Source organism: Maribacter sedimenticola (genome assembly GCF_900188415.1).
Classification (GTDB): domain Bacteria; phylum Bacteroidota; class Bacteroidia; order Flavobacteriales; family Flavobacteriaceae; genus Maribacter; species Maribacter sedimenticola.
This window is the reverse complement of the sequence record NZ_FZNV01000002.1, coordinates 735,398-850,740: the sequence shown is the minus strand read 5'-3', so window position 1 is coordinate 850,740 and position 115,343 is coordinate 735,398. Positions and strand designations below refer to the sequence as shown.

The 115,343-nt window shown below is 36.7% G+C and carries 111 protein-coding genes (1 of these 111 cut by a window edge); 70 read left to right on the top strand and 41 right to left on the bottom strand.

Annotated elements, in window-relative coordinates; translation table 11 throughout:
* The 18 genes from CHB68_RS08850 to hisIE form a co-directional block, all read left to right on the top strand.
* A protein-coding gene (locus tag CHB68_RS08850; RefSeq protein ID WP_089260469.1) for a UDP-3-O-(3-hydroxymyristoyl)glucosamine N-acyltransferase crosses the window boundary here: on the top strand, positions 1–713 show its 3' portion. Its footprint begins 223 nt before the window's first position; the window shows 713 of its 936 coding nt (coding positions 224–936); its start codon lies beyond the left edge, outside the window; the stop codon is at positions 711–713.
* A gap of 71 nt (positions 714–784) precedes the next feature.
* Positions 785–1,657, top strand: coding sequence for a succinate--CoA ligase subunit alpha (gene sucD, locus CHB68_RS08845; RefSeq protein ID WP_089260468.1), 873 nt, complete (start codon positions 785–787; stop codon positions 1,655–1,657).
* A gap of 106 nt (positions 1,658–1,763) precedes the next feature.
* Positions 1,764–2,513, top strand: a complete 750-nt coding sequence (gene fabG, locus CHB68_RS08840) for a 3-oxoacyl-[acyl-carrier-protein] reductase (RefSeq protein WP_089260467.1) — start codon at positions 1,764–1,766, stop codon at positions 2,511–2,513.
* 67 nt (positions 2,514–2,580) lie between these two features.
* Positions 2,581–4,608 (top strand): hypothetical protein, encoded by a 2,028-nt coding sequence (locus CHB68_RS08835; RefSeq protein WP_089260466.1) that lies wholly within the window; start codon positions 2,581–2,583, stop codon positions 4,606–4,608.
* A 10-nt stretch (positions 4,609–4,618) separates the two neighbouring features.
* Entirely contained in the window at positions 4,619–5,434 is an 816-nt protein-coding gene (locus CHB68_RS08830; protein WP_058102626.1) for a prohibitin family protein, read from the top strand.
* Between the two features lie 234 nt (positions 5,435–5,668).
* A complete protein-coding gene (gene hisG / locus CHB68_RS08825) occupies positions 5,669–6,526 on the top strand; it encodes an ATP phosphoribosyltransferase (RefSeq protein WP_058102627.1) in 858 nt (285 codons plus the stop codon).
* 140 nt (positions 6,527–6,666) lie between these two features.
* Positions 6,667–7,950 (top strand): histidinol dehydrogenase, encoded by a 1,284-nt coding sequence (gene hisD, locus CHB68_RS08820; RefSeq protein ID WP_089260465.1) that lies wholly within the window; start codon positions 6,667–6,669, stop codon positions 7,948–7,950.
* Between the two features lie 43 nt (positions 7,951–7,993).
* Positions 7,994–9,034 carry a histidinol-phosphate transaminase gene (gene hisC / locus CHB68_RS08815; protein ID WP_089260627.1) on the top strand — a complete coding sequence of 347 codons (1,041 nt, stop codon included), beginning with the start codon at positions 7,994–7,996 and terminating at the stop codon, positions 9,032–9,034.
* A gap of 17 nt (positions 9,035–9,051) precedes the next feature.
* Positions 9,052–10,017, top strand: a complete 966-nt coding sequence (locus tag CHB68_RS08810) for a DUF2167 domain-containing protein (protein ID WP_089260464.1) — start codon at positions 9,052–9,054, stop codon at positions 10,015–10,017.
* A gap of 26 nt (positions 10,018–10,043) precedes the next feature.
* Positions 10,044–11,180: a bifunctional histidinol-phosphatase/imidazoleglycerol-phosphate dehydratase HisB gene (gene hisB / locus CHB68_RS08805; protein WP_058102629.1), complete on the top strand. Its 1,137-nt coding sequence runs from the start codon at positions 10,044–10,046 to the stop codon at positions 11,178–11,180.
* Between the two features lie 83 nt (positions 11,181–11,263).
* Complete coding sequence (gene hisH / locus CHB68_RS08800; RefSeq protein WP_089260463.1) at positions 11,264–11,845, top strand: imidazole glycerol phosphate synthase subunit HisH; 582 nt, start codon at positions 11,264–11,266, stop codon at positions 11,843–11,845.
* Positions 11,845–12,267, top strand: a complete 423-nt coding sequence (locus CHB68_RS08795) for a GNAT family N-acetyltransferase (RefSeq protein ID WP_058102631.1) — start codon at positions 11,845–11,847, stop codon at positions 12,265–12,267. Before hisH ends, CHB68_RS08795 begins: the two co-directional genes overlap by 1 nt.
* 70 nt (positions 12,268–12,337) lie before the next feature.
* Positions 12,338–12,691 (top strand): four helix bundle protein, encoded by a 354-nt coding sequence (locus tag CHB68_RS08790; protein WP_089260462.1) that lies wholly within the window; start codon positions 12,338–12,340, stop codon positions 12,689–12,691.
* Positions 12,692–12,775: 84 nt separating this feature from the next.
* Positions 12,776–13,507, top strand: a complete 732-nt coding sequence (hisA, locus tag CHB68_RS08785) for a 1-(5-phosphoribosyl)-5-[(5-phosphoribosylamino)methylideneamino]imidazole-4-carboxamide isomerase (RefSeq protein ID WP_089260461.1) — start codon at positions 12,776–12,778, stop codon at positions 13,505–13,507.
* The gene (locus CHB68_RS08780) at positions 13,500–14,015 is read left to right on the top strand and encodes a DinB family protein (RefSeq protein ID WP_089260460.1); all 516 of its coding nucleotides are present in this window, start codon (positions 13,500–13,502) and stop codon (positions 14,013–14,015) included. The genes hisA and CHB68_RS08780 overlap by 8 nt, the downstream gene beginning before the upstream one ends.
* Before the next feature lie 122 nt (positions 14,016–14,137).
* Positions 14,138–14,893, top strand: a complete 756-nt coding sequence (gene hisF, locus CHB68_RS08775) for an imidazole glycerol phosphate synthase subunit HisF (RefSeq protein WP_089260459.1) — start codon at positions 14,138–14,140, stop codon at positions 14,891–14,893.
* A 175-nt stretch (positions 14,894–15,068) separates the two neighbouring features.
* Positions 15,069–15,761, top strand: coding sequence for an aspartate/glutamate racemase family protein (locus CHB68_RS08770; protein ID WP_089260458.1), 693 nt, complete (start codon positions 15,069–15,071; stop codon positions 15,759–15,761).
* 95 nt (positions 15,762–15,856) lie between these two features.
* Positions 15,857–16,465, top strand: coding sequence for a bifunctional phosphoribosyl-AMP cyclohydrolase/phosphoribosyl-ATP diphosphatase HisIE (hisIE, locus tag CHB68_RS08765; RefSeq protein ID WP_089260457.1), 609 nt, complete (start codon positions 15,857–15,859; stop codon positions 16,463–16,465).
* Between the two features lie 60 nt (positions 16,466–16,525).
* Here hisIE and CHB68_RS08760 read toward each other — a convergent pair whose 3' ends face one another.
* The 5 genes from CHB68_RS08760 to CHB68_RS08740 all read right to left on the bottom strand — a co-directional run bounded on the left by CHB68_RS08760 (position 16,526) and on the right by CHB68_RS08740 (position 19,095).
* Positions 16,526–17,233 (bottom strand): DJ-1/PfpI family protein, encoded by a 708-nt coding sequence (locus tag CHB68_RS08760; RefSeq protein WP_218822493.1) that lies wholly within the window; start codon positions 17,231–17,233, stop codon positions 16,526–16,528.
* Positions 17,234–17,341: 108 nt separating this feature from the next.
* Complete coding sequence (locus CHB68_RS08755) at positions 17,342–17,758, bottom strand: GNAT family N-acetyltransferase (protein ID WP_245838892.1); 417 nt, start codon at positions 17,756–17,758, stop codon at positions 17,342–17,344.
* A 29-nt stretch (positions 17,759–17,787) separates the two neighbouring features.
* A complete protein-coding gene (locus CHB68_RS08750) occupies positions 17,788–17,976 on the bottom strand; it encodes a hypothetical protein (protein WP_089260455.1) in 189 nt (62 codons plus the stop codon).
* Entirely contained in the window at positions 17,976–18,644 is a 669-nt protein-coding gene (locus tag CHB68_RS08745; RefSeq protein ID WP_089260454.1) for a hypothetical protein, read from the bottom strand. Before CHB68_RS08745 ends, CHB68_RS08750 begins: the two co-directional genes overlap by 1 nt.
* A gap of 130 nt (positions 18,645–18,774) precedes the next feature.
* Positions 18,775–19,095: a winged helix-turn-helix transcriptional regulator gene (locus CHB68_RS08740; RefSeq protein ID WP_089260453.1), complete on the bottom strand. Its 321-nt coding sequence runs from the start codon at positions 19,093–19,095 to the stop codon at positions 18,775–18,777.
* Between the two features lie 116 nt (positions 19,096–19,211).
* Between CHB68_RS08740 and CHB68_RS08735 the strand changes: the two genes are divergently transcribed.
* Entirely contained in the window at positions 19,212–19,724 is a 513-nt protein-coding gene (locus tag CHB68_RS08735; RefSeq protein ID WP_074673699.1) for a VOC family protein, read from the top strand.
* 109 nt (positions 19,725–19,833) lie between these two features.
* Complete coding sequence (locus tag CHB68_RS08730; protein ID WP_089260452.1) at positions 19,834–20,841, top strand: hypothetical protein; 1,008 nt, start codon at positions 19,834–19,836, stop codon at positions 20,839–20,841.
* A gap of 66 nt (positions 20,842–20,907) precedes the next feature.
* On the opposite strand, the gene CHB68_RS08725 is transcribed toward CHB68_RS08730, so the two are convergent.
* From CHB68_RS08725 to CHB68_RS08715, 3 genes are read right to left on the bottom strand one after another with little or no spacing between them, the layout of a single operon-like run.
* On the bottom strand, positions 20,908–21,996 hold the full coding sequence (locus CHB68_RS08725; protein ID WP_143815188.1) for a hypothetical protein: 1,089 nt from the start codon (positions 21,994–21,996) through the stop codon (positions 20,908–20,910).
* The gene (locus CHB68_RS08720; protein ID WP_089260450.1) at positions 21,980–22,519 is read right to left on the bottom strand and encodes a hypothetical protein; all 540 of its coding nucleotides are present in this window, start codon (positions 22,517–22,519) and stop codon (positions 21,980–21,982) included. The genes CHB68_RS08725 and CHB68_RS08720 overlap by 17 nt, the downstream gene beginning before the upstream one ends.
* Complete coding sequence (locus tag CHB68_RS08715) at positions 22,519–23,070, bottom strand: RNA polymerase sigma factor (RefSeq protein ID WP_245838891.1); 552 nt, start codon at positions 23,068–23,070, stop codon at positions 22,519–22,521. The genes CHB68_RS08720 and CHB68_RS08715 overlap by 1 nt, the downstream gene beginning before the upstream one ends.
* Positions 23,071–23,295: 225 nt before the next feature.
* Between CHB68_RS08715 and CHB68_RS08710 the strand changes: the two genes are divergently transcribed.
* Both CHB68_RS08710 and CHB68_RS08705 read left to right on the top strand, forming a co-directional pair.
* Complete coding sequence (locus CHB68_RS08710; RefSeq protein WP_089260449.1) at positions 23,296–25,704, top strand: TonB-dependent receptor; 2,409 nt, start codon at positions 23,296–23,298, stop codon at positions 25,702–25,704.
* Positions 25,705–25,708: 4 nt separating this feature from the next.
* Positions 25,709–26,548 carry a DUF4249 family protein gene (locus CHB68_RS08705; RefSeq protein WP_089260448.1) on the top strand — a complete coding sequence of 280 codons (840 nt, stop codon included), beginning with the start codon at positions 25,709–25,711 and terminating at the stop codon, positions 26,546–26,548.
* A gap of 57 nt (positions 26,549–26,605) precedes the next feature.
* Here CHB68_RS08705 and CHB68_RS08700 read toward each other — a convergent pair whose 3' ends face one another.
* The 6 genes from CHB68_RS08700 to CHB68_RS08675 form a co-directional block, all read right to left on the bottom strand.
* On the bottom strand, positions 26,606–27,082 hold the full coding sequence (locus CHB68_RS08700; protein ID WP_245838889.1) for a VOC family protein: 477 nt from the start codon (positions 27,080–27,082) through the stop codon (positions 26,606–26,608).
* Between the two features lie 74 nt (positions 27,083–27,156).
* Positions 27,157–27,972 (bottom strand): AraC family transcriptional regulator, encoded by an 816-nt coding sequence (locus CHB68_RS08695; protein ID WP_089260447.1) that lies wholly within the window; start codon positions 27,970–27,972, stop codon positions 27,157–27,159.
* Between the two features lie 223 nt (positions 27,973–28,195).
* On the bottom strand, positions 28,196–28,561 hold the full coding sequence (locus CHB68_RS08690) for a hypothetical protein (RefSeq protein WP_089260446.1): 366 nt from the start codon (positions 28,559–28,561) through the stop codon (positions 28,196–28,198).
* 136 nt (positions 28,562–28,697) lie between these two features.
* Positions 28,698–29,369 (bottom strand): hypothetical protein, encoded by a 672-nt coding sequence (locus CHB68_RS08685; protein WP_143815187.1) that lies wholly within the window; start codon positions 29,367–29,369, stop codon positions 28,698–28,700.
* A 222-nt stretch (positions 29,370–29,591) separates the two neighbouring features.
* On the bottom strand, positions 29,592–30,515 hold the full coding sequence (locus CHB68_RS08680) for an SRPBCC family protein (protein WP_089260623.1): 924 nt from the start codon (positions 30,513–30,515) through the stop codon (positions 29,592–29,594).
* Positions 30,516–30,657: 142 nt separating this feature from the next.
* Entirely contained in the window at positions 30,658–31,407 is a 750-nt protein-coding gene (locus tag CHB68_RS08675) for a DUF1853 family protein (RefSeq protein WP_089260444.1), read from the bottom strand.
* Between the two features lie 434 nt (positions 31,408–31,841).
* Between CHB68_RS08675 and CHB68_RS08665 the strand changes: the two genes are divergently transcribed.
* Together CHB68_RS08665 and CHB68_RS08660 are read left to right on the top strand one after the other, a co-directional pair.
* A complete protein-coding gene (locus CHB68_RS08665) occupies positions 31,842–32,993 on the top strand; it encodes a vWA domain-containing protein (RefSeq protein ID WP_089260442.1) in 1,152 nt (383 codons plus the stop codon).
* 145 nt (positions 32,994–33,138) lie between these two features.
* Positions 33,139–34,602: a magnesium chelatase gene (locus tag CHB68_RS08660; protein WP_089260441.1), complete on the top strand. Its 1,464-nt coding sequence runs from the start codon at positions 33,139–33,141 to the stop codon at positions 34,600–34,602.
* Positions 34,603–34,759: 157 nt separating this feature from the next.
* On the opposite strand, the gene CHB68_RS08655 is transcribed toward CHB68_RS08660, so the two are convergent.
* The gene (locus CHB68_RS08655; RefSeq protein WP_089260440.1) at positions 34,760–35,242 is read right to left on the bottom strand and encodes a hypothetical protein; all 483 of its coding nucleotides are present in this window, start codon (positions 35,240–35,242) and stop codon (positions 34,760–34,762) included.
* 361 nt (positions 35,243–35,603) lie between these two features.
* Between CHB68_RS08655 and truA the strand changes: the two genes are divergently transcribed.
* The 3 genes from truA (at position 35,604) to CHB68_RS08640 (ending at position 38,259) form a co-directional block, all read left to right on the top strand.
* A complete protein-coding gene (gene truA, locus CHB68_RS08650; RefSeq protein WP_089260439.1) occupies positions 35,604–36,389 on the top strand; it encodes a tRNA pseudouridine(38-40) synthase TruA in 786 nt (261 codons plus the stop codon).
* 36 nt (positions 36,390–36,425) lie between these two features.
* Positions 36,426–37,520 (top strand): magnesium/cobalt transporter CorA, encoded by a 1,095-nt coding sequence (gene corA / locus CHB68_RS08645; RefSeq protein ID WP_089260438.1) that lies wholly within the window; start codon positions 36,426–36,428, stop codon positions 37,518–37,520.
* 199 nt (positions 37,521–37,719) lie between these two features.
* Positions 37,720–38,259, top strand: a complete 540-nt coding sequence (locus CHB68_RS08640) for a hypothetical protein (RefSeq protein ID WP_143815185.1) — start codon at positions 37,720–37,722, stop codon at positions 38,257–38,259.
* A 77-nt stretch (positions 38,260–38,336) separates the two neighbouring features.
* Here the strand turns inward: CHB68_RS08640 and cysM are convergent, their stop codons facing one another.
* Positions 38,337–39,221: a cysteine synthase CysM gene (gene cysM, locus CHB68_RS08635; RefSeq protein ID WP_089260436.1), complete on the bottom strand. Its 885-nt coding sequence runs from the start codon at positions 39,219–39,221 to the stop codon at positions 38,337–38,339.
* A complete protein-coding gene (epsC, locus tag CHB68_RS08630; protein ID WP_089260435.1) occupies positions 39,214–40,005 on the bottom strand; it encodes a serine O-acetyltransferase EpsC in 792 nt (263 codons plus the stop codon). The genes cysM and epsC overlap by 8 nt, the downstream gene beginning before the upstream one ends.
* A 94-nt stretch (positions 40,006–40,099) precedes the next feature.
* Between epsC and CHB68_RS08625 the strand changes: the two genes are divergently transcribed.
* Complete coding sequence (locus CHB68_RS08625) at positions 40,100–40,780, top strand: DUF2461 domain-containing protein (protein WP_089260434.1); 681 nt, start codon at positions 40,100–40,102, stop codon at positions 40,778–40,780.
* Here the strand turns inward: CHB68_RS08625 and CHB68_RS08620 are convergent.
* Entirely contained in the window at positions 40,769–41,176 is a 408-nt protein-coding gene (locus CHB68_RS08620) for a glyoxalase (protein WP_089260433.1), read from the bottom strand. The two genes, CHB68_RS08625 and CHB68_RS08620, sit on opposite strands and share 12 nt — an antisense overlap.
* Before the next feature lie 274 nt (positions 41,177–41,450).
* Between CHB68_RS08620 and CHB68_RS08615 the strand changes: the two genes are divergently transcribed.
* Complete coding sequence (locus CHB68_RS08615) at positions 41,451–41,855, top strand: acyl-CoA thioesterase (protein ID WP_089260432.1); 405 nt, start codon at positions 41,451–41,453, stop codon at positions 41,853–41,855.
* Here the strand turns inward: CHB68_RS08615 and CHB68_RS08610 are convergent.
* The gene (locus tag CHB68_RS08610; RefSeq protein ID WP_089260431.1) at positions 41,852–43,141 is read right to left on the bottom strand and encodes a dipeptidase; all 1,290 of its coding nucleotides are present in this window, start codon (positions 43,139–43,141) and stop codon (positions 41,852–41,854) included. The two genes, CHB68_RS08615 and CHB68_RS08610, sit on opposite strands and share 4 nt — an antisense overlap.
* 143 nt (positions 43,142–43,284) lie before the next feature.
* Between CHB68_RS08610 and CHB68_RS08605 the strand changes: the two genes are divergently transcribed.
* Genes CHB68_RS08605 through CHB68_RS08580 form a run of 6 tightly spaced genes read left to right on the top strand, consistent with a single transcriptional unit; the run spans position 43,285 to position 52,884 of the window.
* Positions 43,285–45,057, top strand: a complete 1,773-nt coding sequence (locus CHB68_RS08605; protein ID WP_089260430.1) for an ATP-binding protein — start codon at positions 43,285–43,287, stop codon at positions 45,055–45,057.
* Entirely contained in the window at positions 45,057–45,422 is a 366-nt protein-coding gene (locus CHB68_RS08600) for a response regulator (RefSeq protein WP_089260429.1), read from the top strand. The genes CHB68_RS08605 and CHB68_RS08600 overlap by 1 nt, the downstream gene beginning before the upstream one ends.
* A gap of 11 nt (positions 45,423–45,433) precedes the next feature.
* Entirely contained in the window at positions 45,434–47,731 is a 2,298-nt protein-coding gene (locus CHB68_RS08595) for a hypothetical protein (protein ID WP_143815184.1), read from the top strand.
* Positions 47,724–49,154: a glycosyltransferase family 2 protein gene (locus CHB68_RS08590; RefSeq protein ID WP_089260427.1), complete on the top strand. Its 1,431-nt coding sequence runs from the start codon at positions 47,724–47,726 to the stop codon at positions 49,152–49,154. Before CHB68_RS08595 ends, CHB68_RS08590 begins: the two co-directional genes overlap by 8 nt.
* A gap of 8 nt (positions 49,155–49,162) precedes the next feature.
* Positions 49,163–51,547, top strand: a complete 2,385-nt coding sequence (locus tag CHB68_RS08585) for an LTA synthase family protein (RefSeq protein ID WP_089260426.1) — start codon at positions 49,163–49,165, stop codon at positions 51,545–51,547.
* On the top strand, positions 51,547–52,884 hold the full coding sequence (locus CHB68_RS08580) for a YaiO family outer membrane beta-barrel protein (protein ID WP_089260425.1): 1,338 nt from the start codon (positions 51,547–51,549) through the stop codon (positions 52,882–52,884). The genes CHB68_RS08585 and CHB68_RS08580 overlap by 1 nt, the downstream gene beginning before the upstream one ends.
* A gap of 57 nt (positions 52,885–52,941) precedes the next feature.
* Here CHB68_RS08580 and CHB68_RS08575 read toward each other — a convergent pair whose 3' ends face one another.
* Both CHB68_RS08575 and CHB68_RS08570 read right to left on the bottom strand, forming a co-directional pair.
* A complete protein-coding gene (locus CHB68_RS08575) occupies positions 52,942–54,237 on the bottom strand; it encodes an interleukin-like EMT inducer domain-containing protein (protein ID WP_089260424.1) in 1,296 nt (431 codons plus the stop codon).
* Positions 54,238–54,996: 759 nt separating this feature from the next.
* Positions 54,997–55,860, bottom strand: a complete 864-nt coding sequence (locus CHB68_RS08570) for a sigma-70 family RNA polymerase sigma factor (protein WP_089260423.1) — start codon at positions 55,858–55,860, stop codon at positions 54,997–54,999.
* Between the two features lie 172 nt (positions 55,861–56,032).
* Between CHB68_RS08570 and CHB68_RS08565 the strand changes: the two genes are divergently transcribed.
* The 4 genes from CHB68_RS08565 to CHB68_RS08550 all read left to right on the top strand — a co-directional run bounded on the left by CHB68_RS08565 (position 56,033) and on the right by CHB68_RS08550 (position 60,428).
* A complete protein-coding gene (locus CHB68_RS08565; RefSeq protein ID WP_089260422.1) occupies positions 56,033–56,542 on the top strand; it encodes a DUF6155 family protein in 510 nt (169 codons plus the stop codon).
* Positions 56,543–56,545: 3 nt separating this feature from the next.
* Entirely contained in the window at positions 56,546–57,475 is a 930-nt protein-coding gene (locus tag CHB68_RS08560) for a 2-hydroxyacid dehydrogenase (protein WP_089260421.1), read from the top strand.
* Between the two features lie 97 nt (positions 57,476–57,572).
* On the top strand, positions 57,573–59,084 hold the full coding sequence (locus CHB68_RS08555) for a DEAD/DEAH box helicase (RefSeq protein ID WP_089260420.1): 1,512 nt from the start codon (positions 57,573–57,575) through the stop codon (positions 59,082–59,084).
* Between the two features lie 105 nt (positions 59,085–59,189).
* Positions 59,190–60,428: a glycosyltransferase gene (locus tag CHB68_RS08550; RefSeq protein ID WP_245838887.1), complete on the top strand. Its 1,239-nt coding sequence runs from the start codon at positions 59,190–59,192 to the stop codon at positions 60,426–60,428.
* 291 nt (positions 60,429–60,719) lie between these two features.
* Here CHB68_RS08550 and CHB68_RS08545 read toward each other — a convergent pair whose 3' ends face one another.
* The 3 genes from CHB68_RS08545 to CHB68_RS08535 all read right to left on the bottom strand — a co-directional run bounded on the left by CHB68_RS08545 (position 60,720) and on the right by CHB68_RS08535 (position 63,568).
* Positions 60,720–61,511 carry a GLPGLI family protein gene (locus CHB68_RS08545; RefSeq protein ID WP_089260419.1) on the bottom strand — a complete coding sequence of 264 codons (792 nt, stop codon included), beginning with the start codon at positions 61,509–61,511 and terminating at the stop codon, positions 60,720–60,722.
* Positions 61,512–61,887: 376 nt separating this feature from the next.
* Complete coding sequence (locus tag CHB68_RS08540) at positions 61,888–62,217, bottom strand: DMT family transporter (RefSeq protein WP_089260418.1); 330 nt, start codon at positions 62,215–62,217, stop codon at positions 61,888–61,890.
* A gap of 178 nt (positions 62,218–62,395) precedes the next feature.
* Positions 62,396–63,568, bottom strand: coding sequence for a metallophosphoesterase (locus CHB68_RS08535; protein WP_089260417.1), 1,173 nt, complete (start codon positions 63,566–63,568; stop codon positions 62,396–62,398).
* A 219-nt stretch (positions 63,569–63,787) separates the two neighbouring features.
* On the opposite strand from CHB68_RS08535, the gene CHB68_RS08530 reads away from it, so the two are divergent.
* Together CHB68_RS08530 and CHB68_RS08525 are read left to right on the top strand one after the other, a co-directional pair.
* Positions 63,788–64,603, top strand: coding sequence for a sensor histidine kinase (locus tag CHB68_RS08530; RefSeq protein ID WP_089260416.1), 816 nt, complete (start codon positions 63,788–63,790; stop codon positions 64,601–64,603).
* Complete coding sequence (locus tag CHB68_RS08525; RefSeq protein WP_317043814.1) at positions 64,603–65,298, top strand: LytR/AlgR family response regulator transcription factor; 696 nt, start codon at positions 64,603–64,605, stop codon at positions 65,296–65,298. The genes CHB68_RS08530 and CHB68_RS08525 overlap by 1 nt, the downstream gene beginning before the upstream one ends.
* Before the next feature lie 36 nt (positions 65,299–65,334).
* Here CHB68_RS08525 and CHB68_RS08520 read toward each other — a convergent pair whose 3' ends face one another.
* The 4 genes from CHB68_RS08520 to CHB68_RS08505 all read right to left on the bottom strand — a co-directional run bounded on the left by CHB68_RS08520 (position 65,335) and on the right by CHB68_RS08505 (position 68,138).
* Positions 65,335–66,186 carry an SDR family oxidoreductase gene (locus CHB68_RS08520; RefSeq protein WP_089260414.1) on the bottom strand — a complete coding sequence of 284 codons (852 nt, stop codon included), beginning with the start codon at positions 66,184–66,186 and terminating at the stop codon, positions 65,335–65,337.
* Entirely contained in the window at positions 66,183–66,488 is a 306-nt protein-coding gene (locus tag CHB68_RS08515; RefSeq protein ID WP_089260413.1) for a hypothetical protein, read from the bottom strand. Before CHB68_RS08515 ends, CHB68_RS08520 begins: the two co-directional genes overlap by 4 nt.
* Before the next feature lie 91 nt (positions 66,489–66,579).
* Entirely contained in the window at positions 66,580–67,341 is a 762-nt protein-coding gene (locus tag CHB68_RS08510; protein WP_089260412.1) for an SDR family NAD(P)-dependent oxidoreductase, read from the bottom strand.
* Between the two features lie 68 nt (positions 67,342–67,409).
* Positions 67,410–68,138 (bottom strand): phosphatase PAP2 family protein, encoded by a 729-nt coding sequence (locus CHB68_RS08505; protein WP_089260411.1) that lies wholly within the window; start codon positions 68,136–68,138, stop codon positions 67,410–67,412.
* 181 nt (positions 68,139–68,319) lie between these two features.
* On the opposite strand from CHB68_RS08505, the gene CHB68_RS08500 reads away from it, so the two are divergent.
* Positions 68,320–69,162, top strand: a complete 843-nt coding sequence (locus tag CHB68_RS08500; RefSeq protein ID WP_089260410.1) for a 1,4-dihydroxy-2-naphthoyl-CoA synthase — start codon at positions 68,320–68,322, stop codon at positions 69,160–69,162.
* A 470-nt stretch (positions 69,163–69,632) separates the two neighbouring features.
* On the opposite strand, the gene CHB68_RS08495 is transcribed toward CHB68_RS08500, so the two are convergent.
* Entirely contained in the window at positions 69,633–70,964 is a 1,332-nt protein-coding gene (locus CHB68_RS08495) for a serine hydrolase domain-containing protein (RefSeq protein ID WP_089260409.1), read from the bottom strand.
* A 42-nt stretch (positions 70,965–71,006) separates the two neighbouring features.
* Between CHB68_RS08495 and CHB68_RS08490 the strand changes: the two genes are divergently transcribed.
* Positions 71,007–71,882 (top strand): pirin family protein, encoded by an 876-nt coding sequence (locus tag CHB68_RS08490; protein WP_089260408.1) that lies wholly within the window; start codon positions 71,007–71,009, stop codon positions 71,880–71,882.
* Here the strand turns inward: CHB68_RS08490 and CHB68_RS08485 are convergent.
* Positions 71,877–72,278: a DUF2452 domain-containing protein gene (locus CHB68_RS08485; RefSeq protein WP_089260407.1), complete on the bottom strand. Its 402-nt coding sequence runs from the start codon at positions 72,276–72,278 to the stop codon at positions 71,877–71,879. The two genes, CHB68_RS08490 and CHB68_RS08485, sit on opposite strands and share 6 nt — an antisense overlap.
* 105 nt (positions 72,279–72,383) lie before the next feature.
* Here CHB68_RS08485 and CHB68_RS08480 point away from each other — a divergent pair, with 105 nt between their 5' ends.
* From CHB68_RS08480 to CHB68_RS08465, 4 genes are read left to right on the top strand one after another with little or no spacing between them, the layout of a single operon-like run.
* Positions 72,384–73,895: an FG-GAP repeat domain-containing protein gene (locus CHB68_RS08480; protein WP_089260406.1), complete on the top strand. Its 1,512-nt coding sequence runs from the start codon at positions 72,384–72,386 to the stop codon at positions 73,893–73,895.
* A gap of 5 nt (positions 73,896–73,900) precedes the next feature.
* On the top strand, positions 73,901–74,323 hold the full coding sequence (locus CHB68_RS08475; RefSeq protein WP_245838885.1) for a 3D domain-containing protein: 423 nt from the start codon (positions 73,901–73,903) through the stop codon (positions 74,321–74,323).
* Positions 74,320–74,979, top strand: coding sequence for a peptidoglycan recognition protein family protein (locus CHB68_RS08470; protein ID WP_089260405.1), 660 nt, complete (start codon positions 74,320–74,322; stop codon positions 74,977–74,979). The genes CHB68_RS08475 and CHB68_RS08470 overlap by 4 nt, the downstream gene beginning before the upstream one ends.
* A gap of 51 nt (positions 74,980–75,030) precedes the next feature.
* Positions 75,031–76,494 (top strand): M14 family metallopeptidase, encoded by a 1,464-nt coding sequence (locus CHB68_RS08465; RefSeq protein ID WP_089260404.1) that lies wholly within the window; start codon positions 75,031–75,033, stop codon positions 76,492–76,494.
* A gap of 75 nt (positions 76,495–76,569) precedes the next feature.
* Here CHB68_RS08465 and CHB68_RS08460 read toward each other — a convergent pair whose 3' ends face one another.
* On the bottom strand, positions 76,570–77,391 hold the full coding sequence (locus tag CHB68_RS08460) for an OmpA/MotB family protein (RefSeq protein ID WP_089260403.1): 822 nt from the start codon (positions 77,389–77,391) through the stop codon (positions 76,570–76,572).
* Between the two features lie 206 nt (positions 77,392–77,597).
* The gene (locus tag CHB68_RS08455; RefSeq protein WP_089260402.1) at positions 77,598–78,689 is read right to left on the bottom strand and encodes a vWA domain-containing protein; all 1,092 of its coding nucleotides are present in this window, start codon (positions 78,687–78,689) and stop codon (positions 77,598–77,600) included.
* A 203-nt stretch (positions 78,690–78,892) separates the two neighbouring features.
* Between CHB68_RS08455 and CHB68_RS08450 the strand changes: the two genes are divergently transcribed.
* The 3 genes from CHB68_RS08450 to CHB68_RS08440 are packed head-to-tail and all read left to right on the top strand — an operon-like array spanning position 78,893 to position 81,623.
* On the top strand, positions 78,893–79,900 hold the full coding sequence (locus CHB68_RS08450; protein WP_089260401.1) for an XdhC family protein: 1,008 nt from the start codon (positions 78,893–78,895) through the stop codon (positions 79,898–79,900).
* Positions 79,900–80,511 (top strand): nucleotidyltransferase family protein, encoded by a 612-nt coding sequence (locus CHB68_RS08445; RefSeq protein ID WP_089260400.1) that lies wholly within the window; start codon positions 79,900–79,902, stop codon positions 80,509–80,511. Before CHB68_RS08450 ends, CHB68_RS08445 begins: the two co-directional genes overlap by 1 nt.
* Before the next feature lie 17 nt (positions 80,512–80,528).
* Positions 80,529–81,623, top strand: coding sequence for an amidohydrolase family protein (locus CHB68_RS08440; protein ID WP_245838884.1), 1,095 nt, complete (start codon positions 80,529–80,531; stop codon positions 81,621–81,623).
* 2 nt (positions 81,624–81,625) lie between these two features.
* Here CHB68_RS08440 and CHB68_RS18555 read toward each other — a convergent pair whose 3' ends face one another.
* Complete coding sequence (locus tag CHB68_RS18555; protein WP_179213167.1) at positions 81,626–81,772, bottom strand: hypothetical protein; 147 nt, start codon at positions 81,770–81,772, stop codon at positions 81,626–81,628.
* Positions 81,773–81,981: 209 nt separating this feature from the next.
* On the opposite strand from CHB68_RS18555, the gene CHB68_RS08435 reads away from it, so the two are divergent.
* Together CHB68_RS08435 and CHB68_RS08430 are read left to right on the top strand one after the other, a co-directional pair.
* Positions 81,982–82,473: an RNA polymerase sigma factor gene (locus CHB68_RS08435; protein ID WP_089260398.1), complete on the top strand. Its 492-nt coding sequence runs from the start codon at positions 81,982–81,984 to the stop codon at positions 82,471–82,473.
* A gap of 3 nt (positions 82,474–82,476) precedes the next feature.
* Positions 82,477–83,076, top strand: coding sequence for a hypothetical protein (locus CHB68_RS08430; RefSeq protein WP_089260397.1), 600 nt, complete (start codon positions 82,477–82,479; stop codon positions 83,074–83,076).
* Here CHB68_RS08430 and CHB68_RS08425 read toward each other — a convergent pair whose 3' ends face one another.
* Positions 83,077–83,706, bottom strand: a complete 630-nt coding sequence (locus tag CHB68_RS08425; RefSeq protein WP_089260396.1) for a GntR family transcriptional regulator — start codon at positions 83,704–83,706, stop codon at positions 83,077–83,079. It abuts the gene before it with no gap.
* 161 nt (positions 83,707–83,867) lie between these two features.
* On the opposite strand from CHB68_RS08425, the gene CHB68_RS08420 reads away from it, so the two are divergent.
* The 3 genes from CHB68_RS08420 to CHB68_RS08410 all read left to right on the top strand — a co-directional run bounded on the left by CHB68_RS08420 (position 83,868) and on the right by CHB68_RS08410 (position 86,420).
* Positions 83,868–84,650, top strand: coding sequence for a hypothetical protein (locus tag CHB68_RS08420; protein WP_143815183.1), 783 nt, complete (start codon positions 83,868–83,870; stop codon positions 84,648–84,650).
* A gap of 361 nt (positions 84,651–85,011) precedes the next feature.
* The gene (locus CHB68_RS08415) at positions 85,012–85,470 is read left to right on the top strand and encodes a cold-shock protein (RefSeq protein WP_089260394.1); all 459 of its coding nucleotides are present in this window, start codon (positions 85,012–85,014) and stop codon (positions 85,468–85,470) included.
* 14 nt (positions 85,471–85,484) lie between these two features.
* Complete coding sequence (locus tag CHB68_RS08410) at positions 85,485–86,420, top strand: EamA family transporter (protein ID WP_089260393.1); 936 nt, start codon at positions 85,485–85,487, stop codon at positions 86,418–86,420.
* On the opposite strand, the gene CHB68_RS08405 is transcribed toward CHB68_RS08410, so the two are convergent.
* A complete protein-coding gene (locus CHB68_RS08405; RefSeq protein WP_089260392.1) occupies positions 86,413–86,997 on the bottom strand; it encodes a pseudouridine synthase in 585 nt (194 codons plus the stop codon). The genes CHB68_RS08410 and CHB68_RS08405 overlap by 8 nt on opposite strands.
* A gap of 119 nt (positions 86,998–87,116) precedes the next feature.
* Here CHB68_RS08405 and CHB68_RS08400 point away from each other — a divergent pair, with 119 nt between their 5' ends.
* Complete coding sequence (locus CHB68_RS08400) at positions 87,117–88,670, top strand: DEAD/DEAH box helicase (RefSeq protein ID WP_089260391.1); 1,554 nt, start codon at positions 87,117–87,119, stop codon at positions 88,668–88,670.
* Positions 88,671–88,734: 64 nt separating this feature from the next.
* Here CHB68_RS08400 and CHB68_RS08395 read toward each other — a convergent pair whose 3' ends face one another.
* The 3 genes from CHB68_RS08395 to CHB68_RS08385 all read right to left on the bottom strand — a co-directional run bounded on the left by CHB68_RS08395 (position 88,735) and on the right by CHB68_RS08385 (position 90,938).
* Complete coding sequence (locus CHB68_RS08395) at positions 88,735–89,121, bottom strand: hypothetical protein (RefSeq protein ID WP_089260390.1); 387 nt, start codon at positions 89,119–89,121, stop codon at positions 88,735–88,737.
* Positions 89,122–89,183: 62 nt separating this feature from the next.
* A complete protein-coding gene (locus CHB68_RS08390; protein ID WP_089260389.1) occupies positions 89,184–89,717 on the bottom strand; it encodes a carboxymuconolactone decarboxylase family protein in 534 nt (177 codons plus the stop codon).
* A 378-nt stretch (positions 89,718–90,095) separates the two neighbouring features.
* Positions 90,096–90,938 (bottom strand): helix-turn-helix domain-containing protein, encoded by an 843-nt coding sequence (locus CHB68_RS08385; RefSeq protein WP_089260388.1) that lies wholly within the window; start codon positions 90,936–90,938, stop codon positions 90,096–90,098.
* 187 nt (positions 90,939–91,125) lie between these two features.
* Between CHB68_RS08385 and CHB68_RS08380 the strand changes: the two genes are divergently transcribed.
* On the top strand, positions 91,126–95,175 hold the full coding sequence (locus CHB68_RS08380) for a BspA family leucine-rich repeat surface protein (RefSeq protein WP_089260387.1): 4,050 nt from the start codon (positions 91,126–91,128) through the stop codon (positions 95,173–95,175).
* On the top strand, positions 95,172–95,873 hold the full coding sequence (locus tag CHB68_RS08375; RefSeq protein ID WP_071342213.1) for a hypothetical protein: 702 nt from the start codon (positions 95,172–95,174) through the stop codon (positions 95,871–95,873). The genes CHB68_RS08380 and CHB68_RS08375 overlap by 4 nt, the downstream gene beginning before the upstream one ends.
* Before the next feature lie 69 nt (positions 95,874–95,942).
* Here CHB68_RS08375 and CHB68_RS08370 read toward each other — a convergent pair whose 3' ends face one another.
* Positions 95,943–98,195: a TonB-dependent receptor gene (locus CHB68_RS08370; RefSeq protein WP_089260386.1), complete on the bottom strand. Its 2,253-nt coding sequence runs from the start codon at positions 98,193–98,195 to the stop codon at positions 95,943–95,945.
* A gap of 281 nt (positions 98,196–98,476) precedes the next feature.
* Between CHB68_RS08370 and CHB68_RS08365 the strand changes: the two genes are divergently transcribed.
* From CHB68_RS08365 to CHB68_RS08340, 6 genes are all read left to right on the top strand, one after another.
* Entirely contained in the window at positions 98,477–99,586 is a 1,110-nt protein-coding gene (locus CHB68_RS08365) for an alkene reductase (protein WP_089260385.1), read from the top strand.
* Between the two features lie 51 nt (positions 99,587–99,637).
* Entirely contained in the window at positions 99,638–100,054 is a 417-nt protein-coding gene (locus CHB68_RS08360) for an OsmC family protein (RefSeq protein ID WP_089260384.1), read from the top strand.
* A gap of 144 nt (positions 100,055–100,198) precedes the next feature.
* The gene (locus tag CHB68_RS08355) at positions 100,199–100,834 is read left to right on the top strand and encodes an SDR family oxidoreductase (protein ID WP_089260383.1); all 636 of its coding nucleotides are present in this window, start codon (positions 100,199–100,201) and stop codon (positions 100,832–100,834) included.
* A 164-nt stretch (positions 100,835–100,998) separates the two neighbouring features.
* On the top strand, positions 100,999–102,186 hold the full coding sequence (locus CHB68_RS08350) for a PQQ-dependent sugar dehydrogenase (protein WP_089260620.1): 1,188 nt from the start codon (positions 100,999–101,001) through the stop codon (positions 102,184–102,186).
* Positions 102,187–102,309: 123 nt separating this feature from the next.
* Positions 102,310–103,209 (top strand): sugar phosphate isomerase/epimerase family protein, encoded by a 900-nt coding sequence (locus tag CHB68_RS08345; RefSeq protein WP_218822492.1) that lies wholly within the window; start codon positions 102,310–102,312, stop codon positions 103,207–103,209.
* 3 nt (positions 103,210–103,212) lie between these two features.
* The gene (locus CHB68_RS08340; protein WP_089260382.1) at positions 103,213–104,052 is read left to right on the top strand and encodes an aminotransferase class IV; all 840 of its coding nucleotides are present in this window, start codon (positions 103,213–103,215) and stop codon (positions 104,050–104,052) included.
* A gap of 5 nt (positions 104,053–104,057) precedes the next feature.
* On the opposite strand, the gene CHB68_RS08335 is transcribed toward CHB68_RS08340, so the two are convergent.
* On the bottom strand, positions 104,058–104,828 hold the full coding sequence (locus CHB68_RS08335) for a hypothetical protein (RefSeq protein WP_089260381.1): 771 nt from the start codon (positions 104,826–104,828) through the stop codon (positions 104,058–104,060).
* 352 nt (positions 104,829–105,180) lie between these two features.
* Here CHB68_RS08335 and CHB68_RS08330 point away from each other — a divergent pair, with 352 nt between their 5' ends.
* A complete protein-coding gene (locus CHB68_RS08330) occupies positions 105,181–105,372 on the top strand; it encodes a cold-shock protein (RefSeq protein WP_027075965.1) in 192 nt (63 codons plus the stop codon).
* Between the two features lie 58 nt (positions 105,373–105,430).
* Here CHB68_RS08330 and CHB68_RS08325 read toward each other — a convergent pair whose 3' ends face one another.
* Positions 105,431–106,186 (bottom strand): helix-turn-helix domain-containing protein, encoded by a 756-nt coding sequence (locus CHB68_RS08325; RefSeq protein WP_089260380.1) that lies wholly within the window; start codon positions 106,184–106,186, stop codon positions 105,431–105,433.
* A gap of 232 nt (positions 106,187–106,418) precedes the next feature.
* On the opposite strand from CHB68_RS08325, the gene CHB68_RS08320 reads away from it, so the two are divergent.
* Genes CHB68_RS08320 through CHB68_RS08300 form a run of 5 tightly spaced genes read left to right on the top strand, consistent with a single transcriptional unit; the run spans position 106,419 to position 115,278 of the window.
* Positions 106,419–106,814: a molecular chaperone Tir gene (locus CHB68_RS08320; protein WP_089260379.1), complete on the top strand. Its 396-nt coding sequence runs from the start codon at positions 106,419–106,421 to the stop codon at positions 106,812–106,814.
* A gap of 12 nt (positions 106,815–106,826) precedes the next feature.
* Entirely contained in the window at positions 106,827–107,540 is a 714-nt protein-coding gene (locus CHB68_RS08315; protein ID WP_089260378.1) for a PspA/IM30 family protein, read from the top strand.
* Positions 107,541–107,544: 4 nt separating this feature from the next.
* Positions 107,545–108,249 (top strand): OB-fold-containig protein, encoded by a 705-nt coding sequence (locus tag CHB68_RS08310; protein ID WP_089260377.1) that lies wholly within the window; start codon positions 107,545–107,547, stop codon positions 108,247–108,249.
* A gap of 14 nt (positions 108,250–108,263) precedes the next feature.
* Positions 108,264–110,330, top strand: a complete 2,067-nt coding sequence (locus tag CHB68_RS08305; RefSeq protein WP_089260376.1) for a flotillin family protein — start codon at positions 108,264–108,266, stop codon at positions 110,328–110,330.
* A gap of 58 nt (positions 110,331–110,388) precedes the next feature.
* Entirely contained in the window at positions 110,389–115,278 is a 4,890-nt protein-coding gene (locus CHB68_RS08300; RefSeq protein ID WP_089260375.1) for a DNA repair ATPase, read from the top strand.
* Positions 115,279–115,343 lie beyond the last annotated feature (65 nt).

The window sequence follows — 115,343 nt, the reverse complement described above, 5'->3', positions numbered from 1 at the left end:
CTTTGCTTATTTCTGAAGACCCCTTTAGGGATTTCAATAAGCTTACGGCCTTTTTTCAGCCTTTTGTACCCAGTAAGCAGCCAATTTCCATATCGGCCATTATAGGGGAAAACACGGTCATTCAACCCAATAGTTTTATTGGTAACAATGTAATTGTGGGAGACAATTGTACCATTCACAGTAATGTTACCATTTATGACAATTGTGTAATAGGTGATCATGTAACCATACATGCGGGAAGTGTATTGGGAGCAGATGCATTTTATTACAAAAAAAGACCGGAGGGGTATGATAAATTGCGGTCAGGTGGAAGGGTGGTTATTAAAGATCATGTGGATATAGGTGCTCTTTGTACCATAGATAGGGGTGTAACGGGAGATACTACTATTGGCTTTGGTTCCAAATTGGATAATCAGGTACATGTTGGCCATGATACGGTCATTGGTAAAAAATGTCTCATTGCATCGCAAACGGGAATTGCCGGATGTGTGATCATTGAGGATGAAGTGACGCTTTGGGGGCAAGTAGGGACCAATAGCGGTATTACCATAGGAAAAAATGCCGTTATTATGGGACAAACTGGAGTAACCAAATCCGTTGCCGGTGGTAAGAGTTATTTTGGTACACCTATAGAAGAATCCAGGGAAAAATTGAAACAATTGGCATACATTAAGAAGATTCCGGAAATAATTAAAAAAATGAACGATAAATAAGCGTGTTAATGCTTTAAAATTCATTAACAAACCTATATTTTTGTTCTGTTAAAAATAAAAACTACAGTAGTATGAGCGTATTAGTAAATAAGGATTCCAAAATAATCGTACAAGGTTTCACTGGTAGTGAAGGTACTTTCCATGCCGAACAAATGATAGAGTATGGCACAAACATCGTTGGTGGTGTTACTCCGGGCAAGGGAGGTCAAGAGCATTTAGGAAAACCTGTTTTCAATACGGTTACCGAGGCTGTTGAGAAAGTGGGTGCAGATACTAGTATTATTTTCGTTCCGCCTGCATTTGCCGCAGATGCTATTATGGAAGCCGCTGAAGCGGGAATAAAAGTTATTATAACCATTACTGAAGGTATTCCTGTTGCGGATATGGTCAAAGTGGCCAATTATATTGATAAAAGAGATTGCAGGTTGATCGGTCCTAACTGTCCAGGAGTAATTACTCCGGGCGAAGCAAAAGTGGGTATTATGCCTGGTTTTGTTTTTAAGGAAGGTAATGTAGGAATCGTTTCCAAATCCGGTACATTGACGTATGAGGCTGCAGATCAAGTGGTTCGTCAAGGTTTAGGTATTACTACTGCTATAGGTATTGGCGGTGATCCAATCATTGGAACCACAACTAAAGAGGCCGTAGAGCTTTTGATCAACGATCCGGACACTGAATGTGTGGTGATGATAGGAGAGATCGGCGGACAATTGGAAGCTGATGCAGCACAGTGGTATAAGGCAAGTGGAAGTAAAAAACCAGTTGTTGGGTTTATCGCAGGTGAAACTGCTCCTGCCGGTAGAACAATGGGTCATGCTGGTGCTATTGTTGGTGGTAGCGACGATACTGCCCAAGCTAAAAAACGTATCATGAGAGAATGTGGTATCCATGTTGTGGATTCTCCTGCCGAGATTGGTATGAAAGTGAAGGAAGTAATGGGTTAAAACTCCATAAAACATAGAAAGAATCCCGTTAGTAGCGGGATTTTTTTTAGCCTATAAATGAAACAAGAGGTATATTTGATAAACATCGGTTTTAAAAAACGGACTTATGAAATTATTAGAAGATAAAAATGTAATTATTACTGGAGCAAGTAGGGGAATAGGTAAGGGCATTGCACAAGTTTTTGCCGATCACGGTGCTAATGTTGCTTTTACCTATAGTTCAAGCGAAGCCCCTGCGTTGGAATTGGAGCAGGAATTAAAAGCTAAAGGGGTCAAGGCAAAAGCATATAAAAGTAATGCGGCTAGTTTTCAGGAAGCTGAAGAATTGGTTGCCCAGGTATTAGAGGATTTTGATGGAAGAATAGATGTGTTGATCAACAATGCGGGCATTACCAAAGACAATTTGCTCATGCGTATGTCAGAAGCTGATTTTGATACGGTAATCGATATCAATCTAAAATCTGTATTCAACATGACCAAAGCGGTACAGCGTACCCTTTTAAAGCAACGTAAAGGTTCTATTATCAATATGAGCAGTGTGGTTGGTGTAAAAGGTAATGCGGGACAAACGAATTACGCGGCTTCAAAGGCAGGTATGATCGGTTTTACGAAGTCCGTAGCATTGGAACTAGGCTCAAGAAACATTAGGTGTAATGCTATAGCACCAGGATTCATTGAAACGGAAATGACTGAAAAACTGGATGAAAAGACAGTGCAAGGTTGGAGGGACGGTATTCCATTAAAACGTGGAGGTACTACTGAGGACATTGCTAATGCGTGTTTGTATTTTGCATCGGATTTGTCCAATTATGTTACAGGGCAGGTACTGAACGTTGATGGTGGTATGTTAACATAAATACTGCGTTTAAAGGGGAAGGCATTGTCCGTAATGTTCTTTCTAAGAAATAATCTTAAGGATATAAATGGAAAGCAAAACGATATTGTTTAGTATTCTTGCTGCTATTGTAGCGCTGGGTATCGTTGTTTTTCAATACTTCTATAAGCAAAAGGCTAAAACCAAAATTCATTGGTATTTGGCCTTTTTACGTTTTATAGGAATTTTTGGTTTATTATTGCTTTTGATCAATCCAAAGTTCAGCCAAAAGAGCTATACCTTGGAACAACCCAATTTAGTGCTCTTGGTGGATAATTCCGTTTCCAATGCTAAGAACAAAGAGGAACTTCAAAATTTTATTGCCACAATAAAGGCTAATAATGATATCAAGGAAAGGTTTAACCTGTCTCAATACGGGTTTGGGACTGACCTTGAAATAACCGATAGTCTATTGTTCAACGATAAAGTCACGAATATCCATAAAGCACTTTCGTCATTAAAAGAGGTCTACGCCCGTGAGCAGACCGTTACATTGTTGTTGTCCGATGGTAACCAGACCGTTGGTCAAGATTATAGTTATTTTAAACCGGACCCCAGTACTACCATTTACAGTGTTGTTTTAGGGGATACTACCAAATATCAGGATATTTCCATAGGGCCTGTTTTAACGAATACGTATGCGTTTTTGAAAAATAGGTTTCCGTTGGAGACTTATGTGTCCTATCAAGGTAAAACAGCGGTTTCTACGGTAGTTTCCATTAAAATGGATGAACAGGTAATCCATAGGGAAAAGATTAACCTAAGCGATCAGAATAACCTAAAAACCATTACAGTACAAGTTGACGCGAATTCTGTAGGATTAAAAAATTTGGTCGTAGAGGCATCAACGCTTCCCCAAGAAAGAAATAGGGTAAACAATAAAAGGAGTACACGTATTGAGGTAATTGATGAGAAAACAAAAATTGCCTTGGTCAGCAATATGCTACATCCGGATATTGGAGCCTTGAAAAAGTCAATTGAAAGTAACGAGCAACGGGAAGTTGTTATCATGGCATCTAATGTGCCTACTGAAGCTTTGGACGATATTGACTTATTTATCTGCTATCAACCAACGTCCAGTTATAAAAGGATTATCGATTACATTCAGGATAAAGGTGCCAATAGTTTTTTTATTACGGGAACACATTCCGATTTTAATTTTTTGAATAGTTTAAAGATTGGTATTGAAGTAGAAAATGGCTATCCGCAACAAGAAGTGTTCGGTGTAATGAACAATGCTTTTTCCAAGTATGATATTTCTACTTTTGAAATGGAGGATTTTCCTCCTTTGTTAAGTGATGCCGGACCTGTATTGATTACATCTCCTTTTGAGACTTTATTAGGTACACAAATTAAGGGTGTTGATATGCAAGAACCTCTCTTAATGGTTGTAGAAAATGCAAATACTAAGAATGCGTATCTATTGGGTGAAAATTTGTGGAAGTGGAGAATGCAAACTTTTAGAAATACCGGCGATTTTGCCAATTTTGATGCATTTGCAGGTAATTTAATTCGGTATTTGACCAGTTCCAATAATAAGGCGCGTTTAAATGTAGATTATGAAAAGGTATATGAAGGTAGTAGCAATACCATCATTACTGCAACCTATTTTGATGAAGCCTTTATTTTTGACCCCAATGCCAAAATGAATATTAAAGTTACGGATAAGGCTACACAAAAAAGCTTGACCAATCCTATGATTTTAAAAAATGGATATTTTGAAGCTGACCTATCCAATTTGGTCGCGGGGGAATATGATTTTTTGGTAACGGTCGAAAATGAATCCAGGTCAGCATCGGGGACATTTGTAATTTCTGAATTTGATATGGAAAATCAGTTTGTATCCAGTAATTCAAGACAAATGGAAAAAGTGGCTTTGAATGCCAACGGGCAAGCATATTATCCATCTCAGTTAAATGACCTTTTGCAGGAACTTATAAGTGGCGATAGGTATGTACCAATCGAGAAAAGCACTGAAAATATCGTATCTTTGATAGATTTCAAAATATTGCTGGCCATTATTATAATGGCATTTGCGATAGAATGGTTTATCAGAAAATATAACGGATTAATTTAATTGAACACTAATGGATAAATTACCTAAAATTGCATTACCTGCAATATTTGTTTTAATAGTACTAGTAATAATGTTTTCTAAATCTACGGTCACCATTGGTTCTGGTGAAGCTGGCGTATTGTATAAAACATTTGGAGATGGTGTAGTTACAGATGAACCGCCTTTAGGTGAAGGATTTCATATTGTTGCTCCATGGAATAAAGTTTTTATTTATGAAGTTAGACAGCAAGAAGTTTTAGAAAAAATGAATGTGCTTTCTAGTAACGGATTGGATATAAAATTAGAAGCTTCCGCTTGGTTTGAGCCTATTAGAAATGATTTGGGCAAGTTGCATCAAGAAAAAGGAGAAGACTATATTCAACGTGTTTTGTTGCCTACCATTAGATCGGCAGCAAGATCTGTAGTTGGTCGTTATACGCCGGAGCAATTATATTCCAGTAAAAGAGATGCTATTCAACAAGAGATTTTTGATGAGACCAAAAAAATTGTTGAGGGAGAATATATTCAATTAAACGAAATCTTGGTGCGTGATGTAACCTTACCGCCAACAATTAAAGAGGCTATTGAAAGAAAGTTACGTCAAGAACAGGAGTCATTGGAATATGAGTTTCGTTTAGTGACCGCTAGAAAAGAAGCTGAAAAAGTAACGATTGAGGCACAAGGTAAAGCCGATGCCAATAAAATTTTAAGTGCATCCTTGACAGATAAAATTTTACAGGACAAAGGTATTGATGCAACGCTAAAGCTTTCTGAATCTCCCAATACCAAGGTGATTGTAGTTGGTGGTGGTGAATCTGGTCTTCCTTTAATTTTAGGTAATAACTAAAACACGTAGAACATTATTTTTGTTTCATTTTAAACTTTTGTTTTGCGAAATGAAAAATACCTTTTACTTTTACAACAGAATGAAAAACAGAACTACACATCATCATATTCATACACACGCTCAGGCGAGGTAGGAATGTATTGTAGTAGAACAACATATTTAAAAACCCGTTTGAGCAATCAAACGGGTTTTGTATTTAAATCTCTTTTGGTTGCCAAGCATTAAATTAAAACAATGACTAAAATTAGAATTGCTATTCAGAAATCGGGAAGACTTAATGAGGAATCCCTTCAAATTTTAAAAGACTGCGGAATTTCAATTGATAACGGCAAAGATCAATTAAAAGCATCTTCAAGAAATTTTCCAATGGAGGTTTTTTATCTAAGAAATGGTGACATCCCTCAATACTTAAGAGATGGTGTAGTAGATATTGCTATTATCGGAGAAAATGTATTGATTGAAAAAGGAGAAGATATTTCCATTGCAGAAAAATTGGGCTTCTCTAAATGTAAAGTTTCCTTGGCCGTACCAAAATCCGTTAAATATAATTCGGTAAAGGATTTTGAGGGTAAACGTATTGCTACTTCTTACCCAAATACAGTACTTAACTATTTGAAGGATAAAGGGGTTAAGGCAGACCTGCATATTATTAACGGTTCTGTTGAAATTGCACCCAATATTGGGCTTGCAGATGCCATTTGTGATATTGTATCTAGCGGTAGTACTTTATTCAAGAATAACTTGAAAGAAGTAGAAGTAATGCTTACCAGTGAGGCGGTTTTGGCAGTTTCTCCCAAAATATCTAACGAGCGAAGAGAATTGCTTGAGAAACTACAATTCAGGATTCAATCGGTTTTACGTGCAAGAGCTTCAAAGTATGTCTTGTTGAATGCACCTAATGAAAAATTGGAAGGTATTTTAAAATTATTACCGGGAATGAGGAGTCCTACAGTTTTACCTTTAGCTGATGCGGGATGGAGTTCTGTGCATACCGTAATCAATAAAGATACTTTTTGGGAAGTGATAGATGAATTAAAAAAAGCCGGTGCAGAAGGTATCTTGGTTTGCCCAATTGAAAAGATGGTATTGTAAAATAGTATTAAGTACTGAGTATTAAGTAGTATTATTTGGAATTTATATTAGATGGAAATGTTCATTGTTCTATTTACATTTCGTAAACCAAAAACGAACAACTATCAGCGAACAACCATCAACGAACAACTAAATAAATAATGAATAAAATATATAATCCACAGAGAGTAGATTGGAACAACGTTTTAAAACGACCTACGCAAACCGTTGCCGATATTGAAGGTTTGGTGAATGGTATTTTTGAAGAAGTACGATTAAACGGTGACGATACTTTAAACAAGTATACCGAACAATTTGATAAGGTGGTCTTGGAAAATATGCTAGTGTCAAAGGCAGAAATTGAAGAGGCTCAAAAATTGGTTTCGGATGATTTGAAAGAAGCTATAAAGCTCGCAAAAACTAATATAGAGGTATTTCATAATGCTCAAAAAACCGAGCGTGTTGAAGTTGAAACAGCCGTGGGAGTTTCTTGCTGGCAGGAGAAAAGACCTATACAGAAAGTGGGATTGTATATTCCTGGGGGTACAGCACCTTTGTTTTCGACAATTTTAATGCTAGCGGTTCCTGCAACTATAGCCGGCTGTAAAGAAATTGTATTGTGCTCTCCACCGGATAAGGAAGGTAAACTGAATCCGGCTATTCTTTATACAGCGAATTTATGTGGTGTCACCAAAATAGTAAAAGTAGGTGGTATACAAGCTATTGCAGGAATGACCTTCGGTACGGCCACTATTCCTCAGGTGTATAAAATATTTGGACCGGGTAACCAGTATGTAACCGTCGCCAAACAGATTGCCACCAAGTATGGTGTAGCCATAGATATGCCGGCAGGTCCTTCAGAATTATTGGTGGTTGCAGATGATTCTGCAAACGCCGCCTTTGTTGCTTCGGATTTATTGAGTCAGGCTGAACATGGGGTGGATAGTCAAGTGATTTTGGTATCGACTTCAAAAAGTATGATCAATGCTGTTGAGAAGGAAGTAGCCGTGCAATTGGAAGAATTGCCACGTAAGGATATCGCAAAGCAAGCAATTTCAAATAGTAAATTAATATATGTTGATAACGATCAAGATGCTATTGATTTAATAAATGAATACGGACCGGAACATTACATTGTTTGTGTAGAAAATGAAGATTTTTACATTGACAACACCCAAAATGCAGGTTCAGTATTCATAGGAAATTATACTCCTGAAAGTGCCGGTGATTATGCATCGGGTACCAATCATACCTTACCTACCAATGGTTATGCCAAGCAATATAGCGGTGTAAACTTAGATAGTTTTATGAAGAGTATGACCTTTCAAAAGATAAATGAAAAAGGAATCCAAACCATAGGTAAGGCAATTGAGCTTATGGCTGAGGCAGAAGGCTTGCAGGCTCACAAAAATGCTGTGACCTTAAGATTAAACAGTTTAAAATAATGTCATTTTGGCTATGCTCAATGACCAATTCAATGTTGAACTAATGAGTTTCAATTTAAACAATATTACGAGGGAAAACGTTAAGGGTTTAAGTCCATATTCTTCGGCACGTGACGAATATGTGTCCGATGGTTCTACGATGGTTTTCTTAGATGCTAATGAAAATCCGTTTGAAAACGGTGTCAATAGATATCCTGATCCACAACAACGTAGTCTAAAGACAATTTTAGCTGCACAGAGAGGAATTAACGAAGAAAACATACTTTTAGGTAATGGTAGTGATGAAGTATTGGATCTGTTGTTCAGGGCTTTCTGTGAGCCTAAACAGGATAACATTATCACCTTGCCGCCTACATACGGCATGTATAAGGTGCTTTCGGGTATCAATTTAGTCGAAAATAGAGAAGTATTACTGACTACTGCATTTCAGCCGAATATTGCAGAAATTAAAAAGGCAATTGATAAGCATACAAAATTGTTGTTTATATGTTCTCCCAACAATCCTACGGGCAATAGTTTCTCTACTGCAATTATTGAAGAGCTTTTAAATTCTTTTAATGGGCTAGTGGTTATCGATGAAGCGTATATCGACTTTTCATCCGAAGAAAGCTGGACATCGAAATTAGCAGATTATCCTAATTTGATTGTTACTCAGACCTTATCAAAAGCTTACGGTATGGCAGGTATTCGCTTGGGCATATGCCTGGCATCTGCAGAGATTATTGCGGTAATCAATAAAATTAAACCGCCATATAATGTCAATCAGCTTACCCAAGACAAGGCTATTGAAAGAGTGTCTGACCAAACAGCGGTGCAAACAGAAGTTGCTTCAATTCTTGAAGAGCGTGCAAAGCTAATGGAAACATTGAAAACCATATCTTTTGTTTCTGCCATTTATCCTACCGATGCTAATTTTATTTTGGCTAAAGTTGATGATGCTACCCTACGTTATAATCAACTGTTGAAAGAAGGGGTTGTGGTAAGAAATAGAACAACGCAACCTTTATGTGAAAATACTTTGAGGTTTACAGTGGGTAATACAGCAGAAAATAAAAAACTTGCTGAGGCGTTAAAAAGGATATAACCATCAAACCAAACCAGATGAAAACCAATTTATTGTTTGTTATTTCCTTGTTTTTTGCAATTAACTTTTCTAATGCCCAAGATATTGAAAGGCTTGAATTTATTGCCGATAGTTTAAACTTAAGTGATGAAGAAACCGAGGCACTTATAAGTTTTAAGCAATATTCAGATAGTTTAGAAAGTACTTTTACCTATATCTATGATAGGTCCATGCTAAATGGTGATGTTGCTAAAATTATTGTGCCCAAAGGATACAAGTTTTTAGATAAGCCACAAGCACAGCGTGTATTATCTGATATTTGGGGCAACCCTGTTGATAATTCTGTGATGGGATTATTACTTAAAGAAGATGAGACTCCCGTTGAAACTAGTTATGCCATAGAAATTTCATATGCTGAAGAAGGTTATATTAAAGATGATGATGCCAAAGATTTAAATTATGATGACCTTTTGAGCGAAATGCAAGAAGACGCTAAAAATGCAAATCCTGAAAGATCAAGATTAGGTTACCCTACTGTTGAATTACTTGGTTGGGCTTCTAAACCATATTATGATCAAGATGATAAAAAATTGTACTGGGCCAAAGAACTCTTGTTTGAAGAAGAGGAGAGTAGCACCTTAAACTATAATATTAGGGTATTAGGTAGAAAGGGGTATATGAACCTTAATGTTATTGGAAATATGGAAACATTGAACGATGTGGAAGCTAACTTAGAACCAATTCTGGGTAGTGTATCTTTTAATACTGGCTATAAGTATTCTGAATTTGATCCGGATTTTGATGATGTAGCAGCTTATGGTATTGGAGGTTTAATAGCTGGTAAAATATTAGCGAAAGCTGGTTTCTTTGCGGTAATTCTAAAATTTTGGAAGTTCATCGCAGTAGGGGCAATTGCTTTGTTCGGTGGTGTGAAAAAATACTTTTTTGGGTCTAAAGAAAAACAAATTGCTATCGACACCAAAAATAGTGACCCAGAGGTATAGTTTAGAACATTATATATGAAATGAAAATGAAAAAAAGAGTACTATTTATAGACCGAGACGGTACAATAATAAAAGAAACTGTAGATGAGCAGATCGATGCATTTGAGAAAATGATTTTCTATCCTAAGGCATTTACATATTTAGGTAAAATAGCGAAAGAATTGGATTATGAATTGGTCATGATTACCAACCAAGACGGCTTGGGTACAGATGTATTTCCAGAGGATACCTTTTGGCCGGTTCATAATTTCATTCTTAAATCATTCGAGAATGAGGGCGTTGTTTTTGATAAAGTTTTTCTTGACCGTACTTTTCCCCATGAAAATGCCGACACTAGAAAACCTGGCACCGGATTATTGACCGAATATTTTTCTGAGGATTATGATCTGGAGAATTCATTTGTTATCGGTGACCGATTAACGGATATGGAATTAGCTAAAAACCTTGGTTCTAAAGGGATTTTTATTAATGATAATACCAATCTTGGTACCGGTGAAATCACAGTAAAGCGTGATGAATTAGATAGCCATATTGCTATTGAAAGTAATGATTGGGAAAAGATATATGAGTTTTTAAAGCTGAATGATAGAACGGCTGAAATTCATAGAAAGACCAATGAAACCGATATTGCCATACAATTGAACTTAGACGGTACCGGTAAAAGTGATATTAAAACCGGATTGGCATTTTTTGACCATATGCTAGACCAATTGGCTCGTCATGGGCAAATGGATTTAACCATTAAGGTTGATGGCGATTTAGAAGTTGATGAACACCATACTATTGAAGATACCGGTATTGCCTTAGGTGAAGTTTTTCATAATGCCTTGGGGAATAAATTAGGCATAGAACGCTACGGATTCTGTTTGCCTATGGATGATTGTTTGGCGCAATCCGCTATTGATTTTGGTGGCAGAAATTGGCTAGTATGGGATGCAGACTTTAAGCGTGAAATGGTGGGCGACATGCCAACTGAAATGTTTCACCATTTCTTTAAGTCGTTCACAGACGGAGCAAAAGCCAACTTGAACATTAAAGCTGAAGGCACCAATGAACATCATAAAATAGAAGCTATTTTCAAAGCCTTTGCAAAAAGCATTAAAATGGCAGTAAAAAGAGATGTTGAAAAGATGGTGTTACCAAGTACAAAAGGAGTTCTATAATAGTACAAAGTATTAAGTATAAAGTATTAAATCGTTCTAAGATTTGCTTTGTACTTCATACTGAGTACTTAATACTAGTTTTAATGAAAATTGTTATCATAAATTACGGCGCCGGAAATATACAGAGCATAAAATTTGCCATCAAAAGATTGGGTTTTGATGCTGTTTTAAGTAGCGATGCCGAGGAAATAAAAAATGCCGATAAAGTAATTTTTCCGGGAGTAGGTGAGGCAAGTAGTGCCATGAAAATGCTGTTGAATAGCGGTCTGGATAGCATAATACCAACCTTAAAACAGCCTGTTTTAGGTATATGTTTAGGCATGCAATTAATGTGTAATTCATCCGAGGAGGGGAATACCACAGGATTGGGCATTTTTGATGTTGATGTTATTAAATTTGATACTAGCGTAAAGGTTCCTCAAATTGGATGGAATCAAATATCGAAGCTAAAATCAAATTTGTTTGGCTCTATTGCCGAGAATGAGCATATTTACTTGGTTCATAGCTTTTATGCCCCATTGTGTAGCGAAACTATAGCTGAATGTTCGTACGGACTCAACTATAGCGCAGCATTACAAAAAGGTAATTTTTACGGTACGCAGTTTCACCCAGAGAAATCTAGTGATGTTGGTGAGAAAATATTAGAGAATTTTTTAAAAATGTAATGAAGCCGAATTACTTTATTTCCAAAGATAAAAGTCTATTAAACGTAGAAGCCATACAGGAGTTTATCGCAAATTCTTATTGGGGTAATAATAGGACTATTGAAGATGTAAAGACCACTATTGAACATTCGTATTGTTTTGGTATTTATACCACTGATAATGAACAAATTGGTTTTGCCAGGGTAGTAACCGACTATATCTATTTTGGTTATTTTATGGATGTCATTATCCTTGATAAATTCCAAGGTCAGGGTTACGGTAAAAAACTTGTAGCCTTTATGTTAGAAGACCCAATCATAAAAAACCTAAAAACACTTGCATTAAAAACCAAGGATGCCCATAAAATGTATGAGCGTTACGGATTTAATAAAATAGGAGATTCAGCATTGTGGATGTCTGTTGATAAACAAATTTTAGAATAGTTAGTGAAAAGTACAGAGTATTAAGTATTAAGCAAAGAGTGCAAAATGCAAAGTACATAGTATTACGTGGATGAATAATTATAGAGAACTCCATATTTGGAAAAAAGGGATGCAGCTTGTTGAGGAAATTTATTTCTTATCAAAGAAATTACCGGATGATGAAAAATTTGGATTGACTTCTCAGATTAAAAGATGTAGCGTTTCTATACCATCAAACATTGCAGAGGGAGCAGGTAGAAATTCGAATAAAGAATTCGCCCATTTTCTTAGTATTGCAAATGGCTCAACCACAGAACTTGAAACACAATTAATTCTAACTGTAAACTTGAAATTTTTACTAGAAACAGATATAAATAATACTTTGGCATTATGCAAAGAAATAAAGAATATGAACTATGCATTGCAAAAGAAATTAAGGATATAATAACTCCAAACTTTGTACTTAATACTAAGGACTTAATACTTTGTACTTTTTACTTAATACTAAAGACTTAACACAACTATTAAAATGAGAATAATACCAGCCATAGATATCATAGACGGTAAGTGTGTACGCCTTTCCAAAGGGGATTATGATACCAAGAAGATATACAATGAAAACCCGTTAGAAGTTGCGAAAGAGTTCGAAGCGCACGGAATAAAACACTTGCATTTAGTGGATTTAGATGGTGCAAAATCTAAGCATATTGTGAACCATAAAGTGCTAGAACAAATTGCAAGCAAAACCGGGCTGCAGATTGATTTTGGTGGCGGATTGAAGACTGATGAAGATTTACGTATCGCTTTTGAAAGTGGTGCCAAGCAAATTACTGGTGGTAGTATTGCTGTTAAGGATGCTGAAACATTTATTGGTTGGATAGAAAAGCATGGTTCCGATAAAATAATATTGGGAGCCGATGCTATGGATGAAAAAGTAGCTGTTTCGGGCTGGTTAGAAGAATCTAAAGAAGAGTTGATTCCTTTTATCCAATCGTACCAAGAAAAGGGAATTCAATACGTAATTTGTACCGATATTAGCAAAGATGGTATGTTAGAAGGTCCGTCTTTTAATTTATACTCAAAAATAATCAGTTCAACGGAACCTGGAATAAAACTAATTGCAAGTGGCGGAATATCTACTTTTGATGAGTTGCCTAAATTAGCCGAAATGGGTTGTGAAGGTACAATTATAGGTAAGGCTATTTACGAGAACAGAATTAGTTTAAAACAGTTGGAATCTTATATTTTAAGCAATGGATAAGGAATTTCAAATCATTGAAGAGCTAAAGCAAAATGCTTTGTATCGTATAGATGAAAGTACACGTATGATAAAGAAAAGTCTTGCTGATATTTCTGAAGAAGAACTGTGGCAAAAACCGAACGCTTCTTTAAATAGCATTGCAAATTTAATTCTTCATTTATGTGGTAATATATCGCAATACGCAATATCGTCTTTAGGAGAAAATGAAGACATAAGAAATCGTGATGCAGAGTTTGCTGCTACCGATGGTTACACCAAAGAAGAATTGCTGAATAAGTTGGATGATGTGCTAGACTCGGCAAAAAGAATCATTTTTGATGCTTCAACAGCTCAATTGGTTCAAAAACGTTCGGTACAGGGATTTTCTTTTTCTGGAATAGGTATTATTCTCCATGTGGTAGAACACTACTCATATCATACTGGACAAATAGCTTTTTGGGTAAAACAGTTGAAAAATAAGGACCTTGGCTTTTATGACGGAGTAGATTTGAATATAAAAAATAAGTAACGAGATAAAAGTACAGAGTACAGAGTACAAAGTACGAAGTACTGAGGTTACAGTAATTGGCAACTTGATGTTAACAAAGAATACTTAGTACTTAATACTAAGTACTTAATACTTTAAAAAAAATGCTTGCAAAAAGAATAATTCCTTGTTTGGATATAAAAGACGGTAGAACGGTTAAAGGCGTGAATTTTGTTGATTTACGAGATGCCGGTGACCCTGTTGAACTTGCTGAAATTTACAGTAAAGAAGGGGCAGATGAATTGGTCTTTTTAGACATTTCGGCAACCGAACAAAAACGCAAAACATTGGCTGATTTGGTATACAGAGTTGCCGAAAAAGTGAACATTCCATTTACAGTAGGTGGCGGAATTTCCTCTGTAGAAGATGTAGATATTTTATTGCAAAATGGTGCCGATAAAGTGTCTATAAACTCCTCGGCAGTTAAGAATCCGCAGTTGATTAACGATTTGGTGGCTAAATTTGGTTCACAGTGTATTGTGGTGGCTATTGATGCCAAACAGATAGATGGAGAATGGATCGTGCATTTAGTGGGTGGCAAAGTACCTACAGAGCGTAAGTTATTTGAATGGGCTAAGGAGGTTGAAGAGCGTGGTGCTGGTGAAATACTGTTCACATCAATGGATAATGATGGTACCAAAGATGGTTTTGCCAATGAAGCTTTGGCAAGATTATCCACAGAATTGAACATACCCATTATCGCTTCTGGTGGTGCAGGTAATATGCAACATTTCTCGGATACTTTTATAGAAGGAAAAGCAGATGCAGCTTTGGCGGCAAGTGTTTTTCATTTTAAGGAAATAGGGATTCAGGAATTGAAACTTGAATTACAAGGGAACGGGATTCCAGTGAGGGTTTAGTTTCACTAAGTAGTCGCTAAGTGGTTAGTAGGCAGTTACAGTTTTCAGTAGTCAGAATGTCTCCTGAATTAACCTACAAAGACAGGCGCTTTAGAAGGCTTTAGGATACAATTTTTCACATCGGTTACACTGAGTGAACTGAATAAAAATAGGGACAACAAGCAGAAGTTATACAATGAAAAAAATAGGATTAATAGGTGGTATTACTTGGCAGTCTACTCAGTTGTATTACCAATTGTTAAATACAATGGTGGCAGAAGAACTGGGCGGACAAAGTTCTTGTCACTGCATTATTGAATCTGTGAACTTTGCTGAGTTTTCTAAAAAACAAGCTGCAGGAGATTGGGATGCTTTGCATAAAGAAATGACGAATATTGCATTAAGGCTGCAAGATGCCGGAGCAGAAATTATCGTTATTTGCGCCAATACCATGCATCTAAGTGCTCCAATAATGAAGAAAAGTTTGACTGTTCCGGTGCTTCATATTGTTGAAGTAATCGGTAAGGCTATACAAGCCAAAGGTTGCAAAAAGGTTTTGTTGTTGGGTACCAGGTATACCATGGAAATGGATTTTTTCAAGGATATCCTTAGTGATAAATTTGGTATTGAAGCTTTGGTGCCAAACGAGAATGATAGAGATACGGTGCATAACATCATTTATAATGAACTTGCAAAAGGTGTGATTAAAGATGAGTCTAAAAAAAAATATGTAGATATCATCAAAAAAGGGGAGAAGGAAGGTGCACAAGCCGTAATTTTAGGCTGTACGGAAATACCATTGTTAATTTCCCAAGCAGATTGTGACATACCTGCATTTGACACAACAAAGGAGCATGCTAAAGCTGCCGTTGAGTTTGCATTAGGGTAACAGCAGACAATTTTCAAAACTGCATGTCATTTTGAGTTTACCTTACGGTTAACAAGATTTAGAATAATATAAAGTAAAAATAGAAGATAGTACATATGGAGTTTAAAACACCGGATTGGAATAAAACAAACGACGGATTAATACCTGCGATTATACAAGATGCACGTACTAAAAACGTATTAATGTTGGGCTACATGAATGCTGAAGCGCTAAGTAAAACCACCGAAACGGGTAAGGTTACTTTCTTTAGTAGATCTAAAAACCGATTATGGACCAAAGGTGAGGAAAGTGGCAATTTTCTAAATTTGGTATCCATTAAAAATGATTGCGATCAAGATTCTTTATTGATAATGGTAAATCCTATAGGTCCTACATGCCATACTGGTACCGATACTTGTTGGAAGGAAAGCAATGATTCAAACTTTGGGTTCTTCTCTGAATTGGAATCAACTATTGAACACAGGCGCACGAATGCCGATGGAGAAAAATCATATGTAGCTTCCTTATTTGCAAAAGGCATTAATAAAGTAGCCCAGAAAGTGGGAGAGGAGGCCGTTGAAACTGTAATTGAGGCCATGGATAATAATGATGAGCTTTTCTTGTACGAAAGTGCCGATCTATTGTTTCATTATCTAATGCTCTTACAAGCAAAAGGTTTTACACTAAAAGATATTGAGGCTGAATTGATGAAACGTAAAAAGTAAAATAGTATTAACTAAAATGCACAAAGTATTAGATTTATATTAGTTTGTTGGCTTACTACATCATTCTGCCGTAAACGTATCATTATCCTTATCCTCGATCCAGTTGTATTCAATTTCCCAGGCAACGTTTCTGGCAAAATCAATGCCATGACGGTCGGCTAAAAAACCTAGTGCCATGTCCATACCAGCGCTTACTCCAGAGGAGGTATAATAATTTCCATCTACCTTCCAACGAGCTTTTTTATCCCATTCAACTTCCTGTCCGTTGGTCATTACCCAAGAAAAGGCCCGTTTGTTTGAGGTGGCTTTACGGTCATCTAAAAGTCCAGATTTTGCCAATAGGGCACTTCCTGTGCAAACCGTTAATACATAATCGCTAGATAGTGAAACGTCCTTTATTTTATTGATAAGTACTTCATTTTTCACCTCTATCCGGGTTCCAAGACCTCCAGGAATTAAAAAGGCAAATGGTTTTTTGGTTATGGTCGATAGTTTTTCGGTCATGATCGGTACCCGATGTCGGTTCGTGACAACCCCACCTTCCAGCGAATAGAATCTTAAAATATAGTGGTCTGTCAATCTGCCAAATATTTCTGCGGGACCAAAAACATCCAACGTTTCGTAATTATCGAACAGCAAAAAGGCGATTTCTTTCTTTTCCATGGTGTCTGTTGCTTGATTCTGCGCAAACGCACTACAACTCATCAATAGTAAAATAGCAGCGATTACTTTTGGAGCGAAATTTTTAAAGGTTGGTATGGGTATCATGAATTTGGTTTTTCAGCAGTTCGTTTCGTTTTACCTCCCCTAAGGTACTTTTATCTGGGTACTTATGAAATGAAGATTGTGGAATTAAGTAGGGCAAAATTTATGGGTTTAATGAAAATTTCGCTCCATAATTACATAATTTAAACCACCTTTTATAAACTCAACAGGGGTCAGCTGCATATTAAATTTAGCGTAGAAATTTGTTTTTGAGGTCCGTGCATTGCACCAAATTCTGGTAAGGTTGTTTTCTGCAGCAATATTCATGATTGCATTCAACAAAATTGTTCCATAGCCTTTTCCTTGATATTCATGGAGTGTGGCGAATTTCCGAAACTGTGCTTCTTTACCCTTTATAAACAATGAAATTACAGCAATTAAATTGCTATCTATGATTAATCCGTAATGAGTGCCTTCATCATCTTCGGGCAAACGAACATAATCAATTGTCTCATTTGGCCACATGACCTTGTGCCGTATGGGTAAGGCTTCCTCTATAGTTATTTGCTTTATGGTATAGGACGGCATTTAAAAAAAATATAAAGTTTAATAGAATATTATAAAACCAGATTTTCTTGAAATTTCCCTACTTTTTCCCATTCAAACGATACGGGTGACCATTCTGCATTTTGGAGGTTTGTTTGCGATGAATGTTCTCTAACGAATACTTGATTGTTTGCACAGAATACATGCTTTGCAACAATCTTTACTTGACCGTATCTACTGCGTTTTGAAGATTTTGCCATTATTGTATATTTTTTTTATATCTGTTGCGCCCCATATTAAATACCCCAACCTTAATTCCTATACCGGCAGAAAAACCGTTGATATTAACCGTACGAGTAGGTGGAAGGTTAATGCGACTGGAAAAACGATATTTAACGCCAGCCTCAAGCTGTAAATACCTAGAGATGTTGAACAAGGCGCTTACACCTGGTTCTGCCACAAATACTGCATTGATATCATCCCCTGTTAGGTCCTCTTCAATATAATCAGGGTCGCGGAAATTGTTCTCAACATAACCAACACCGCCAGCACCTATTAAAAGGGGGAAAGATAGATTAACCAGTTTTTTACTGAAAAAGATTGGTTCTAGGTGTAAGCCGCCGTACGCAACAATGATATCTTCAAATCTGCCGCGTTGATCGTTATAAATATCCTGTTCAGAATACAGAAAATTTCCTGCAAATCCTACTTCAAACTGCTGGTTGGCAACATAGGCAACCTTAAGTTCTCCAACATATGTATTATTACCATCAATTTCACCTAAGCGTGTAGACAGCCCCAAATACACTCCATGTACTACATTCTTACGATCATTGAATTCAAGGTAATCGCCAGTTTCCTCCTGTGCATGACTGTAAAATGCGGAAAGAAAAAAGTACAGAAGAAGGCTAATTTGAAGTGGTTTCATTACTGTTCGATTTTTGATTGATTATCTAATAGACAAACTAAGCAACAAATAGTTGCATCAAAAACCATTATTTTTTTAATAAAAACCAATAAATCTGGATTTTGTTGTGCAAAACTATCGCTAATTGTTTTTAAACAAGATTGTTAGTAGTATCATTTGCACCCCATGAATCCAGACCAAGCAAAATAGTTTTAAGGGATTTTCCACGTTCGGTCAAACCATATTCTACTTTTGGTGGTACAACAGGATACACAACACGTTCTACCAAACCATCTTTTTCCAATTCCCGTACGGTTTGGGTAAACATTTTGTTAGATATTCCCGGCACTTTTTTCTGAAGTACTCCGGATCGTAATGGGCCATCTAATAAATGAAAAAGTACAATAGGTTTCCATTTGGTACCAATTAGGTTCATCGTATGGTCTAACGGGCAATATTTTTTGGAACTCATTTAAATTTTAATTATTTGATAATCAACAATATACTCTTTTTGGTAACTATAGCACTTTTAGGTAAGTTATTGTCCATAAGGCAAATATAGATTTATTTTGTAGTAAAATTAGAATTATGGATAAGAATAAAGAATACCCAAAATCATTTTCGCATATTGGTATTACAGTACCGGATTTGAAAAAAGCAGTAGAATTTTACTCAGAAGTAATGGGCTGGTATGTTATCATGAAACCATCAAAAATTAAAAAAGAAAAAGAAACAGCGATCGGTTTAATGTGTATTGATGTTTTTGGTGATGATTGGGAAGAGTTTGAAATTGCACATATGTCCACTTCTGATGGCATAGGCGTAGAATTGTTCTCTTTTCCTCATGGGGTAAAAGAAGCACCGGAATTCAATCCGTTTAATACGGGATTATTTCACTTTTGCATTCAAGACCCAAATATAGAAGATTTGGTCGCTAAAATTGTGGCACATGGGGGCAAACAACGTATGCCTATACGTTCTTACTACCCAAATGACAAACCCTATAAAATGTGCTATGTTGAAGACCCTTTCGGAATTGTTTTTGAAGTATATACGCACAGTTACGAATTAACCTATTCGTCCGGTGCATATTCAGAATAGTCTTTTTAGATGTTAATAAATGCGATTGGTGATCTATTGATTGTCAATCGCTTTTTATTTATATTTACTTATCCCTCAGACTGTTTCATTATAAAACCACCTTTCTTCCATGAAATTATCTGTTCCATTTTATCGTTTTATTCTTTTAATTATTACCTGGCTTTTATTTATTTCCCATTCTAAATCTTTTGATCATTATTCTAATCCTAAGGTATCGGAAGAATTGGAGTTTAAAACAGACGGACTCTATTTTGCCGAATTTTACGATTATATTTTTCGTGGTCATTTTGAGAATCTGGAAATGAAAAGGGACGATATGTTCTTTTTAGTCATTTTCGATAAGTATTTACGTGCTTACGGTGGGCAATGCGATCGCTATTTACCAGCAGGTAAGGTTGAAATTTTAAATCAAGTCTGTAAGACGGAAGAGGTTACAAAAAATGGATGGGGAGATGTTGTTAGTAGGGTTTGTGTGGAGTATACTTGGGTAGGCAGTGGTCTGTATGCCAAACCGGAACTTTATACCGCCTATGCGGAAATTGATCAAATACAACGCTCTAAAGGTTTAAGTACCATGGTGGATATGATTACCAACCCTAATAGCATGGGAAATTCGGTAGATATGATTCATAAAACAAACGGACTCAATAATGATATGGTAAAACTTTTTCAAATGAATGCCTGTAGCAGTGCTGGTTTAAAGCGTTTTGAAGAGAATTTAGAATTATTTGCATTGAACAAAGCACCTATACGAATGCAAGAGGCCAGTAAATATACTACCATGAAAAAATCTGGAGGTCCTACCGGAAACCAAAATTTCAATAAATTAATTGATGACTTGGTGTATGATCAATCTAAAACGTGGGCTTTCAATAAATATACCGCTGGTAGTATTTCTAATGTTCAAGCGTCATTAAAGGATAGTGAAGGTAGGCCTAAGGAACTAAGTGCTTATTATAACTTTTCCGGTTTTAGCGGTAATAGTAAAGGTTCTGTGCGCATAACCTTTGAAAAAGGATTGCCAAAATGTATTTATTTTTATGACTATCCCCAAAATTGCAAAACGCCCAATAGCAGTATATTGGCCGCTTTTGCAGAAGGTAAATATGCAAATTGAACGTTTATTGTCCCATAACTTATCAGGCCAGGTCATTATAACTTGTTTCTTGTGAAGATAGCTCCATTAAATTTCTTTTAATAAAACAACTCCCTTTTTACCTGTAATGGTAATTTTTCCGTTTCCGTTATTTCCGTATTTGGCATTTATTTCGCGTAATTTTTTACCATTGTCCAACATTTTAGAATCTACATCATAAAATGTTTTCGGCAAACGTACCAAACCTTCCTCCAAGACTGCCGAGAATTGATGTGCAAAATGGCTAATGTTCAAACTGACTTCACTGGATTCTTGTTCAATATCTATTTTAGAATTTTGATTTAATATCTGGTGTATTTTAAAATCAGCAATTTTCATGTCCAGTATAACATTGCTTTTTAGCTCATGAAGAACCAAGTTGGAAAATTTAAGTGATCCTTTAATGTTTTCTACACTTTGAAGGGTAATTTCATCTTTATTGGAAAGTAATTCTAAGTTGGATGAAGATTGTATTCTTATTGCACTGCCACTACTATTAATATACATTGTATACGCATCATCCATATCAAGTTCTCCGTTATTAAGGGTAATATTACTGTTTATAATATTCTTGGCTTTCAGTTTTCCGTACTTTAAGGAAAGTTCGGCTTTGGTAATGTTTCTATTGATGTAGATATCACCATGTTGAATATCCGCTATCAAGATTCCGTCCCAATCTTCAATTAATACATCGCCAAATTTATTGCTGATATTCAGAATGGTCTTAAATGGCATATGAACATTATAATCGATTTGAACATTGCTACGGTCAAAATCGAACGGATTGGCTTTTTCGAACAAATTGGCAAAGAACCCTGAGTTCTTGTCCGCAATTTCATAACTCACGGATAAATAATTGTCACCGGATTTAATGATAGGAGCAATTCTTTGCAATAGTTCAATGGCGTTTTCTTTTTTCTTATGGGTAACCGTCATATGAACAGTAATGGAAACTTCGTTTTTGCTCCATCCATAGACCGTGACATTTCCGTATTTGTTTTCTAAATGGAGTTCGTCACCCGTTGCGAAAGCATAGGACTTCGTAACTTTTTTAGATACCCTTTCTTGTGCCGTAACCATGTGGCCAATGACCAATGCCATGGTAAAAAACAGCAGCCTTTTATAAAGTATATCCATATTCCTCATCTTTAAGTTTTGACTCGTTTAATTGTCGCAATAGATTTTCTATCAATTCTATGCGCTTTCTATAATTTGCTACAATGGCCTCCAATACCCGTTCATTGTCCAGGTTGTTTTGCATTTCTAACCGCAATTCCTCGTATTCTTGGTCCAATTCATCAATAAAGGATAAAAACTCGGCCTTGTCCGTCTCGGATAATTGTTCGTTTTTATGCACAAGTTGTATTTGGTAAGAAACCAATCCTTGGTAATGCATATCGATATCCCTTAATTCCTGAGATGCAAATTGATGTTCTTGTGCATTGTTGCCCAAAAAGATGCTGCCAAGTATTCCCGTTATACCTATTAGTAACAAAAAACTGGCCGCAATTTTAAACAGTGGAGACTTCCATAACGGAATGACCTTAGGCTGTGTATGACCAAGTTCCGCCTCAATATTTTCCCATAGTTTGGCGCGGTCTGCTTTTTGGTCGTTAAAGAATGCTTTGTTCTCTTTTATATATTTTTCAAGACTATCCATTACAATGCATTTATAATTTGAACTAATTTCTTTTTTGCCCTATGGTATTGTGATTTTGAGGTGGATGTGGTTATGCCCAAAACCTCTCCAATTTCAATATGATCATACCCTTCCAATAAGTACAGGTTAATAATTTGCTGATATCCCAAGGGTAATTTTTGTATGCCCGTTTTAATCTTTTCCAGCGCTAAAGGAAGTTCCGCTACTGTTTCCTCTTCATCCGTAAGATGATGGTCATGATCATCCATATTGGCCAAGGCAAGACGTTTTACCTTTAAATGGTTAATGCTTTTGTTGATTACAATTCTTTTAAGCCATGCCCCAAACGTACTTTCGTATTTGAAGGTATGCAGGTTTCTAAAAGCGTCCACAAAACTTTCCTGTACAATATCTTCTGCATCTTCCTTTATGCGCAAGTAGCGTAACCCTATATTATACATGGCGTCTACATAGAGCTCGTACAGTTTGTACTGCGAGTTTCTATCACCTGCCTTACTTTTTTCGACAAGGGATTTATGCGTAAAACGTATGTTGGTATCCAGTTCCTTCAAGAGGGTTGTTTATGGGCTAATTCACGCTACTGTTATAAAGACAACCAAATTTATATAAGGTTGCATATCACGTTCATTATTTAGGCACTAAAGTAAGTAAATGATTAAGTGGGCTAAAGGTTATTGTATGTTGTCTAATGTTATTATTTCCTTAAAATATCGTGTGAATGCAACCTTTCTTGCTTTCAATTGTCAATAGGGTGTTCATCATTCAAAATATATAACATGACAGTAAAATTAAAAAGGCATTATTGGCGTCAAAGACTATTCTTTTGTATGGTCTTATTGCTAATGATTACCAGTACCCAAGTCGTTGCGCAAAGTACCTATACCGTTAGCGGTAAGATAAGTGATATTAAAAATGGCGAAACCCTGTTTGGGGCATCGGTTTTTTTGGAAGGAACCTCTATTGGGGTGGTTACCAATGAATACGGTTTTTATTCGTTGACCGCACCGGAAGGAAAATACACGTTGTTGGTCACTTTCATGGGTTATACGGATATACAACAGGAAATTAACCTTACCCAAAATCAACAATTCAATTTTGAAATATCAGAAGCTTCCACACAATTGGATGAAGTAGAAGTTATAGCGGATGAACCTGAACGCGCCATACTGCGTAAACCGGAAATGAGCGTGCTTAAAATGAATATTGAGACGGTAAAACAAATGCCCGTGGTTTTGGGTGAAGTGGATATTTTAAAATCCCTACAAATGCTTCCAGGGGTAACCAATAACGGTGAAGGTACCGGCGGTTTTCACGTACGTGGTGGTGCGGGCGACCAAAACCTGGTTCTGTTGGATGAGGCTATCATTTACAATACATCGCACATGTTCGGTTTTTTCTCGGTCTTCAATGCGGATGCCATTAAAGATGTAAAACTGTACAAAGGCGGTATACCGGCAAGGTATGGTGGGCGTGTTTCCTCAGTGTTAGATGTTAGGCAGAAAGACGGTAACAGCAAACGGTTCACTGCAACGGGCGGCATCGGTATCATATCTAGCCGTTTGGCACTGGAAGCACCTTTGTTTAAAGAAAAAGGTTCTTTTTTAATTGCTGGTCGTCGTTCTTATGCCGATCTGTTGTTAAAAGCTGCGGGGGAAGATAATAGCGTAAGTTTTTACGATCTAAACTTAAAAACGAATTATAAGATCAATACGAACAACCGACTTTTTCTTTCCGGTTATTTTGGGCGCGATGCTTTTGAGCTGGGAGAAAACTTTAGTAGTTCTTATGGGAATTCAACAGCTAACCTGCGTTGGAACCACATTTTTAACGATAAACTTTTTTCTAACCTATCAGCTATTTATAGTAAGTATGACTACGAGCTGGGTATTACCTCTGCGGAGTTCGATTGGGTGTCGTCCATTACCAATTACAATCTAAAATATGACTTAAAGTATTACTTCAGCGATACATTTAAGCTAGATTTTGGAGCCAGCGGTATACATTATGAGTTTGATCCCGGTGAAATTATTCCTACCACCGAAACTTCATCGGTCAATCCTTTGATATTGGATAAGAAAAAGGCATTGGAAACAGGGTTGTATGTAAATGCGGAACATAAATTAACGGAGAAGCTGACTGCACAATACGGTTTGCGCTACAGTGCATTCTCTAGACTTGGTGGTCAACCCATAACGGAGTATGCCAATAATCAACCGGTAGTCTATAATGAGGACCTAGGTATTTATGAACGTGGTGAAGCCATTGGCGAAACGGTATACGAAAAGGGAGACGCCATTAAGACCTTTGGTAATTTGGAGCCTAGGGCGTCATTGGCATATACCTTAAATGATAACTCTTCTTTAAAGGCCGGTTTTTCTAGGGTGGCACAATACATACATCTATTATCCAACACTTCTTCGGCTACGCCATTAGATGTTTGGACACCAAGCGGTCAGTATATAGACCCGCAATTATCCAATCAGTATGCCTTGGGCTACTTCCGTAATTTTAAGAACACGGCGTATTCCATGGAGGCTGAGATCTATTATAAGAATACCGATAATAGAATCGATTATATAGATGGTTCTGATCTTATTGGGCAGAATACTATTGAAACCGAAATATTGAAAGGGGAGTCCAGGGCGTACGGACTAGAGCTTTTATTCCGTAAGAACGAGGGTAAATTTACGGGGTGGATTTCCTATACGCTATCCAAGTCAGAGCAGCGAACTCCCGGTGGTAATGCCGGTGGTTTGGGTATTAATGACGGTAATTGGTACAACACTCCTTATGATAGAACGCATGATGTCTCTATATCCGGGTCATATCGATTAAACGATAAATGGAGTTTTGGTACCAATTTGGTATTTCAAACGGGTAGACCTGTTACGTATCCTAATGGTCAATATGAGTATGAGGGCGTTTCCATTGCTAGTTATTCCGATAGAAATTCCGATCGCTTACCTGCGTATCATCGTTTAGATCTGTCGGTTAACTATAAGCCTAACAGAAAGCCAAATGCCAAATTAAAGGGGGAGTGGGTACTTGGAATTTATAACGCCTATAACCGCAAGAATGCTGCTTCGGTATCCTTTGGGCAGAATATAGAAACGGGGGCAAATGAGGCTACCAGAACCGCCATATTCGGAATTGTACCATCCATTACCTATAACTTTAAATTTTAATACGATGAAAAATTATATAAAACCAATAATAGCCCTGTTCACCGTTATTCTTACGTGTTGTACCGATGTTATAGATGTTGACGTACAAACAGATACCTTACGTTTGGTGGTGGAGGCGTCCTTAGACTGGGAAAAAGGAACTACGGGTAATGATCAAGTGATCACCCTACGTACGTCCACACCTTTTTTTGACACTGAAAGAACCAATGTTACGGGTGCGGAAGTTAATGTAACCAATAACGCTACGGGAGAAGTTTTTCGTTTTACCGATCAGAATGACGGTACTTATACCACAAGCACCTTTCAACCTCAATTGTTCGCCACCTATACTTTGGAAATTGTGTATAATGGAGAACGATATGTTGCCGAAGATACGATGAATCCTGTTCCCAATATTACCGATATCTACCAAGATACGGAAGACGGGTTTGATGATGAAGCTATTGAACTGCATATTGTATTTACAGATTTTGAGGACGAAGGCGATAATTACCTTTTTAAGTTTGAACGACCACAAGACCTGTTACCTACTTTGGAAACGGGCGATGATGAGTTTATAAACGGGAACGAAGTGGACTGGTGGTATGAGATTGATGATGATGAGGACGAGGAAATAAAACCGTTATTACCTGGTGATGTTGTAAACATCAGCATGCACGGTATTTCCAGATCGTATTTTAACTATATGGATATTGTTATAGACCAAATGGGCGGAGTAGGTATTTTTGAAGCTACACCGGTAGATGTTCGCGGTAATTGCATAAATACGACCAACCCGGATAATTATGCCCATGGTTATTTTAGGGTAACGGAAACCAATAGGGTAAGTTATACGGTAGAGTAGAAGATATTTTGAAAAATGAAAAAGCCAAACTCAAATTTAACATGAGCTTGGCTTTTTTTAGTTTGGTGAATGCAGCCCCATTTTATTGCCTTCAGAGTCCAGGAATATAGCGTAATAACCGCTTTCGTCTGCATGAAGCGATTTTGGAACTATAATCTCACCACCGTTGATTTCGACTTTGTCGAGTATAGCTTGTAAGTTATCCCCGCCATTTAAGTAAATGGTTATTCCGTTTGCAGAAGGGGTATAGCCTTCCGCTTTCATGATAACTCCAGTGACCATTTGGTTTTCATAGGGGAATATACCCATTTGCATTTCCGGAAATTCCATTTTGTCTATTTCTATGTCCAAAATAGCTTGGTAAAAATTTACCGCCCTTGTAATATCAGTAGCCGGAATTTCAAAAATGGAAATAAAACTTTTCATATCGCTTTTGTTTTCAGTTGCGTGCGTATTCATTGCTTTATCTTGAGCATTACAGTCAATTCCCCAAAAAGTAAATAATACCGCACCTAAAAATATTGCCTTTTTCATTTGTAGTGTTTACATGTAAAATACAAATATGGAATAGTATTCAACTAAAAAATTGTAAAAATGCGACACGCAGGCTATTTATAGAACAAGGTAGAGAGTGCCATTTGTTCATTGCTTAAGAATGCTGTGGGGCTAATGCCGGTAAATTCCTTAAAATCCTTATTAAAATGGGCTTGGTCAAAATAGTCGCTTTCATAGGCAATTTTGGTAAGGCTGTCCGTTTCTTTGTTCAGTAGCATTTTTAATGCCGATTGCAATCGTATGACCTTGCCCAATTGTTTAGGACTAACGCCAATCTGCTTTTTAAAATTTCTTTCCAATTGTCTTCTTTTGGACAAATAATCTTTGAGAATGGTGGTAATAGCCGCAGTACCGTTTGAAGATAAAAGTGCATCTACGGTTTGCTTTACAATAGTATCAATGGTGGATTGTTCATTCAACCTTTCTAAAAGGAATTTTTCAATAACTACAATGCGTTGTTTTGTGTCTTCTGCATTAATGATGTTGCGCTCCAGTTCATTGACAATTGAAGCTTCAAACAGTGAGGTTAACGGGGTTTCTTTATTTGCCAATTGTTCAATGGGTTTAGTAACAAAATTGGCAAAGCCATAAGGGTAGAAACGTATTGCAAAAGTGTTTACATAGCCCGTAGGTTCAATAAAAAAGGGTGCTAGGGTTTGCCCAAGTACCATGGCACGTGGTTGTAGTATAAATTCATCTTGCGAAGTATAGCGTTTAATTTCATCGCCAAGAATAAACGCCATTTCAATACAACCATCTGGTACTATGCGCTGTCTTTCTGCATTATATTCAGCAGGAATTTCCAAAGTCCAATAACAACTTACCAAAGCTTTTAGGTCTTGATGTGGTTGAAATGTTTGGTAGTTCATTGTTTTAGGATGTTGTTGGTGAGGGATGTGACGATAGAGTTATGAACAGTACGGGGGCAAACTCGCGTTTGCTTTCCGCCACGCACATAGCGAAAACTTTTTGTTTTGTTTTTTCTTTTTTCTAGTCAAAGCGAAATACAACAGATTTAGCGACATTATAAATATAAATGAACCTCACGAATAAGACACAAGACCGCATTAATTATAGGCTTTGTTAGCTCAATTATTTTGTTTTTTCCACATAACATTGAGTTGCGATTCCATTTTCGTCTAATATCACCCATAAATATTTGATGTATTCCGGGTCAATGTTCCATTCGTATTTTTCACGAACTAAATATTTTAATTTTTTCTCTGTTTCAATTTCAGGTTTTCCGAGCACTTCAATCACGCTGATTTTATCAAGTCCGATTAGAGTGTCGCTTTTTATTAAGTCCGAAACCATTTTTTCTCTATGTTCCGTTATTTGCCAATCCACTCCATTTTTATTCCATTCGGCAGAGTCAAATTTAATTTCATTTTTACAGCCTATAAAGAAAACCATTATTGAAATCCAAATTACGATTTTTAATGTCGTGAAGATCTTCATAATTAGAGCTAACGTATGATTAGTGGCGCGTTTAAACACCTAATTTAGCAAATAAAAACCGAATAGAAAATCCGAGAGGATTTTTGTAAGTAGACTAGAGCTAGCAATAAATTATGTACGGTGTTGTGCATAGTATTTATTGAAAATCAGTAGAATTTATTTCCACTTCATATTCATAAAGTTCCGTCGTGTTATTAATTGGAATTTCAATGATATGATTTAAAAAAGGACTTGAAGTTCCTATTTGAAAAGTAATTTCGTTAACCACATTTTTATCAATCCAAATTCGTCTAACTGAATTTTGTGTCGAAGGTGGTATTGGGTCAATTAATCTTTCTGGAAATTGTTTGTAGACATTTATTTCTTTAGATATTTCGTCTGTTATTATTACTTTCAAGTCTACAGGATAAAGTCTCAAACCCTCAAAATTCAGTTCTTCTTGGCTTCCAATACTTTCGTCTTGAATAAATTCGACCAAGTTTGGTATATGTACTTGTTCATTAAAGTCAAGTTGAATTTGATATCCATTTCCATTTCCAGTTGTAGTAAATGGTAAATTATAATCTCCATTTATGTTGGTCGTAGTCGAATCTATAAACCCTTTAAATATATAATTCGTTCCAGCAAATGTTCCTTGCGTGCTATATTCCGCTAATTTTACTTTCTCATTTACTATTGGAATATCATTAGTTGAGTCATAAATTTTTCCAAATATTAAAGTTTCAATATCGGCAGGAATTGGGTCTTCTTCACAGCTCATAACTAGAAGCGAAAAAAAGATTAATATGTAAATCAAATTTTTCTTCATAGCAGTAGGTTTATATTGTGCACAACGGTTGGGCTAAGCGTAGTGCGGGAGCAAGGAAACTTTTCGTTTCCGTCTGCGCACGAAGCTATAGCTTATTGTTTTGCTTTTTCTTTTTTGTTCCAAAGCTAAATCCATAAGATTTAGCGACTTCATAAATATACACAGACCTTTCGGTTTTGCGCTAAAGTCCGCATTACGTTTAGGCATTGTTGTAAAACGTTTTTATTCAGATTCGTGTTTTATATGATTTAAAACTCTTTCGTGTATTCGATGAACTATGAAGTCAGACCAACCTTTCCAATATATTTCAGGATAAATATCCACTTTGTACCAGGTCGTTCCTTCCAGTTCTGTTTTACTTTCAGATATTTTGGTTAATTTGAATTGACCCTTGTAAGATTTAAAATATCCATCCAAATGTGGAGGATGCACATCCCAAAAAGGATTTAATTCGTTCATTGGAGTTGGCTGCTCCTTAACATCGAATTGCAATAAATTTGGCTCGTCCCATGTTGTTATTGGCTCAATAAAACTACCTGTGGTGAAATTACAATACCGTACTGCTCCAACACCCTTTCCAACGATTGTGGCGTCAGTTGGGTAAGCTATACCAGTTTTGAAAATCCAGTCAGTAGGTTCGCTGATTTTGTCAAATGTGACTACGTTATTCCATACTGCTTCAATAGGTGCGTTTACAATTATTTTGGTTCGAACGGGTATTAGGTCCTTCGGCTTGTTGAAGTAGTCGAAACTGGTGAACCCAAATGATAGTAAAACCAATATGATAGTTGTGTTTTTTGGATTCATGAAATTTGAACCAGAGCTTTTATATCCGATATAGGAACCCAACCATACTGCAAGAGCAAGAAGAGGACTTGCCATTAGTAGGCAAATAATACCTTCAATTGCAAAAACTAAGAGAGCAAGACAAGCAAGACCTAAAGCAGCAAAGCTTAATCTATAAGCCATACTTTTAGTTATTGTAATTTTCTTTCCAGAAATATATGGTGGTAAAAACCCAATTATGAAAGGAATAAAAAGAAAAACACTCCAACCATAATCTCCAAGGTAGTTGATTGAAACAAAGCCTAGAATTTGAATTAGGACAAGAGTTATTAATATGGAAATTAGGTGAGTTTTATTCAATTTTAAATGTTTTACAACAATTGTATATGCACACAATTGCACATATTTCATCTATAAAAGTAATCTAATTCCCACCCACATTAAAAAAGACCTATCAACAGTTATTAACAGGCATTTATGAAGTTTAAACTTAGAACTATGCTTACCACCATACCACAAAGAACTTCTCAAACGTGTTGTTTTTCTTCATCCAAACCATGGGAGCGCTGTTGTTTTTTAAGCGTTCTGTAATAGCTATAACAATTTCTTCATGTGAGCGAAATGCTACGGTGTCCATAGGGTGCAACACCCATTCACTTTTGGTAGGGATATAGAATGTATGCGGTGTAAAGTCAGCCGTATGAAATGCTGCCAAGCGTAACCAATAGCCTATAATACAATTTTTGTTTAACGGTGCAATGGATAATGTGTCACTGGAATAAGGTTGAAATAACTGGGCTTTATAGCAAACTTGCTGCATTATGTTTTCGGTTTCAATTCCTTTTTCTAACAATGCGGAGCGCCCAATAGGCGTGTGAATCAATGAAAATTGGTTGTTCTTTATCTTTACTAACTTGGCATAAAAGGCATCGCGCCGGTTGGGTCCTACCAGTTGGTGTATGGGTTCTTTGATATCGGTGTCGATCAAATAGAATTTATAGGTCAATTCTATGTGAATTAACTGCTTTGTAGCGGTTTCCTGAACAATAAAATCTATTTCACCAATAGTCCGTTTTTCTTCTCGTAGGGGCATATTGTGCAGGAGAACATCATACGCATTACTAGCTTCTAACAACTGTTTGCACACAAATTCCATTTGATGTCCCAAGCGCAATTTTTCCGGTATTTCACTTACCACATAACTATCTGCAGCCACAACAGGAAACTGAAACTGAAGTACGCCAAACTGCACACCTTCCCAAAGCGGTGGAGTGCTTAAAAAGCCTTGTATCTGTTTGATGGTTGTAGCTTGTTGGTCGATGGTTTATCTTTTTAGTTGTTGGTTGTCGGTTGTTTATAAATAGTGTTGCTAAATACCGGTAACTGAGCGTAGCCGAAGTTACTTTTTTAAAACGCTACGCGCAAAACGTAGCATGCTATTCGTTTTGCACCGGTATCTTTTCGCTACGCCATTGGTATGCGCAAAGCGAATAGCGCAAAGCGCCAAGTATAAAACCAACAACGAACATCCAACAACGAACATCCAACAACTAACAACCAACAACGAGCAACCAACAACGATCAACGAATAATGAACAACTAACAACCAACAACCAATCTTAAACAACAACGTTAACATTTCCCAAAAGCCGAGGGCATCCAAGGTAAAAGTGTTAATTTTATAGTATGGCTATGAACGTAAGAAAAGGGTATCGGTTTCAGAAATACGAAGCACCCGAACAATCAATATTTGAGCGGCTATTTGATGTTTTTCAAGAGCTGATCACACATACTTCAGGTGATTTTGACGAGGCTATCGATTGGCTTCGCGAGTTGGACAAGGAATATGAACTGACCACCGAAGACTACACTATAGACGATTTTATAGAGGAGCTTAAGCAAAAAGGCTACATACGCGAAGAGTTTGAAAATGGTGGTGGTGACGGTGAAAAAGGTACGGATGACGGTGGCGGCGGAAACATTTCTATTACCGCTAAAATGGAGCGTATTATTCGTCAGCGTGCCTTGGACCAAATTTTCGGAAAACTAAAGCGTAGTGGTTCCGGCAACCATAAGACCGGTAAATCCGGGCAAGGAGACGAACATACTGGCGATTTTAGGGAGTACCGTTATGGTGATGGTCTAGATAATATTTCGATGACCGAGAGCCTTAAAAATGCCCAAATTAATCACGGTATGGGCAGTTTTCAATTGAGTGAGGAGGATTTGGTGGTAGAAGATACGCAGTACAAAGCACAAATGAGTACCGTACTCATGATCGATATTAGCCATAGTATGATTCTCTATGGCGAAGACCGCATTACGCCCGCAAAAAAAGTGGCAATGGCTTTGGCCGAGCTGATTACCACGCGCTACCCAAAAGATACACTGGATATTTTGGTGTTCGGTAACGATGCGTGGCCCATTCCAATTAAAGACTTACCGTATTTAAAAGTGGGTCCATACCATACCAATACCGTGGCCGGTCTACAATTGGCGATGGATATGCTACGTAGAAAACGGAATACCAACAAACAGATTTTTATGATTACCGACGGAAAGCCTAGTTGCCTGCGCATGCCAGACGGTACCTATTATAAGAACAGTGTGGGTCTGGATGATTTTATTGTGGAAAAATGTTACAATAAAGCCAGGGAAGCGCGTAAATTACATATTCCCATTACTACTTTTATGATTGCGCAAGATCCGTATTTAATGCAGTTTATACGTCATTTTACGGAAGCGAACAAGGGAAAAGCGTTTTTCACGGGACTTAAAGGCTTGGGGGAAATGATTTTTGAGGATTATGAGGCGAACAGGAAAAAGCGACTTAAATAGTTGTTCGTTGTCGGCTAATAGTAGAATTATATAAAAGTATTGAACAGATAAGATTTAAAAGTAAAAGGAAAATAATATAACATTTAAAGGTTGAAACTGGTTCGGTGATACCGTCAACAACCAACTATCAACCATTAACAAATATATGAAGCATACAGATATAAAAACTTTGGGCCAATTGGTCAAGTCCGGATATCAATCCAAAAAAATAAAGGACGAATTACGTGATAACCTTCGTGAAAATATAAAAGCAGGAAAAGATAGCTTTGAAGGAGTTTGGGGATATGAGGATTCCGTTATTCCGGAATTGGAGCGTGCCATTCTTTCCCGCCATAACATTAACCTATTAGGATTACGGGGTCAGGCAAAAACTCGTTTGGCCAGATTAATGGTCAATCTGTTGGATGAATGGATCCCTGTTGTAGAAGGTTCTGAAATTAATGATGATCCCATGTTGCCCATGTCTCGCTATGCGTTAGAACTGATAGCTGAAAAAGGTGATGATACACCTATTTCATGGTTACATAGAGAAGACCGCTTTTATGAAAAACTTGCTACTCCAGATGTTACCGTGGCCGATTTAATTGGTGATGTAGATCCTATTAAAGCTGCTAATTTAAAGTTGTCCTATGCAGATGATCGTGTTATTCATTTTGGAATGATTCCCCGTGCCAACCGTTGTATTTTCGTCATTAACGAATTACCGGATTTACAGGCACGTATTCAAGTATCGCTTTTTAATATTTTACAGGAAGGTGATATTCAGATTAGGGGATTCAAGTTGCGATTACCGTTAGACCTTCAATTTGTTTTTACGGCAAACCCGGAAGATTATACCAACAGAGGTAGTATTGTTACCCCATTGAAAGATAGAATTGGGTCGCAGATTCTAACACATTACCCTGAGGATATAGAAACGGCTCGTAAAATTACCGAGCAAGAGGCAAAATTGGATGCGCGGCAGTCAGAAAGTATTTATGTGCCCAGCCTGGCCAAGGATTTATTGGAGCAGGTAAGTTTTGAGGCTCGTGAGAGTGAATATGTAGATGCTAAAAGTGGGGTCAGTGCACGTACCAGTATAACGGCATTTGAAAATTTGCTCAGTACGGCCGAACGTAGAACCTTATTGAACGGAGCCGATACGACCATGGTACGGTTAAGCGATTTTACGGGAATTATTCCTGCAATAACAGGGAAGATAGAATTGGTTTATGAAGGTGAACAGGAGGGTGCGGACGGTGTAGCCGAAATATTAATAGATGATGCCGTAAAATCACTATTTCCACAGTATTTCCCAAAAATCAATAAACTGGAACGTAAAGACGAAGAAACCGTATATGACGAGTTGTTGCATTGGTTTTTTCAAGGAGAGGGGTTTGAACTGTTAGATGATTTTACCGATGAAGAATACAAACGCGCCTTGGACAGTATACCTGCATTAAACCAATTGATCAAGGACCATCAACCGGAATACCCAGAAAAAGATGTGTATTTTCTAAAAGAACTTTTGTTATGGGGCCTTGTATCCCATAAGAAATTAAACAAGCAACGTTTTACGGACGGTTATGAGTTCAAGGACCTGTACAGTAGTTTTTTAAAGGGTATCTAGAATTAAATAACTATCGTTATATAATTTATTGATATCTATTCAGGTAATTGCATTTTAATGTCAAGATGTTTTTTTAAATTAATATACTTGTTAAATACAGCTCATAAAAAAAAACCTCAATAAGAAATTATCGAGGTTTTTTTATATCTCAAATCGTTTATTTCCAATGATCTACATGTTGATTTGTCTCATCAAACAAGTACGTGCCTACTATTTCTTTTCTATATACAATTGCTAAAAATGTAACCAACAACAAAACGGTGTTTAAAAAAAGAATTATAAAACCCATTGGCAAAAAGGTGCTAGGAATAAGGTGATTTTCAAAATTGTGGTAGGTTGTTAATATAATTATTGTCTCAACAAACCTATAAATATAAATCAATGAAATGATGTATAGCACATATTCTAAAGTTCGCATTGGCGGATCACTTAATTCTTCTTCGTTGATTTTAAACCAAAGCACATACAGAAATATTAAATGCACAATTGATACTATTGGAAAGATATAATTATCAGGTTTAAAGAAATAAAACTTGTTTGTATATAGTCCGTAAAAACTGAAAATACTTAATAGAAACAGCACAATGACCGACACAATTAATGTACGTTTCCAAGTCAATATTCTTTTAATTGAATTCATAAAGTATTATTTTACGGTTTCTGGGACACCATAGTTTCAAATCAAGAACGGGTATGTTTTTGATATATTTCAAAGAAATCGATGAACGGTTTACTTTGTTGTTCAAGTTCTTGACTATTAGTTAACCATCCATTAATATTACCTTATTATAAGCAAAAATGCAATAGTACAAATACTTTAGATTCAATAGAAAGGAGTATGACAGATGTTTGTTCAATTAATGAAAATAAATATTTTGATAGACACCCAAATTGAATTTTCTATCTATAAGAATTTATACCAACTGTTGAATTTTTTAACATCAACCAAACAATAATTACCTGATGGCTATTTTGCATAAATTGTATATACATTTACACCTATGAGCAAGTACCGTTATCGTTATATTGTCCGGTTACAATACTTAGGGTTTAGATATAGTGGCTGGCAAATTCAGCCCAAGCACAAAACAATTTCAGGAATGCTTGAAAAAACCTTTGTGTTTCTTTTTCCCGACCAAGATTTTAAAATATTGGGAGCAGGCCGTACGGATGCCAAGGTTTCTGCCTTAGATGCCGCTTTTGAGCTTTTTTTAATCAATGAATTACCAGATTTGGCGATATTTCTTAAAGACTTCAATAAGAATTTACCCTCGGATATCAGATTGGTTTCCATAGAACCTGTAGGTGAGGATTTTAATATTATCAAGGACAGCAAAATCAAGGAATATCTCTATTTCTTTTCGTTCGGGACTAAAAATCATCCGTTCAGTGCTCCATTTATTACCAATTATATAGAACCATTAAACCTTGATTTAATGAAAGAGGGTGCTACCTTGTTTCAAGGGAAACATGATTTTTCGGTCTTTACAACGGCAGATAAGACCAAGCATAAAAAAATAAGGACTATAACTTCATGTAGTATTATTAAAAACACCCTTTTAGAGGCCAATTTTTTTCCGGATAATAGTTACATATTAAAAATTCATGGTGAAGGATTTATGCGTTACCAAATACGACTGATCATGGGCGCATTGGTGCAATTGGGCAGAAACGAACTGACTCTTGACCAAATTAAGTCGGCCTTACAACCGGGTAGCGAGCATAAACTTACCAGTATTGCCCCTGGTTCTGGTTTGTTATTAAACCAAGTAAATTTTAAAGGGTAGATTTCAGTTTTAGTATATTTAAGAAAATTAAATTAGATGGCGCTTCGTAAAAAGTTAGCATTCCCAAAGAGAAAAAAGAAAAAATCCCGTGTACATAATAAAATGGGCAAGGCTCCAGGTACGGTGAGCTATATGGGCAATAAAGAGCGATCGGACAGTACCATCTTCAATATTTTATACAATCCATCGGGTTTTGAACAACAGGAATTCAACATTCTAGATGATTTTTTGGCTTCTAATCGTAGTGAAAAAATTTCATGGGTCAATATCGTAGGTATATCAGATGAGCCGTTTATAGAACAATTGGGCAAACACTTTAATCTAAACCCTTTGGTACTTGAAGATGTAGTGAATACGGAACAAAGACCAAAAATAGATGAATACGAGGATTATATTTTTGGGGTATTCAAAATGTTATATATCTCAGAAGAGGAAAAAGTAGTGGGGGAGCATATTGCCTTGGTACTGTTGGAAAATACGGTACTGGTATTCCAAGAAGTTAAGGAAGATGTATTCAACGGGCTTCGAGAACGTATTACGGGTAAATTGGGCCGTATTAGAAGTAGGGGGGCAGATTATCTTTTCTTTGCTTTGTTGGATGCCATTGTGGACAATTATTTTCTGGTCATAGAAAATCTAAACCATAGGATAGAGCAATTAGAAGACGAAGTATACAATAACCCGGCACCGGATGTTGCCAAGAATATTCAATTGCTTAAAAAAGAGATACTTCAGGTAAGAAGGTGGATCTATCCGGTAAAGGAATTGATCAGTAGGCTTATTGACACGGAAAACAACCTAATAAAAAAAGATACAAAGTTATTTTTACGCGATGTACAGGATCATACCATAGAGATTAACGAGAGTTTGCAAATTTATCGTGAAATGTCCATGAGTTTAATGGAAATGTATATGAGCAATATGAGTAATAAAATGAACGAAGTCATGAAGGTATTGACCATAATGGCTTCCATTTTTATACCCCTTACCTTTATTGCAGGTATCTACGGTATGAATTTTGACCATATGCCGGAACTTCACTACAAATATGGCTACCATGCCGTTTGGGCAGTAATGATTGTTCTTTTTATTGGTATGATGATATATTTCAAAAAAAAGAAATGGCTATAGGCTACCCCTAAAATTCTTTACAATTAAAGGTTTGTTCATTTGGGTCAGCCCATACGCTCGTTGCACCATATCTTGCACGTAGGCTATGCTGACATAGAAACTATATGGTAAGATTCTTCTGAATTTTCCGCTATGTCATTGGCAAATAGTCTTGGGTATACCATATTGGTATGCGTAGAACTAAAAAATGAATATTGCTATGAAAAAGATAATTCTTACACTTTGTATGACCGGGCTATTATTAACGAGTATACATGTAACGGCTCAAGAAGTTGACCCAGAGGTTCTTGATACGAAAATATCTAAATCGTATACGATTAATGATGGTAAAAAACTCATTAAAAACACCGTTGAAATTACCACAAAGCGACTAAATACTATAGAAAGGGACGAAAAGGACGAAGGCAAAATAGATCAGGCCAGGGTAGTGGATAGTATTGCCACAATTGTAAAAACGGTTAGAATAGACAATGATGAGGACGATGATTTTGATGAGAAAATTGTGTTCAGTTATGAATCTAAAACGCCAGAGGATTTTGTGTTGGTCTCTAAAAACGATGAACTGGTCGTTGCCATGGACGATGGTGAAAATCTAAAAATCGTAGAAAATCTAAATTTAAAATCCAAGAAAATGGATAATGATAAGGCTACATATATTTTTACCAACGAGCAAGGTGAAAATATCGAATTTTTAGTGGAAGAATATAATAGATCTTATACCCACACTTCCAGTAGATAAACAATTCTATTACCAAAATTTAAAAAGTAAAAAGAGCCTATAATGGCTCTTTTTTTATTCAAATTATGGAGTTGTTATTAACCGAAAAGATCAGAGGAAAGATAACGGTCCCCACGGTCGCACACAATAGATACTATAGTTCCTTCTTTTAGTTCGTTTGCCAGTCGTAAGGCTACTGTAGCGGCGCCACCACTGCTCATACCTGAAAAAATACCCTCTTCCTTGGCTAAACGTTTCGCCATTTCCTTAGCTTCATCCTCACTTACTTCCATAACTCGGTCTACTTTGGAACTGTCAAAAATTTTGGGCAGATATTCTTTTGGCCATTTTCGTATGCCCGGTATGCTAGACTCATCCGTAGGCTGTACGCCTACTATTTGAATTTGATGGTTCCTTTCCTTTAAATAGGTAGATGTTCCCATTATAGTACCGGTAGTACCCATAGCAGAAACAAAATGGGTAACGTTACCTTGGGTATCGTTCCAAATTTCTGGACCGGTAGATTTATAGTGTGCCTGCCAATTGTCATTATTTCCAAATTGGTTCATCATTATGAATCCTTCGTTCCGTACCTTGTCCTCAGCATAATCACGCGCTCCTTCAATACCAATATTTGCTGGGGTAAGGGTAACTTTTGCTCCATAGGCGCGCATGGTCTGTACCCGTTCTTTGGTCGCATTCTCTGGCATGACCAATTCAATATCCAATCCGTATATACCTGCAATCATGGCCAATGCAATACCGGTATTGCCACTTGTTGCCTCGATCAATTTGCTGTTTTCGTTAAAATCACCGCGCTCCAAGCCCATTTTAATCATATTATAGGCTGCCCTGTCCTTTACACTGCCTCCGGGATTATGACCTTCCATTTTAAAATATAGGCTTACATTGGGGTTAGTGTTAAGTACCCTTGACTTCACCAACGGTGTATTACCGATTAATGCTTCTATGGTATTAGACATTTGGTAAGGTTTTAATTTTTATTTCAGGAGTATGGAAAACAGTAGAATGGGGTGGAACGGAAGCGGTTATCCAAGCATTTCCTCCAATAACACTATTGGCGCCAATTATGGTATCACCTCCTAATATAGTGGCATTTGCATAAATAGTTACATTGTTTTCTATTGTTGGGTGCCGCTTGGTCTTTTGTAGGTTCTTGGCAACAAATAAGCCGCCAAGGGTTACCCCTTGATAAATTTTAACATCATTCTTAATAATGGCGGTTTCACCAATCACTACTCCGGTACCATGATCTATGTGGAATGATTTGCCGATCTCCGCCCCAGGATTGATGTCTACGCCGGTTTGCCTATGGGCATACTCCGTCATTAGTCGGGGTACCAAAGGAAAGCCAGATTTGTAAAGTTCATGTGCCAATCTATATACGGATATGGCATAGAATCCGGGGTAGGCCATATATACCTCTTCTATGGATAATGATGCAGGATCGCAATTTACGGTCGCTTCTGCATCCAAATTCAAGCTCTCCAAGATATTAGGCAACTGCTCTACATAATTCTCCCAAACTTTTTTACAGGGTTTGTCACTTTCCCAACAGGCCAATTCCACAAGGTCATCAAACTGGGATTGTAACTTACCCAAATTGTCGGCAACCGGGGTTTCTATATCAAAAAGTGTATAAAAAAGTAAATCCGTAAATTCCTCTACATTTCTTTTTAGACGAAACCTTAAATTAGGTTGCTTTTTGTGGGCGTTTATTTTTTCGATTATTGATCGATGGTCCATGGTTATGCATTAGTTCCCCAAAATTAACCAAATAAATAAAAGGACTTCCTGTCTATTGGTTAACTTTAGCTTAAAATCACAAGAGCTAGGTCGTATGTTAGAAACAAATATTACAAAGAGTACCTTTCAATTTTTAAAATCACTACAAAAGAATAATAATAGGGACTGGTTTGCTGAACATAAGAAACAATTTAATGCAGAAAATGAGGCTACTAGAAGTTTCTTTGGCCATCTTTTGGAACTGTTAAGCGCCCATGATGAAATAGAGCGTTTAAAAGTGTTCAGGATATATAGGGATGTTCGTTTTTCCAAGAATAAAACGCCTTATAAAAATAGCTTTTCAGCATCTTATGCTAGAGCGGGACTTCACCGCCGTGGGGGATATTATGTGCACTTAGAACCAGGAAACAGCTTTATTGCTACCGGATTCTGGAATCCGGAAAAGGACGATTTGTTGCGTATTAGAAAGGAATGGGAACTGGATGTTTCTGAACTTGAGCAAATCATCAACAAACCTCAATTTAAAAAAGTGTGGGGCCCATTGACAGGCGATGAACTAAAAACCGCACCCAAAGGATTTGACAAGGAAGACCCCAATATTGATTTTATTAGAAAAAAACAGTTTGTATTTACCAGAAAATTTACCGACGCAGAAGTACTTTCCGACAATTTTGCTCAAGAAATCAATACAAGTTTCAAAATCATTCGCCCGTATTTTGATTTAATGAGTTCAATTTTAACTACGAATCTTAATGGGGAATCCTTATTGGATTAATTGCAGTTTGTCAAAATATTGAATCTGGTCCTGTAAACGTTTTATGACCATATTCATCATACGCTTATTGTACGCAGATGAATTCAAGATATACGTTTCATACTCATCTTGGGTAAATTGACCAATGATCATTCCCTTTAACGCATTACGATATTTGATGTCTTTTTGAATGGCGTTTGCAATGTAGTTCATCTGCTTTTCTAGACCATATTCGTAAAATGTGTTCTTCATTTTTTTAATATAGTTTTGAAAGGATATGAGGAACAGATCGTTCTGTAATTTTAATATGGGCCGTAAGGTTTGGTTCTGAAATCGTTCTTCTACACTCATGTTGGGAAGAATTTGGGCCGAGGGAATAGTGGGGCGAATATTGAGTAATTTCTGGGTCCTTTCCATAGCATTATAGAATTTACTTAAAGGTACATATTAGTTTAGGCTATTGACGGGGACGTTGTAGAAGTTTTAAACCTGTTATGAACAACATTATGTAGTAGTATTTATATTGATATTTTAGGTATAATCCAATTTCTTCTTTGGCTAATTATCATAATCTAAAATTACCTTAGAGACCATTTTGGTATTGACAATTCTGATGTCCAGAATGAATTAAGTAGATGTATTCTTATTTTTACGTATAACTTTGTACTCGTAAAAAGTAAAACACTACGACATGAGATTTCATACTAGAAAATTGGTGAAGCCTGGCGATTTAAATTCTAACGGAACCCTATTTGGAGGAAGACTTTTGGCTTGGATAGATGAGGAAGCAGCACTTTATACCATTATACAATTGGAGAACGGTAAGATCGTTACCAAATATATGTCCGAAATCAACTTTATGAGCGCAGCAAAAAAAGGGGATGTTATTGAAATTGGAATAGAGGTCGTAAAGTTTGGAAAAACGTCCTTGACCCTAAATTGTGAAGTTCGTAATAAAATGAACCATGAAACCATTGTTACGGTAGACAATATCATCATGGTAAATTTAGGAGAAAACGGTAAGCCCAAGCCACATGGAAAAACTAAGATAGAGTTTGTAAAAGACCGTTTGGCCGCCCTTGGAGAAGAGGATTAAGCTTTGCTAAGTTCTTGGGACACTTCCTGTACTTCGTCCAGTACCCTTAAAAGGTTCTCTCCCCATAGTTTGGCTATTTGTTTTTGGGTATAGCCCCGTTCAACCAGTTCTAAGGTTACGTTCAAGGTTTCGGACGCATCGCTCCAACCTTCAATACCACCTCCGCCATCAAAATCTGAACTGATACCCACATGGTCTATTCCCATAAGTTTGACCATGTAATCTATATGGTCCACAAAATCCTTTACGTTGACGGCTTCTGGTGCATCGGGACGGTTTTTGGCCAATTCCTTTCCTATTTGCATCACTTTAGGATAATTTTCCATAAATGCTTCTTTCTGTTCGTCACTAAGTGTAGAAAATTGGGAACGTTCATACCATTCAATCCCCAAGGAATCGGCTACAGTTACATAAATAGCCTTCATGTATTCCGATCTTGCGTTATGCTTTTCGGTATTTAGATACGAACTAAAAGCAACGGTCTGTACCACACCACCGTTCTCTTTTAATTTCAATAATAATTCGTCATCCAAATTTCTACTGTGATCACAAAGTGCTCTTGCAGAGGAATGTGATGCTATAATAGGTGCCTTTGAAAGGGCAAGCATTTGCTTAATGGCTTCTTTGGAAGGATGAGAAATATCTATCATAATTCCCAATCTATTCATTTCATTAACAGCTTGTTTGCCCAATTCACTTAAACCATTATTTAACCATATACCATCTGCTTCTCCCGTATTGGAATCAGAGAATTGACTATGGCCGTTATGGGCCAACGAAATATATCTGGCGCCTAGGTCATGGTATCGTTTAAATTCGCTCAAATCAGTACCCATAGGATAGGCATTTTCTACTCCGATCATGGCAACCTTCTTTCCAGAAGCTATTATTTTCCTGACATCGCTGGAGTTTAATGCCAATGATATGTCGTTAGGTGCTATAGTTTCTGTTAGTTTATGAATGGCCTCAAACTTTTGCATGGCATTGGTTTTTGCATTTTGATAGCCTATTTCCGTTAGACTGTCCTGTCCCGTATAAACGATTAACCAAGATACATCCAGGCCTCCATCTTTCATCTTTGGCAAATTCACCTGGGTTTCAAGACGTTGCGTATAATTGACGCTGTCCGTGAAGTTCTTGATATTGATGTCGTTATGGGTATCAATCGTAATTACTTCTTCATGTATTCGTTTTGCTTTTTCCAAGGTGTTTTCAATAGGTTTTTCAGCTTTTTCTGCACAGGAAAAAATCGTTAACAAGCAAATAAAATAGATGATCGGTCTCATTGATTATTTTTTAGACCTACAATTTAAGAGTATTCACAACAAATAACCACCCCTAGGAAACATTTTATTGCCGACAAGGGTATAAAGGCCCATTTTTAAATTAAATAACTAATTGAGCATAAATAATTAAAGAACCATTAGTCATGTCCATTTCAAAAACTAAGGATTTAATTGGTCAACTATCTAATTTGGAGCGAGCGGTAAGTGAATTTTCATTTGAGGAATTGAGCGCCGATGATGCCAAAGAACTTCAGTTGTCATTTAATAGCTTTAGAAATAGCATAGAGCATCACATATATACGCCAAAAACCGGCAAAAAAACCAATGGTAGTGTGATCAAGAACAAGGAGAAAGAGGAAATAGAAAAAAAACTATTGAACCAAAATCAATTTATTGCACATGTTAGCCATGAAATACGGACTCCTTTGAACAGTATTATTGGTTTTGCGAATTTATTGAAGGAAGAAAATCTTAATGAAAGTCAAGATAAAAAAGTACAGGCCATACAATTTGCATCCACATCTTTATTGAAAATCATTAACGAGGTTTTAGAGTATTCCAAAATATCATCGGGAAATATCAATTTTGAGACCATTGATTTTAATTTATCGTCCTTAATCAATGATGTAATGTTTCTCTGTCAGACCCTCATGTTGGATAATAACATAAAAATGATCGTTGATGTCGATGATGACGTTCCAAGCAATATTAAGGGTGATCCAACCAAATTATCTCAAGTATTGTTGAACTTATTGGGCAATTCCATAAAATTCATCAATAAGGGATTTATCAAATTATCGGTTTCTGTAAAAAAAGAGCACAAGGACCATCATGAATTGAAGTTTACCGTAACGGATACGGGTATTGGTATATCAAAGGAAAAACTTAAAAAAGTATTTAAGCGATATGCTCAAGCAGAAGAAGATACGGCTATAAAATATGGTGGTACGGGACTTGGTTTGTCCATAACCAAAGAAATCGTAGAAAAGCAAAAAGGCTCAATAACCATTGAGAGTAAAGAAGGTAAGGGCACCATAATTAGCTTTACCATTCCCTATGCGGTTGGTAATGCAAAAAACATTCCCTTAAACCTAATTGAAAGTTCCAATATAGAAAATGGCAAAAAATTACTTGCCGGAACAGAAATTCTAGTATTTGAGGATAATTTAATGAATCAGCATTTGATCAAGGAACAGTTGATGAAGTGGGATTGTAAAGTACACACCCACGTTAACCTCAATAAAGGGCTGGCCGTATTGGCGAACAAAAAAATTGATTTGGTCCTGATGGATTTAAAAATGCCTAACATAAATGGTTTTGAAATGTCTAATGCCATACGCCAACATAAAAACGCTCAAATAAACACAGTGCCCATTGTAGCATTCAGTGCAGATTTTACCGAACAGGATAGTAAGGACTGTAAGGATATTGGCATTAATGATTTTCTGTTAAAACCGTACACATTAAATGAATTGATGACCGTCATCCTCAACAATAAAAGAGAAAAGACGAAAAGAACTACGATAAAAAAAATGCTTGAGAAACAAATGATAGAACCTAAGGAAACCACAAAAGTAGACCTTAACAACTTGTTAAGCGATTGTTTTGGAGAATTGGATATGCTTAACGAACTCGTTAAGCTGTTTAAATTGAACGCTCTGGAATTCATTGGAAATGTTAAGATGCATCTTAAAACGGAAAATTTGCAAGAAATAGCATTGTCCGCCCATAAACTAAAGGCCGGATTCGCCATGCTTAAGGCTAATGGTATGCGACAATTGATCGTTGATCTTGAAGCAAACTCTAAGGCCGGGAACCTGGAAAAGGTTAAGAATTTATACCAGATGTTTTTGTTGGATTATCCAAGATTGGAAGAGAATATAGATTACCACCTAACCATACTAAATAAAAAATAATGGGTAAACACGTGCTGTTGGCAGATGACGACCAATTATTGGCCTCATTGTTGAATTTTAGGCTCAAAAAAGGCGGTTATGAGGTGCACCATTCCTCTAACGGTAGGGAGGTAAAGGAATACCTTACCAAACAAAGACCGGATATTATCGTTAGCGATATCATGATGCCCTATTTTTCTGGTATAGAGCTTATAGATTTTGTGAGGAACGACTTAAAATTAAGTACGCCGATCATCATCATATCCTCCGCAGGTAACGAACAGAACGTTCTTAGTGCCTTTGAACTAGGCGCAAATGATTTTATCACTAAACCGGTTAGTCCCACAGAATTATTGGTACGTGTTGCAAGAGAATTAAATAAATAAAAACTGTTTTGTTGACTCCCCCTAAACAAATCATATATCCGCTGATCAAGGCCCCGGAATTCAATGCTGAATTTTTAGGGTGGCTGACCGTGGTATTTTTGGTTTTAGCGGTTATGTATTTTTTGGGAACGTTTTTGATCCGTAATAAACTGGGCTCTCAGGGTGCGCTTACCAAAGACAAAAAAATGGAGTTTTCACCTATGATCAGTGAATTTTTATTCTACGAGGATTCCAACACCAAGGAGGAAAAGAAAACATACCTCAACTTAAAGGTCCAAATACGGGAATCCATTAAGAATAATTTTGATAGAAACGTTTTGACAGAAGTCCTGTTAGATTTACGTAAAGATCTTTCAGGTCAATCCCAAGATGTGTTAATGGCATTGTACAAGGACTTAGGATTGCATATTACGGCATACGACAAACTTTCAAGCAGAAGGTGGCAAATCATATCCAGTGGAATTTTGGAACTAACGGCCATGGAGGTGCACGAGGGGTATACGCTAATCATTAAATTCATAAACCATAGGCAGAGTACTATCCGTAAACAGGCAGAAAGGGCAGTGGTAAGCCTTAAAGAAGAAGGAATTTGCTATTTCTTGGACAATACCAAGTATAGGATTTCTGAATGGCAACAGCTTAAATTGTTAGATATTTTAAGACATAAGAGTGATTTTGTACCTCCCCAATTTAGTTTGTGGTTGACTTCTACCAATGTGGATGTAGTACTTTTTTCCTTGCGACTCATAAAATATTTTAAACAGAATAATGCCGAAAAGTCTATCATTACCCTTTTAAAGCATAAAAAGAAAGTTATACAATTAGAGGCCATTGATTGTATCAAGGAATTCTATTTTATAAATGCCATACCCACTTTAAAATTGGTTTACCCAAAAGCAGGCAATGACGTAAAGATTGCCATTTTAGATGCTATTGGTGAAATTGGCACCAAGAACGAGTTACCGTTTTTACAGCATTGGCATTCCAAGGAACGAAATTTTAATATTAAGAGTAAGGTCATTGGAACCATTAACAAGATCGATCCGGAAAGTATACTGCCAACAAGTAATATCAAGAAAACTACATTTTTCACATCAGATATTGAGGAGGATATTGAACCAACGATCATAGTTCAACAAGAAGAGGAAATAGAACAATTGGCCACCCAGTTAGATGAAACGGAACAGGTAAATAAACCTGTGGAATTGATTTCAGAAGAAAAGGAATTTTTTGAACATGAAGAACTTACAATCCCAGAAGTAAAGGATGTTGAGGAAATTACCCCAGAAACTCATGACATGGATGAGGAAATTTTGGTTTTGGATGACTTGATGCCGATGGAAACAGTGGGGAATGAACTTACCGAAATGGATAATCAGTTAATCGATTTACCACAAGAAAACACTGAGGAACCTATAGAAGACTTAAAGGAAAATATTGAAACAGAGCTGGTTTTGGATTTTCTGCCCTTGGTCATTGATGAGCCACAAGAAGAACCGGTATTATTAAATGAAGGAATTGATGAACCGGATTTTGATTTTGCCCTTGAAGATAGTCCACTGCAACAAGAGGAGCTTACAGTACAACAGGTGATGAACAAATCACTTTTGGACTTTAAGGAAATTGATTGGGTAGCGTTAACTGAAGATGTCAGTGAATTACCCATGCAAGAAACTACTGATGCAATAGTTTTTAATAATACATCAAGAGCCAATGTACTCAGCTTAAGTGCAGACTTTCTTGATGATGAGGAGCTTGAAACAATGGTACTTCTTGAAAATATAGCCGATATGGGCGATAATAGGGAACTACCGGTACTACAGAACATCCTGAACAATAGTGCTTCAACAATTATTGTCGATCGTGCCAATGAACTTATTCAGAAATTCAGCTATGAAATGCCTAGACCGGCAGAACTATTTGCCCCGGACAACGCATTATCGGAAAGTGTGTTTGCCGAAATTTTCCATCTATCGGATATAGAAACCCAATTCATACTTCTAGATGAAATAAAAAAGATAGGTGATGAAAAAGAAATGGCACTCTTACAAAGCCTGATAAACGGAAACAATGAAGCTTTAGCCAAAAAAGCGAAAGAAGTTTTACAGGTCGTAACGGATAATTTGGCGAAAACCGAAAAACGTGGCGATGATGAAATGGAGAATAATTTGTTTCAATTGGATTTTGAATTGGAACTGGAATCGGCAACTAAAAGTAATAGCGCTAATTCGTTAAAAGAAGGTGGTTCAACCTTGTTTGACCACCTGTGTGCAATGTCTAGCAGCTTTTATACTAAAAAGAATGGATAGTGAATTATTTGGCATAGTACTGGAATACATCAATTTTGTATTCTTCATGTTTACCATGATCTTGTTTATCATGTTCTCTGCCATGGCTTATTTTTCCACAAGAAATTCCATTCACTATAGAAACAAGAACAGTTTCACGGATGTTTCCAAAATTATGGCCTCTCCCTTGGCGCCGACCATTACCATAATTGCTCCGGCATATAATGAAGGATTGACCATTGTTGAGAATATACGTTCCTTATTGTCCTTACAATATGTAAACTATGATGTAATGGTGGTCAATGACGGTAGCAAGGATGACACCTTACAAAAATTAAAGGATGCCTATGACCTTGTAAAGATCGATGTGGAAATGGATCCTGACTGGAAAAGTAAACCTGTAAAGGCAATTTATAGATCCAACAATAGGGCATTTTCCAAATTGACCGTAGTGGATAAAATGAATGGAGGAAAATCCGATGCGCTCAATACGGGCATTTCATTGTCCACAAGCAAGTATGTAGGCTGTATAGATGTAGATTGTCTCTTACAACCGGATGCCTTGCTGCATGTGGTAAAATCTTTTTTTCAACGTTCCCAAAAAAGAGTGATCGCGGTTGGTGGCGTGATCAGGGTTGCCAATTCCTGTATTATTGACGGTGGGCAGTTGGAAGAAATAAGATTACCTACAAATTGGTTGGCTAGATTTCAATTATTGGAATATACACGCTCTTTTATTCTAGGTAGAATGGCCTGGGGAAGAATAGATAGTTTATTGATCATTTCCGGTGCATTTGGTTTTTTTGAACGTGAGATCGCCCTGGCCGTAGACGGTTATGATACTAAGACCGTAGGGGAGGATATGGAAATTATCTTTAAGATGCGCCGTTATATGCACGAACGTAAGGAGCCCTACACCATTGAATATATACCGGATCCATTATGTTGGACAGAGGTACCGGAAGATTTAAAGATTTTGGTCAACCAACGCGATCGTTGGGCACGTGGCAATTTAGAGACACTGTTCAAGCATAAGGACATGTTGTTCAATTCCAAGTTTGGTAGATTGGGACTCTTAAGCTATCCGTACTGGTTCTTTTACGAATGGCTATCCCCATTATTGGAATTCTTTGGATTTTTCACGGTGATTATGTTTGCCTATTTGGGCATATTGAATTGGAAATTTTTTATCTCCATATCCTTGGCCATATACCTATTTTCTATCATGATCTCCTTTTATGCCATATTATGGGATGTATATTCCTATAACCAATACAAGAAAACAAAGGATATTTTGATCCTTATGGGCCTTGCCCTTTTAGAGCCTTTTATATTCCACCCCATTGTGGTCTATGCAGCGGTTAGAGGTAATTATAAAAAATTGTTTAAAGTTAAATCCGGATGGGGCTCACAGGTTCGCAAAGGATTTGCAAAAGCTAGTTAAGCATACAAATGAATACAAGTCAGTTAGATAGATATACCTTAAAGCAATACACCAGGCTTATGATATCCTTTTTTGGATGCTTGCTCGTATTAACGCTTTTTCAGTACGGCATACTCTATTTTAAGGGTGTTTTGGATACCATTTGGTCTACCAGCTTGTTGAAAGCGATTATTCACCAAATAGGGTTTACCGCGCTAATGGGCATCATTATGGTATTTCCTTTTAATTTCTGGGAAAATTTAAGGCCTAGATATGGTTTTAACCTGGTCTTTGTGTTATTGGGCATTGTGCTTATAATTGAAGCCATGCTTATAGGGTATTATTGTACCACATTGGTTCCATTGGGATCTGATCTTCTAGGGTATAGCTATTCCGACATTAAAATCACCATTGCCAATTCTGGCGGATTAATGCTTTCCATTTACCTATTTATTGGTATAGTTATCCTAATCGGTATATTTTTAGGATTGTATAGGGTTACTTCCAAATTTTATCACCGTATAAGCAGCATGTATCCTTTTACGATCATTCTGTTCAGTTTATTCTTAGGATCATTGTTTACAGATGGTAAACCCATTAACCAAAATAAAACACAGTATTTGGCAATAAACCTCTATAACAGTAGTACGGAGGACAATACCTACACTTCAAATGAAGAATATCCACTTATTAAAAACCCTACGGTAGAAAACGTACTTGGTGAATATTTTGAATTGAAAGAGGAAAAACCAAATATCGTTTTTATAATGGTAGAAGGTCTTGGGCGAGATTTTATGGGTGAAGGAGCAGAATATGGTGGCTTTACACCTTTCTTGGATTCCTTGAGCACACAGTCGCTCTATTGGGAGAACTTCTTGAGCAATACCGGAAGAACCTTTGGCGTATTGCCATCCTTATTGGGTTCCTTGCCGTTCGGTAAAAGTGGATTTATGGAACTGGATGAATTTCCAAATAAGTTGACCCTTTTTAGTGTCCTTAAGAACAATGGATACCATACCTCGTTCTATCAAGGAACCAATAGTTCTTTTGATAAGGTAGACCGGTTTCTTAAGAGTGAAAACATAGACTTTGTGCTGGATAAATCTGGTTTTGGGGTCAATTACCAACAACAGGCAGAGGATGCCGCCGGTTCCTCATGGGGGTATCCTGATAAGGAATTGTTCAAGAAAAGCATCAGTTTACCTAGAGCGGAAAAACAGCCAAGGCTAGAGGTCTATATGACCATTAGTACCCATGAGCCTTTTATTCCGCCAAACCAGGCCTATTATGAGCAGGAAGTCGCCAAGTTATTGAAAAAAGGAAATTATGACTCCAGGGTAGAAAATGTTATTGAAAAGAACGATAATGTATTCGCAACCCTTTTATATACAGATGAATCTATAAAATGGTTCATGGACGCCTATAAATCACAACCTAATTATGAGAATACCATTTTCGTAATCACAGGAGACCATAGACTAATTCCTATTCCGCAACGAAATAACATAAGCCGTTTTCACGTACCGCTGATCATGTACAGCCCTATGTTAAAGCGTACGCGCAAGATGAGTTCGGTTTCTTCTCATTTTGATGTGACGCCAACTATTTTATCAATGCTCAAAAATCGGTATGAATTAAAAATGCCCAAAAAAGTAGCTTGGATGGGCGGTGCCATTGATATGGAAACTTCATTCAGATCAACCAAAAATATTCCCTTAATGCGTAATAAGAATGAATTGAAGGAATATATAAGTGGCGATAATCTTTACACGGATGGCGATGTAGTAGAGCTGGAGGATAATATGAACGTAAGTTCTTCGTTCAGTAGTGGATCCAAGATAGAATCGCAACTAGAATCCTTTAAATCCATGAACCATTACGTTACGAGCGAAAATAAAATTATCCCCGACAGTTTGGCCATTTTTACGATACAAAAAGAAAAATTTACGGATAGCGAAACGGTATGGCTCAATAGTGTTTATGACGGAAAAGATTCTGACAAGGGTTATTTTAAGGCCAGGGATTTGGCATGGAACAAAAAATGGGACCAAGCACTTTTGTTATGTCGTTATAATCTCTCTGAAGCTCCTAGCCATATTGATACCAAAATCCTTATGGGAAGGGTCAATTCTTGGAAAGGCAACCATAAGGAAGCCATTAAGATCTTAAAGGAATGTATTGAAGTAAATCCCAATTATATAGACTCCTATGCAGCTCTATTTGATATTTATTACTGGTCAGACCATTATAAGGAAGGACTGGAACTAACGTACATCGTTGAGGAAAATAGTGCCAGCGCCCATGAAATCAAGGACAAGATCGATCGTGCAAGAGTATTGGCAAGAAAAGCGGGTATTAAGATTGCTTCTAAAACCAAATTAACGGCATCTAATTCCTTGGCAGCAACTAAATAATGAATAGCAGTAAGAAACATATCGTTCTTTGGTTTTTCATCCTATGCTTAGGAGGCATTTATGCGCAATCTCCGGAAAATTCAACCGGGTATTCCCTTACTTATGATAGTGCCTATGACTTGGCGTTTGCAGGCAAAACATCCAAGGCCAATTCCATATTGGGCAATTTGGCCAAAGAACAGCCCCAAAATACGAAAGTGACCGCTCTTTGGGCCAGTACGTTAAGCTGGAAGGGGAATTACGACCAAGCTCGCAACGAGTTCAACAAAGTGCTAAGTGCGGACAAGAAAAATAGAGAAGCATGGATTTCCGCCATTAAAAATGAGCTTTACGCCAAAAATTATGCTACGGCCTTAGGATTGGCCAACAAGGCATTGGTGAACATAAATGATGATACCGAACTTGTCCGACTCAAGGATTTAGCCTTTCAAAATGTCCAAGGAATTTCGTATCCTAAAAATGGGTGGTATAATGTAGATAGTAAAATCACCACTTTTGGGAAAGCTAAAAAGAAAATGGATAATGCTGGTAAACCAAAAAATGAGGTAGCCTCGCAAAACAAGGAGAATAGTATCAGAAAAACTCCTGTGACGGAAGAAGTAGAGAAAAATAGGGTAGCGGTAAATAGTTCGGTTACCGTATTTGACCAGCGATTTAACCCCATTACTTCCTCAAGTATCTCCTTTAAACGGCAAACCAAATTTGGCAGTATAATTCCACGATTAAACTTTAGTAGCCGTCAAGGAAAGAACGGCCTTCAATATGATATTGATATGTACCCCAAAATTGCCAAAGGATTCTATGCCTATGTTAATTACGGGTATTCAAATTCAGAACTATTCCCCAATCACAAGGTAGGAGGAGATGTATATTACAACCATAAAAGTGGTGTAGAATTTTCCGGTGGTGGGCGTTTTATCAACTTTGCCACCAGAAATGTAAAATCGATTACCAATTCACTAGGGTATTATAGGGGCAACTATTATTTTTCATTACGTTCCTTTATTACGCCCGGAGAGGAAGCTGAGCTGACCAAAGCCTCAGGAAATATTTTGGTCCGTAAATATTTAAAGGATGCGGAAAATTACATGGGCCTCAATTTTGGTATTGGTTTTTCACCGGAATTAAGACAATTCTCTTCAGGAGATCAGTTATTGGCAGAAACCTTGCTATATATTGAATCTCAACGGTTGAGCTTTGAATATCAATTTACGAGCAAGAACAATCTTAGCGCCTACCGTACCAACGTAGGAGTGCTTAGACAAGAGCAATCATTTGCACCAGGTACCTATTTTTATTCCTTTTCTGCAGGATTGACCTATCAATTTAATTTTTAATAGGTTATCCTTTTTATCAATCCTACTTTAAGTCAAAAATCTTGTATGAAAAAGACTCTATTTAGGGATTTTCATATCGGTAATCCACTTATCTGCATACATACCATAGACCAATCCCAATTCATTATCCTGAACATATTGCTCATCCTTGCCGGGATCAAAGTTTACGTTGTATACATAAACCTTTATGCCGGCTTCCTTTAATTTCAATAACAGTTTATTTTGACTGGCTATCATTCTTCTGGATAGGCCCACATATTTAACATTGTTTACTTTTAGAAAATTAATCTTGTCTCCCTTAATGGCAAGCAGCGGTTCTTGGGATATCATGGCTTGGATACCATGTTCAGAAGCTTTTTCAACGGACATAACGCTGAATAGTTCCATAATAAGACGGTCCTTGTCAATAAAGGCATCGGCAAAAGCAATGGGGTCATTTACCTTGTCCGTAACCAGAATTGCATCTGGATGTGACTTAAACCATGCGTTGATGCCATTCATATCCATGGTAGTATAGTCCCCATAAATTTTTTGTTTCATAAACTGTTCATGTGTAGGAGGCAGGCTACCTGTATAATCTGTAAATCTGGCCCACATATTCCAATCGTGTGCAGCCACCAAATGCCCGTCCGAAGTGGTAATAATATCCAATTCAAATAAGCGGAACCCTCTTTTGTAGTTTTGATCTAGGGCATCTTTGGTGTTGGTGGATTTTACCCCATTGACCTCACCACCTGCATGGGCAATATATCGATTTATATTAGGTTCAAATTCATATTTGATTTTAGGGAAATATTCCTTTTGATTGCCAATACCTGAAGGTATTTCAACTGTTTTAACAATGCTGGTATCATGAATTTCTTCTGTAATCGTTGCATTAAAATTGTGCATGATATATGCTTGTCTGCCTTTTAAATTACTTAGTTGTACGAACCCCAAGTCCTGTAAGGCCTTAGCAACATCACCTAGACTGGCTGCAGCGGAATCATGTGCTAAAATGGCCATATTTGCGTCATCTGCAATCATAGTGCCCAAGACTGTTATAAATTCCTGCGCCTCGTCCTTACTTCCATAGGTGTCAAATGTTTTGTATTCAAGTTGGTCGGCATTTATAAAATGAATAATGGTAAGACCACGTTCCAAATGCTCCTGTTGGGATAAATAATTAAACGAGCTTCTTTTTTTGGCATTAAAACTATGACTGTTCAATTCTAGGGTTACAAATGAAATACCTTCTTTTTGCGAAGGTTCAATTACATTGGCCCATCCTTGAAAAAAAGCGCATAACATTACAACTTGTAACACCAATGTAAATCGTATAAAATTGATAGGGGTAGGGGATAATTTTTTCATTGATATACGGAATTGTTTACTTCTATATTTTAGGTAAAATGATTATATAATTAACGGAAAATAGGGGTTCATATTGTTGTAATACAAGCCATTATATTATTCGTGCATTACGTACCTTTTACCTGCAAAAACTTAGGACAATAAATGGATTAAGTATGTTATTTTTAATTATTTGGTGGTTCAAGTACATATTTAATAATGAAATATATCGCCGCCAAAGCGATGGAATATCGATAAAAAACCAATATCTTAGATAAACGGCACCCCTCAAAACCCCTATTTTATAAGGGTTCAAGGCGATTTTAAAAACTCAAACATCACTTTTTTGTAGGTTTTACAACAAAATTAAAATAGTTCACCACAATTAATTGTCGCAGCATGGTCTTACAATTATATTTACTTCATTGAAATTAATGACCCAAATTAATATTAATTAAACCTACGCACATGCTTTATGACACCTACGGTGAAGAATACTTAGTGTTTCTTCAAGATTTAAATGAAATTTTAAGTTTAAACGAATTAGCCGAATTGGATTATATGTAGAATGTTTTCCAATTGAATCAACCAAAAAACAAACCTATGGCACATCAAAACCAAGATTTTTCATCCTATCAGAATTTTATTCAGGATTTAAATGACATTCTAGTAAATTTTAATATCAGTAAATTAACCTATTCATAGGTTTATATCCCTGTTAACTAAAAAAGCGTCCATTTTATAATGGACGCTTTTTTTATTTGTGGTAATAGGTTGTTATTAGCCTAAATAGGTCTTCAGTAATTTGCTTCTTGAGGCATGACGCAATTTACGGATCGCCTTTTCACGAATCTGACGAACTCGTTCCCTGGTCAGATCAAACGTTTGCCCAATCTCTGCCAATGTCATGGACTGTTGGTCACCAATACCGTAATATAGTTTTACAACATCTGCCTCTCTTGGGGACAAGGTATCCAAAGCTCTATTAATTTCGGTATTTAGGGATTGCTGCAACAAGGAATTATCTGGCCTAGGAGATTCGCCTGAGCGCAAAACATCATAAAGGTTGGAATCTTCCCCTTCTCGTAACGGTGCGTCCATAGATACGTGCCTACCAGAGTTCTTAAGACTTTGTTTCACCTCGGAAACGGTCATTTCAAGTTCTTTTGCAATTTCTTCTGGAGATGGCGGACGTTCATGCGCCTGTTCCAAATAAGAAAATGTCTTTTTAATCTTATTGATAGAACCAATCTTGTTCAATGGTAAACGTACAACTCTTGATTGCTCTGCCAAGGCCTGTAGAATAGATTGCCTGATCCACCATACCGCATAAGAGATAAATTTAAAACCTCTAGTTTCATCAAATCTTTTCGCCGCCTTTACTAATCCTAAATTTCCTTCGTTAATTAAATCGGGTAATTTTAAACCTTGATTTTGATATTGTTTTGCAACGGATACTACGAACCTTAAATTCGCTGTCGTTAACTTTTCCAAAGCTGCTTGACTACCTTCCCTTATCTTTTGTGCTAACTCAACTTCTTCATTTGCGGTAATCAAATCTATTTTACTGATATCTTGCAAGTACTTGTCTAGTGATTTTGATTCACGGTTCGTTACCTGCTTAATAATCTTTAGTTGCCTCATATGTGTGTATGGAATTTAGAAGTTATACAAGTTTACAGTATACCACAATTTATTGTCTTTACCAAGGAAACTTCATTATAGTTCTACAGGATTTATTAGCTTTAACAAAGATTTAGGTATTTAGGTCTTTAGCCGTACATGGTGTATTTTTGATGTTTTACAGACGTATTTTATGAGTAAAAGGGCCTTAAAGACATACCTCTCCAAAATGCCAAAAAAAGCGTTGGAAGAACAGATACTGGAACTGTATACAAAATTTCCTGCGGTAAAGACCTATTACGATTTTGCCTTTAATCCTAAAGAGGACAAATTGATACAGGAGGCCAAGGCCAAAATATCCAATGAATATTTTCCTGTTAGAAGAAAGCGCCCAAGGGCCCGGCGTTCCGTAGCCCAAAAATTCATTAAACATTTTATAAAATTAGGGGTAGAACCCAATTTAATTGCAGATGTAATGTGCTATAATTTGGAAATCGCACAAACATTTTCCATGGAAAGAAATGTAGCGGATTCCTTTTATAAAAGTATGCTCAATTCCTTTAATGAAGTAATACAGTTTACGGTAAACCAAGGTGTTTTCCCTGATTTTAAGACTAGAATAGTAAAGATTTATAAAGAAACCCAACAACAGCGATGGCCGTTAGAGGAAGATTTCTCAAAGGCCTTGGATATAATAGAATAGTATATGGCAATAGTTATCATTCGTCAAGACCAAAAAATAGCACTTTGGAAGAATGCTCTCCTTAAAGCGGACAGTTCGTTAAAAGTGTATAGCTATCTGGAAGAGCATCCTAAGGAGGAAATTACTATGGCGGTCATCTGGAAGCATCCTGCCGGTTCGCTTAAAGGTTATCCTAACTTAAAATGTATAGCCTCTGCCGGTGCAGGGGTAGATTATATATTTGAGGATCCAACACGTCCACGGTACATTCCAATTACCCGTATCGTTGACCCCTTATTGGCCAGTGATATGTCTGAACATGTGCTTGCGGTAATTTTGGCGCACATTAAAAATTTAAATCTTTACAAACAGCAACAAGTGGCCAATTTGTGGCAGCCCGTGGAGTATACACGGATCAAGGATACCACCGTAGGTATTTTAGGTCTTGGGGAACTAGGGGCACTAACCGCAAAGGATTTGGCCAAAGTAGGATTTAAGGTCCAAGGTTGGAGCAGGGGCAGGAAAACTATTGACCATGTGACCACTTATGCCGGGAAAGACGAACTCAACGTTTTCCTCACTTCTACACAACTATTGGTATGCTTGTTACCATTGACTCCGGAAACGGAAGGTTTTTTAAACAAATCGCTCTTGGAACAACTTCCCAAAGGAGCCTATCTTATCAATGTGGCACGTGGCGGACATTTGGTTGATGGAGACCTATTAATGCTATTGGATAACGGACATTTATCCGGTGCGTGCCTAGATGTTTACCATAAAGAACCCTTACCAACGGCACATCCTTTCTGGAACCATAAAAAGGTTCATATGACCCCGCATTATGCAAGTGTGTCAGATACAGATTCCGTAGTCCCTCAACTGATAGAGAACTATTATCGATTGGAAAACGGGGAGGAGCTAAAAAACAAGATAGATATGGACAAGGGCTATTAATATTTCTTAATTCAGGATTTATATTTCTTTTACCCATAAAAATCACATAATTTTATAAGGTTTTTGCATTATTAACCTATTAACGCCTACAACCCTTTTGAAGCTACAAAAAGAAACTACGGAAAAAACCTTGTACGATTATCAAGAGGACGATCTAAATAGCATTTTTAAGTTTTTAGACGAGAACAAGGATAATTCCAACTTATTATATCAATTGCCCACGGGCGGAGGTAAGACCGTCGTGTTTTCGGAGATTGCCAAAAGATATATAGAGAAAACCAAAAAAAAGGTCATTGTTCTTACACACCGTATTGAACTGAGCCTACAGACCTCTAGAATGCTAAAAGGTTTTGGTGTCAAGAACAAAATTATTAACAGTGAAGTCAAGGAATGGCAGGACCAGAACGAATACATGTGTTTTGTGGCCATGGTAGAAACCTTGAACAATAGGCTACAGGAAGAAAAAATTGAAATCAATAATATTGGACTGGTCATCATAGATGAGGCCCACTACAATTCGTTTAGAAAACTGTTTAAATATTTTGAGGAAAGTGTAATCATTGGGGTTACCGCCACACCGCTTAGCTCAAATATTAAATTGCCCATGAAGGACAACTATAAGAAGTTGATCGTTGGGGAGTCCATAGAATCCTTGATTCAGAAAAAGTTTCTGGCCAAGGCCAATATGTATAATTACGATGTAAGCCTCCAGACCCTTAAATTAGGTATTAGTGGTGACTATACCGTGAAATCATCAGATGAGCTTTATGGGAATCATAATATGCTGAACAAACTGGTATCGGCTTATAATGATATTGCAAAAGGTACAAAGACATTGATATTCAACAACGGTATCAATACCTCTAGATATGTTTGCGAAACGTTTAAAAAGGCTGGGTATAACATTAGGCATTTGGACAACAAGAACAGTGCCAGCGAACGTCGTGAAATTCTACAATGGTTCAAAGAAACACCGGACGCCATTTTAACCTCCGTGAGTATCCTGACCACTGGTTTTGACGAACCTAGCGTAGAAACCATCATACTGAACAGGGCCACAAGATCGTTGACACTGTATTTTCAGATGATCGGTCGTGGTTCGCGCTATTTACCCAACAAAGAGGAGTTCAACGTTATTGATATGGGTAACAATGTGGCCCGTTTTGGATTGTGGAATGCCGGGATAGATTGGCAGGAAATATTTCATTTTCCGGATTTTTATTTGGAGAACATCAAGAACGATGAAGAGATTGAACGTGAGTTCGTATATGAAATGCCGGCGGATCTACGGGCGGAGTTTGCCAAATCGACAGATATAGATTTTGACATCAAGGCAGAATACAAAAAGAGTTTTGCCAACGGTGAAAAATCTAAATTGGTATTAGAGAAAAGTATTGAACAGCACGCAAAAATTTGTGTAGAAAATTCTGAGGATGTTTTCGATGCACGTATTCTTGCGAAAAAGCTCAAAGAGGAAATCAAATACCGTGTTCGTCAGTATTCATACTGCATCATGAACAATACCAAGAATTATAAAGAGTGGCTAGAGGAAGATTATGAGCGTAAATTACGTTCAAAAATCTCCAAAAAGTTTGCCGCTAAAATGTAGTATTTGATTATCGTCATTGTTAACTGTAAATTGCTATTTGATTATTGTTTCACGTATTTTGTATTTCTTAAAAAGCACGCATAATCAATTCGAAAAATCAGCTCCTTGAATCATTCTAAATCTTTACTCGTAATTGCCCTTGTATGGCCGGAACCTGCTTCTACGGCAGCGGGAGTGCGTATGATGCAATTATTAGATGTATTTAAACGGGACGGATATTCAATTACCATTGCTTCGGCCGCATCTACGTCTGAACATTCGGCAGATTTAGAGTCCTGCGGATATAAAACAAAGGCTATACAAATGAACGATAGTTCATTTGATGCTTTTGTGGCGGAATTGAATCCCGATGCGGTGTTGTTCGACAGATTTTTGACCGAAGAACAATTTGGATGGCGTGTGGCGGAACAGTGCCCTAATGCATTGCGAATTCTAGATACCGAAGACTTACATTCACTGCGTCATGTACGGGAAACCTGTTTTAAAAAGGGAGTTGAGTTTACGACTGATGCCTGGTTACAGGACGATAAAACGAAACGGGAAATTGCAAGTATATATCGGTGCGACCTTTCGTTGATTATTTCTAGCTATGAGTTAGAATTGTTGACCGAGGTCATTAAAATAGATAAAAGTCTACTTTTTTTACTCCCTTTTATGTTACCTGAGATTCCGGAAGATAAAGAATGGAAAACCTTTGATCAGCGAACGGATTTCCTTTTTATTGGTGGCGGAAAACATGCTCCCAATATAGATGCAGTTAAATGTCTTAAACATACTATTTGGCCTTTGTTGCGAGAACGATTACCAGAAGCAAAACTGCATATTTATGGCGCTTATTTACCCCAACAAGTTGTAGAAATGGACAACCAAAAAGAAAGGTTTTTCGTAAAGGGTAGGGCTGCCGATGTCAATCAGGTAATGGCTGCTGCTAAGGTATGTTTGGCACCCTTACGTTTTGGAGCGGGAATAAAAGGAAAATTAGTAGCCGCTATGGCAAATGGTACGCCAAGTGTAACGACTACCATTGGTGCCGAAGGCATGTACGGAATTTTGGAATGGAACGGCTATATTGAAAATGACCATACCGCATTTGTAGAAGCAGCAGTACGTTTATATACCGTGCCCACTGCTTGGAATAAAGCACAAGAACAGGGCAAGACCCTTATAAACACTTTATATTCAGAGACGAGCCAAGCACATTTACTACTACAGAAAGTAACGGAACTCCAAACAGGTTTACAACATCATCGAACACAAAATTTTATCGGTGGCCTTTTACAGCACCAGACCATGAGCGCAACAAAGTTTATGGGCAAATGGATAGAAGAGAAGAATAAGGGGTGATTGTTGGGGGTTGGTTATCGTCAAGGCTAAGGGTAGTGAGGAGGCAAGGAAACTTTTCGCTTCCGCCTGCCTGCGGAAGGCAAGTCTGAGCACGAAACTAAAGCTTTTGGTTTTATTTTTATTTTTTTTGTACAAAGCTAAATCAATAAGATTTATCAACTTCATAAATATACAAAGACCTTCGGGTTAAGCCTTAAAGTCCGCATTACGTTTAAGCTATGTCGTAATACGTTCTAATTTGATGAATTTAAAAGAACTGTTAGTTGTCTCTAGTTTTTGAATTAGTATAATTTATCTATTAGCATTTAATTTTTTAATATGTGAAATGTATTCTTTTTCAGACATCCATTTAGTACCATTTGGTCTTTCCAAAATAATTTTTTCTTCAGGACTAATTTCAATGTTGGTAACTATATAAGTAACTTTTCCTTTTTCAAGCTCCATCGTTAATTCCATGGTTAAACCTGGTAACCCATTAAATGATTGAATACCAAAGGGCAAAGGTATTTCTGGAGTATACCAAGCAACAACGGGACTTATATGATTTAATGAACCTATTTGCTCAGAATCTATAATTGCGGTTGCCTTATAACACATATATTTCCCTATCATTTTAGTAACATTTGTTAAGTTCCATTCAACTTTATCAAGATTTACTAAAACGTCCTTGGTCCAAAAGCTTTGATAAAAATGTTCTTGAGTTTGTAAATTGGTGAAATATTTACGATCGTGACTTGCAGCAAGTCCCGTTTCATTCATTGTAAATCCCATTTTTCTCTTTGTTTCTAAATCATACTCAGCTTGATATAGTGCCTTATCTGAATCAAATAGGAGATGAAAATTTATAGGAATTGGATTGGACTTATCTAAACCAGTGAAAGAATCTAAAGAATTTATCATGTTATCCCATTCCAATTTATTATAATCGGATAATGTGGCTTGATAAGTGATTTTGCCTTTTAGTTCTTGAGAAATACTTGAATGAAAATTGAAGACCAAAAGTAGCAGTACAATAAACTCTTTAATGCTGAAATAATGAAGTATTTTAGAATTTACAATTAATGGATTTAAAATATTCTTCATAATTTATAATTTATAATACCAAGCTAATTTTTATCTGGAAGTTATAATAGAGCAAATGAGTGAATATACCATTTGACTTGGTAAACTGGCATTTGTTCAAGATCAATCAAAATTTTAACTGACTTTTAAAATAAGTATAATTTTTTGTGCAAATTTAACTTGTGCACTAAACAAATTAATGGTGTTTCTATATGTGGTTAATGCTTTACATTGAATAGCAAAAAGGAGTTTCAATACTTCGGCAAGTTCATTGAGCTCCTTTTAAAGGTTAATTACAAGGACCACTTTTTAGTGTTGGTCAAGTATCTAGTTCGCTGTTTTATGAGAAGTAATTAACCAATAATGAGAATAACAGGTAAGAAATATAGGATGATAACTAAGAATGCGAAACCAACTTAAGCCCAATAATTGAGCTTATTAATGTCACGATAAAAAAGATTCTCCAAAAGCTTGCCGGTTCTTTAAACACTATAATACCCAATAACACCGTGCCTACCGCACCAATACCTGTCCATACGGCATAGGCAGTACCTAACGGCAAGCTTTCCGTTGCTTTTATCAGTAAGGTCATACTTGCCAACAAACAAACCAAAAAACCGCCGTACCACATATACATTTCGTTTCCGGTGGCTAATTTTGCTTTCCCTAAACAAAAGGCGAATGCTACTTCAAATAGGCCTGCAATAATTAAGATAATCCAGTTCATTCATCAAATAATTATACAGCAAAGGTCGAAATTACAATGGATTAAAAAATTTAAAACGTTTAAAAAATGCTTTAATCTTTACGTAACAAATGAAGTACGTTATAATCACAGTAATATGCTCAATATAAGGAGTACAAGTAGCCACATGATAGTAGTATTTTTAAATGAGATATTCGTTTTAAAGTTCTTTTCTAGTTCCGTCAGCCAAAGCTCTTGCGTAAGTGTCCTTATGAATATATAGGCCTTCAGAACTTTTAGAGGGCCAGTTTTTATTATAATCTTTAGGGTGTTTTACATCTATGGCCAAAACCTTTCCTTCAAAATATTTTTTTGGTTTCCATTGAATCGTATGTCCTACTACAATAGCTTTTCCACCAAATTTTCGAATGCCTTTTTCAACTTCTTCCTGCGATATAGCATCTTTAAAATAACCGCGATACCAACATATTCCCGTCTTACTTGAAATTATTAATTGCGCAATATTTTCTTCGGGTTTTGGAAAGTAAGATTTCCGGTAGTACGCACGATTAATAGTATTTACCTGCTCGATAGTTATATCATGATTAGCGATTTCTGGATCTATACCACCATGTGCGAACAATACGCCATTAATACGTTCTAAGGTATTTTTACTTGCCATCCACCTACCTAAAAATGATTGTTTATTGTACAAATCGTGGTGCTGCTTGCCTAATATAGAGGCAACTCCGTAATACTTATATGATGCCGATTTATACTTACCCTGTAAATTGTACAGCTCATGATTACCTAAAATAAAATGAACGTTGCCACCTTGTTTTTTAGCATCCTGTTCTAGCTTATAAATGAACCATAATACTTGAGTGGTCGAAAACCCACGGTCTACAAAATCACCAACTAAAACCAGATGCCCTTTGCCGAAAGTCCAATCTAATTGACTATTGATCACCTTATTTTGAATAAGAAAATCACGAAAGGTCTTGTATCCGCTTTCTATATCTGAAATTGCCAAAATGGGTTCATCATCAGAATAAGTACTTTGTGGGATTTCAAATTCCGATTTTATAGTGAACCGAAACGTGGTTGAATCCAATGGGAAAAAACAACTTGCATTTATTTCTTGAGTTACTGCGTATTGTTGCTCATCCAAATAAAAACCATCATTCTTGTTTCCTTTTATATAGTTGACGGCCATTGTACTGTCATTCTCATAGAATACATAAGGCCCTTCTTTATCTAGATGCGTACTTTGTGAATTGGTGCCGTAACCAATACTACCGTGCATAGATATGACGACAATGATACCGATTACCAATACTATAAAAATGGTTGCGAAAATGTGTTTAAAATAGCGGAGAATTTGTTTTTTCATGTGGATTGATTTAATAACTGTTCGTTTTTTGATGATGACAAAGATGAAGGGACAAACCTGTATACTTAAATTTTTGTGATGAGTAGTCGCATTTGAGGGACACATAAAAGAATTGGTTCGTAAAGTTCATTAATAGCATGCTCAATGATGTATGTCCTTCAAAGAAGTACGTTCATCACAATTACTAGTCGACCTTATAGATTCTATTACTTTTGTACTATGATTTCGATACTTAAAAAAAGGAATTGGCTTGCTGTAAAGATTATTGCACTTGTTTCTATCGCCATCCCATTAGGGATTATGGCCTATGAGTTTATTATTCTCGGTAATGAATCTGTTGTATTTTTAGAAGATTACCCAATTGCCATCGGTATTCTAATTATTATATATTACACCATTCTTTTAGTACTAGGCATACTTTGGATACTTTCTCAATTATCGTCTTTATTAACCTTACGTAATGAGACCAAAAAGAATGAAATCATGCATTTACAACAACAGGTAAATCCACATTTTTTCTTCAATATGCTCAACAATATATATGGATTGGTAGATAAAGATGCCGAAAAGACCAAGAAGTTAATTCTTAAGCTGTCTGAACTTATGCGGTATAGTATCTATGAAGGGGAACGGACTACGGTTACGTTAGACGAAGAGGCCACTTATATTCAAAATTTTATCGATTTACAAAAAATTAGATATCATAAGCCCATCGACATTCAATTTAAGACAGCTATTAAAGTAAATGCTAGTATTATGCCCTTGTTATTCATAATTCTGGTAGAAAACGCATTTAAGCATGGTGTTGAGAATTTAACCGAACATGGGTATGTTCATATTAACCTTACAGGTAATGCACAAAGAGTGGTTTTTGAAATTGAAAATAACTTTGATGCTAAAAATACATCAACAAAAGAGGGGATAGGTCTAAAGAATTTGAAACGAAGGTTATATTTGGTGTATCCTAAGAAGCATAATTTTTCAATTACTTCAACAAACGGTATCTATAACGCTAAACTTGAATTACTCTTATAATGCGGTACTTAATTATAGACGATGAGCCCATTGCACATGAAATTATTAAAGAATATTGTGACCTATTACCGCATATGGAACTCATGAAGAATTGTTATGATGCGTTAGAGGCGCTAGACTATTTACGTGAGCATACGGTAGACTTGCTTTTTTTAGATTTGAACATGCCCAAATTGAAAGGTTTTGAATTTTTAAAAACTTTGAGCGAGCCACCACATGTTATTGTTACGACCGCATATCAAGAACATGCTCTTGAAGGGTATGAATTAAACATTACCGATTATTTATTAAAACCGTTCAGTTTTCAGCGATTTTTAAAGGCGGTGAACAAAGTGGCATTGTCGCCCACGGCTAGAACAACTAGCAATTCACTTCATACATCATTAAAAAATAGCATATTTCTGTATAGTGATAAGAAACATGTGCACGTTAAACTTGCAGACCTTTTATATGTTGAGGCCGCGGGCAATTATGCGAAAGTAGTTTTAACAGGGAGCACCATAGTAATTAGAGAAAAAATATCTGATGTTCTGGAACTGCTCCCTTCAAGCCAGTTTATACAAGTACATAAATCTTTTATAATATCTAAGAATCATTTACAAACGATTGAAGGAAACAGAATACGTATAAATGACATAATGATCCCCATTGGGAAACATTATAAAGACAATTTAAAGACTAGTCTAAAATTGTGACTATTGCATTTATAATCGCAAAATCATTCCTAATTTTTAATTATTATTTTTAAAATTTGCAATCATTTCAAATAGAGATTTAGGAGCCCTGCCCGTTGCTTTTTCATAGTCGGACGGTACATCATTAGCTCCAGCTTTTATCCCTTCATAAATACCCGCAATTACAGTTCCTATAAAATCACCTAATGCGGCTTTTCTATCTGTAGCATAACTGTCTACCGATACCGAATTGTAGATAAGGTTAGTGCCATATACCTTATTGATATTTTCTGCCAACTCGCCTTGCGTTACAGGTTCACCAACCAAGTTGTATACTCGACCATTATGTTTATCTTCAATTAATAATTTGGCGTAGGCATATCCTAATTCTTCTCTGCTAGTGTAGGTGCATTTTCCTTGTCCGGCACAGTTCTCTATCTTTCCTTCTTTAATATACGTATCCAAATACTCTAGATCAGGCTCAATATAGATTCCATTTCTACCAATTACCCATTGCAGTCCAGATACTTGGACGTCTTTTTCTGTTTGTCTGTTGCTTTGAACTATCGGGCTAAAAGCGTTTTTATCTTCATCACCAACAATGCTCGTATATACTATTTTTTTAACGCCATTTTGTTTTGCAGCTTCTATGACATTTCTATGTTGTTGGATTCTTTTTTGTGGTTCGTCCATTCCCGAAACCAAAAGAACGGCGTCTACGCCTTGTAATGCTGAATCAAAATCTTCACGATTATTATAATCTCCTTTTCTGACTTCTACCCCTAAATAGGTGGCCTTCTCTACAGTTCTGGCAATACCTATTACATTTTCTTTTCCTATTAAGTTAATTAAGTGTTTTACAATAGACGCACCTAATTTTCCACTGGCTGATGTTACTGCTATTTTCATGTTAGAAATTGTTTGATAATCTTAATTTTTGCAACTCTTGTTCTAATGCTCCTGATTTTGCTTTGAACTTTTCCATAACCTTCTTTAATTGACCTATTTTTAAAGGATATTCCTTTAAAAATAGTGTGTTTTCCTGTTCCTTTGGTAACGATAAATAAGGCGAAAAAATGAATTCTATGGGATAGGTTAGGGTCGTGGTCTGCCATCTCAGGAATTCTTGCGAATAACTCCGTTAGAACCAAAAACTCAAAATCTCTTGAACCATAAGGACCTTGAAACGATATATTGAAAATTTCTTTCAACTAAAAATGTTCATTTGTCTAAAACTTGTGTCAAGTTTAATACTATGATTACAAAATCTTATGGCGGAATTATAGTTTATTGAATAGAAAATTACAACATGATACCACCAGAGGCCTCTATGCGTTGTCCGTTGATCCAACGGCCATCTTCGGTGCATAGAAATGCTACAATACCACCAATATCCTCTGGTTCTCCAACGCGGCCCAATGCAGTATTCTGACTAATTAAGGCCCGCTTTTTATCGTTCTCCTTATTTTCGCCACCGCCAAAGTCTGTGGCCACAGCACCTGGAGCAACAACATTGGCCCTGATTTTTCTATTGCTTAATTCTTTTGCCAAGTATCTTGTAAATACATCGACCGCACCTTTCATACTGGCATATGCAGACGAGCCAGGCAATGAAAAACGTGCCAATCCTGAAGAAATATTTATGATTCCCCCGCCATCGGTCAACAAGGGTACGGCATGCTGGGTAAGGAAATATACACCCTTTATATGAATGTTCATCATCTCATCAAAATCACTTTCGGTGGTATCCAAAAATGGCTTATAGATACCCGTTCCCGCATTATTGATCAAGTAATCGAACGTATTTTGCTGGAACGTATCCTTTAGGTGCGTAGATATGTTCTTGAAGAAAGTGTCAAATTCCGCTACTTTGCGCGTATCCAATTGTAAGGCTATTGCTTTTTGCCCCATATCTTCAATAGAACGCACCGTATCTTTTGCGGCATCTTCATTGGAATGGAAGGTAAGTATGACATCCAAACCTTTTTCCGCAATGCGCAGTGCCATTTCTTTTCCCAACCCTCTACTACCTCCTGTTACCAATGCTATTTTTCGCTTTTCCATGTTTCAATAGTTTATGGTATCAAAGTTAAAAATAGTTATCAAATATGCCCTCTCCCGGATTATGGATTTCAGGTCTTTGGATCTCTTCTAAACAGCTCGATCAAATCGAAAACTAAAACACAAAAAATTACCCAAATGGCACCGGCTATAAAACCACCGGCAATATCAGATGGAAAATGGACACCTAAATAGATTCTACTGATGCCAATACTTAGAATTATAAGTGCCAAAAGAAACATAAGTAAAACCTTTGCCACTTTTTGTATGTTGAATTTATACATCAAAAACATTAGAAAACCATAAAATGCCATGGCACTCATGGCATGACCACTGGGGTAACTTAATGTTTCTACGGAGACCAAATGTTCAATTCCAGGGCGCGCACGGTCAATAAATCGTTTCAACATCATATTGGAAACTGTTGCCAAACCTAACACTAACGTAGCCTGTACTACGTATTTCCACCGCCTAAAAACCAAAAGTGACAGTAACAAAAAAATTGCAAGAACAATTAAATAACCGTGAAAATCCCCTACATCTGTCATGAATATAAAATATTTTGTCAATGCCGGTGTACGGTATGAAATTATATAATCGGTAATCTGAGTATCATACATGGCCAAGGTCTCGGTCTTTAAGGTATCCGTAAGTTCAATAAACAGGTTTATTCCACCTACTACTAAAATTAAGGCAACGACAACCGTAATGACATACGGTAAGGTTGTATTGTACTGATGTAATTTTTTTTCTAAAAACTCCCGTAGTTTCTTTATAAACGTAAAAAGTGATTGCTTCATAATCAACAATAATAAGACCGTAAACTTAGCGGTATTCGCTTAAATCTAATAGTACAATGCATTGGATAAATGACTCTTTTACGTGTTATTTTGAAATTTTAATAGTTTGGCGATATAGGTATTTTTGGTTGGGTAAGCGCCTAAACCGTATCTTTATACCTTAAAAAACCTGTTATAGACTATGAATTCACCCAATTGGAAAACTGCTATTGAATTTGATGATATTACCTATAAAAAATGTAATGGTGTAGCCCGTATTGCTTTTAACCGACCCAATGTTCGTAATGCGTTTAGACCGCACACTACAAGCGAGCTGATCAAGGCCTTTTATGATGCGCAGGAAGATACGTCAATTGGTGTGGTACTCTTATCTGCGGAAGGACCTTCCACAAAAGACGGAATCTGGTCTTTTTGTAGTGGTGGTGATCAAAAGGCTAGGGGAGAAAAAGGATATGTGGGTGCTGATGGGCAACACCGTCTTAATATTTTAGAAGTACAGCGTATGATCCGTTTTATGCCAAAGGTGGTCATTGCCGTAGTCCCGGGTTGGGCCGTTGGTGGTGGACATAGCCTGCATGTTGTATGTGATATGACATTAGCCAGTAAGGAGCATGCCATATTTAAACAAACCGATGCCGATGTTACCAGTTTTGATGGTGGATATGGCTCTGCTTACCTCGCAAAGATGGTGGGACAAAAAAAGGCACGTGAAATTTTCTTTTTAGGAAGAAACTATTCTGCCCAAGATGCCTTTGAAATGGGTATGGTAAATGCCGTTATACCCCACGATGAATTGGAAGATACCGCTTTTCAGTGGGCCCAAGAAGTATTGGAAAAATCGCCTACCTCAATTAAAATGTTGAAATTCTCCATGAACCTCACAGATGATGGTATGGTAGGCCAGCAAGTATTTGCGGGTGAAGCAACCCGTTTGGCATATATGACGGAAGAGGCCAAAGAAGGTAGGAACGCATTTCTTGAAAAGCGTAAACCTGATTTTGGAAAAGACAATTGGCTACCGTAGGTTGGTTGATGGTTTTCCGTTGATGGTTGTCCGTTGATGGTTGTCCGTTGATGGTTGTCCGTTGATGGTTGTCCGTTGATGGTTGTCCGTTGATGGTCGCTAGTATAAAACGCTTCGCGTTTTTGTACACTTTAAGTGATACATAATACCGAGTACATCATTTATGTATTCAGAAACTGACTACTGCTACTGGAAACTGCTATTGGAAACTGATAACTGGAAACTGCTAATGGAAACTGATAGCAGTAAACTGAATTACCCTAAACTAAAAAGAGTCTAACCATTTGAAGGTCAGACTCTTTTACGAGAACACTATATGAAAATGAAAAAATTTAATTCGTTTTTTATAACACTGTAAATGTAGAAATGATCCTTAGTTTTGTGAAACTATTGTTGCCACATTAGAGGATTCTGTTGTGAAAGGGCTCAAAAATGTGGTTTTGTAGGAAAAAAGCTAAGTTTTTTGTTTTTTATTGAATAGCCAATAAAATTTCGGACAGTAAGGTATTGTATTGTTCATCGGTTTGTTCTTCCAAGCCGGTACGGACCACAACCATATCTTTTGAGGGAATGATAAAAACACGCTGACCTTGAAATCCGTTCGCAGAATATACATTGGTTGGTATATTCGGAAAAATTCCACCGGCATTCAACCAAAAATGTCCACCATATTTACCGTCGGAATTTTGTGTAGGTGTAGTGATATAGTCCACCCACTCCTTTGAAAACAGTTGGTCACCGTTCCAATTACCGTTATGTAAGTACAATAGTCCAAATTTGGCCCAATCTCGCGTAGTGGCCCAAGCGTAAGAAGAGCCAACATAGTTTCCCTCCAAGTCTGTTTCCAGTAACATGGAATGCATTCCAATTCTATCAATAAGTTCTTTGTATGGAAAATCTAAATACGTTTGATGGCTACCAAGCTGATTGCGAAGAATACCCGATAAAAGATTACTGGTGCCCGAGGAATAGTTCCAGATTTCACCAGGTGGGGCAATCATTTCGTTTTTGCGTTGTGCAAGGGTCATATCAGAATCTAAAAACAGCATTTTCGTAACATCCGATATTTTAAAATAATCCTCTTCCCATGCCAATCCGCTTTGCATACGTAGCAAATTGTTAATGGTAATGGCTTTTCTCCCGTCATTTTGCCATTCTTTAATGGGAGCTGGAGCAGTGACATCAATTTGTCCTTGGTATTGCAATATCCCGTATAATGTTGCCAAAACGCTTTTTGTCATGGACCACCCTAGAATTGGAGTATCCTCGGTAATTCCATTAATATACCGTTCACCAATAATCTGGTCTTTATAGACTACCAATAATGTTCTTGTTTTTTCCTCGGGATGTTGAAAGGCATTGTTTAGCGCTATCTCCACCTGATCATAATCAACATTGGGCAATAGGGTATCGGTCAGGCCATTGTTTCCATAGGGAAAAGGTAAGGTATCTTTTTTTGTTTTTCTGTGAGGAACCGTATTGAACGCATGTTGGCTATATTCTTTATTGGTCAATACCGCACCCAATCCTTCTTTATAAAATGCCGTTCTTTCCATTAATCCGTAGACCTTGGCACTGGCCGTATGTTCTTGATCTGAAACCGTTGCATTGGCTAATTTTATCAAGGGCATGTCATGATCATAAAATTGCACATCCTCAGTATTTCTACCGGCTACATACACGCTAGATGCCATATTTTTTGCCGCATAACCAGAAATAAGGTTCAGTTTGGGATAATTAAAATAAGCCAGTACTACGACCCCTACAAGTATAATACCCAGAAGTAATTTTATTTTTCTCATGCGCAACTTTTCATTTTATGTAAATTTATCAAAAGCAAGCGTATGTCTAACATCGGAATAATAATTGAGGAAAGAAGTAGGGATATTGGTGACTTTCTTGTGGGTAGATTGTTACCATTTAGAAAGAAGAGAATGATAGGCCCTTTTATCTTTATAGACCATATGGGCCCTACGCAATTAGGTCCGCACCACTATATGGATGTAGACCAGCATCCACATTATGGCCTATCTACCCTTACTTTTATGCTCGAGGGTGAAATTCTTCATAAAGACAGTTTGGGTACTGAGCAGGTTATAAGTCCCGGTGCAGTAAATTGGATGGTGGCCGGTAGAGGGGCAACACATACGGAACGTACACCGGAAAGCTTACGAAATGGCAATGAATTTATTGCCCACGGTTACCAGATTTGGGTAGCATTGCCTAAGGATAAGGAGCAAATAGCACCTGAGTTCCATCATTTTACAGCGCAGGAATTGCCACAATGGACAGACCATACCGCTTCATTTAAATTGATTGCGGGCTCAGGATATGGGCGTACATCTCCCGTACCGGTACATTCCCCTTTGTTCATGATAGAAATAAAGACCGATGAGCCGTATGAATTGGACACCATGAACAACCTAAGCGGTGAAATTGGTATTTGTATTGTAGACGGAAGTATTGAAGCCTGTGGGGAAGAAATAGGAAAAGGTAACATTCTTGTAGCAAAAGTATCGGACACCTGCAAAACGCGTATTCGTGCAGGTAGCCATATTCTTTTATTTGGTGGGGAACCTTTCCCGGAAGAGCGCCATATATTTTGGAACTTTGTTTCCTATGATAAGGCCAACCTAGAGAAAATTAAGAAACAATGGGCACAAAGATCGTTCCCTATGATGAAAGGTGAGCAAAGTTATATTCCATTGCCCGGTCTATAGTTTCTCCCAAATCTTATCGGCCGTTAGCCTAAAGTTGCCCAAATGGTCAAAATTACACTCGTGCGGTTGAATTAAGGATAAAAATGTACTCTCATCCTTAGATTTATATAGGTGGTAGGTTTTTCCCACTATAGGTTCAAAATTGAACTTTGCACTATAGACCAAATTATTGTATTCATACTTTTCCATTAATACCCTATAGGCTTTTTCCAGCTCTTCATATTGTGCCTTAATTTGGTTATTGGCACTGATAATGTGGCTGTTTTTCCATGAAGTTACGTCTGGCGGGGTTATTTTTGGTGCGGAAACACCAGATGCAAATGGCAGTAATTTTCCATGATATTCCTGTGTTTCCTCATTGTAGACTACATAGTCCGGTTTTTTATCTTTTTTCATAGCAGTACAAATTTAAGAAAAGCCTGCATTTATCCCTTGTTAGATTATTAGGGTATAGGTATCTTCCATTCTTAATTGAACCTTTAGGTAACATATTCCTTTCTAATGATCCTTAAAAAAACACTTTTCTTTCTATTTTTTGCTGCCCTGTTTTCATGCAACACAGAAAACAAACCTAAGGAAGTGGTATTATATGAAAACTATTGTGCCAGCTGTCATATGGCACCAGATATTCAAGATTTACCAAAACATATTTGGGAGGATAACGTACTACCGGCTATGGCTGCGCGTATGGGTATTATTACCCAAGAAAACCATCCTTATTATAAACTTCCGTTCAATGAACAATCTGCCATTATTAAAACAGGTATTTATCCTTATCAACCTATAATCGATTTAAAGGACTGGGAACTTTTAAAGAATTATATTATTGAGCTTGCTCCGGAAAATTTGCCTTCAAGATCAGATACTATCCATAGTGTACCCCTTACGCAGTTCAATGAACAACCGGTTACTCTGGATAGCGTAAAGGGCAGCTATTTAACATTTTTGGAAGTAGATACATTACGACAACAGATTGTTACGGGTTCTAGGTTTGGTGAGTTAATGACGTATGACCTAAGCACACATACAGCCCAAAATGTCGGATATTTTGATAAGGCTATTACTACGGCCAGATTTGTGGGGGATAGTATTTATGTAACCAATATGGGCGTTATGGATCCTAATGAAATACCTAGGGGACGCACGGTATTAAGACATGGGCAAGCTACGGCTATCTTACAGGATTCCTTACACAGACCGGTGCAGACCGTATATGCAGATTTAGATGATAACGGTACGGAAGAAATTCTACTTTGTGAATTTGGAGACCTTACCGGTAATCTTTCCGTTTTGGTAAAGGACAAATATGGTTTTTATTCCAAGAACATTCTATTGAACCTCCCCGGTGCCTTGCGTGTTGTTGTAAGGGATATGGATAAGGATGGCAAGGATGATTTAGTGGTATTGATGGCACAAGGTGATGAAGCAATGTATATATTTTATCAGCAGGAAGCCTTACAATTTAAAGCGGAAAAGATAATTACGTTTAGTCCCGTATATGGCTCTAGTTGGTTTGAGCTGGTCGATTTTAACGGGGACGGTTTTGATGACATTATTACCGTTAACGGGGATAATGCGGATAAGTCATTTGTTAGCAAACCGTATCACGGCATGCGCATTCATATCAATGATGGAAAAAATAATTTTAAGGAACACTATTTTCATCCTTTAAACGGCGCCACCCGGGTAATTGCAAAAGATTTTGATGAAGACGGGGATATAGATATGGCTCTACTTGCAACATTTCCGGATTATGAAAACTATCCGGATTATAATTTTGTTTATTTGGAAAATATGAACGGTAATAGCATAGCATTTAAGCAGCAACATTTGGCCAATATAGCCTTGGGAAGATGGTTCTTGATGGATGCCGCGGACACAGATGCCGATGGTGATATTGATATTGTACTGAGTGCTATGTCGTTTGGGTTTACCCCGGCAACAGAAACCTTGAACAAGGTTTGGAAAGAAAGCTATACCGATCTGCTAATTCTGGAAAATAAATTACATTAGAGCTTGTGAAGTACAAGGTATTCGTTATATCCATTTTTTTACTCGCTTTGGGATGTAGTCCAAAAGTGGTAGAAAAATATGATTGGATACCTTTAGAGGTCACGGCTACGGCTTATAATTCCTTACCAAACCAGACCTCATACGAGCATCCGGCAATAACTGCGTGGGGAGATTCCATAAAACCAGGTGTAAAATGGATTGCCGTATCTAGGGATTTATTGAAAAAAGGCCTAGCGTATAATACCATGGTGAAAATAGATACTTTGGAAGGTATTTACCTTGTAAAGGATAAAATGCATTCCCGTTGGCGAAACCGCATAGATATCTATATGGACGAAGATGTAAAAAAAGCCAAGGAATGGGGAAAACGAAAAATTACCATTACCTATGCCGTATTAAAGGACACTATTAACAATACCAATCCATGAAACGTCTTTTTATCCTATTAGCCCTATTTCTACTATTTGCATCCTGCTCAACGAGCAAAACCATTTTGGAGCATCCCATTACTTTCAAGGAACAGCGTGAACAACTGACGTTAAATTATTTAAAGGATAGATATGGCCTCGTGCAAGAAACTCCTAAAATAATACCAAGGATGATTGTTTTGCATTGGACGGTAATTCCCACTTTTAAGGAATCATTTGAAGCTTTTGACCCGGAAACATTGCCTAATTGGCGTCCGGATATCAAGGATATAAGTGGGTTGAACGTGTCGTCACAATTTATGGTAGATAGGGACGGTACCATTTATCAACTATTACCGGAAACTATCATGGCACGTCATGTCATTGGCCTTAACCATTGTGCGATAGGTATTGAAAATGTAGGCGGAACAAATGAATTGCCGTTGACCAAGGCCCAACTAAAAGCCAATATATGGCTGGTAGGTTATCTGAAGAAGAAATATGATATTGATTATTTAATAGGCCATTATGAATATACCCGTTTTGAAAATCATCCGTTGTGGCTAGAAAAAGATGAGGGGTACAGGACTATAAAAACCGATCCGGGTGAAGACTTTATGAAAAAAGTGCGCAGAGCGGTCAGGGATTTAGATTTTAAACCTTTGCCGGCACAGTAAAGCAAATCGTATTTTTATCCTATTAATAAATAAGAACAAATAATAAAACATATGAAACAAATAGCACTGGCACTTTTATGCGCATTACCCATGCTAGGTCTTGGTCAATCATCCGCATTGACCACCCAGTTATATGATACCTACGAAAATTATAAAGAGGGTTCAATTGGGAAGAGAAGGATCAAAAGAGCCGATATACAGCCACTAATAGCTACGTATAGTAGCAACCCCAAATTCAAGGTTTCTACCGTGGGCCGATCAATAGGAGGTAAGGAGTTAAGCTTAATTAGTTTGGGTACGGGAGACGTCAATGTTTTTCTTTGGTCACAAATGCATGGTGATGAGCCTACCGCTACACAGGCTATATTCGATATTCTGAATTTTTTTGACAGTAAGGATTTTAAAGAAGAAAAAGAGGCCATTTTATCCAATCTCAGCATCCATTTTTTACCAATGCTAAATCCTGATGGAGCTGAACTTTTTCAACGACGTAATTTGTTGGGCATAGATATAAACCGTGATGCGCTTAGGTTACAATCGCCCGAATCAAAAACCTTAAAAAGGGTTCGGGATAGTCTAGCGGCGGATTTTGGCTTTAACCTTCATGACCAAAGTACCTACTACAATGCCGAAAGGACCGACAAACCGGCAACGATATCCTATTTGGCACCAGCTTACAACTATGAAAAGGATATCAACGAGGTACGTGGCAATGCCATGAAAATAATAGTTTTCATGAATTCCATCCTTCAAAAATATGCTCCGGGACAAGTTGGTCGCTACAATGATGATTTTGAACCACGTGCCTTTGGTGACAATATTCAAAAATGGGGTACAAGTACTATTTTAATAGAATCTGGAGGCTATCCTAACGATACCGAAAAACAGGAAATAAGAAAACTTAACTATGTGTCCATTCTTTCCGCAATATATACCATTGCCAAACAGAACTATAAAGAAATAGCTATAGGGGAATATGAAAAAATTCCGGAAAACGACCGTAAACTCTTCGATTTAAAAATAACCAATGCCAGTTATAACTTAATGGGGAATTCATATAAAATTGATGTAGGCATCCATCAGGTTGAAGTGGATTATGCAGACCATAATTCTTTCTGGTACAGTAGCCGAATTCTTGATCAGGGAGATCTTTCTACCTATTATGGTTATGAAACCTTAGATGCTACCGGTTACACCTTAAAACAAGCTACAGCGTATCCAAAAACCCTAAATACCCTCAACGAGGTACAAAGTTTGGACTTTGGTCAATTATTGAAAGATGGCCACGCTTATGTTCGTATGTCCACGATACCGGCCAAACAACTTAACTCGCCTTTTCCGGTTCATTTAATTGGTGCCAATTATAAAATACCGGAACTTAAACTACAACCAGGTATAAACCCAACCGTTTTTCTGGAAAAAGATGGCCGTTTGGAGTATGCGGTCATTAATGGCTTTTTGGTCAATCTATCACAATCAAATATTGAGGTGCCCAATGGCATGATCTATAAATGATTGCTAAAACAATATTGAATATAAAAAAAGGGATGGTTTAACCATCCCTTTTAAATTTATAACCTAATTAGAAGATTACTCAGCATCTAACAATGCAAAGAACTTATCCAAATTAGGAAGAATAATGATTTTGGTTCTTCTGTTTTTTGCCATATTTTCCTTAGAATTGTTTTCTACCAAAGGCAAATAACTACTTCTACCTGATGCAATTAATTGAGATGGGTCAACACCATATTCCTTCTGTAATTTACGTACGATAGAGGTGGCACGTTTTACACTTAAATCCCAGTTATCCGTAACCATTGGGGTATTGATTGTTCTAGAATCCGTATGGCCTTCAACCATTACTTCCATACTTGGCTCTGATTTAATGACATCTGCCAATTTCTTTAAAATAGAATTTGCCTTACTGCTTACATTGTAACTGGCCGTATTGAACAAAAGTTCATCAGAAATATTGATCATCACTACCGTTTTATCAATACTTACGTTTACATCTTCATCCTCATCTGATATGGATTGTTTTAGCTTATAGGACACCGCCAAGTTCATAGAATCCTGTAGTGTTTTTGCGCCTGCCAATTTTGCCGGGTCTACATTCTTCAACGTATTTCTCATTTTGGCTTTGGTGTTGTTACTCATTACGGTAACATCGTCAACGCTGGTAAATTGGCTATCGTTCATTTCTTTCAATGAATTGATCTTAGCGTTGTACTCTTCTACACGGGCTTCTATTTTTGACATTTGAGCCTCTAATTCTTCTTTTTCAACCTGTGTTTTTTGAAGCGTGCTCTGTGTCTGTGAAAGGTTGTCTTCTAAGGCAACATATTTCTTCTTAGAAACACATGAAGTAAGCAATACTACCGAAAATATAGTAACCAAGGATAATCTTTTCATTTTATATATTTTAAATTAATAATTGTGTAATCGGTTTTATATACGGGGCAAATCGGTAAACGGACGTTTTATATCCATGCACCTACCTTAAAATTAAGTGTGATTTTAACGTCAACAAAATGAGTATCAACATGTTGTTGGTGCTGGAATAAAACAAAAAAAAAGAAGCGTAAATACGCTTCTTTCCTTATCATTTCATATTAAACTTATTCACAACCTCCAGTAAATCCGTTGGCACTGAACTTGGTCTGTACCGCACCTTTTCTGGCTCCGGTATTAAGTTCTATGGCCAAATTATTATCACCGCTACCATCTCGTTTAGGGCTACAGTATTCAAATAAATAATAGCTATTGGCCCTTTCGGATACTTTTTCGGAAATATCCCTGAACGTACGCTCCAGTTCATCTTTGTTCTGTGCAAATACGCTGGCGGTCTTACCTATATCGGTCAAGACCTCTGTATCGATCTCACCACCTAATCCTATACTGAAGAAAGAAATGTTGGCATTTGCTTCGTTCACTTTCTTAAGGGCTGCGCTTTCGGTATAACGCGATGCTTGGTCCGTACCATCCGTAAACAAAACAACGGAGGCAGCTCCAATTTTACCACCTGCGGTAGAAGTTTTTACCAAATCCGATGCTATATCGGTAGATTTAATTACCGCACCATATAAATCTGTAGATGGATCGTTACTGATATCATCGGTTATACCATCTATAGATGCGATTAGTTCTTCTTTAGAAGGGGTCAAAGCATTCAACAGGTGAAGTTCATCTTCACCATCAAACCAATAGATAGCCATTTTTACGGACTCTTGGGTGGTAGATGGCATTACGGCGTCAATAAAACTGGTTGAGGCCAATTTTAATTCCTGCAAGCTACTGCTCAACACGCTATTACTTAAATCTAACACCAATAAGGTATTGTTAGAGAATATTTGGGAATTGGGAGAAATTCTTGCAGAAGACTCAGAGGTAGAAATGGTTTTGAAACAATCATCATTACGTCCTTGCTCATAAATGGTAAATTGATTTGCTGTTAAGCCTGGAACGGGATTTCCGCTTGTATCGGATACTCTAAAGAAAACGGACACTTTTCCCGGCAATGTGGTATACTGTTCCTGAATGGAAAGCACCAACTCGCCCTCTTCCAATCCTAAGCAATCATCTACCGGCTCTCCTTTCCCTAGACCATCCCCAAGGTTCAGGTCCAAACTTACATCATCATCTGCATTACCACACGAAACCAGTAAAGACAGTACAAAAAACACACTGAAGGTCTTTAAAAAATTTTTCATATTCAATATTTATACGTTCAACTAGCAGAACGGACAAAGTGTATTTAAATTATAGAAGATTTTAAAATTAATGTTAAAGATTGTTAAAGGTGAATTGCCTGTTTATATTGAAAAATTAAAAGCCTATAATTTTAGTAGCTTTATAGCAAATCTAATAAAGTCCTAAGCTATATAAAATGGTACTTTTAAACATAATACAATAAATGACCCACGAACTTAAGACCATTTTTAATGCGTACGAATTGGCAAAGGAGGAAAATGTAAGTTGTGTTTTGGCAACCGTAGTTTTTCTTGAAGGTTCTTCGTATAGAAAACCGGGTGTCCGTATGCTGATCCGTGAAGATGATACAATGATCGGAGCGGTCAGTGGTGGTTGTGTGGAGAAAGAAGTACTTTTTCAGTCACAGTCCGTCTTTAAGGACCATTCTGCCAAATTAATGACCTATGACGGTCGCTTTCGTTTAGGGTGCGAAGGTATCTTGTACATTATGTTGGAAATTTTCTCTCCCAACGAATCCCTTGTACATGCCTTTAAAAAGGTAATAGAGAATAGAATGGACTTTACATTATCAACAACATATGAGAAAGAATATGGGCAATTAAATGGTTATGGCACCTTTATAACACTAGGTGCAAAAACATATCCTTTAAATCCTTATACCAGGCAACAGTCTAACGCGCATTCCTTTGAGCAAAAAATGCCTCCTTGCAAACGGTTATTATTAATAGGTGGTGAACATGACGCGGTTCAGCTAGCTCATTTTGGAGTTAGTATGGGTTGGGAAGTAAGGGTGGCCGTGACTCCACAAGAGAATAAGTCCATATTGGATTTTAAGGGTATAGATGAATTATTGAATTATGAACCCGAACTATTCCCCGTTGAACAAATAGATGAAGAAACGGCTGTGGTACTTATGACGCATAGCTTTGCCAAGGATTTAAAATATCTAATGGCCTTAAAAAATGTAAAGCCTATGTACTTAGGTGTTTTAGGACCTATTAAAAGGAGGGAAAAATTACTGGACCATCTATTGGAACAGGATATGGACATTTCTGTAGATTTCCTTGAATCTATTCATGGTCCTGCCGGATTAAATATTGGTGCAGAAACCCCTCAGGAAATTGCAATTTCAATTTTAGCGGAAATACTAACGGTTATTAGGAAAACCGAACCCATGATGCTAAAAAACAGGGCACAAAAACCGGTTTAATGATTTCTGGAAAAGACATAACCGTTTTAATAATGGCCGCAGGGGAATCTAAACGCATGCAGGATATTAAACAACTTTTACCGTGGAAAGATTCCAATTTCTTATTAGAGATCATAAAAACAGCCAAAAATAGTAGGGTAGGCTCGGTACACCTTGTTTTGGGCGCTCATGCAGAGCGTATTGTGGATAAATGTTCCCTCAACGACCTCCATGTTGATTATATGATAAACCCCAATTGGCAAATGGGTTTGGGAAATAGTATAGCATATGGTGTAAACCATTTGCTTTCATTGGCATCCAGACCGCAAGGTATTTTAATTTGTCTTGCGGACCAACCATTAATGACATCCGATTATTTAAATTTAATGGTGGAAAATTTTATACAAAATCCAAATAGAATAATTGCGACCAATTATACCCAAAAAACGGGTGTACCGGCTTTGTTTCCTATTACCTTTTATGAAAAACTTTCCCAGCTTAAAGATGATTATGGGGCCAAAGAAATATTGAAACGTTATAGAAAAGAGACCATTGGCCTAAATGCAGGAAAAGGAATTATTGATATAGACACTAAAGCGGCATACGAACAACTTATTACAGATACCCAATAACCAACATGATAATTAATATGATGTACCACCTTAAAGCAATACTAATCTCCAGTGTTTTCCTTATTCTAGTTAATTTTGCATATTCCCAAGAAATGGGATTTGAAGAGTATAATCCTATTTCAACATTGGTCATACCGGGCAAAGAAATTAAAACGGCCAAATTTCCATTTATTGATGTGCATAGCCACCAAAGGGATATGTCAGTAGAAGCACTTACGGCATTGTTAAAGGATATGGACGCCATGAACGAAGCCATAATGGTGAACTTAAGTGGTCGTTCAGGTGAAAGTCTTAAAGAGAAAGTTGACAATATCAACAAAAGTTATCCCAATAGGTTTGTTGTGTTTGCCAATGTGGATTTTGAGGGAGCAAAAGATTTGGAGTGGGGCAAAAAGGCTGCCGCCCAGTTGGAACTGGATATCAAGAACGGGGCTAAAGGCTTAAAGATTTTTAAGAGTCTAGGTTTGCGTAATAAAGATGCCGATGGAAATCGTTTGGCAATTGACGATTACAGATTAGATCCTATTTGGGAAAAATGTGCTGAAATGGGCGTCCCAGTATTGATTCATGCAGCTGACCCCAAATCATTTTGGGACGAAATGAATGCGGAAAACGAGCGTTGGCTAGAATTAAAAACACATCCTAGAAGAAAAAGGTCCGCCACAGATCCGGCACCTTTTGAACAAATTATACAGGAGCAGCATAACGTTTTTAAAAAACATCCAAAGACCAAGTTCATTAATGCACATATGGGATGGCATGCCAATAATTTGGAAAAGCTAGGCGAGTTACTTGATGCAATGCCCAATATGAATGTAGGCATATCTGCCGTTATTGCGGAGTTGGGTAGACAACCACAGCATGCAAAGGCATTTTTTATTAAATATCAAGATCGTATCCTGTTTGGTAAGGATAGTTGGAAACCAGAGGAATTTCCGACATATTTTAGGGTATTGGAGAGCAATGATGAATACTTTCCGTATTACAAGAAATATCATGCCTTTTGGGCAATGTACGGGCTTGATCTACCAGACGATGTGTTGAAGAAAGTATATTATAAAAATGCGCTAAATCTCATTCCAGGACTGGATAAATCCTTGTTTCAGGAATAAGATTACACTTTTTTCAATACTACATCCTCTGCTTTGACAGGGATATCCTTAGTATCTTGAAAAATACCACATGATATTTGCTTCTTGGCTAGTGCAGCGGTTTTTTTACGTTTTGTCAAAGCCTCAATTTCCTTGTTTAAAAATTGCATAACCTAATAATTTTTAAATAAAACGAACATTTGTGCCCTATGTTGCATAGACAGTTTTAAATATATGCTAAACAGCTGGTTATCTTTATTCTACCCATAATGGGATAGACCTTATATACGAACCAAACGATAGCAAATAACAAAAAAATTATAATTATATGTGACAAAAAGGTTTGTTCATATACCAATAGGGAAAATAACGGTTGTACATGTCCAAAGAAGTTGAATTTACCAATTTGATAAGAGATCACCAAGGTTTGTTGTTTAAGGTTACCTCTATATATACCGATACCAAACAAGACCAGGAAGACCTTTTTCAAGAAGTGGTATTTCAGTTATGGAAGTACTTTGATTCGTTCAGGAATGAGTCTAAAATTACCACTTGGATGTATAAAGTTGCCATGAATACGGCCATTACTTTTTTAAAAAAAGATAAAAGAAGACCGGATTCCGTTTCTATGGCAGATACAGTTTCACAAATTATGGAACCTGGCAATGATGACGTATATGAAGAGCGATTACGGTTGTTATATGCACATTTAAAGCATTTAAATCATTTGGACAAAACCTTGATTTTTCTTCTACTAGAGGCAAAAAGCTATAAGGAAATAGCAGAAATAACTGGGTTACAGGCCAGTAATGTGGGAACGCGAATCTCAAGAATCAAACAAAAATTAAAATCTAACATGATAAAATCATAATCTATGGAACTGGAGGAATTACAATCTGCCTGGGTGCAAATGGGCAACGAACTGGAACGGCAGAAAAAATTGACGAATACAATAATCTTGAACATGACCAAAGAGAAATATCAAAATAAATTTAAGAGCGCACTAACCTTAGAAACAATAGGTGCTGTAGTATGTTTTGCACTGGCTTTACTTTTCTTATATAAATTCAATGTTTTGGATACTTGGTACTTACGTTTATGTGGAATTTTGACCATAGGCTATATGGTTATTTTTCCCATTCTGGTATTGGATGCCTTGCGTAGGATTAAAAATTTAGACCTTTTAAACGGTAGCTATAAAGCCAATCTTACCCATTATTTAAAATCTAAAAATCGACTACTGCGCTTACAGCAGATAGCTATGGGTATTGGAATGGCCGGTATGGTATTTATTTTACCTACTTTTTCAAAAATTAGTTCAGGCAAGGATATCTTTATGGAAGGTTTACGATCTACACAATGGATATTCCTAACCATAACTTTAGTGATTACCCTTATTTTTTGCTTATGGGGTTATAGAGGATATATGCGATTGACCAAATCTGCACAAGAAATTTTGAAAGAACTGGATTAATTATTCGGTCAATTTTTTCTGGATGTAGTTTAAGATAAGCATCCAGTTCATTTTCAATAGCAGTGATGCCGTAGGAACGTTATTATCGGCAATGGCGGCTATTATGGATTCATGTTGGTTATCGGATTTGTTATAGAAGGAGTCATCATTGGTAAAGGCCCTTTCATAAAAGAAAATACGGGTTTTAAGGTCGTTTAGTATCTGTAAGGCCAAATCGTTCTCATAGCCCTTGGTTAGTAGCCTATGAAATTCCAAATCCGCTTGTATCCGGGAAATGGCATCTTTGGCATTTTCAAATACTTCTTGCTGCATTTTTAGTTGTTCAATGTCGTCTTGGGTAAACTCCGTGTTTTCAATGGCCATTACTTCTAGATTGGCCACTAGGCCATAAAGGTCCTCGGCTTCTTTAACATCCAGTTCGGCAATGATGAACCCTCTGTTAGGTACGGCCTTGATGATATGTGCCTGCTGCAATTGTGCCAACGCTTCCCTAATTGGGGTTACACTAACATCTAAATCGCGCGAAAGGGCCGCCAAATTAATGGTCTTGCCCGTTTTTAGATTTCCGGTAATCATCTGAGAAAGAAGGTAATCCCTTACTTGGTCCCTTAAGTTTACTTTTACCAACATGAGTCAAAAATAGTATATCGTATATGATTATAAGCGAATATTTTCATGTTTTCGTATACTTTGTGGTTTTTATATTCTAAGAACATGGCATAAAATTGACGGTCTTTATAATTAATGGTGTTTTTGTACGTTTTTATAGCACAACCCTACAAGCAAACAATATGAAAAAAGTAACATTAATTTTAAGAAAATTATCTGCCGTACTTCCGGTATTATTCCTTGCCTATAGCTGTAGCGATGATAATGCTATGGATGAAGAAGCAGTTATTACAGAAACAGAATTGCAAGCAGTTTTAACCACCGATGATTATTTGGACGGTGTGGACCTTGCACTTTACAACATGTCATCTGCCCAAGGTTCTTCGGGAAAATCATCTAATGAAGAATGCTATACCGCAGAATATACGGATACCGGCTACACAGCGGTATTCAACAATTGTGTATTGAACGGAACGGATCAAGTAAACGGTACGTTGACCGTGACCTATGACCTTCAGGGAGAAGAAGGTTCCTTTACCGCAAGCTATGTGGATTTTTATATTGGGGAAATCAAGGTCAACGGTTCCAGATCTTATGTGTTCAGTGGTAATGATAACGAAAGTGCCATAACTTTTGAGGTTACAAGCGATATAACTGTAGAAATGGAAGATGGCTCAATAATATCCGATAACGGAAGAAAAAGTACGACCATTACTTTTGATGAAACGGCTTCATATAGTGTAACAGGAGAGTGGACCGTGGTATATGAAGGAAACACGTATAAAATTGAGGTAAATTCTCCCTTAAAAAGCGACTTAGGCTGTACCTATATTGCTGCAGGTGATTTGGATATCTCCAAAAATGGACTTACTGTTAATGTAGCATTTGGTGATGGTACTTGTGATGATAGTGCCACTATGACCTATCCTAACGGCGTTCAAGAGACTATTACATTAAAGGATTAGGGTATATATCATATTAATAATTTAAAAGAGGGGTTTAAACGACAGTAGTTTAAACTCCTCTTTTCATTTTCAGGACTATTATTTCCTGTATTATGACATCTTACAATCCATATTTCTTGGCTATCTATTAAATAATGGTAAACTCTTCTAAAAGTTTAATAGTTTGATGCCCCGTAATGCTAAATAATTGAAATACAAATCATATCTTTGTTGGACTTTAAAGGGGTGCAGATGATTCTTGCAATGGCCTTACAACAAATGGCAGCATAGTTTACTCAAAAAACTTACCATTGGTTCTATACGTCACCACGTATTTCAATTCCTTTACAGTAAAATTCAAGTATTATCATTAAAATTTCGAATGGCAAAATCACAACAGACATTTAATAAAACTGAAAAAGAAAAAAAACGCTTAAAAAAGCGAGAAGAGAAAAAGAAAAAAATGCTTGCGCGCAAGGCAGCGGCGAAGGAAAGTGGAACTTCTGGCATACCATTGGCCTATGTGGACTTCAATGGCAATTTGGTAGATACACCGCCAGATCCTGCCATGAAGGTAGAGATAGAAGCTGAGGATATTGTTTTGGGTATTCCTAAAAAAGAAGAAGGTGATGTTGAGGAATTTGATCCGGTAAGAAACGGTAAGGTTTCATTTTTTGATACTTCTAAAGGTTTTGGTTTTATCATAGACTCTGAAAACAATGAAAAATATTTTGTTCATGTGAGCGGTCTTATCGATGAAATCATGGAAAATGACAAGGTTTCGTACGAGCTTGAAAAAGGAATGAAGGGTATGAATGCCGTTCGTGTCAAAAAAATATAGCCAACACATTCCCTATGGCAAAACTGCAACGCAATACCGTTCTGGTAGTATTGTCTTTCTTTGCCATTTACTTCATCTGGGGATCTACTTATTTATGGAACAAAATTGCGGTAACGGAATTACCTGCCTTTATGCTGGCAGGTATTCGTTTTTTAACGGCCGGTAGTTTAATTTTCATCATATCCAAAATTTTGGGCCTACCCTTAGGCATTACCAAAACACAATTTAAGAATACGTTTATTGCAGGGTTTCTTTTTTTAACTTTTGGAAATGGGGTAGTGGTATGGGCCTTGAAATTCGTAGATAGCGGTTTTGCGGCCTTGGAGGTTTCCGCACAGCCCTTGGTAGTTTTATTGATGATGCGTGTGTTGCAAGGTAAAAAAATTCAACCCATGTCTGTAATAGGCGTAATATTGGGTATTACCGGCATTTTTCTATTGGTTGGGCAAAAGGAAATAATAACCCAAGAAGGTGCAGTATTGGGAATGTTCCTCATCTTTATCTGTATGTTGAGTTGGTCCTATGGAAGTTTATTTGTCGGTAAGGCAGATTTACCACAAAACTTTTTTGTCAATACCGGCTATCAAATGTTGACCAGTGGTTTTTCCCTAATTTTCATTAGCTTTTTACTTGGAGAGACTTGGTCTTGGCCATCACAATGGAGTATACCGGTACTTTGGTCCATGTCATTACTTATTATTTTTGGCAGTATTGTAACCTTTACGGCCTTTAATTATCTTTTACGGTTTGTTTCTCCAGAAAAGGTGGCCACTTCTTCGTACGTTAACCCGATCATTGCTATGGTATTAGGCTGGTATTTCTTAAATGAACAGATTACATTACAATCCATAGTTGCCTCAATAGTGCTTTTGACGGGGGTCTATTTTATCAATACCAAAAAGAGTTTAACGATTTTCTCTAGGTTTTCAGGTAAAAGAATTCCTAAATAATATCCGTATTTAAGGTTATTGGCTCCACTTGTCCGGGTAGCATGTGTTCCAAATAGATATTTCCTATACGTACACGTACAAGTCGTATAGTAGGATAACCGACCGCAGCCGTCATTTTGCGTATTTGCCTAAATTTACCTTCGGTCAGTATAATTCGTATCCATGAAGTTGGTCTATGCCTTCCAATACGGAGCTTAGCACTGGGTTCGGGTAATGTGGGGTTAGTCATTAATTGCTCTACCGTACAGGGTTTTGTACCATAGGTAGTGCCAAAAAGTCCAATATTTACCCCGCTACTTAGTTCTATAATGGCTTGTGTAGTAATTAGTCCATCTAACTGTGCCAGATACTCTTTTTCTACTCCTTTACGATTTATGATATCGCTTAATTTACCATCCGTTGTCATGAGTAAAAGACCTTCTGACTTCTCGTCCAACCTACCAATAGGCATAATTTCAGAATTGAACGGATAAAGTTCACTTAAAAACTTTTTCTTGCGCAACTGCCGTTCTTCGTTGGAAGTCAATTGACTCAACATTCCAAATGGTTTATATACTTTAAAATGGCAATGTTTCATTATTTTGTATGGTCTGTAAAAAATTGCTTACCAATGGTCGCAAAAGATACCCTTTTTAACCCATGAATTAGTAATCTACTATTGATAATGTTACCTTTGCAACTTCCAGAAAAGATTTTATGCAAGAGACAGTTTTTGAACTACAGGATAAGAAAACCGATAAGGAACTATATAGCTACCAACAGGGTGCTATTCAACAAATTTTTGACAAGTTCGATTCTGAACGTGAAGATTACCATCTTTTATATCAATTGCCAACCGGTGGTGGTAAAACTGTTATTTTCTCCGAAATAGTAAGACAGTACCTTAAAAACCATAGCAAGAAAGTTTTGGTGATGACCCACCGTATAGAACTTTGTAATCAAACTTCTGAAATGCTCACCAATTTTGGCGTCGTTAACAAAGTGGTTAACAGTAAGGCAAATTTGGATGACCAAGAGCGTTACAGTTGTTATGTGGCCATGGTAGAAACCTTGAACAATCGTCTAAACGACGACCAGCTGGATATTTCAGATGTTGGTCTGGTCATCATAGATGAGGCGCATTACAATTCATTTACAAAACTGTTCAAATTTTTTGAAAATTCATTTGTTCTTGGTGTAACGGCCACTCCTTTAAGTTCCAATAAGGACTTGCCCATGAACAAGAATTATGATGAACTTATACCCGGGGAAAGTATTGAAAACCTTATAGAGAACGATTTCTTGGCTAGGGCAGAGGTGTTTCATTATGATATGGGGCTAACTTCGTTAGAAGTAGGCTCTAATGGTGATTATACCGTAAAATCATCTGCCGATCTTTATACTAGCCCGGCTATGCTGAACAAGCTATTAGAAGCTTATTCAAAACACTCCAAAGGTAAAAAGACATTAATTTTCAATAATGGTATAGAAACATCCATACAAGTATACCATACATTCAAAGCCGTAGGATTGCCCATTATGCATTTGGACAATACGGCGACCAAAAAACAACGTAAACAAATATTAAGGTGGTTTAGAGAAACTCCAGATGCCATCTTAACATCCGTAAGTATCTTAACAACCGGTTTTGATGAACCGACCATTGACACCATTATCCTTAATAGGGCAACAAAATCACTTACCCTGTACTATCAAATGATCGGTAGGGGCTCTAGGGTATTGAACAATAAATCCAAATTCACCGTAATTGACCTAGGGAACAACCTTTATCGTTTTGGTCCTTGGGGTGCGGACCTAGATTGGGGCGCTATTTTCAAATCACCTAATTTCTACATGGACCGTATTAGGGATGATGAGGATATTGAAAGTGATTTTAAACTGGATTTGTCCGAAGAGGTCAAAGCAGAATTCAAAAACTCAAAGGAGACCTATTTTGATATCAAGGAAACGTATGAAACCGCTACGTTTGCGGGAGAATCATCTAAAGTAGTTCTTGAACGATCTATAGCTCAACACGCATACATTTGTATTGAAAACAGTGAAGATGTCTATGATGCCATAGCATTGGCAAAGCTATTAAAAGAAGATATTGATAATAGAATTCACGTTTACGGAAAATGTATTAGCAAAAGCACCTATAACTTTTTAAGTTGGCTAAAAGATGATTATCAAAAGAAACTAAATGCTTATTTACGTGAGAATTTTGATTCTGTTTTTGAAGATATACATGGTCACCCGCCAGAAGATTAAAATAATAACTTATAAAAAAAGGGCTATTCTTACGAATAGCCCTTTTTCATTGCAAAACTTAACCTTATTCTACGATAAGACTATATTGTGGCGTTGGATTTAAAGGGCAGAAATATACATATTCACCTTTTTCTAATTTAGTTTCTTTAGAATGACCAACCGTGTTGTTCTTAACAGCTGCAGTTACGTATGCAGTTTGAATGTGGTTCTCTGGTTTTGAAGCATCTTTTCCTTTTTTTACTAAAACCAAACCTTCATCTTTACCCACATTATTGTTGGCAACGTCAAAAATATAAGTGCCTTCGCTAACAGTGATAGATTTTTGGGTGAATTCCCCTGTTGTTTGTTCTAAGGCAATTTTCTTAACTGGCTGCTTCATCATTTTGTCCTGTGCATTTGCGTTGAATAAAAATGCCAATACGATAACTAAAATTGATAATACTCTTTTCATGTTTTTAAAATTTAGTGTGGGTTTCCCCGTTTTAATGATTAATAATTATTATTTGTAATTGTTTATAAAGATGGTGCTACAGGAAAATCAACCGGAACCTGTGTAGTACTGTGTATGTAGTTGGAAATTGTTTTATCACCAACCAATGATATTGTATCTATTAAATTGGCTTTTGTATAACCTGCCGCAAAATAATCGTTCAATACGTCCTCATCAGTGCGGCCTCTATTTTCAGTAATATTCTTCGCTAATTTTGCAAGTGCATTTAATTTAGTGTCAAAAGAGGCTTTTCCTGCTCTAAGCTCTAAAATTTGTTCATCTGTAAAACCGTTCATTTTACCAATGGCTGTATGTGCCGATAAACAGTAAATACAATTGTTAACTTGGCTTACCGCTAAATTGACAACTTCTTTCTCCTTAGCTGATAATGAAGTTTTGGCATTTGCAAAATTCAAGTAGTTTTCTAATGCGGTATCACTATTGGCATATGTGGCATATAAATTAGGGACAAATCCCAATGCTTTTTCCAAATTATCGAAAATACCTTGATTTTTCTCGCTTACTTCTTCTCTTGTTGGTACATTAAATGTGTTCATATTATTATTTTTTTAAATTGAATTTATTATGTTATTAATCTTGTACAAAGGTAAATTGGTGAAGTAGTTATGGTCATGCTTGAAATTCCCATTGACATGTCAATTTTTCCCTCAAAGCAATGAATTGAATACTCGGGCCAGTTTTGAGGAATTATCAGAATCACAATAATAGTCCGATAAATGATTGTGCTTACAATGCTCTTTCACATTGATTGCATTAGACGCGTCTATCCTTTTAGATGTAAATATTTCTATTAAATTAAAAATTGATTTGTGTTTTAAGTTCATGTCTTTACTGTTTTAATTCTACAGTACAAAGATCATCTTTAAGTGAAACTTAAAACGGGCTATTTTACCCTAGTAGTTGTCAATTTTTCCCTAAACGACTTTTGCCAGTTGTTTCTTAAATTGAGAAGGAGAGAGGCTTGTCAATTTTTTAAATAGCCTACTTAAATGAGATGCATCTTCAAAACCAATTTCATAAGCAATTTCCTTTGCTGCTTTATCGGTATAAATGAGTAGTCTTTTAGCCTCAAGAACTATGCGTTCATGTATTATTTGTAAAGGAGTAGTATTGAATTTTGCAAAGGTATTTGAAAGGGTCTTAGGAGATTTAAATAACTTATCCGCGTAAAAAGAGACTGAATGCTCCTCTTTAAAATGGGCTTCTACCAACAAATTAAATGACCTTAGCAAATCTAACTTTACATCACTGGCAGCACTTCCAAATCCTTCTTTTGCCTTAAGCAGCCTTGTGCTCATTATCATAAAGCGAGCCATTAGCATGCGTAGCATTTCGGCTTGTATCGTATCTTCCGTATTTAATTCATCCACAAAAACCTCATGAAGGGTATTAAACTTTCGTTGTTCATTTTCTCCTAAATCTATTAATGGAAAATGTGCATTGCTAAAAAATAACAACCCAGCACAACTTACTTCTTGGTCATGGTCTTTAATGCAATAAAACTCTCTATTGAACTGATAAACAATTAAATCTTTACCCTCAACAAAATGAATAAATTGAACTGGTGTCAACGCAAGCAGACTATGTTCTGAAATGATATATGGTATGCCATCTACCTCAATAGTGGCTTTATTACTTGTAGTTCTAATAAAAATATAGAGTCCGGCTTGTTTTGGTTTTCCGTAATTCTCCAACAAAGCTTCGTTACCAATTTTTAGTAATCCGCCAGTACTAAAATCCTTAAAAACTTCTTGCATGAAGTCTTGGTCTTAAAAAAGGTTGATACATTACAATCCTCTATATTATTCTGCTTGTAGAAATTCAAATAAGACGACCGATTTTATAAAATCCTCATGAGGGAATAATATTACAATTAATCGAATAATTCTTTCAAAACTAACTTATAGTATTAGATTTAACCAATCAACTATAACAACCAAATACATGCGAACTTTACTCAGTTGCATTCTTTTTTTATGCATTACAAATACTTATTCACAAAACGAATTCATAACTACCTGGAAAACAGACAATCCTGGTGTTTCCGAGGATAACCAAATAACTATACCAACATATAAAGCGCCAGATTTTTTACCTCAGGTTATTTATGATTATACTGTAGATTGGGGAGATGGCAATGTTTCGGAAAACGTTACTGGCGATATCACCCACACCTATGCTACCAGCGGGGTTTACCAAGTTTCCATTAACGGTCTTTTCCCGAGGATACTTTTTGAAAATTCAACAAACAGCAAAGATAATAGAAAGATAATTGAGATTAATCAATGGGGTTCAAATCAATGGACATCAATGTCGGGAGCATTTTCTGGATGCGTAAATATTGATGTAAAGGCCACCGATGTTCCCAACTTTTCAAACCTTAACGATATTTCGGCAATGTTTAAAAACTGTAGTTCGCTAATTGGTAATGATACCATGGCAAATTGGGATTTAAGCACGGTTACTCAAATGTCTTTGCTTTATTTTGGGGCAACCAAATTCAATCAACCTATAGGCAACTGGGATGTGTCGAATGTGGAAAGTATGTTTTCTCTTTTTCAATGGGCTACATCATTCAATCAGAATATCTCTGATTGGGATGTTTCTGGCGTAAGCAATATGGGACATATGTTTTTTGGGACCTCTTTCAATAATAATATTGGAAGTTGGAATGTAAGTAATGTACTTTATATGAACGCAATGTTTTCCAACAATCAGGTTTTTAATCAAGATATTTCTGGTTGGGACGTTAGTAACGTTAAATGGATGACAAATATGTTTACCGAAGCTTCTGCTTTTAATCAAGATCTAAGCTCATGGAACGTTGAATCTGTTGAAGAAATGGGCTCAATGTTCTTTTCTGCTTTATCCTTTAATCAAAATTTGGGAGTATGGAATGTTGGTAACGTCAATAACATGAGCTTCATGCTTTCAAATACAGGCATGTCCATTAATAATTATGATTCTACCTTGATCGGATGGAGCAATCTTCCATCTCTTAAAAATGACGTTAAGCTCGACTCAAACATCCAATTTTGCGAAAGTGGAATAAATAGACAAGCTATAATTGAAGTATATAATTGGACTATAAACGATGATGGGCTCTTCCCAGAGTGCACCGCTAATCAAAAACGTCCATTTATTACTACTTGGCAAGTAGAGGCATCTACAAACAACAGTATTACTATTCCAACATTTCCTGGAGAGACTTATGACTATAGTATCGATTGGGGAGACGGAAATTCTCAACCAAATATCACTAATGATATTACTCATCAATATGATAACCCGGGCAATTACAAGGTTACAATAACTGGTGATTTCCCAAGAATATATTTTGAATTAGCGGGACCAAATTCAGCTTTAATTGTAAGTGTAGATCAATGGGGTGATATTAATTGGAGCTCAATGGAAGGAGCATTCTCTAACTGCGTTAATCTTGACGTCAATGCTCATGATGTGCCAGATTTGTCTTTAGTAACATCAGCAAAACAAATGTTCAATAATTGTCAGACTTTGAAAGGCAATTCAAGTTTTAATAACTGGGATGTTTCAAATTTGCAAGACGTTGCTCAGATGTTTTCGGGAACCCCCCTGTTCAATACTATACTTTCTTCATGGGACACGTTGAACATGACTACTATGTTTCAGATGTTCTACGAAAGTGGCTTTAATAATAGTCTTGGGGATTGGAATATTTCTAACGTAAATTCTTTATCAGGAATTTTCGAAGGTTCAGCGCTGAGCACCGTGAATTATGATAATACTTTAATTGGTTGGAGTCATCTAAATACACTTCAACCAAATATTACATTTGATGCCGGTACTAGCCAATTTTGTAATGCAACATCTGCAAGACAGTCAATCATTGAAGGCTATAATTGGATCATTAATGATTCAGGAGAAAACTGTCCAACCTTTCGACCCTTTGTAACGACTTGGAAAACCGATAACCCAGGTACATCAGACAATAATACCATTGCTCTTAGAACATTTGGAGGACCTTTTAATATCGACTGGGGAGACGGTGTTGTTGACATGGACGTAGTGGGTGCAACTCAACATACTTACTCTAATCCAGGTATATACACCGTAAGCATTTCAGGTAGTTTGTTCTCAATGCGTTTACAAACTTTTGATGGCAACGATGTAGGTGGAGATGCCCCTAAACTTATTGAAATTAATCAATGGGGTGATATTAGTTGGAACTCAATGGAATCAGCATTCAAAGGTTGTACCAATCTTGACGTAGTTGCAGGGGATACTCCTGACCTTTCTAACCTTAATTCACTATTTTATATGTTCGAAGGGTGTAGTTCTTTAACTGATAATCCTAGTTTTAATAATTGGGATATTAGTACAATTGAAAATTTAAGTCAAGCTTTTACTAATTGTACTGCTTTTAATGCAGATATTTCAGATTGGGATGTTGGCAATGTCACCACAATGGGGAATTTATTCAGTAACTGTTCAGAATTTAATCAAGATATTTCTGGGTGGAATGTTAGCAATGTTATCAATATGGGTTCCATGTTTAGTCATGCAACTAAATTTAACCAGCCTATAGGTAGTTGGGATGTTTCTAATGTAACCTATATGGGAATTATGTTTCAATCCTCCGGGTTTAATCAAGATATTTCAAGTTGGGACGTTAGTAATGTTGCGAGCATGAGTTCCATGTTTAACTTCGCTCCAAACTTTAATCAAAATATTGGGGATTGGAATGTTTCTAACGTTACCGACATGTCAGGTATGTTTTCAAGTACGGGTTCCTTTAATCAAAACATTGGTAATTGGAATGTTTCCAAAGTGACCAACATGAGTAGGGTTTTTGCAGGGGCTATGGCATTTAATCATGACATTAGCAATTGGGATGTCTCTAGTGTCATCGATATGAGCTGGTTGTTTTCAAGAGCATATAATTTTAACCAAAATTTGACTACTTGGGATGTTTCTCAAGTAACCAATATGTCTGGTATTTTCAATTATAGTGGTCTCTCAAATGCTAATTATGACAGCATATTAGAAGGCTGGAGTCAATTGCCTTCATTACAGCGAGGAGTAACTTTTGATGCCCTTCAAAATCAATTTTGCGAATCTGAAGATGCACGCCAAAACATAGTAGAAAATTATAATTGGCTTATCACCGATGGCGGAAAAGCCTCTTTCTGCAACGAAGACAATGATTTAGACGGAATTTTAGATCATAAAGATTCTTGTTTAGATACAAGACCAAATGTTATAGTGAACGATAATGGTTGCGAAATAATAGCAGCAGATGCCATTTTGGTTTATGGCGCTACACCAACTTGTCCGGGAGAAGCAAATGGAAGTATTTCTATTTCGAGTGAGTTAACTGATTATATTTTTAATATAGCTGTTGAAGGTCCAGTTTCAACAGACTATAATGAGGTATCGTTAAATGAGAATATAGAAGTAGCTAATCTTACCACTGGTTTGTATATGGTCACTATTTCTATTCCAGATATTTTGTATTCTCAAACCTATGGCATTCAAATCAACGAAGTCGGCTCAATCTCTGGAAAGCGAGAAAGTTTAAATACCTCTGCTAAAACGGCAACTTACAATGTGGAGGGCAGCTATACTTATATTGTTGATATAAACGGAGAACTAAAAAACTTCAGCTTTACATCTAACGGAAAAAATGAAATTCAATTATCGGATTTATCTGAATTCAATGCTATTTCTATTACAGGAGAAAGTGACTGCCAAGGGATGGTTACCGATTCATTTGCCTTTTCAGATAGTGTTATAATGTTTCCAACAATTACTTCGGGAGAAGTGTTTATCCAAGGGTACGAAGAATCAAGTACCGTGTTGGTTTATGATTTATCGGGTAAGCTCGTATTAAGTAAAGCATTTTCAGGGCAAGGCTTAAATTCAATCGACTTACAAACTATGGAAACCGGAATTTACCCTACGGTAATCAAATCAAAACAACATTCAAAAACCTTTAAGATTATAAAGAAATGATATATAAAACCTTAAAATATTTTACTAGTCTTTTATTACTTTTTGTATGCTTAAATTCCTGCGATAAAAGCACTCCTGAAGAGACGGAAAAACAGATAGACAATGAGGTTCCTACTAAAGTTACAGGCACTTTACCTGTTAATGGGGAGCCTTGTTCAGAATTTGAGCTTATACCTAATAATGATACCAAAGTCTCTATTTTATTTAAGTGGAACGCTGCGCAAAATACTGTAAATTATACCTTAGAAGTTTTATTAAACAACCAGCAAGCGGTAAGCTCCACTGTTGGTGGACTGGAAACTACGGTTAGCTTAGATAGAGGCAAAACCTATACTTGGACAGTGACTTCTAAAAATGAATTTGGCACTACGGAAAGTGATACGTATTCTTTTACTACCCCTGGTTTAGCCGAAGTTAATTATGCACCTTATGCCGCAGAAATCCGTACTGATTTTAATACTCTAACGCAGTTGTTAACCATTAGTTGGATTGGAACAGATGAGGATAATGACCTTTTAACCTACGATGTAACTATAACCGAAAATGAATCAGAAATAATTGAAGAGACTGACATAGCGGATAATAGCATATCTGGAATTGAATATAATTCTGGCACCGAATATTATATTAAAGTTATTTCTAAAGATAGTACAGGTAGTTTTTCGGTTTCTGAAATAACCGTAAATTCTCCTGAATAGTTTTCGAATTAAACAAAAGAGCTCTGATAATAAAATCAGAGCTCTTTTAAGCTTGCTACTAAAACTTCTTTAAAACCTCACAGATACCTTTCCTCTTAGGTAAAACGGAGTACCAGGAGTAAAATGAATTTCCTCTACAGATGCAGTTTCATTAAACAATCTACTTTCTGTAGCAAATTGGGTCTCGTTCCATTCTGTATCAAATAAATTCTCTATTATCAGACCCAATGTCCAGTTTTTTATATGATAGTTAAGGTTCATATCGGTTACAAAGTAACCTTCAGCTACAATGCTATTGTCTTCATTTGCTGCTCTATCTCCTAAATAACGATAGTTTAAAGCACCAGAGAATTTTCCTAAATCTGTTACCGATATACCACCTACTGAAGTAAAATCCGGAGCAAGAGGTATATAATCTTCCCCATCAAGTTCTTCAGTGCTTCTAGCGTAGGTATAATTGATATCATTATAAAGATACAGCCAATCTAACACCTGGTAACGAGCACCTAGTTCAACACCTAACCTACGAGTCTTGCCACTTGGCTCAACAATACCAGCGTCACCTACATAAACAAATTCCTGATCTAATAAAAGCCCCCATAAGGTAGCGTTCAGCACTAGTTTATCCGTAGGTTTAATAATAGTACCTAAATCTGCACCGTAAGCGGTTGGCAATATATCCCTACCTTCATTTGCAGTGACTACTCGAGTATCGTTAGAATGAAATCCAAGACCCGTTTTCAAAAAAACTTGCCAATTTCTATTTACGGTATACAATGTATTTAGTTTTGGACTCACTTTTGCCTTACTTTCACTTTTATTGTCATAAAGCTCGCTTAGTTTGTTTTCATAATCGAAGTTGAAATAATCTAAACGTAAAGAGGGATTAAAAGTCCAATTTCCGGTTTTATAAGTGCCATCCAAAAACCCGTACATATTGGTTTCATCGACATCCCCAAATGCATACTGCTCTAAAGTGGTCTTCCTGTTTAAGGTATGTGATAGGGACACATCATCTACATTATCATTTCTAAAACCTATTCCTGCTTTGTACCCAACCATATCATTTTCACCAACCGTAATATTGATTTGCTCAAAAGCTGTTTCAGCACCCATAACCGTCCTATCCTCAAATTGACGAATTTGATCTCCGTTTACCGGATCTTCCAAAAAGAATGTAAAGTTTGAGAATAATTCAAAATCATATTTGCTTACAAATGCCCTCGTCTTTAAAAACTGGTCATCGCCCAAAAACCTGGTATGGTTCAACATTAAATTTGTTCTACTGGTCTGTCCTCCTTCGGTATCATCTATGGCGCCAAACCTGCCAATAAGGTTTTGATCAACCGCCCTTTGAGGAATTTGTCCCGAGGCATCCCATTTGCTTTGAAAATGAGAGGCGGTCAATGTAAGCTCTTCCTTACCAAGGTCCTTATAATTGTAACGTCCTAAAATATTTATCCTATTGAAATTTTGTGGGGAATCAAACGGTCCGTCGGTAAGATAAATTTCCGAAGCAAAATAAGCATCACTTTTATTTCCTTCCAATAATTTAAATAGTCCCACAAATCTATTGGTATTGAACTGTCCGGTTTCATAGGATACCATACTTTTATCAATACTTTTTTTCAAGCCAAGGTCAACGTACCCAGCGGTGTTAAAATTTCCCTTATCGGCATAATACAATCCTTTTCCAAAATTTATATGTTCTATTGTTTCCGGTATCACAAAGTGTAGATCTGCATAGCCCTGTCCATGCGCATGAGATACCATATTCACCGGCATACCATCTACACTAATGGCTACATCCGTACCATGGTCAATATCAAAACCTCTTAAAAAAATCTGTTCTGCCTTACCGCCGCCTGCATGTTGGCCAATTAAAAGCCCCGGCACTTTTCGTAAAATTTCCTGGGAAGATTTTACCGGATCATTCTGTACATCTATATTCACAATTTTACTCATTGCATCTACCTTGGACACCACAACAACTTGATCTAAGTTTATGCTGGACTCCTCCAAGGTAATCTGTATCTGCTCATTAAAATGTTTAGGTTCTATGACTAGAACAAAAGTTTTATAGCCCAAATTGGAAAAGTAAACGGAATCGTTTATATGGGTAGCAGGTAGTGAAAATGCCCCAGATAAGTTGGTATGGCTATGTTGGCCTGAAGTCTGGTTGAAAATACCGACATTTTCCAGGGCCGTGCCATTATAATCGGTAACCTTACCTTTAATGTTCTGTGCTTTTACTGATGTGGATATTAATATTATGGTTAATACTTGTAACAGCCTAAGTGCCCACTTGTAGCTATAGTTCATTTTTATATTTTTTAGGTTAAAGAATGTCTTTAACGTACCTACGACAAAAAAATAATATGGTTTTGTAAATCTGCAAATTTATAGTAGAAACCTAAGTTTAATATCCTCAGCTATTATTTTTTCCACCCTTATTTCGCATTCAATAGCATTCATTTATGGTAAAACCTAGTAAAGATTTGCAGTGTCCATTTTTCATATATGATAAGTTTTTATTGAGACGAGTTAATAATCATGCCGATAATGTTAGACTTTTGTGAACTCTTAGATAACAAATGATAGCTATGAATACAGAAATATTATTAACACCATATCATAAAAACATACAACTTAAAAATAGGGTCGTTATGGCACCCATGACCAGGAGTAGGGCGGCTAATGACGAGAATGCCCCTACGGAGGATTTACACGTACCTTATTATACGCAAAGGGCTTCTGCGGGACTTATCATTACTGAAGGTTCCCAAGTTTCCAAAGCTGCAGTAGGTTATGTAAACACTGCTGGAATACATTCCAAGGCCCAGGTAGAAGGGTGGAAAAAAGTTACCGAATCGGTACATGATGCAGGCGGTACCATTTTTATACAGCTTTGGCATGTTGGCAGAATGTCTCATCCAGATTTTCATAATGGTGATCAACCTTTGGCACCATCAGCCATCAACCCTAATGCAAAATCGTTTACCGCAGAGGGTTTCAAGGATACCGTTACCCCTAAGGCAATGAGCAAGGAAGAAATCAAGGCAACCGTAACAGATTTTGTCAATGCGGCAAAAAATGCGGTAGAGGCCGGATTTGACGGCGTAGAAATCCATTCCTCAAATGGGTATCTGTTTCATCAATTTTTTAACGCTACGTCAAATACAAGGACAGATGAGTACGGTGGTTCTATTGAAAACAGAGCGCGTTTTTTCTTTGAAGTGCTTGATGCCGTTCAAGAGGTAATACCACAAGAAAAGATAGGCGCGCGCTTTAATCCCTCTCTAAATGGTTTATTTGGTATGACTATGGACGAAGAGACCATTCCCACTTTTGAATATATCATTAAAAAATTGAACGACTACAATTTGGCCTATATTCATTTGTCAGAACCATTCACCGATGTTTCCGATATACCTTATGCTGTGCAGCATATTGCAAAACACTTTAGACCATTGTATAATGGTACTCTAATGATAAATGCAGGATTTGATCAAAAAAGCGGCAATAAGGTAATTGAAGAGGGCAATGCAGATTTGGTGGCCTACGGTAAACTTTATATTTCAAATCCGGATTTGGTGCAACGTTTTAAAAACGGACATGAATTATCTAAATGGGACGAGGATACCTTTTACACACCTGGAAAAGAAGGGTACTTGGATTATCCCACATATCAAGAAAAAGCGCAAATTGCCTGATACATAGTATTGGGGAATAGCACTTAACATTATTAATTAAAATATAAGAAAATGAATTTTACAAGAAATGCAAAGGCACAATGGAAAGGTAGTGGTAAAGAGGGCAAAGGAACGTTGTCCACTGAAAGTACCGTTTTAGACAATACCCCTTATGCCTTTAATACAAGATTTGAAGATGAAAAGGGCACAAACCCCGAAGAACTTATTGGAGCGGCCCATGCAGGTTGCTTCTCCATGCAATTGAGTTTTTTATTGGGTGAAGAAGGCTTTACGCCAACTACACTGGACGTAGCGGCAAAAGTAGCGTTCAAGGATGGCGAGATCGTGAAAGTAACTTTGGACCTAGTAGGTGACGTACCGGAAATTAAGGAAGAAGAATTCAAGAAAATTGCCCATAAGGCCAAAGAAGTATGTCCTGTTTCCAAATTACTAAAGGCCGAAGTAGTTCTTAATGCCAGTTTATCTTAAATTTTAAAATAGATTTTATAAGGCGGCCATATGGCCGCCTTTTTTATCCACTATAGTCCCTATATGATTCAGGTCAATTAAATAGGTATTTGCATTGATCAATACCAATGACAATCATGAACTTGCATAAAAAACAATAGGAAAATGGAAAATGTATTAGTTGCCGGTGCCAATGGTACTACGGGAAAAAAAATTGTAAACCTTTTAAAAGCTTCACAGTATTTTGTTCCAGTGGCCATGGTTAGAAAAGAAGAACAACAAGACCAATTTAAAAAAGAAAATATTAAGACCGTATTAGGTGATTTGGAAAAGGATATTTCACATGCGGTCAAGGATATTGATAAGGTCATATTCGCTGCTGGGTCAGGTGGAAAAAAAGTAGTGGAAGTAGATCAAGAAGGTGCAAAGAGATTGATCGATGAGGCTAAAAAAGCAAATATCAAAAAATTTGTAATGCTCAGCTCAATGGGGGCAGACAGTCCAGAAGAAGCGGAAGATTTACAGGAGTATTTAAAAGCTAAACATAATGCGGACGAATATTTAAAATCTACAGAACTTGTACATGCCATAGTAAGACCAGGATCCTTAACAAATGATAAGGGTACAGGAAAAATCAAATTACAGTCCAAGCTTGGGGAAAAAGGTTCTATTACCAGGGATGATGTTGCCCAAACTTTGGTGCGCTCTTTACATGATGATTCTGCCAAGAACGAAACTTTTGAAATTATCAATGGGGAAACCCTTATCGGTAAGGCACTGGATGCTGTTTCCGCTCAATAAACCTATTTATTGATTAGTTTACAATTAAGGCTAATTTCTTGACGGAACTTAGCTTTTTTTATATTCGTTTATCATTTTCTCAAAACAGCTTTTAATTGACTAGAGTGCCTTGTTTTAAAACAACCTATGGTTATGTATCTTCGTATAAACAAAAACGAACCCTTATGACAACTAAAATTTATAACATTATATCGCTGGCCATTTTGATCATTGCAATTTCATCCTGCAAGGACAAAAAACAGAAAGAGGCTACAGAGGTAGCCAATGAAGTAGTAATGGACAGTACAGATTTAGCTTTGCTAGAGTTAAACCTACCAGAAGGATTTAATATAGAAGTGTATGCTAGAGGAATAGATGGTGCGCGCTCAATGGCTATGGGTGATAACGGTACCCTTTTTGTTGGCACTAGGAATGAAAACACGGTGTATGCCATACAGGATAATGATGGCGACTTTAAAGCGGACAATGTTATTATACTGGATACCATGGAAGTTCCAAACGGTATAGCCATTAGAAATGGGGATCTGTATGTTGCGCAAGTAGGTAGTCTTTGGAAATATCCCAGTATAGAAGACCAATTGGGCAAATCTGTGGAAAAAGAATTGGTATATGATGATTTCCCAACTGAATTTCATCATGGTTGGAAATATATTGCTTTTGGACCGGATGATAAATTATACGTGCCGGTAGGTGCACCTTGTAACATTTGCAACCGTACCAATGAAGATGAACGTTTTGCGACCATTTCCAGAATGGACCCTGATGGTAGCAATCGTGAAATTTATGCCCGTGGCGTTAGAAACTCCGTTGGTTTTACTTGGCACCCAGAAACTAAGGAAATGTGGTTTACGGATAATGGCAGGGATATGCTCGGTGATGACATACCTCCTTGTGAACTGAACAAGGTGACCGAAGCTGGTCAGCATTTTGGGTATCCGTTTTGTCATGGTGGTATTGTAAAAGATCCGGAATTTGGTGATGAACGTCCGTGTTCGGATTTTGTTTCGCCGGCACTTCAACTTGGGGCTCATGTGGCTCCCTTAGGTATCAAATTTTATACCGGCACCATGTTTCCCCAAGAATATAAGGGCAGGGCATTTATTGCAGAGCACGGTTCTTGGAACAGAAGCAAAAAAGTAGGATATAGGATAATGATGGTAGATATAGAAGAAGGGGAGGTTATAGGCAACGAAGTATTTATAGATGGCTGGTTAGATGAAGTAGAGCAAAAAGCATCTGGAAGACCAGTAGATATGTTGATGTTAAAGGATGGCTCCATGTTGATTTCTGATGATTTTGGAGATGCCATTTACCGAGTCACCTATAGCGAAACTGCGCTAGCACAAAAGTAAACGAAATGTTGAAGTAAATACAAAAAGCGATCAATATGGTCGCTTTTTTTATGCGTATCATATTAATTTTAATGACTATGGTTTATATTTATTAATCACAAGTACAGCTTTAAATCTATTCGTATGAATAATCCCAATTCTCGCAGGACCTTTTTGAAAAAAACAGGTGTATTGTCCGTAAGTTCCATGTTACCGCTATCGGTATTGCCATTGGATTATAAATATAAAATGGGATTGCAATTATTTACTATTCGTGATGCTATGGCAAACGATCCTATTGGTAGCATAACTTATGCAAGAGGGCTGGGATATGAGGATGGGGAAATATATGGTTATGATGGGGAAAATGATAGCTATTATGGTATACCTTCCAAAGAATTTAAAAGACAATTAGATGACCTGGAGTTTACGATATCTAGCGGCCACTATAACTTTTCTAATCTATTCAATGAACCGGAAGATGTACTTATGCGTTATGTGGACCAATGCATAAAAGGTGCAAAAACCTTACAAAGCACATATATAACCTGGCCATGGTTGGCACCTGAATACCGAACCATAGAACATTTTAAAATATTGACCGATAAATTAAATAAAATAGGGGAGCAGGTCAACAATGCCGGACTGCAGTTTGCCTACCATAATCATGATTTTGAATTTACCGATCATAACGGCGAACAAGGGTATGCTATAATCTTAGCGGAAACCGACCCTAATTTGGTGAAATTACAAATGGACATGTATTGGGTTGAGCATTCTTCCATCAAAAGCATTCATGATTTAATAAGGGAAAATCCGAAACGATATGTTATGTGGCATATTAAGGATATGGATAAGATTACGCGGGATTATTCTGAAATGGGAAATGGATCAATTGACTATAAACAAATCTTGGCCAATATCAATAAAGAGGATTTACAGTATTATTATTTAGAACAAGGCGGTAATTTTGCAAAGAATTCCATGCAAAGCATAACGGATAGTGCCCAGTATTTTAAAAAACATCTTCAACGTTATTTATAACTTATGTCGTACCCTGAAAAAGTATATATAAACGGTAAGATAGTAAATGCGCAAGAGGCCACTATATCGGTATTTGACCGCGGATTTATTTTTGGCGATGGAATTTATGAGGTCATGGTACAGATCAATGGTTCTTTTTTTTATGGCCGGAAACATTTGGACCGATTGCAGGAAGGACTGGATAAAATTAACATCAATTTTGATGTAGAGTCACTGACAACAGAAATACCTAAGCTACTCAAGGTAACCTCTTTAACGGATAAGGACTGTTTACTTTATATGCAAATAACCAGGGGGGTTGCTCCAAGACAACATTCATATCCTGCAGATATACACCCAACGGTGATGATGTATGCATTGCCTAAAATATTGCCCGCTATCAATCAGGCAAATACCAAAGTTATTACCAGGGAAGATTTTAGGTGGTCTAGATGCGATATAAAGATGACCTCGCTTTTGGGTAATGTCATGTTGAACGAAGAAGCTATGCAACATGGTAGCTTTGAAACCTTACTGTACCGTAATGGTCTTTTTACCGAAGCATCCCATTGTAATGTATTTTTTGTCAGGGATCAAGTAGTGTATACACATCCGGCAAATGAATACATATTGAACGGCATTACCGGAGCAATCGTTAAAGATTTATGTATATCCCTTGGAATAGCGCTAAAAGAAATTCCATATCCATTAAAGGAACTTGCTTTATTGGATGAGGCATTTTTAACGGGCACGAGCACGCAAATTGCGGCCATTAGTCAAATAGACAATCATTGCTTGTATATGGGAAATGAAAAAGGCCCCATTACAAAAAAATTGCAAGAGGCCTTTTTTAATCTTAAATAAAGTAGTTATTTAACCTTGAAATCTTCAAAGAAATCAACTGTATTTACAATTTTCATTTCACCAAGTATATAGCACACTTCTGACAAATCGGAGAAATCCAAACCACCATCAGCGACGCTTTCGTTCAAATATCTTCCATCTTTTCCATTGTATTGATTGCCCAATCGTATAGAAGTATTCCAAATATCGATTAAATGGGTATCATTAATATAGGACTGCCAATCAATTTCACCTTCAGATTTAAGTCCAGGTGTACCGTTACCTTCGGCATTACCATCTGCAATCTTATGATAATCGGTAGTTTTTTGAACATAGGCCAATTTATCGGGGTCTGTAGCGGACTCGTTCCAATCACTATGCTGTACCACATGAATCCTATTACTAATTTCAATATCAGGATTTTTTTCCATAAGTAATTGAACCCAGTCTGCGGTAAAGTCTGATTGGCCAGCTTCTGCCACCCATACATCACCCCCTTTGGCAATTATTTTATGAACTTCATTGACGACTTTTTTAACCGATTTTTTCCAATTTTTATGGGCATCCAACCAATTTTTTCCAAAGGCTAGTTGCATCAATTCGTTTGGAGGAACATATAATCCTTCCTGTATACCATATGTACCTACAATTGGCAAATAATTTAATTCTGCATATTTAACATGATTCACCAAGGTCGCTAAACCAGCTGCGGTATGCAAGTCATCTATATCCGTCTTACAATCCATTTGGACCAAAAGTAAATCTTTGGACATATTAAAATTTTGTTGTTGCGCCATTACGTTGCAGTTAACGAGGATGGCGCAGAAAAGAAAATACAGCGTACGTACTGTCGCTAAAGAATTTGTCATGTTGTTAAAGTGATTTAGTTGTTGCTACTAAAGTATTATAAAATACACTACTATAATTGAGGAACTGTATTAAATAGGTGTGAGAATTTTATGGATTTGGAAGAATGTTTCCAAAAAATGAAAGTAGAAACAATGAATTTATCTCAATTTCAATGTTTTAGAGATATAAACTCATAAATAAATCACAATTAATGCATATAAATGTAAATAAGGAGTCCTATGTCAACTATTGGCGTCATCTTTGCGCAACAATAAGTATTAAAAATTAAAATACATTACAATGAGTAAAGGAACAGTAAAATTTTTCAACGACACAAAAGGATTCGGTTTTATCACTGAAGAAGGAGTTGAAAAAGACCACTTTGTACACATTTCTGGATTAGTAGACGAAATTCGTGAAGGCGATGAAGTTGAATTTGATCTTCAAGAAGGAAACAAAGGATTAAACGCAGTGAACGTAAAAGTTATCTAAACATATATACATTCTAGTTTAAGAAAAAGCCCTCACAATGATGTGTAGGGCTTTTTTATTATTTATTATTTTTCAATATATCAAAATCCTTTTCCAGTTGTTCCAATTTCTCCTCAAGACTAAAGTTTGTTTCTGGAATTCTATGATAAAACACATACCTAACACGCCATATCTCCTTTATATCTTTTAATGTAAGTACGATATCTTCAACATTCTTATGATCCGCCCTTAGTACTATTGATCCACTACTAATAAATAATCGTCTTAAAATAATATCATCTTGCGTTACAATAAAAACTAATGTACCATTATTTAGTTTGGAATGCACTTCTAAGGGTGTAAGTTCACCAATTACTATATCCTTGGGAAACATACCCAAGTCATTTTTACTCATTTCCAAATTTTGAACTGTAAAAGCCCTAAATTTTTTATCTAAATTAATTGGTAGGGTTAAATAGGGTAATTCTTGAACAAAAGATTCTTTATCGGCATATTTTACATAATCATTTAAATTTAAAGTAGTTATACAGGGTACTTTAGTAAAATATTCTTGCTCACCAATATTTTGCTCTATGGTAAGATTACCTTTAAACTTCAATAAATTATTAACGGTTAACTCTGATGTTAATAAATCATCTATAGGTATGCTAAAATAATTAGCAATTTTTATCAGTGTTTCCAATTTAGGCTCACTTCTACCTTCTTCGTATGCGCCTAAGGTACCTCTCTTTAAGTCGAAAAGCTCGGCGAATGCCTGTTGACTCAAACTTTTTAAACTTCTAATCTTCCGAATGTTTTTTCCAAAATACGACATAATATTGCTAATATAATTTGCAATTTACAAATATTGTATTATATTTGTCTAACAATATTAGCAATAATATTTTAATTGCTATTATTTTGAGCCAATATTAACATTATTTAAAATCGATATTATGTTCATCGTCTTAATTTACGTTTTAGCGTTCCTACTGTCAATTTCATAAAGGACACCAATTAAATTTTGTATTATTGATAATAAAGAAACCACCTACAAAACCAACAATATGAAAAATCACTATAATATAACTAGAGATTATCTTCTAGAACTAAATTTTAGCATCGTTAAAGAGAATAGGCTAGATGGTATCATGGTCGTGGAAAAAGAAGATTTCGGAATCAAAAATTTGATTTTGGGAGTTTCCCCTCCAATATTGATTATGGAACAATTTATTTTTTCCGTTCATAATCAATCTGAAAAGGTTTTTAAAAGCTTACTTCAAAAGAACCGTGACATCATACATGGTGCTTTTGTCTTAGATGAATCTGCAAGCAAAGTTATTTTTAGGGATACACTTCAAATTGAAAATATGGATTTAAACGAATTTGAAGCTAGTTTAAATTCTTTAAGCCTTTTAATGAGTGAATACTCTGAACAAATAATTGAATTTTCTAAATATTAAAATAATAACATCATGAATATATTTAAAAGACTATTTAAAATTGGAGAAGCTGAAACAAATTCAGCAATAGACAAAATGGAAGATCCCATAAAAATGACGGAGCAGGGAATAAGGGATATGAAACTAGATTTGGAAAAAAGTCTAGAAGCCTTGGCCCAAGTCAAAGCCTTGGCAATTCGTTCAAAAAATGACCAGGATATCTTTAAAAACAAAGCTAAAGAATATCAAGATAAAGCAATCATAATACTTAAAAAGGCACAGAAGAAAGAATTAAATGTTAATGAGGCGGACAGGTTGGCAAAAGAAGCTTTAATTCAAAAAGAGACCAATGAGAAACAACTAGAGGCTACAAAGGTAGAAACTGAAAAGTTCGAAGCCAATGTAAGTCAAATGCAAGGCAACGTTGAAGCGTTAAAGGCGAATATAAATAATTGGGAAAATGAACTTAAAACGTTAAAAGCACGTGTTAAAGTAAGTAATGCTACCAAAAATTTAAACAAGCAAATGGCAGAGCTGGACAGTAGTGGTACGGTTTCTATGCTTGAGCGTATGAAAGAAAAAATAGCGCAAGAAGAGGCCTTGGCCGAAGCGTATGGTGATATTGCCAATGCTAGTAAATCTATTGATGAAGAACTAGATAAAGCTGCAGATACCACAGAAGCTGCTGCAGATGACGAACTTCAAAAATTAAAAGAACAATTAGGGTTCACAAAATCCAAAAAATAAGAACTTGAATCAACTAACCGACATATTATTTTCTGAAGTAAACATTACGCTGACCGTACTGTTGATACTTCTAATTATCTACTGGATCATTACCATGATCGGTGGTCTTGATTATGACCTTGATGTAGATATAGAGGTAGATGCAGATATAGATTTTGATGCCGGTATTGAAGGCGGAAATCTAGATTTTGAGGACATTTCAAATGCAGAAGTCAATAAAGACGATGTTATAGGTAAGAAACGTAAACCCTTAAAAAAGTGGCAAATATTTCTCATTTATTTCAACTTTGTTGGCTTACCGTTCATGTTCACCTTTACCTTCTGGATTTTCGTTTGGTGGTTTGCTACTACCATGCTTACAACACTTACAGGTACCTATGAAAACTACATTGGTTTTATCATAATGATTGCGGTTCTTATTCCTGCTTTGTTTATCAATAAAATTCTTACCACTCCGTTTAAAGGATTTTTTAAGCAATTGAATAAGGATGGTGACGCCCCAGTGGATTTTTTGGGGAGACAGGCAATTATGTTATCCAGTATTAGTGAAGATAAACTGGGTAATGCAGAAGTAAAAGCAGATGGTAACAGTCATTCTATTTACGTAAAATCGTTAGACCGTAAACCTTTGTCCTATGGCAGTTCTGTACTTATTATTAAAAGATCTGCGGATCACACACACTTTTTAGTTCAATCTTATAATCAATAAATCTTAAATCATTTATGGAATCCATCTTTTCAATTATTGGTATAGGTCTAGGAGTTCTTCTTTTCCTTATCATCGTTTATTTTGCAATTATTGCCATGTTCTACAAAAAGGTTCATCAGGGTCAAGCCTTGGTAAGAACTGGTTTTGGTGGCACAAAGGTAGCCACCGATAAAGGTCTTTATGTGGTTCCTGTATTTCACCGTGTAGAGGTAATGGATATCTCGGTAAAGAAAATTCAAATAGAAAGGCTGGCTACAGAAGGTCTTATCTGTAAAGATAATATGCGTGCAGATATTAAAGTGGCGTTCTTTGTTAGAGTAAACAACGAGGTTGACCTTATTAAAAAGGTAGCACAGACTATTGGTGTACAAAGAGCCTCTAGACAAGAAACGCTTGAAGAACTTTTTGAGGCCAAATTCTCGGAAGCTTTAAAAACCGTGGGTAAAAAATTCGATTTTATTCAATTATATGAAGCCCGTAGGGAGTTTAGAGATGAAATTGTTGATATTATTGGTATTGACCTAAACGGCTATACTTTAGAAGATTGTGCCATTGATTACTTGGAACAAACTGCTGTTGCCCATTTAAAGGCCGATAATATTTTAGATGCTGAAGGTATCAAAAAAATTACCGATCTAACCGCTGCACAAAACATTAAAGCGAACCTTATTAAGCGCGATGAGGAGAAAATAATCCGCAAACAAGATGTTGAAGCTCGCGAGGCTATTCTTGAGCTGGACAAGCAATTAGCGGAAAAAGAGGAGCAACAAAAAAGAGAAATTTCTAACATAAAGTCTCGCGAAGAAGCAGAAACTTTAAAAGTAGCCGAAGAAGAGCGTTTAAAGTCTGAAACCGCACGTATTGCAACACAGGAAAAGGTGAAGGTTGCTGAAGAGAATATGGAGCGACAAATCATAGTAGCGTTAAAAAACAAACAACGTACAGATGCTGTTGAAACCGAAAGAGTTGAAAAAGACCGTTTATTAGAGGCTACGGAAAGAGAGCGAGTTGTTACACTTGCGCAAATTGAAAAAGAAAAGGTAGTAGAAATAGAAAAGAAGAACATTCAAGATGTCATTCGTGATCGTGTTACCCTAGAAAAAGGAGTAGTGGAAGAGCAGGAGAACATGAAAGACATAGAGGCTTTCAAGACTGCAGATCGTGAAAAACAAGTTAAGATTACCATTGCAGAGGCTATTGCACAAGAAGATTTGATCAAAACAATCAAAGCGGCAGAAGCTCAAAAAGAAGCGGCCAAGCAAAAAGCGGAGGAAATCAATATTGAAGCACTAGCACATAAAGAAGCTAGTGAGAAAGAAGCCGAAGCACGTAAGATTTTGGCTGAAGCTCAAGCTAAAGAGGAAGCTACCGTTGGTATGTCCGAAGCACAAGTAATGCATGCCAAAGCAGATGCCTATGAGCGTGAAGGTGTTGTACAGGCGCTTATCATTGAGAAAAAGGCAAAAGCAGAGGCTGCAGGTATTGAGGCCAAAGCGGAAGCAAAACGTAAAGATGGTTTAGCGGAAGCAGATGTAATTAAAGAGAAAGCGTTAGCAGATGCTGCCGGTATAGAAGAAAAAGCGAATGCCATGAAGAAATTAGATGGTGTTGGTAAAGAGCATGAAGAGTTCAAGCTGCGTTTAGACAAAGAATTACAAATTGACCTGGCTCAAATTAATATCCAGAAAGATATTGCCGATGCTCAAGCACAAGTTATTGGAGATGCATTGAAAGCTGCCAAAATTGATATCGTTGGTGGTGAAACAATGTTCTTTGACCAGATTATCGGGCAAATTACCAAAGGTAAAGGTTATGACAGGCTCGTAGCTAACAGTACCAACATTCAAGATGTAAAAGATGCTATTTTAGGTAGTGATGACGTAAAGGGCAACCTTTTGGAAAAGGTGAAAGAATTTGCTGATAAATATGGTATTTCTTCAGATGATCTTAAGAATTTAACCATTGCAAATTTATTGATGGACCTAAAATCTAAGTCCAGCGATAATGATGAGCAAACCTTGTTCAGCAATTTATTCAACCTTGCCAAAGGTTTAGGAATGAGTGATAAGAAATTGCGTTAACACCAAAGCTTATTACTTCAACTAAATTAATAATGTAATATAAAGCCTAAGAATTTTTATGGCAGAGCATACCCAAACAGACACTACGGAAGAGCATGTATTGGACGGTGGCACATATGATGTTATCAAAAATAGATTACAGAAGCAAAAAGAGCTGTTACAGAACAAGTTAGTTGACCTTAACAATGACAGAAAAACAGTTTTTGGTTCCTTAGAGACCAAGCTTATTGCTAATGACCGCATCAACACGGAGAACAACTGTATTGCACGGGATATTGTTTCTTTTGGTAATACGTGTCTGTTTGGTTATAATGTTCATTTTGGGCTAAGGACGGACATCAACATTAAAGATGTATTTAGTTGTTATCTCTTTGAGGATAATAGCTTTAAGGCAATAGACCTTGGTCTTTTAGAGGATGATACTTTTAAAACAGATTTCACCAATCTGTACAAGTATTACAGAAATACTATATTCTCCAATTTTGCCATCATTGGTAATTATCTACATATGGTCTTTCGTTTAAGCGATAGCCCTACAGATATAAAAACCTTTAAATGGTTATTGGTCAACAATACTTTAAAATATGTTGACAACAGAAGTGAACATGAATATAAATTTCCGGTTCAACAAGAATTTAAGTGGCAAGAGGCAAGTAGAGACATGCACCGCTATGGTGTGCACTCACATGTTTCTATTAAAGATCGTGTATTTGTTGAAACCATTGGCGGTGACCTAACTATAAAAATTGAAGATAATACCGAAGAAGGCAAAGGTATTTTTGATGAACCTGTTGAGTATGTAGACCAGACTTTAGATGATGGTCAATATCGTTTTGGAGATTTAGGAAACTTGTTGGTTCTAGAAATAAAACCATTTCAAGAGTCGCCTCGTTATTTTGTCTTTAACGATAAAATGAAAGAGGTACAAAAAATAGAATCTGTAAAAGATGCCTGTATTCTTCTTCCCGACGATCAAGGAATCATTTTCCCAACCGGATATTATTTACAAACCGGAGAATATCACATTTTTGACAATGCTATACCGAATGTAAAATTTCAGCAACGCATTGTATCGCCCAACGGTGAAGATTTTCTTTACGTGTTTTATGCAGCTAATGAAGGACTCTATAATCTTATGTCCTTCAACATCATTAGTCAAGTTATAAAAACACCAATAATTTGTAACGGATTTACCATTTTAGAAAATGGTGAACTATGCTATTTTAAGACAGAGCAGGAGCAGACCAAACACCACGTAGTACAAATTTGGCAAACTCCTTATTTGAAAGGTGATTATATGCCATCGCAACATGAAGATACTTTGTTGTACAAAATTGGCAATAAGGACATCGTGCGGGCAATGGCTGAAGTAAACAGCTTAATTACCTTATTGAACAAAAATGATAACTATGCGGGTCTCTACAGTGATATCGCCAAGTTTTCAAAAGATATTATAGATGCATATTACTGGTTGCCAGAACCGGAAACGCATCAGCTTAATGTTCCTATAGAGGAAATCAATAAAGCGTCCAATGCCGCTATAGATGAATTTGAGAAGGTTGTACAGCTTCGTAAAAACGCTCAAAATCAATCTAAGGAAATTCAAAAAAACTCATCGGAACTATTCAATAAAATTAAGAGTACATCTTTTAAAAGTATTGATGAATTCGTAGCACTTTTAACGCGTTTACGATCCACTAGGGGTGAAGTCATTTCGCTAAAAGAGGTTAGATATATTGACCTGGAATTTCTTAAATCACTAGAAGAGGAAATTGAAGCTCAAACTAAAAAAATATCTGAGCGCTGCGTACAGTTTTTATTGAATCCGAATGCCTTACAACCTTACCATAAAGCTTTAGAAGAAAAAAAGAGTTTTATAGATACCGTTGAAAAGGTAATAGAAGCCAAGAAAAAGGAAGAAGAAATCAATGAAATCAGTACCGATCTTGAAATGTTGATTGATATTGTTTCAAATTTAGAGATAGAGGATACTGCACATTCCACCAAAATAATAGATGATATATCGTTGATTTTTTCCACGATAAATGAGCTAAAGGCGGCTTTAAAGAACAAAAGAAATTCTTTGGGCATATCTGAGGCAAAGGCAGAATTTGCCGCACAATTAAAGTTGATTGATCAAAGTATCATCAATTATATTGACATGGCAACCACTCCTGAGAAGTGCGATGAATATCAAACCAAAACATCTATTCAACTCGAGGAGCTTGAGGGCAAATTCACGGATTTTGAAGAATTTATTGAAATCATCATTGAAAAAAGAGAAGAGGTATATGCTGCTTTTGATGCCCGAAAAAATTCCTTGATTGAAAAACGAAATAAGAAGTCAAGCGCATTGACCAATGCTTCTAAGCGTATTTTAAAAGGAGTTCAAAAGAAGGCACAGAGTTTTAATACTGCGGTTGAAATCAACGGGTATTTTGCATCGGACCTAATGATCAATAAGCTTCGCGACATCATTACCCAACTGCAAGAGTTAGATGATAGTGGAAAAGCTGAAGAGATAGAGACCCAACTTAAAACTGCCCGAGAAGATGCACTTAGAAAATTAAAGGATAAGCTTGATCTTTATGAAGATGGCGACAGTGTCATTAGGTTAGGAAAGCACAAATTTGGTGTTAACAAGCAGCAATTGGATTTAACCATTGTTTTTCATGACAATGAACTAAATTATCATTTAACGGGGACCGATTTCTACAAACAATTGGATAATGAGGAGTTTGTAAACAATAGACATTTATGGAACCAAGAGTATGTATCTGAAACCGATGAAATCTATAGAGGTGCCTACTTAGCCTATAAATTGTTTTCCAACTTTAGCGAAGATGAGTTACTATCGCTAAATGACGATGAGTTATTGAAGGTAGTTCAAGAACAGAGTAGAAATGACTATTCTGAAGGTTATGTAAAAGGTGTTCATGATGTAGATGCATCAAGATTATTAAAGCTATTGGTTCACAAACATCATGAATTAGGTTTGCTTACTTACCGACCAGAAATAAGAGGATACGCCCAATTTTTCTGGAACAGTTTAAATGAAGAGGTGAAAAACGAGTTGGATAAAAGTCTAAAAACAGCAGGTGAGGTTCTGCAGTACTTTCCAACATCAAATGAATATGCTTCCGTCGTTGAAAAAATACAGGGTTTAGTAGCTCAATTTGGAGGAAATACTGCGCTTTATGACCCATTACTGAGTGAAGATATTGCTTCCTATATATTTGAAGAACTTAAATCTGATTCTGAATTTGTTTACAGCAGTGTGGCAATACAATTGAAGGAAGACTTTATAAAATTCTTAAAATCACAACAGGCAGATTTAAAATTTAAAAAGAGTATTGAAGATACTGTTAGTTTAGAGGACAAAGTACGTTTAGCTAAACAATGGGTGGCTGCATTTTTAAAAACCAAAGAAAAAGAAAGCCAAGGAATAGACCTTAAAAGGTATACACATGAAATTGTTGGGGCTTTATTGTTCAGAGATGAATCTGCCTCAAAAATTAAATCTGTTTCACCAAACGAAACCATTAAAGAGTTAAGAGGATCTCATACCACCATAAACAATGGTACGTATATCTTTAATTACCATGATTTTATTTCTAGAATGAGATTGTTCGTAATTAGTGAAGTACCAGCATTTCAAAAATTTAAAAAGACCAAATTAGAAATAACGGAGCAACTTAAAAACGATTTAAAACTAGAAGAGTTTAAACCTAGGGTGCTTACTTCTTTTGTGCGTAATAAGTTGATCGACCAAGTGTATTTCCCCATTTTCGGTAATAACCTGGCAAAACAGCTAGGTACGATTGGCGCCAATAAACGTACCGATAGAATGGGAATGTTGCTTTTAATATCTCCACCTGGTTACGGAAAAACCACGTTAATGGAATATATAGCCAACAGATTGGGCTTAATATTCGTGAAAATTAACGGTCCGGCAATTGGTCATGAAGTCACCAACGTAGACCCCGCATCTGCAAATAATAGTGCGTCAAGGGAAGAACTAAAAAAGCTGAATTTGGCTTTTGAAATGGGAAACAATGTTATGTTATATTTAGATGACATTCAACATTGTAATCCTGAGTTTCTTCAGAAATTTATTTCCTTATCTGATGGTACCCGTAAAATAGAAGGGGTTTATGACAATGAACCTAAAACTTATGATTTAAGGGGCAAAAAGTTCTGTGTGATTATGGCGGGTAACCCTTATACCGAAAGTGGAGAGAAATTTAAGATTCCAGATATGTTGGCAAACCGTGCAGATATCTATAACCTTGGTGATATCATCGGAGAAACCGAACATCTGTTCAGATTGAGTTTAATTGAAAACTCGCTCACTGCAAACCCCATTTTACAACAATTGGCAAGCAAGGAGTTTGAAGATGTATATACCTTGGTCAACCAAATAGAATCTAAAACGGATGAAGGTCAGTTATTAGGAAACCATTCCAGTCAAGAGGTTGAGGAATATAAAAAAGTATTGGAAAAGGTTCTTAAGGTTAGAGATGTGCTCTTAAAGGTTAATGCCACCTATATTAAAAGCGCGGCTATGCAAGATGAATACCGAACCGAGCCTGCTTTTAAACTACAAGGTTCATATAGGGATATGAACAAACTTGTTGCCCAAATTGTTCCAATAATGAACGATAAGGAGTTAAATACCTTACTACGATCTCATTATGAAAACGAAGCACAGACACTTACCGGGTCAGCTGAGGCTAATTTATTAAAGTACAACGAATTAATTGGACAGCTTTCTACAGATGAAAATGAAAGATGGTCTGCCATAAAAGAGCAATTTGTAAAGAATAATAAGATCAAAGGTTTTGGCAATGCTAATGAAATGGCACAGGTTTTATCGCAAATGATGGAGTTTTCAGAAAATCTTGCCGGTATTAAGTCGGTCTTACAAAACGGACTTAAAAAAGATTAGTTGAATTAAAACCCTTCTATTTTTCGTTATTTCAAGATCTTATAGGTGTTCACATAAAAATAAGA

Bases quoted from the DNA above. Each gene is read 5' to 3' on its own strand.
- sucD (WP_089260468.1), top strand. From the start codon at position 785: ATGAGCGTATTAGTAAATAAGGATTCCAAAATAATCGTACAAGGTTTC.
- fabG (WP_089260467.1), top strand. From the start codon at position 1,764: ATGAAATTATTAGAAGATAAAAATGTAATTATTACTGGAGCAAGTAGG.
- CHB68_RS08835 (WP_089260466.1), top strand. From the start codon at position 2,581: ATGGAAAGCAAAACGATATTGTTTAGTATTCTTGCTGCTATTGTAGCG.
- CHB68_RS08830 (WP_058102626.1), top strand. From the start codon at position 4,619: ATGGATAAATTACCTAAAATTGCATTACCTGCAATATTTGTTTTAATA.
- hisG (WP_058102627.1), top strand. From the start codon at position 5,669: ATGACTAAAATTAGAATTGCTATTCAGAAATCGGGAAGACTTAATGAG.
- hisD (WP_089260465.1), top strand. From the start codon at position 6,667: ATGAATAAAATATATAATCCACAGAGAGTAGATTGGAACAACGTTTTA.
- hisC (WP_089260627.1), top strand. From the start codon at position 7,994: ATGAGTTTCAATTTAAACAATATTACGAGGGAAAACGTTAAGGGTTTA.
- CHB68_RS08810 (WP_089260464.1), top strand. From the start codon at position 9,052: ATGAAAACCAATTTATTGTTTGTTATTTCCTTGTTTTTTGCAATTAAC.
- hisB (WP_058102629.1), top strand. From the start codon at position 10,044: ATGAAAAAAAGAGTACTATTTATAGACCGAGACGGTACAATAATAAAA.
- hisH (WP_089260463.1), top strand. From the start codon at position 11,264: ATGAAAATTGTTATCATAAATTACGGCGCCGGAAATATACAGAGCATA.
- CHB68_RS08795 (WP_058102631.1), top strand. From the start codon at position 11,845: ATGAAGCCGAATTACTTTATTTCCAAAGATAAAAGTCTATTAAACGTA.
- CHB68_RS08790 (WP_089260462.1), top strand. From the start codon at position 12,338: ATGAATAATTATAGAGAACTCCATATTTGGAAAAAAGGGATGCAGCTT.
- hisA (WP_089260461.1), top strand. From the start codon at position 12,776: ATGAGAATAATACCAGCCATAGATATCATAGACGGTAAGTGTGTACGC.
- CHB68_RS08780 (WP_089260460.1), top strand. From the start codon at position 13,500: ATGGATAAGGAATTTCAAATCATTGAAGAGCTAAAGCAAAATGCTTTG.
- hisF (WP_089260459.1), top strand. From the start codon at position 14,138: ATGCTTGCAAAAAGAATAATTCCTTGTTTGGATATAAAAGACGGTAGA.
- CHB68_RS08770 (WP_089260458.1), top strand. From the start codon at position 15,069: ATGAAAAAAATAGGATTAATAGGTGGTATTACTTGGCAGTCTACTCAG.
- hisIE (WP_089260457.1), top strand. From the start codon at position 15,857: ATGGAGTTTAAAACACCGGATTGGAATAAAACAAACGACGGATTAATA.
- CHB68_RS08760 (WP_218822493.1), bottom strand. From the start codon at position 17,233: ATGATACCCATACCAACCTTTAAAAATTTCGCTCCAAAAGTAATCGCT.
- CHB68_RS08755 (WP_245838892.1), bottom strand. From the start codon at position 17,758: ATGCCGTCCTATACCATAAAGCAAATAACTATAGAGGAAGCCTTACCC.
- CHB68_RS08750 (WP_089260455.1), bottom strand. From the start codon at position 17,976: ATGGCAAAATCTTCAAAACGCAGTAGATACGGTCAAGTAAAGATTGTT.
- CHB68_RS08745 (WP_089260454.1), bottom strand. From the start codon at position 18,644: ATGAAACCACTTCAAATTAGCCTTCTTCTGTACTTTTTTCTTTCCGCA.
- CHB68_RS08740 (WP_089260453.1), bottom strand. From the start codon at position 19,095: ATGAGTTCCAAAAAATATTGCCCGTTAGACCATACGATGAACCTAATT.
- CHB68_RS08735 (WP_074673699.1), top strand. From the start codon at position 19,212: ATGGATAAGAATAAAGAATACCCAAAATCATTTTCGCATATTGGTATT.
- CHB68_RS08730 (WP_089260452.1), top strand. From the start codon at position 19,834: ATGAAATTATCTGTTCCATTTTATCGTTTTATTCTTTTAATTATTACC.
- CHB68_RS08725 (WP_143815188.1), bottom strand. From the start codon at position 21,996: ATGGATATACTTTATAAAAGGCTGCTGTTTTTTACCATGGCATTGGTC.
- CHB68_RS08720 (WP_089260450.1), bottom strand. From the start codon at position 22,519: ATGGATAGTCTTGAAAAATATATAAAAGAGAACAAAGCATTCTTTAAC.
- CHB68_RS08710 (WP_089260449.1), top strand. From the start codon at position 23,296: ATGACAGTAAAATTAAAAAGGCATTATTGGCGTCAAAGACTATTCTTT.
- CHB68_RS08705 (WP_089260448.1), top strand. From the start codon at position 25,709: ATGAAAAATTATATAAAACCAATAATAGCCCTGTTCACCGTTATTCTT.
- CHB68_RS08700 (WP_245838889.1), bottom strand. From the start codon at position 27,082: ATGAAAAAGGCAATATTTTTAGGTGCGGTATTATTTACTTTTTGGGGA.
- CHB68_RS08695 (WP_089260447.1), bottom strand. From the start codon at position 27,972: ATGAACTACCAAACATTTCAACCACATCAAGACCTAAAAGCTTTGGTA.
- CHB68_RS08690 (WP_089260446.1), bottom strand. From the start codon at position 28,561: ATGAAGATCTTCACGACATTAAAAATCGTAATTTGGATTTCAATAATG.
- CHB68_RS08685 (WP_143815187.1), bottom strand. From the start codon at position 29,369: ATGAAGAAAAATTTGATTTACATATTAATCTTTTTTTCGCTTCTAGTT.
- CHB68_RS08665 (WP_089260442.1), top strand. From the start codon at position 31,842: ATGGCTATGAACGTAAGAAAAGGGTATCGGTTTCAGAAATACGAAGCA.
- CHB68_RS08660 (WP_089260441.1), top strand. From the start codon at position 33,139: ATGAAGCATACAGATATAAAAACTTTGGGCCAATTGGTCAAGTCCGGA.
- CHB68_RS08655 (WP_089260440.1), bottom strand. From the start codon at position 35,242: ATGAATTCAATTAAAAGAATATTGACTTGGAAACGTACATTAATTGTG.
- truA (WP_089260439.1), top strand. From the start codon at position 35,604: ATGAGCAAGTACCGTTATCGTTATATTGTCCGGTTACAATACTTAGGG.
- corA (WP_089260438.1), top strand. From the start codon at position 36,426: ATGGCGCTTCGTAAAAAGTTAGCATTCCCAAAGAGAAAAAAGAAAAAA.
- CHB68_RS08640 (WP_143815185.1), top strand. From the start codon at position 37,720: ATGAAAAAGATAATTCTTACACTTTGTATGACCGGGCTATTATTAACG.
- cysM (WP_089260436.1), bottom strand. From the start codon at position 39,221: ATGTCTAATACCATAGAAGCATTAATCGGTAATACACCGTTGGTGAAG.
- epsC (WP_089260435.1), bottom strand. From the start codon at position 40,005: ATGGACCATCGATCAATAATCGAAAAAATAAACGCCCACAAAAAGCAA.
- CHB68_RS08625 (WP_089260434.1), top strand. From the start codon at position 40,100: ATGTTAGAAACAAATATTACAAAGAGTACCTTTCAATTTTTAAAATCA.
- CHB68_RS08620 (WP_089260433.1), bottom strand. From the start codon at position 41,176: ATGGAAAGGACCCAGAAATTACTCAATATTCGCCCCACTATTCCCTCG.
- CHB68_RS08615 (WP_089260432.1), top strand. From the start codon at position 41,451: ATGAGATTTCATACTAGAAAATTGGTGAAGCCTGGCGATTTAAATTCT.
- CHB68_RS08610 (WP_089260431.1), bottom strand. From the start codon at position 43,141: ATGAGACCGATCATCTATTTTATTTGCTTGTTAACGATTTTTTCCTGT.
- CHB68_RS08605 (WP_089260430.1), top strand. From the start codon at position 43,285: ATGTCCATTTCAAAAACTAAGGATTTAATTGGTCAACTATCTAATTTG.
- CHB68_RS08600 (WP_089260429.1), top strand. From the start codon at position 45,057: ATGGGTAAACACGTGCTGTTGGCAGATGACGACCAATTATTGGCCTCA.
- CHB68_RS08590 (WP_089260427.1), top strand. From the start codon at position 47,724: ATGGATAGTGAATTATTTGGCATAGTACTGGAATACATCAATTTTGTA.
- CHB68_RS08585 (WP_089260426.1), top strand. From the start codon at position 49,163: ATGAATACAAGTCAGTTAGATAGATATACCTTAAAGCAATACACCAGG.
- CHB68_RS08580 (WP_089260425.1), top strand. From the start codon at position 51,547: ATGAATAGCAGTAAGAAACATATCGTTCTTTGGTTTTTCATCCTATGC.
- CHB68_RS08575 (WP_089260424.1), bottom strand. From the start codon at position 54,237: ATGAAAAAATTATCCCCTACCCCTATCAATTTTATACGATTTACATTG.
- CHB68_RS08570 (WP_089260423.1), bottom strand. From the start codon at position 55,860: ATGAGGCAACTAAAGATTATTAAGCAGGTAACGAACCGTGAATCAAAA.
- CHB68_RS08565 (WP_089260422.1), top strand. From the start codon at position 56,033: ATGAGTAAAAGGGCCTTAAAGACATACCTCTCCAAAATGCCAAAAAAA.
- CHB68_RS08560 (WP_089260421.1), top strand. From the start codon at position 56,546: ATGGCAATAGTTATCATTCGTCAAGACCAAAAAATAGCACTTTGGAAG.
- CHB68_RS08545 (WP_089260419.1), bottom strand. From the start codon at position 61,511: ATGAAGAATATTTTAAATCCATTAATTGTAAATTCTAAAATACTTCAT.
- CHB68_RS08540 (WP_089260418.1), bottom strand. From the start codon at position 62,217: ATGAACTGGATTATCTTAATTATTGCAGGCCTATTTGAAGTAGCATTC.
- CHB68_RS08535 (WP_089260417.1), bottom strand. From the start codon at position 63,568: ATGAAAAAACAAATTCTCCGCTATTTTAAACACATTTTCGCAACCATT.
- CHB68_RS08530 (WP_089260416.1), top strand. From the start codon at position 63,788: ATGATTTCGATACTTAAAAAAAGGAATTGGCTTGCTGTAAAGATTATT.
- CHB68_RS08525 (WP_317043814.1), top strand. From the start codon at position 64,603: ATGCGGTACTTAATTATAGACGATGAGCCCATTGCACATGAAATTATT.
- CHB68_RS08520 (WP_089260414.1), bottom strand. From the start codon at position 66,186: ATGAAAATAGCAGTAACATCAGCCAGTGGAAAATTAGGTGCGTCTATT.
- CHB68_RS08510 (WP_089260412.1), bottom strand. From the start codon at position 67,341: ATGGAAAAGCGAAAAATAGCATTGGTAACAGGAGGTAGTAGAGGGTTG.
- CHB68_RS08505 (WP_089260411.1), bottom strand. From the start codon at position 68,138: ATGAAGCAATCACTTTTTACGTTTATAAAGAAACTACGGGAGTTTTTA.
- CHB68_RS08500 (WP_089260410.1), top strand. From the start codon at position 68,320: ATGAATTCACCCAATTGGAAAACTGCTATTGAATTTGATGATATTACC.
- CHB68_RS08495 (WP_089260409.1), bottom strand. From the start codon at position 70,964: ATGAGAAAAATAAAATTACTTCTGGGTATTATACTTGTAGGGGTCGTA.
- CHB68_RS08490 (WP_089260408.1), top strand. From the start codon at position 71,007: ATGTCTAACATCGGAATAATAATTGAGGAAAGAAGTAGGGATATTGGT.
- CHB68_RS08485 (WP_089260407.1), bottom strand. From the start codon at position 72,278: ATGAAAAAAGATAAAAAACCGGACTATGTAGTCTACAATGAGGAAACA.
- CHB68_RS08480 (WP_089260406.1), top strand. From the start codon at position 72,384: ATGATCCTTAAAAAAACACTTTTCTTTCTATTTTTTGCTGCCCTGTTT.
- CHB68_RS08470 (WP_089260405.1), top strand. From the start codon at position 74,320: ATGAAACGTCTTTTTATCCTATTAGCCCTATTTCTACTATTTGCATCC.
- CHB68_RS08465 (WP_089260404.1), top strand. From the start codon at position 75,031: ATGAAACAAATAGCACTGGCACTTTTATGCGCATTACCCATGCTAGGT.
- CHB68_RS08460 (WP_089260403.1), bottom strand. From the start codon at position 77,391: ATGAAAAGATTATCCTTGGTTACTATATTTTCGGTAGTATTGCTTACT.
- CHB68_RS08455 (WP_089260402.1), bottom strand. From the start codon at position 78,689: ATGAAAAATTTTTTAAAGACCTTCAGTGTGTTTTTTGTACTGTCTTTA.
- CHB68_RS08450 (WP_089260401.1), top strand. From the start codon at position 78,893: ATGACCCACGAACTTAAGACCATTTTTAATGCGTACGAATTGGCAAAG.
- CHB68_RS08445 (WP_089260400.1), top strand. From the start codon at position 79,900: ATGATTTCTGGAAAAGACATAACCGTTTTAATAATGGCCGCAGGGGAA.
- CHB68_RS08440 (WP_245838884.1), top strand. From the start codon at position 80,529: ATGATGTACCACCTTAAAGCAATACTAATCTCCAGTGTTTTCCTTATT.
- CHB68_RS18555 (WP_179213167.1), bottom strand. From the start codon at position 81,772: ATGCAATTTTTAAACAAGGAAATTGAGGCTTTGACAAAACGTAAAAAA.
- CHB68_RS08435 (WP_089260398.1), top strand. From the start codon at position 81,982: ATGTCCAAAGAAGTTGAATTTACCAATTTGATAAGAGATCACCAAGGT.
- CHB68_RS08430 (WP_089260397.1), top strand. From the start codon at position 82,477: ATGGAACTGGAGGAATTACAATCTGCCTGGGTGCAAATGGGCAACGAA.
- CHB68_RS08425 (WP_089260396.1), bottom strand. From the start codon at position 83,706: ATGTTGGTAAAAGTAAACTTAAGGGACCAAGTAAGGGATTACCTTCTT.
- CHB68_RS08420 (WP_143815183.1), top strand. From the start codon at position 83,868: ATGAAAAAAGTAACATTAATTTTAAGAAAATTATCTGCCGTACTTCCG.
- CHB68_RS08415 (WP_089260394.1), top strand. From the start codon at position 85,012: ATGGCAAAATCACAACAGACATTTAATAAAACTGAAAAAGAAAAAAAA.
- CHB68_RS08410 (WP_089260393.1), top strand. From the start codon at position 85,485: ATGGCAAAACTGCAACGCAATACCGTTCTGGTAGTATTGTCTTTCTTT.
- CHB68_RS08405 (WP_089260392.1), bottom strand. From the start codon at position 86,997: ATGAAACATTGCCATTTTAAAGTATATAAACCATTTGGAATGTTGAGT.
- CHB68_RS08400 (WP_089260391.1), top strand. From the start codon at position 87,117: ATGCAAGAGACAGTTTTTGAACTACAGGATAAGAAAACCGATAAGGAA.
- CHB68_RS08395 (WP_089260390.1), bottom strand. From the start codon at position 89,121: ATGAAAAGAGTATTATCAATTTTAGTTATCGTATTGGCATTTTTATTC.
- CHB68_RS08390 (WP_089260389.1), bottom strand. From the start codon at position 89,717: ATGAACACATTTAATGTACCAACAAGAGAAGAAGTAAGCGAGAAAAAT.
- CHB68_RS08385 (WP_089260388.1), bottom strand. From the start codon at position 90,938: ATGCAAGAAGTTTTTAAGGATTTTAGTACTGGCGGATTACTAAAAATT.
- CHB68_RS08380 (WP_089260387.1), top strand. From the start codon at position 91,126: ATGCGAACTTTACTCAGTTGCATTCTTTTTTTATGCATTACAAATACT.
- CHB68_RS08375 (WP_071342213.1), top strand. From the start codon at position 95,172: ATGATATATAAAACCTTAAAATATTTTACTAGTCTTTTATTACTTTTT.
- CHB68_RS08370 (WP_089260386.1), bottom strand. From the start codon at position 98,195: ATGAACTATAGCTACAAGTGGGCACTTAGGCTGTTACAAGTATTAACC.
- CHB68_RS08365 (WP_089260385.1), top strand. From the start codon at position 98,477: ATGAATACAGAAATATTATTAACACCATATCATAAAAACATACAACTT.
- CHB68_RS08360 (WP_089260384.1), top strand. From the start codon at position 99,638: ATGAATTTTACAAGAAATGCAAAGGCACAATGGAAAGGTAGTGGTAAA.
- CHB68_RS08355 (WP_089260383.1), top strand. From the start codon at position 100,199: ATGGAAAATGTATTAGTTGCCGGTGCCAATGGTACTACGGGAAAAAAA.
- CHB68_RS08350 (WP_089260620.1), top strand. From the start codon at position 100,999: ATGACAACTAAAATTTATAACATTATATCGCTGGCCATTTTGATCATT.
- CHB68_RS08345 (WP_218822492.1), top strand. From the start codon at position 102,310: ATGAATAATCCCAATTCTCGCAGGACCTTTTTGAAAAAAACAGGTGTA.
- CHB68_RS08340 (WP_089260382.1), top strand. From the start codon at position 103,213: ATGTCGTACCCTGAAAAAGTATATATAAACGGTAAGATAGTAAATGCG.
- CHB68_RS08335 (WP_089260381.1), bottom strand. From the start codon at position 104,828: ATGGCGCAACAACAAAATTTTAATATGTCCAAAGATTTACTTTTGGTC.
- CHB68_RS08330 (WP_027075965.1), top strand. From the start codon at position 105,181: ATGAGTAAAGGAACAGTAAAATTTTTCAACGACACAAAAGGATTCGGT.
- CHB68_RS08325 (WP_089260380.1), bottom strand. From the start codon at position 106,186: ATGTCGTATTTTGGAAAAAACATTCGGAAGATTAGAAGTTTAAAAAGT.
- CHB68_RS08320 (WP_089260379.1), top strand. From the start codon at position 106,419: ATGAAAAATCACTATAATATAACTAGAGATTATCTTCTAGAACTAAAT.
- CHB68_RS08315 (WP_089260378.1), top strand. From the start codon at position 106,827: ATGAATATATTTAAAAGACTATTTAAAATTGGAGAAGCTGAAACAAAT.
- CHB68_RS08305 (WP_089260376.1), top strand. From the start codon at position 108,264: ATGGAATCCATCTTTTCAATTATTGGTATAGGTCTAGGAGTTCTTCTT.
- CHB68_RS08300 (WP_089260375.1), top strand. From the start codon at position 110,389: ATGGCAGAGCATACCCAAACAGACACTACGGAAGAGCATGTATTGGAC.